Origin of the sequence: Paenarthrobacter sp. NPDC090517, assembly GCF_044769165.1 — a bacterium.
Classification (GTDB): Bacteria; Actinomycetota; Actinomycetes; order Actinomycetales; family Micrococcaceae; genus Arthrobacter.
Genome location: NZ_JBIVXN010000002.1, coordinates 1 through 115,343, shown reverse-complemented (window position 1 = coordinate 115,343; position 115,343 = coordinate 1). Strand labels below are relative to the sequence as shown.

91 protein-coding genes, 5 tRNA genes and 1 riboswitch (1 of these 97 running past the window's edge) are annotated in these 115,343 nt (G+C 62.3%); of the genes, 53 read left to right on the top strand and 43 right to left on the bottom strand.

What is annotated here, in order from left to right; genetic code table 11:
• Positions 1-86, bottom strand: the 5' portion of a protein-coding gene (locus ACIQTW_RS09390; RefSeq protein WP_402936438.1) for a hypothetical protein. The gene continues 2,776 nt to the left of window position 1, outside the view; only the first 86 of its 2,862 coding nucleotides appear in the window; its start codon is at positions 84-86; the stop codon falls past the left edge of the window.
• A gap of 237 nt (positions 87-323) precedes the next feature.
• On the opposite strand from ACIQTW_RS09390, the gene ACIQTW_RS09385 reads away from it, so the two are divergent.
• The 6 genes from ACIQTW_RS09385 (at position 324) to ACIQTW_RS09360 (ending at position 10,956) form a co-directional block, all read left to right on the top strand.
• A complete protein-coding gene (locus tag ACIQTW_RS09385) occupies positions 324-605 on the top strand; it encodes a hypothetical protein (protein WP_026547649.1) in 282 nt (93 codons plus the stop codon).
• A 161-nt stretch (positions 606-766) separates the two neighbouring features.
• Complete coding sequence (locus ACIQTW_RS09380) at positions 767-6,346, top strand: DUF6531 domain-containing protein (protein WP_402936436.1); 5,580 nt, start codon at positions 767-769, stop codon at positions 6,344-6,346.
• A 15-nt stretch (positions 6,347-6,361) separates the two neighbouring features.
• On the top strand, positions 6,362-6,778 hold the full coding sequence (locus ACIQTW_RS09375) for a hypothetical protein (RefSeq protein ID WP_402936434.1): 417 nt from the start codon (positions 6,362-6,364) through the stop codon (positions 6,776-6,778).
• 193 nt (positions 6,779-6,971) lie between these two features.
• On the top strand, positions 6,972-7,877 hold the full coding sequence (locus ACIQTW_RS09370) for a TM2 domain-containing protein (protein ID WP_402936432.1): 906 nt from the start codon (positions 6,972-6,974) through the stop codon (positions 7,875-7,877).
• Positions 7,878-8,294: 417 nt separating this feature from the next.
• Positions 8,295-10,367 (top strand): alpha/beta hydrolase, encoded by a 2,073-nt coding sequence (locus ACIQTW_RS09365; protein ID WP_402936430.1) that lies wholly within the window; start codon positions 8,295-8,297, stop codon positions 10,365-10,367.
• A gap of 91 nt (positions 10,368-10,458) precedes the next feature.
• Positions 10,459-10,956, top strand: coding sequence for a hypothetical protein (locus tag ACIQTW_RS09360; RefSeq protein ID WP_402936428.1), 498 nt, complete (start codon positions 10,459-10,461; stop codon positions 10,954-10,956).
• Positions 10,957-11,186: 230 nt separating this feature from the next.
• Here ACIQTW_RS09360 and ACIQTW_RS09355 read toward each other — a convergent pair.
• A tRNA-Ser gene (locus ACIQTW_RS09355) sits at positions 11,187-11,276 on the bottom strand.
• A gap of 138 nt (positions 11,277-11,414) precedes the next feature.
• On the opposite strand from ACIQTW_RS09355, the gene ACIQTW_RS09350 reads away from it, so the two are divergent.
• The 3 genes from ACIQTW_RS09350 to ACIQTW_RS09340 all read left to right on the top strand — a co-directional run bounded on the left by ACIQTW_RS09350 (position 11,415) and on the right by ACIQTW_RS09340 (position 13,820).
• On the top strand, positions 11,415-12,416 hold the full coding sequence (locus tag ACIQTW_RS09350; protein WP_402936426.1) for a zinc-binding alcohol dehydrogenase: 1,002 nt from the start codon (positions 11,415-11,417) through the stop codon (positions 12,414-12,416).
• A 3-nt stretch (positions 12,417-12,419) separates the two neighbouring features.
• Positions 12,420-12,818: a 6-carboxytetrahydropterin synthase gene (locus ACIQTW_RS09345; protein ID WP_309075179.1), complete on the top strand. Its 399-nt coding sequence runs from the start codon at positions 12,420-12,422 to the stop codon at positions 12,816-12,818.
• Between the two features lie 171 nt (positions 12,819-12,989).
• Positions 12,990-13,820 carry a glycosyltransferase family 4 protein gene (locus ACIQTW_RS09340; RefSeq protein ID WP_402936961.1) on the top strand — a complete coding sequence of 277 codons (831 nt, stop codon included), beginning with the start codon at positions 12,990-12,992 and terminating at the stop codon, positions 13,818-13,820.
• 34 nt (positions 13,821-13,854) lie between these two features.
• On the opposite strand, the gene ACIQTW_RS09335 is transcribed toward ACIQTW_RS09340, so the two are convergent.
• The gene (locus ACIQTW_RS09335; RefSeq protein ID WP_402936424.1) at positions 13,855-14,391 is read right to left on the bottom strand and encodes a nucleoside deaminase; all 537 of its coding nucleotides are present in this window, start codon (positions 14,389-14,391) and stop codon (positions 13,855-13,857) included.
• Positions 14,392-14,413: 22 nt separating this feature from the next.
• Between ACIQTW_RS09335 and upp the strand changes: the two genes are divergently transcribed.
• From upp to ACIQTW_RS09315, 4 genes are read left to right on the top strand one after another with little or no spacing between them, the layout of a single operon-like run.
• Positions 14,414-15,049, top strand: coding sequence for a uracil phosphoribosyltransferase (upp, locus tag ACIQTW_RS09330; protein ID WP_017198151.1), 636 nt, complete (start codon positions 14,414-14,416; stop codon positions 15,047-15,049).
• 47 nt (positions 15,050-15,096) lie between these two features.
• Entirely contained in the window at positions 15,097-15,474 is a 378-nt protein-coding gene (locus tag ACIQTW_RS09325; protein ID WP_402936422.1) for a glyoxalase superfamily protein, read from the top strand.
• A gap of 45 nt (positions 15,475-15,519) precedes the next feature.
• On the top strand, positions 15,520-16,203 hold the full coding sequence (locus ACIQTW_RS09320; RefSeq protein ID WP_402936420.1) for an HAD-IA family hydrolase: 684 nt from the start codon (positions 15,520-15,522) through the stop codon (positions 16,201-16,203).
• A 53-nt stretch (positions 16,204-16,256) separates the two neighbouring features.
• Entirely contained in the window at positions 16,257-17,648 is a 1,392-nt protein-coding gene (locus ACIQTW_RS09315; protein WP_402936418.1) for a pyridoxal phosphate-dependent decarboxylase family protein, read from the top strand.
• 15 nt (positions 17,649-17,663) lie between these two features.
• Here the strand turns inward: ACIQTW_RS09315 and ACIQTW_RS09310 are convergent, their stop codons facing one another.
• The 4 genes from ACIQTW_RS09310 to ACIQTW_RS09295 all read right to left on the bottom strand — a co-directional run bounded on the left by ACIQTW_RS09310 (position 17,664) and on the right by ACIQTW_RS09295 (position 22,082).
• Positions 17,664-18,500 (bottom strand): glycosyltransferase, encoded by an 837-nt coding sequence (locus ACIQTW_RS09310; RefSeq protein WP_402936416.1) that lies wholly within the window; start codon positions 18,498-18,500, stop codon positions 17,664-17,666.
• A 170-nt stretch (positions 18,501-18,670) separates the two neighbouring features.
• Positions 18,671-19,525: a hypothetical protein gene (locus ACIQTW_RS09305; protein WP_402936414.1), complete on the bottom strand. Its 855-nt coding sequence runs from the start codon at positions 19,523-19,525 to the stop codon at positions 18,671-18,673.
• 1 nt (position 19,526) lies between these two features.
• Positions 19,527-19,714: riboswitch (cyclic di-AMP (ydaO/yuaA leader) on the bottom strand.
• 109 nt (positions 19,715-19,823) lie between these two features.
• Positions 19,824-21,320, bottom strand: coding sequence for an ATP-binding protein (locus tag ACIQTW_RS09300; protein ID WP_402936960.1), 1,497 nt, complete (start codon positions 21,318-21,320; stop codon positions 19,824-19,826).
• Positions 21,321-21,341: 21 nt separating this feature from the next.
• Positions 21,342-22,082 carry a response regulator transcription factor gene (locus tag ACIQTW_RS09295; protein ID WP_402936412.1) on the bottom strand — a complete coding sequence of 247 codons (741 nt, stop codon included), beginning with the start codon at positions 22,080-22,082 and terminating at the stop codon, positions 21,342-21,344.
• A 675-nt stretch (positions 22,083-22,757) separates the two neighbouring features.
• Here ACIQTW_RS09295 and ACIQTW_RS09290 point away from each other — a divergent pair.
• Both ACIQTW_RS09290 and ACIQTW_RS09285 read left to right on the top strand, forming a co-directional pair.
• Entirely contained in the window at positions 22,758-23,624 is an 867-nt protein-coding gene (locus ACIQTW_RS09290) for a winged helix-turn-helix domain-containing protein (RefSeq protein WP_402936410.1), read from the top strand.
• Positions 23,625-24,027: 403 nt separating this feature from the next.
• Entirely contained in the window at positions 24,028-24,552 is a 525-nt protein-coding gene (locus tag ACIQTW_RS09285; RefSeq protein WP_402936408.1) for a SixA phosphatase family protein, read from the top strand.
• On the opposite strand, the gene ACIQTW_RS09280 is transcribed toward ACIQTW_RS09285, so the two are convergent.
• Both ACIQTW_RS09280 and ACIQTW_RS09275 read right to left on the bottom strand, forming a co-directional pair.
• A complete protein-coding gene (locus tag ACIQTW_RS09280; protein WP_402936406.1) occupies positions 24,553-24,879 on the bottom strand; it encodes a hypothetical protein in 327 nt (108 codons plus the stop codon).
• Between the two features lie 124 nt (positions 24,880-25,003).
• Positions 25,004-25,921: a LysR family transcriptional regulator gene (locus tag ACIQTW_RS09275; protein ID WP_402936404.1), complete on the bottom strand. Its 918-nt coding sequence runs from the start codon at positions 25,919-25,921 to the stop codon at positions 25,004-25,006.
• A gap of 72 nt (positions 25,922-25,993) precedes the next feature.
• On the opposite strand from ACIQTW_RS09275, the gene ACIQTW_RS09270 reads away from it, so the two are divergent.
• Positions 25,994-26,908, top strand: a complete 915-nt coding sequence (locus ACIQTW_RS09270) for an EamA family transporter (protein ID WP_402936403.1) — start codon at positions 25,994-25,996, stop codon at positions 26,906-26,908.
• 65 nt (positions 26,909-26,973) lie between these two features.
• On the opposite strand, the gene ACIQTW_RS09265 is transcribed toward ACIQTW_RS09270, so the two are convergent.
• Positions 26,974-28,452 (bottom strand): gamma-aminobutyraldehyde dehydrogenase, encoded by a 1,479-nt coding sequence (locus ACIQTW_RS09265; protein WP_402936401.1) that lies wholly within the window; start codon positions 28,450-28,452, stop codon positions 26,974-26,976.
• Positions 28,453-28,579: 127 nt separating this feature from the next.
• Positions 28,580-29,266: a TetR/AcrR family transcriptional regulator gene (locus tag ACIQTW_RS09260; RefSeq protein WP_402936399.1), complete on the bottom strand. Its 687-nt coding sequence runs from the start codon at positions 29,264-29,266 to the stop codon at positions 28,580-28,582.
• Between the two features lie 178 nt (positions 29,267-29,444).
• On the opposite strand from ACIQTW_RS09260, the gene ACIQTW_RS09255 reads away from it, so the two are divergent.
• From ACIQTW_RS09255 to ACIQTW_RS09230, 6 genes are read left to right on the top strand one after another with little or no spacing between them, the layout of a single operon-like run.
• Positions 29,445-31,142, top strand: a complete 1,698-nt coding sequence (locus ACIQTW_RS09255) for an amidohydrolase (RefSeq protein ID WP_402936397.1) — start codon at positions 29,445-29,447, stop codon at positions 31,140-31,142.
• Positions 31,139-32,836 (top strand): ABC transporter substrate-binding protein, encoded by a 1,698-nt coding sequence (locus ACIQTW_RS09250; RefSeq protein WP_402936395.1) that lies wholly within the window; start codon positions 31,139-31,141, stop codon positions 32,834-32,836. The genes ACIQTW_RS09255 and ACIQTW_RS09250 overlap by 4 nt, the downstream gene beginning before the upstream one ends.
• A 1-nt stretch (position 32,837) precedes the next feature.
• Positions 32,838-33,863, top strand: a complete 1,026-nt coding sequence (locus tag ACIQTW_RS09245) for an ABC transporter permease (protein WP_402936393.1) — start codon at positions 32,838-32,840, stop codon at positions 33,861-33,863.
• On the top strand, positions 33,860-34,717 hold the full coding sequence (locus ACIQTW_RS09240; RefSeq protein ID WP_402936391.1) for an ABC transporter permease: 858 nt from the start codon (positions 33,860-33,862) through the stop codon (positions 34,715-34,717). Before ACIQTW_RS09245 ends, ACIQTW_RS09240 begins: the two co-directional genes overlap by 4 nt.
• Positions 34,714-36,324, top strand: a complete 1,611-nt coding sequence (locus ACIQTW_RS09235) for a dipeptide ABC transporter ATP-binding protein (RefSeq protein WP_402936389.1) — start codon at positions 34,714-34,716, stop codon at positions 36,322-36,324. The genes ACIQTW_RS09240 and ACIQTW_RS09235 overlap by 4 nt, the downstream gene beginning before the upstream one ends.
• Positions 36,325-36,355: 31 nt before the next feature.
• Positions 36,356-37,774, top strand: a complete 1,419-nt coding sequence (locus tag ACIQTW_RS09230) for an NAD(P)/FAD-dependent oxidoreductase (RefSeq protein ID WP_402936387.1) — start codon at positions 36,356-36,358, stop codon at positions 37,772-37,774.
• A gap of 162 nt (positions 37,775-37,936) precedes the next feature.
• Here ACIQTW_RS09230 and ACIQTW_RS09225 read toward each other — a convergent pair whose 3' ends face one another.
• From ACIQTW_RS09225 to ACIQTW_RS09170, 12 genes are all read right to left on the bottom strand, one after another.
• On the bottom strand, positions 37,937-38,572 hold the full coding sequence (locus ACIQTW_RS09225; protein WP_402936386.1) for a hypothetical protein: 636 nt from the start codon (positions 38,570-38,572) through the stop codon (positions 37,937-37,939).
• A gap of 140 nt (positions 38,573-38,712) precedes the next feature.
• A complete protein-coding gene (locus ACIQTW_RS09220; RefSeq protein WP_402936385.1) occupies positions 38,713-39,366 on the bottom strand; it encodes a TetR/AcrR family transcriptional regulator in 654 nt (217 codons plus the stop codon).
• A complete protein-coding gene (locus ACIQTW_RS09215) occupies positions 39,363-41,399 on the bottom strand; it encodes a YhgE/Pip family protein (RefSeq protein WP_402936383.1) in 2,037 nt (678 codons plus the stop codon). Before ACIQTW_RS09215 ends, ACIQTW_RS09220 begins: the two co-directional genes overlap by 4 nt.
• Positions 41,396-42,247, bottom strand: coding sequence for an ABC transporter ATP-binding protein (locus tag ACIQTW_RS09210; RefSeq protein ID WP_402936382.1), 852 nt, complete (start codon positions 42,245-42,247; stop codon positions 41,396-41,398). Before ACIQTW_RS09210 ends, ACIQTW_RS09215 begins: the two co-directional genes overlap by 4 nt.
• Positions 42,248-42,319: 72 nt before the next feature.
• Complete coding sequence (locus ACIQTW_RS09205; protein WP_402936380.1) at positions 42,320-43,777, bottom strand: dihydrolipoyl dehydrogenase family protein; 1,458 nt, start codon at positions 43,775-43,777, stop codon at positions 42,320-42,322.
• A 169-nt stretch (positions 43,778-43,946) separates the two neighbouring features.
• Positions 43,947-44,633, bottom strand: a complete 687-nt coding sequence (locus ACIQTW_RS09200; protein WP_402936378.1) for an N-acetylmannosamine-6-phosphate 2-epimerase — start codon at positions 44,631-44,633, stop codon at positions 43,947-43,949.
• Between the two features lie 10 nt (positions 44,634-44,643).
• Complete coding sequence (locus tag ACIQTW_RS09195) at positions 44,644-45,648, bottom strand: ROK family protein (protein WP_402936959.1); 1,005 nt, start codon at positions 45,646-45,648, stop codon at positions 44,644-44,646.
• 19 nt (positions 45,649-45,667) lie between these two features.
• Positions 45,668-46,585, bottom strand: coding sequence for a dihydrodipicolinate synthase family protein (locus ACIQTW_RS09190; protein ID WP_402936376.1), 918 nt, complete (start codon positions 46,583-46,585; stop codon positions 45,668-45,670).
• Positions 46,586-46,622: 37 nt separating this feature from the next.
• Positions 46,623-47,429: an ABC transporter ATP-binding protein gene (locus ACIQTW_RS09185; protein WP_402936374.1), complete on the bottom strand. Its 807-nt coding sequence runs from the start codon at positions 47,427-47,429 to the stop codon at positions 46,623-46,625.
• Complete coding sequence (locus ACIQTW_RS09180; protein WP_402936372.1) at positions 47,426-49,546, bottom strand: dipeptide/oligopeptide/nickel ABC transporter permease/ATP-binding protein; 2,121 nt, start codon at positions 49,544-49,546, stop codon at positions 47,426-47,428. The genes ACIQTW_RS09185 and ACIQTW_RS09180 overlap by 4 nt, the downstream gene beginning before the upstream one ends.
• Before the next feature lie 3 nt (positions 49,547-49,549).
• A complete protein-coding gene (locus tag ACIQTW_RS09175; RefSeq protein WP_011773574.1) occupies positions 49,550-50,506 on the bottom strand; it encodes an ABC transporter permease in 957 nt (318 codons plus the stop codon).
• Positions 50,507-50,607: 101 nt separating this feature from the next.
• Positions 50,608-52,245, bottom strand: coding sequence for an ABC transporter substrate-binding protein (locus tag ACIQTW_RS09170; RefSeq protein ID WP_402936371.1), 1,638 nt, complete (start codon positions 52,243-52,245; stop codon positions 50,608-50,610).
• A gap of 323 nt (positions 52,246-52,568) precedes the next feature.
• Between ACIQTW_RS09170 and ACIQTW_RS09165 the strand changes: the two genes are divergently transcribed.
• Positions 52,569-53,297, top strand: coding sequence for a FadR/GntR family transcriptional regulator (locus ACIQTW_RS09165; protein WP_402936369.1), 729 nt, complete (start codon positions 52,569-52,571; stop codon positions 53,295-53,297).
• Between the two features lie 219 nt (positions 53,298-53,516).
• Here the strand turns inward: ACIQTW_RS09165 and ACIQTW_RS09160 are convergent.
• A tRNA-Arg gene (locus tag ACIQTW_RS09160) sits at positions 53,517-53,590 on the bottom strand.
• Positions 53,591-53,874: 284 nt separating this feature from the next.
• Between ACIQTW_RS09160 and ACIQTW_RS09155 the strand changes: the two genes are divergently transcribed.
• Positions 53,875-55,701 (top strand): phosphoenolpyruvate carboxykinase (GTP), encoded by a 1,827-nt coding sequence (locus ACIQTW_RS09155; protein WP_402936368.1) that lies wholly within the window; start codon positions 53,875-53,877, stop codon positions 55,699-55,701.
• Positions 55,702-55,816: 115 nt separating this feature from the next.
• On the opposite strand, the gene ACIQTW_RS09150 is transcribed toward ACIQTW_RS09155, so the two are convergent.
• The 5 genes from ACIQTW_RS09150 to ACIQTW_RS09130 all read right to left on the bottom strand — a co-directional run bounded on the left by ACIQTW_RS09150 (position 55,817) and on the right by ACIQTW_RS09130 (position 59,677).
• Positions 55,817-56,974, bottom strand: a complete 1,158-nt coding sequence (locus ACIQTW_RS09150) for a globin domain-containing protein (RefSeq protein WP_402936366.1) — start codon at positions 56,972-56,974, stop codon at positions 55,817-55,819.
• Positions 56,975-57,124: 150 nt separating this feature from the next.
• Positions 57,125-57,595, bottom strand: coding sequence for an Rrf2 family transcriptional regulator (locus tag ACIQTW_RS09145; protein ID WP_091465433.1), 471 nt, complete (start codon positions 57,593-57,595; stop codon positions 57,125-57,127).
• A 22-nt stretch (positions 57,596-57,617) separates the two neighbouring features.
• Positions 57,618-58,073: a hypothetical protein gene (locus tag ACIQTW_RS09140; protein WP_402936363.1), complete on the bottom strand. Its 456-nt coding sequence runs from the start codon at positions 58,071-58,073 to the stop codon at positions 57,618-57,620.
• A complete protein-coding gene (locus ACIQTW_RS09135) occupies positions 58,070-58,246 on the bottom strand; it encodes a hypothetical protein (RefSeq protein WP_402936361.1) in 177 nt (58 codons plus the stop codon). The genes ACIQTW_RS09140 and ACIQTW_RS09135 overlap by 4 nt, the downstream gene beginning before the upstream one ends.
• Positions 58,247-58,258: 12 nt before the next feature.
• Positions 58,259-59,677, bottom strand: coding sequence for a phosphomannomutase/phosphoglucomutase (locus ACIQTW_RS09130; RefSeq protein WP_402936359.1), 1,419 nt, complete (start codon positions 59,675-59,677; stop codon positions 58,259-58,261).
• 125 nt (positions 59,678-59,802) lie between these two features.
• Between ACIQTW_RS09130 and ACIQTW_RS09125 the strand changes: the two genes are divergently transcribed.
• Positions 59,803-61,968, top strand: coding sequence for a RecQ family ATP-dependent DNA helicase (locus ACIQTW_RS09125; protein WP_402936357.1), 2,166 nt, complete (start codon positions 59,803-59,805; stop codon positions 61,966-61,968).
• Between the two features lie 142 nt (positions 61,969-62,110).
• Complete coding sequence (locus tag ACIQTW_RS09120) at positions 62,111-63,541, top strand: MFS transporter (RefSeq protein ID WP_402936355.1); 1,431 nt, start codon at positions 62,111-62,113, stop codon at positions 63,539-63,541.
• A gap of 37 nt (positions 63,542-63,578) precedes the next feature.
• Here the strand turns inward: ACIQTW_RS09120 and ACIQTW_RS09115 are convergent.
• Positions 63,579-63,666 (bottom strand) — tRNA-Ser (locus ACIQTW_RS09115).
• A gap of 65 nt (positions 63,667-63,731) precedes the next feature.
• Positions 63,732-65,942 carry a prolyl oligopeptidase family protein gene (locus tag ACIQTW_RS09110; RefSeq protein ID WP_402936353.1) on the bottom strand — a complete coding sequence of 737 codons (2,211 nt, stop codon included), beginning with the start codon at positions 65,940-65,942 and terminating at the stop codon, positions 63,732-63,734.
• Between the two features lie 59 nt (positions 65,943-66,001).
• Between ACIQTW_RS09110 and ACIQTW_RS09105 the strand changes: the two genes are divergently transcribed.
• Complete coding sequence (locus ACIQTW_RS09105) at positions 66,002-67,951, top strand: FAD/NAD(P)-binding protein (protein ID WP_402936351.1); 1,950 nt, start codon at positions 66,002-66,004, stop codon at positions 67,949-67,951.
• Positions 67,952-68,063: 112 nt separating this feature from the next.
• Here ACIQTW_RS09105 and ACIQTW_RS09100 read toward each other — a convergent pair whose 3' ends face one another.
• The 3 genes from ACIQTW_RS09100 to ACIQTW_RS09090 all read right to left on the bottom strand — a co-directional run bounded on the left by ACIQTW_RS09100 (position 68,064) and on the right by ACIQTW_RS09090 (position 73,900).
• A complete protein-coding gene (locus tag ACIQTW_RS09100) occupies positions 68,064-72,596 on the bottom strand; it encodes an ExeM/NucH family extracellular endonuclease (protein ID WP_402936349.1) in 4,533 nt (1,510 codons plus the stop codon).
• 216 nt (positions 72,597-72,812) lie between these two features.
• Complete coding sequence (locus ACIQTW_RS09095) at positions 72,813-73,598, bottom strand: VOC family protein (protein ID WP_402936347.1); 786 nt, start codon at positions 73,596-73,598, stop codon at positions 72,813-72,815.
• 214 nt (positions 73,599-73,812) lie between these two features.
• Positions 73,813-73,900 (bottom strand) — tRNA-Ser (locus ACIQTW_RS09090).
• Positions 73,901-74,001: 101 nt separating this feature from the next.
• Here ACIQTW_RS09090 and ACIQTW_RS09085 point away from each other — a divergent pair.
• From ACIQTW_RS09085 to ACIQTW_RS09050, 8 genes are all read left to right on the top strand, one after another.
• The gene (locus ACIQTW_RS09085; RefSeq protein ID WP_402936345.1) at positions 74,002-74,985 is read left to right on the top strand and encodes an NAD(P)H-quinone oxidoreductase; all 984 of its coding nucleotides are present in this window, start codon (positions 74,002-74,004) and stop codon (positions 74,983-74,985) included.
• A gap of 48 nt (positions 74,986-75,033) precedes the next feature.
• Positions 75,034-75,582 carry a PadR family transcriptional regulator gene (locus tag ACIQTW_RS09080; protein WP_402936342.1) on the top strand — a complete coding sequence of 183 codons (549 nt, stop codon included), beginning with the start codon at positions 75,034-75,036 and terminating at the stop codon, positions 75,580-75,582.
• 145 nt (positions 75,583-75,727) lie between these two features.
• A complete protein-coding gene (locus tag ACIQTW_RS09075; RefSeq protein ID WP_402936340.1) occupies positions 75,728-77,998 on the top strand; it encodes a carbon starvation CstA family protein in 2,271 nt (756 codons plus the stop codon).
• Positions 77,999-78,013: 15 nt separating this feature from the next.
• Positions 78,014-78,205: a YbdD/YjiX family protein gene (locus tag ACIQTW_RS09070; protein WP_402936339.1), complete on the top strand. Its 192-nt coding sequence runs from the start codon at positions 78,014-78,016 to the stop codon at positions 78,203-78,205.
• A gap of 91 nt (positions 78,206-78,296) precedes the next feature.
• A complete protein-coding gene (locus ACIQTW_RS09065; protein ID WP_402936337.1) occupies positions 78,297-78,950 on the top strand; it encodes a bacterial proteasome activator family protein in 654 nt (217 codons plus the stop codon).
• 8 nt (positions 78,951-78,958) lie between these two features.
• Positions 78,959-79,399: a hypothetical protein gene (locus tag ACIQTW_RS09060; protein ID WP_402936335.1), complete on the top strand. Its 441-nt coding sequence runs from the start codon at positions 78,959-78,961 to the stop codon at positions 79,397-79,399.
• A 138-nt stretch (positions 79,400-79,537) separates the two neighbouring features.
• Positions 79,538-80,377, top strand: coding sequence for an aldo/keto reductase (locus tag ACIQTW_RS09055; protein WP_402936333.1), 840 nt, complete (start codon positions 79,538-79,540; stop codon positions 80,375-80,377).
• 171 nt (positions 80,378-80,548) lie between these two features.
• Positions 80,549-81,718, top strand: coding sequence for a DUF6226 family protein (locus ACIQTW_RS09050; protein ID WP_402936331.1), 1,170 nt, complete (start codon positions 80,549-80,551; stop codon positions 81,716-81,718).
• Positions 81,719-81,845: 127 nt separating this feature from the next.
• Here ACIQTW_RS09050 and ACIQTW_RS09045 read toward each other — a convergent pair.
• A tRNA-Thr gene (locus tag ACIQTW_RS09045) sits at positions 81,846-81,918 on the bottom strand.
• A 249-nt stretch (positions 81,919-82,167) separates the two neighbouring features.
• Between ACIQTW_RS09045 and ACIQTW_RS09040 the strand changes: the two genes are divergently transcribed.
• On the top strand, positions 82,168-82,899 hold the full coding sequence (locus tag ACIQTW_RS09040) for an HAD family hydrolase (RefSeq protein WP_402936958.1): 732 nt from the start codon (positions 82,168-82,170) through the stop codon (positions 82,897-82,899).
• Here the strand turns inward: ACIQTW_RS09040 and ACIQTW_RS09035 are convergent.
• The 3 genes from ACIQTW_RS09035 to tmk are packed head-to-tail and all read right to left on the bottom strand — an operon-like array spanning position 82,896 to position 86,418.
• On the bottom strand, positions 82,896-84,563 hold the full coding sequence (locus ACIQTW_RS09035) for an alpha/beta hydrolase (RefSeq protein WP_402936329.1): 1,668 nt from the start codon (positions 84,561-84,563) through the stop codon (positions 82,896-82,898). The two genes, ACIQTW_RS09040 and ACIQTW_RS09035, sit on opposite strands and share 4 nt — an antisense overlap.
• Positions 84,564-84,571: 8 nt before the next feature.
• On the bottom strand, positions 84,572-85,723 hold the full coding sequence (locus ACIQTW_RS09030) for a DNA polymerase III subunit delta' (protein ID WP_402936327.1): 1,152 nt from the start codon (positions 85,721-85,723) through the stop codon (positions 84,572-84,574).
• Positions 85,720-86,418 carry a dTMP kinase gene (tmk, locus tag ACIQTW_RS09025; protein ID WP_402936325.1) on the bottom strand — a complete coding sequence of 233 codons (699 nt, stop codon included), beginning with the start codon at positions 86,416-86,418 and terminating at the stop codon, positions 85,720-85,722. The genes ACIQTW_RS09030 and tmk overlap by 4 nt, the downstream gene beginning before the upstream one ends.
• 73 nt (positions 86,419-86,491) lie before the next feature.
• Between tmk and ACIQTW_RS09020 the strand changes: the two genes are divergently transcribed.
• Together ACIQTW_RS09020 and ACIQTW_RS09015 are read left to right on the top strand one after the other, a co-directional pair.
• Complete coding sequence (locus tag ACIQTW_RS09020; RefSeq protein WP_402936323.1) at positions 86,492-87,676, top strand: trans-sulfuration enzyme family protein; 1,185 nt, start codon at positions 86,492-86,494, stop codon at positions 87,674-87,676.
• Positions 87,677-87,686: 10 nt separating this feature from the next.
• A complete protein-coding gene (locus ACIQTW_RS09015; protein WP_402936321.1) occupies positions 87,687-88,028 on the top strand; it encodes a DUF2516 family protein in 342 nt (113 codons plus the stop codon).
• Between the two features lie 22 nt (positions 88,029-88,050).
• On the opposite strand, the gene ACIQTW_RS09010 is transcribed toward ACIQTW_RS09015, so the two are convergent.
• A complete protein-coding gene (locus tag ACIQTW_RS09010; protein ID WP_402936319.1) occupies positions 88,051-88,872 on the bottom strand; it encodes a class I SAM-dependent methyltransferase in 822 nt (273 codons plus the stop codon).
• 110 nt (positions 88,873-88,982) lie between these two features.
• Here ACIQTW_RS09010 and ACIQTW_RS09005 point away from each other — a divergent pair, with 110 nt between their 5' ends.
• Positions 88,983-89,729 carry a phosphoglyceromutase gene (locus ACIQTW_RS09005; protein WP_043469799.1) on the top strand — a complete coding sequence of 249 codons (747 nt, stop codon included), beginning with the start codon at positions 88,983-88,985 and terminating at the stop codon, positions 89,727-89,729.
• Between the two features lie 136 nt (positions 89,730-89,865).
• Here ACIQTW_RS09005 and phoU read toward each other — a convergent pair whose 3' ends face one another.
• A complete protein-coding gene (gene phoU / locus ACIQTW_RS09000; protein WP_402936317.1) occupies positions 89,866-90,519 on the bottom strand; it encodes a phosphate signaling complex protein PhoU in 654 nt (217 codons plus the stop codon).
• Positions 90,520-90,718: 199 nt separating this feature from the next.
• Between phoU and ACIQTW_RS08995 the strand changes: the two genes are divergently transcribed.
• Entirely contained in the window at positions 90,719-91,996 is a 1,278-nt protein-coding gene (locus tag ACIQTW_RS08995; protein ID WP_402936957.1) for a sensor histidine kinase, read from the top strand.
• Positions 91,993-92,673: a response regulator transcription factor gene (locus tag ACIQTW_RS08990; RefSeq protein WP_020608526.1), complete on the top strand. Its 681-nt coding sequence runs from the start codon at positions 91,993-91,995 to the stop codon at positions 92,671-92,673. Before ACIQTW_RS08995 ends, ACIQTW_RS08990 begins: the two co-directional genes overlap by 4 nt.
• Positions 92,674-92,758: 85 nt before the next feature.
• Here the strand turns inward: ACIQTW_RS08990 and ACIQTW_RS08985 are convergent, their stop codons facing one another.
• The gene (locus tag ACIQTW_RS08985; RefSeq protein WP_402936956.1) at positions 92,759-93,307 is read right to left on the bottom strand and encodes a hypothetical protein; all 549 of its coding nucleotides are present in this window, start codon (positions 93,305-93,307) and stop codon (positions 92,759-92,761) included.
• A 293-nt stretch (positions 93,308-93,600) separates the two neighbouring features.
• On the opposite strand from ACIQTW_RS08985, the gene ACIQTW_RS08980 reads away from it, so the two are divergent.
• The 6 genes from ACIQTW_RS08980 (at position 93,601) to rlmB (ending at position 98,443) form a co-directional block, all read left to right on the top strand.
• Positions 93,601-94,083, top strand: coding sequence for a CarD family transcriptional regulator (locus ACIQTW_RS08980; protein WP_011690592.1), 483 nt, complete (start codon positions 93,601-93,603; stop codon positions 94,081-94,083).
• Positions 94,084-94,194: 111 nt separating this feature from the next.
• On the top strand, positions 94,195-94,977 hold the full coding sequence (gene ispD / locus ACIQTW_RS08975; protein WP_402936314.1) for a 2-C-methyl-D-erythritol 4-phosphate cytidylyltransferase: 783 nt from the start codon (positions 94,195-94,197) through the stop codon (positions 94,975-94,977).
• Entirely contained in the window at positions 94,977-95,534 is a 558-nt protein-coding gene (gene ispF, locus ACIQTW_RS08970; protein WP_091465487.1) for a 2-C-methyl-D-erythritol 2,4-cyclodiphosphate synthase, read from the top strand. The genes ispD and ispF overlap by 1 nt, the downstream gene beginning before the upstream one ends.
• On the top strand, positions 95,527-95,880 hold the full coding sequence (locus ACIQTW_RS08965) for a hypothetical protein (RefSeq protein WP_402936311.1): 354 nt from the start codon (positions 95,527-95,529) through the stop codon (positions 95,878-95,880). The genes ispF and ACIQTW_RS08965 overlap by 8 nt, the downstream gene beginning before the upstream one ends.
• Before the next feature lie 35 nt (positions 95,881-95,915).
• Positions 95,916-97,370 (top strand): cysteine--tRNA ligase, encoded by a 1,455-nt coding sequence (gene cysS / locus ACIQTW_RS08960; RefSeq protein ID WP_402936309.1) that lies wholly within the window; start codon positions 95,916-95,918, stop codon positions 97,368-97,370.
• Between the two features lie 80 nt (positions 97,371-97,450).
• The gene (gene rlmB, locus ACIQTW_RS08955) at positions 97,451-98,443 is read left to right on the top strand and encodes a 23S rRNA (guanosine(2251)-2'-O)-methyltransferase RlmB (protein WP_309076133.1); all 993 of its coding nucleotides are present in this window, start codon (positions 97,451-97,453) and stop codon (positions 98,441-98,443) included.
• Positions 98,444-99,048: 605 nt separating this feature from the next.
• Here rlmB and ACIQTW_RS08950 read toward each other — a convergent pair.
• Positions 99,049-99,858 (bottom strand): carbon-nitrogen hydrolase family protein, encoded by an 810-nt coding sequence (locus ACIQTW_RS08950; RefSeq protein WP_402936306.1) that lies wholly within the window; start codon positions 99,856-99,858, stop codon positions 99,049-99,051.
• A 239-nt stretch (positions 99,859-100,097) separates the two neighbouring features.
• On the opposite strand from ACIQTW_RS08950, the gene glgX reads away from it, so the two are divergent.
• Genes glgX through ACIQTW_RS08935 form a run of 3 tightly spaced genes read left to right on the top strand, consistent with a single transcriptional unit; the run spans position 100,098 to position 103,083 of the window.
• A complete protein-coding gene (glgX, locus tag ACIQTW_RS08945) occupies positions 100,098-102,212 on the top strand; it encodes a glycogen debranching protein GlgX (RefSeq protein WP_402936304.1) in 2,115 nt (704 codons plus the stop codon).
• Between the two features lie 29 nt (positions 102,213-102,241).
• Positions 102,242-102,715: a ribonuclease domain-containing protein gene (locus tag ACIQTW_RS08940; RefSeq protein ID WP_402936302.1), complete on the top strand. Its 474-nt coding sequence runs from the start codon at positions 102,242-102,244 to the stop codon at positions 102,713-102,715.
• Positions 102,716-102,723: 8 nt separating this feature from the next.
• A complete protein-coding gene (locus ACIQTW_RS08935) occupies positions 102,724-103,083 on the top strand; it encodes a barstar family protein (protein WP_402936300.1) in 360 nt (119 codons plus the stop codon).
• Positions 103,084-104,486: 1,403 nt separating this feature from the next.
• On the opposite strand, the gene glgP is transcribed toward ACIQTW_RS08935, so the two are convergent.
• The gene (glgP, locus tag ACIQTW_RS08930; RefSeq protein WP_402936298.1) at positions 104,487-107,111 is read right to left on the bottom strand and encodes an alpha-glucan family phosphorylase; all 2,625 of its coding nucleotides are present in this window, start codon (positions 107,109-107,111) and stop codon (positions 104,487-104,489) included.
• 125 nt (positions 107,112-107,236) lie between these two features.
• On the opposite strand from glgP, the gene ACIQTW_RS08925 reads away from it, so the two are divergent.
• From ACIQTW_RS08925 to ACIQTW_RS08915, 3 genes are read left to right on the top strand one after another with little or no spacing between them, the layout of a single operon-like run.
• Positions 107,237-109,321 (top strand): alpha-1,4-glucan--maltose-1-phosphate maltosyltransferase, encoded by a 2,085-nt coding sequence (locus ACIQTW_RS08925; RefSeq protein ID WP_402936955.1) that lies wholly within the window; start codon positions 107,237-107,239, stop codon positions 109,319-109,321.
• A complete protein-coding gene (treS, locus tag ACIQTW_RS08920) occupies positions 109,321-111,117 on the top strand; it encodes a maltose alpha-D-glucosyltransferase (protein WP_402936296.1) in 1,797 nt (598 codons plus the stop codon). Before ACIQTW_RS08925 ends, treS begins: the two co-directional genes overlap by 1 nt.
• A gap of 1 nt (position 111,118) precedes the next feature.
• The gene (locus ACIQTW_RS08915) at positions 111,119-114,781 is read left to right on the top strand and encodes a 1,4-alpha-glucan branching enzyme (RefSeq protein WP_402936294.1); all 3,663 of its coding nucleotides are present in this window, start codon (positions 111,119-111,121) and stop codon (positions 114,779-114,781) included.
• Positions 114,782-115,343 lie beyond the last annotated feature (562 nt).

Below are 115,343 nucleotides of genomic sequence, written 5' to 3'. Positions count from 1 at the left end.
AGGGCAACCAGGACGATGCCGAGTGCGCGGGCCGGGGGGATGCGTCGCCCCGGGCTGTAATGGTTAAAACTAGCCTGCTTAGGCATGGATCGTCCCCCTCTTTCCGTTCACGGTGCCTTCAGTATCATAAGGTTGCGCACACGAATGGACTAATCCCCCCGAGTCGGGTAGCACCGCATGACGCAACGACTGATCCCGCCTTAGGGCAGGTATTTGTCTGTTTGTTGGATTTATTCGGGTGGGGTTGGTATTTTGGGTGTGTTTGGTTGCCTGGGTTTGTTTGGCTTGGGTATTGCGATTGTTCTTATTGGGAGGAAAGTTCTATGTCGCGTGTGTTGTCTACTGAGCAAGCTAAGGCTGCTATTGGTCAGGTGCAGTCGATTATTACCGGTGGGTTTACGGATCAGATTTCGGCGTTGGATGCGCAGGGTCGTGTGTTGTCGGATCCGAATGTTTGGGATGGTCCGTTGGCTGCTGAGTTCCGTGGTTCGACGTGGCCGGAGACGAAGGCTGCTTTGGATAAGGCCAAGGAGGAGTTGGAGCAGTTGCGCGGTCAGTTGCAGAAGATTTCGCAGGATATTTTCTCGGCTGGTGGCGGGGCCTGATTCTTTTGGTTTGAGTGTGGGGGCCGGGTGATCGTGCCGCGCTAGTGCGGTGGGTTGCCCGGCCGTTGCGCTGTGTGGTTGTTGTGCCGTGCTTGTGTGGTGCGGGGTTTTGTGGGTTGTTGGGTTTTGTTCGCGTTCTTGTTCTGTGGGGGGCTTTGGTTGTGACCGAGTTCGTTGAAATGCCGTTGTTGCCGGATTCCGATCTTGCTCATGGTGGGCGGTTTGTGTACGGGGTTGCCGAGGCGGTGAAGGGTGCTTTTGAGTCCGCAGCGTCGCGGGTTGAGGAGCATTCGGGTTCGCGTGCGCCGTTGGTCTCGGGGGCTGGACAGGACTTCCGGGGGCATTTTTCGGAAGTGTTCGCGGCGAACGCGGCAACGGCGTCAGGGGACGCGGAGTCCTTGGCGACGGCGTTGCGGACGGTGGCCGGGTATGTGGGGACCATGATTTCCGAGGCGCGGGAAGAGGATGACCGGCGGCGGCGGAACAACGAGTGGGTGAGGCGGCATAACAACCGGAACTGGCTCGAGGAGGGCTGGGACAACCTTTGGGGTGAGGAGGCCCGGCCGAATATGGAGCCGGGTAGTGCGCCGTCGTTCCCGGCCCAGGCCCCGGGGTCGGGGTCGCGGGAGACTCCTGCGCCGGGTGGCGGGTATGGGGGCGGGGTTTCTTCGGCCCGTCCGGAGTCGTTGCGGAGTTTTGCTGCGGGTTCGCGTGGCTTGGATGACGGGTTGGCCTCGGTGCCGGGGTCGTTGGAGGGGGAACTGTCGTCGTTCGCGGACCGGTGCGGGTGGGGCCGGATCGACGCTGCGGGTGTGGTTACGGCGTTCCGGCAGTATTTGCGGGCTAATGAGGCGGACGCGGCGTGGGCGGTGGTGGTCGCGGACGCGTTCGCTGCTGCCGGTGGTGAGGGTGCGGTCTCGACCCTGTCGGATGCTGCGGTGAATGAGGCGTTGGCGGCAGCGGGGGTCTCGGGGACCCGCACGGGCCTGGTCATTGACCCGCCGACGGCGGCCGGGGCGATGCCCTCGTCCGGGTACGCCAATGATCCGGTGAACACGGCGACGGGTAATTTCATTGAGCCCGAAACCGATCTTGGGTTCGCCGGGGCCTGCGCTGACCTGGCGATCACCCGGATGTATAACTCCCTGGGTTCCGGCTTGGACACCCCTGGGGTGTTTGGTCCGGGGTGGGCATCGGTGTTGGATCAGCACCTGGTGTTCACGGAGGAGGGCTGCCGGTGGGTGATGGCTGACGGCCGGGCGGTGGACTTCCCCCGCGAGGGTACCGGTTGGGCTCGCGCGGTCGGAGAGAATTACTGGCTTACCCGGCACCCGGCCACGGAACTGTGGTTGGCGGAGCTGTCCTCGGTGCCAGAAGGCGTCACTGAGGTGTTGGTGGTGCGGGATAACCAGGGCGGCTGGTGGGCTTACACCACCGCCGGGGTGTGGCTCGGGACCGGGGCGGGGCCCGGACGGACCGTTTCCGTCCACCGCGGTGAGAGTATCGACGGCGGCGGGCTGGGTGTGGTGCACCGGTTGGTGCACGTGCGGGGCCGGTTCGTGGAGGTCGACTACGTTGACGGCGTGGTCGGGGTGGTCCGTGCGTCGGATGGGCGCCGGGTTCAGTACGGTTACGACGATACGGGCCGATTGGTCACAGTCCGGTTGGTCACAGTCGGCACGGAGACCGGTGACCGGGTGTATCGGTGGAACGAGCAGGGTCTGATCGCCTCCGTGGTTTCTGCCGCTGGTGTGGTCGAGGCCGAGAACAGCTACGACGAGCACGGCCGGGTGGTTCTGCAGGTCACCCAGCATGGGCGGCGGACGAGGTTCGCGTATCTACCGGGTCGGGTCACGGTGGTTTCGGATGAGGACGGGTCCCGTTCGAACTCGTGGGTTGCCGATTCGAAGGGCCGGCTGGTGGGGGTGCTGGACGGGGAGGACCGGCGCCAATCCATGTCTTATGACGTGCATGGGAACCTGGTGTCTTTGACCGAGCGTGACGGCGCGGTCACGGTCCATGGCTACGACGCCCGGGGCCGGAAAATCCGCACGGTGACCCCGGAGGGCGCGGACCTGACGTATGGGTGGGATGAGCAGGACCGTCTGACGACCCTGGTCACCGCATCCGGGGCCGTGGTGACGTACGAGTACGCCGATGAGCTGTCCCGGGACCCGTCGGTGGTGGTGGATCCGTTGGGTGGCCGGACCATGCTGGTATGGCGGGACGGGCTCCTGACCCAGGTCACGGATCCTGCCGGGGTGGTTATTGGTTTTGAGTACGACGGGTTCGGGGACCTCATCGCTACCCGGAACGCGGTCGGGGACACCGCGAGGATTGTCCGTGATCAGGCCGGCAGGCCGGTGGCCGCGTACACCCCTTCGGGGGCTGAGACCCGGTTCAGTTATGACGGCGCGGGTGCGCTGGTGCGTCGGGTGGATCCGGATGGGGCGGTGTGGGCGTTCGAGCATGACGCCGCGGGCCGGACCACGGCAATGATCGCCCCTGATGGGGGCCGGACCGTGTTCGAGTACGCCGCCAACGGGGAACTGGTCCGCACCACGGACCCGCTCGGCCGGGTCGTGGAGCGGGTGTTTGACGAGCTCGGCAATGTCACTGCGGCGGTGTTGCCGGACGGGGGCAGGTGGGGATTCACCCATGACAACCTCTCCCGGCTGATCGGGATTACTGATCCTGGCGGGCATGACTGGGTGCGGGAGTACGACACGGTCGGTGCCCTCACGGCCGTGATTGATCCCACCGGGGTCCGGACCGTGGCCGTCACGGACCGGGGGAACGGGACCGCGACCCTGACCAACGCGTTCACCACCAACACCTACAGTTTTGATGCGTTCGGCCGGCCCACGAAAGTCGAAACTGTCGACGGGTCCGCGGAACTGGTCACCTATGACGCGGCCGGGAACCCGGTCGAGCTGGTCGATGGTGAGGGCGGGTTGACCGTCCTGGGCCGCGACATCGCCGGGAAGATCACCTCGATCACCTCACCCACGGGGGCGGTGACCCGGTTCGAGTACGACCACTGCGGGCGACCGTTCCGCAGTGTTGATCCTGTCGGGGCGGTCACGGAACTGTCCTACGACGTCGACCAGCGCCTCACCGCGAGGATCCTGCCCACCGGGGAAATCGAAACCTTCCAGTACGACGCGTGCGGGCGGTTGATCGCCAGGCACACCCCGGGGGAGGGGACGGCCCGATATGGGTATGACCGGTGCGGGCGGCTGAGCTTTTCCCAGGATTCCTGGTACGGGACCCGCCGGTTCACCTACAACGTGGCGGGGGAATTGACCGGGACGATCAACGGGGTCGGGGGCAGGACCGGGTTCGAGTACGACGCCCGCGGCCGGCTCACTAAGATCACGGACCCGGCCGGTGGGGTCACTACAAGGACGTATACGGCCACGGACCAGGTCGAGTCGGTCACTGACCAGCTGGGGAGGGTCACCACGGCCACGTATGACCCGGCAGGGCGGCAGCTCTCGCAGACGGATCCGGACGGGCACACCACCACCTGGACCTACGACGCTCCGGGCCGGGAAGCGACCACGTCGGTGGACGGGACACTCCTGGCCGCCATCGAACGCGAGTCAACCCGCCGGAGGGTCGTCATCACCGACCACACGGGTGGGGCCGGGTACGCGGTGGAGCACGAACTGTGCTTTGACCGGCGCGGGCTCCTCATCCGAAAGTCCAACGGGACCCAGACGCTGGGGTGGGAGTACGACGCCGACGGGAACCGCACCGGCTTCACCGACCCCACCGGCACCACCACCCGCTACACCCGCGACGCCGCCGGGAGGGTCACGGCTGTGTCGAATCCGTTGCTCGGGGATGCGGCCTTCACCCACGACGCCTCCGGGCGGATCACCACCGCGACAGCGGGGAACTACGCCCAGGAATGGGTTTACCGGGACGGGAGCCTTGTAGAGCACAGCCGCACCCACACCAACAACCCCGGCACAGCTGATGTGACCCTGATCGGCCGTGAGGACGGCGGGCGGATCACCGCCCTGACCCGGAACGGGGCCACCACCTGGTACGGGTACGACACCGCCGGGCAACTGATCTCCTCCACCACCGGCACGACCAGCGGTAGCAATGATGCCGGAGCTTCCGCGTCGGTGTCAGCGTGGGAGTACGACGCCGGTGGGCGGCTTCTCCGCGAAACCACCCCCGCCGGGTCACGCACCTACAGCTACGACGCCGCCGGGCAGCTTCTCACCGTCACCGAACCCGACGGGGCAGTCACTGAGTATGTCTATGACGGGCTGGGCCGGCGGGTCCGGGTGATCGGGGCGGACGGGTCATGGACCGAATACGCCTGGGGACCCACCGGGTACCTGTCCGGCACCATCGAAAAGGACCGGGACGGGGTTGAACGCCACCGGCACGGGCTCCACGTCGACGCGCTCGGTGAACTCGCCACCGTGGACGGGGCACGGCTGTGGTGGGACACCGCCGCGCCCGTCCCGACCCTGGCCGGGATCAACACCACCCAGTTACTGTCCCTGCCCGGCGGGGTCGCCGGCATCGGCGAAGCCTGGACCGCGCCGGGCTGGCGGGCCGCCCGCCCCACCGACCAACACGACCCCTGGGCCGTCCTCGGCACCCCCACCACCCCCACACCAACCAGTCCAGGTGTGGTCTCAGGGTTGGGTGCCAGCGGTGTGTTGCCGCCCGGGATTGCCCTGACAGCTGGCGGCGGGATCGACATCGCCGGACTCGAATGGCTCGGCAAACGCGCCTACGACCCCGCCACCCGGGCCTTCCTCTCCACCGACCCCCTCGCCCCCGTCCTCGGCGCGGGCTGGGACGGCAACCCGTACTCCTACGCCGGAAACAACCCCCTCAACACTTCTGACCCCACCGGACTCCAACCCCTCACCGACGCCGACCTGAAAGCCTTCGATGGCTCCTCCCGCGGCGCGTTCGCCGCAGCAGGCGACTGGTGGAAGGACAACTGGGAGTACGTCGCTGCCGGGGCCGCGATCGCCGTGGGTGTGGGTCTGATGTTCACCGGAGTTGGGGGACCAGTTGGAATGGCACTCATCGGAGTGGCTGCGGGTGCGCTGACATCGGGTGGGGCTTCAGTGATCGTGCAGAAGGCCTCTTCCGGAAAAGTCGACATGGACAAAGTATGGAGGGACGTCGCAATTGGCGCCGTCGCAGGCGGGCTTGGTGGGGCCGCCGGCGGTCTTCTGGCGCGTGCTGCGAACGCAACCCGTGTGGCGACGTCAATGGGCTCAACGTCGTCCCTCGTGACCAGGGCAAACACCGTGCTGGGAAGCACGACCGTTCGCAGCACATTGTCAGCTGGTGTGGGCGGCTCGGGTAGCAATGTCGTTTCTTATGCACTTGACGAGAAGGAAGACCACACGATCGGAGGGTACTTCGCTACGGCCGGAACCGGATTCTTGACGGGCGCAGGAGGATCCTGGGTTGTCGGAAAGGCGGGAGCTGCATGGGCCGATGACGTGGCCGCGCGCTTGCCCAATTGGACAGGCCCAATCTCCAGAGGCTCTCACAGCGGGGCACCCTACAATTGGGGTTCGGTCATGACTGAGCAGGTGGTCAATCGGATCGGTGGTGGAATCGTGGGTGCAGTCAATACAGAGCTGCAGCCGGGTACTGCGACTACGAATGACCTTATGAACGGCGCCGTTCAAGGATTTGCCAACGGCGCAACAGGCCCACTGAGCGGACGTCGTGCAAGTGGTTGGTGACGAACAGGAAAATGGATGTCGAAGAACAGTAACGACGCTTCAGAACAGCAAACCCGCAACCGCAGATCCAAGCGGTTCTGGAAACTTACGGGCGTTTTTATTCTGATAGCTGGTTTATTCGTTCTGCTCATCCCCACTTGGGACTCGATCGCCGTCGAGAGCCTCCGTTGCGAGGTAGTTTCTGCATCGCCGAATACGAATTCAGGGGGTTCCAGGGGATCTGCCTCGAGCGCTGGCGTTTTGGTCGAGACGTCGAACTGCGGAACGATCTCCGTGTCCAACGGTGTATCTTTTGAAAATCAGCAGGAAATTGCGTCTTCTTTCGAAGTTGGCAAAGATTACGAGTTTGATATTGGCTGGTTCTCTCGTGTTGTGATGAAGGACCTTAGGAACGGCATTCCGGCGGCTCGCGACTACCGGTTGGTGCGCTGACGCCTCGCCGAGCGCAGCATTACCGCCATTGCGTTCTGCTGGGCATCCGAAATGTCCGCCGACTACTTGGATTATGACCAGTGATCCAATCGCGGACGTTCCCTGACTACTAGCGGCCGGAATGAATGGGTTAGTCTGTTCGATGGATAAAAGGTGCCAGTCCCGGCATTACCCTCCAACAGGAAGTTTGTTCATGAGCCACCCGAGTTACCCCCATTCCGCGCAGTCCGGCGACTCTACGTCCACACCGGATACGCCAACCGGCTTCGATGGGGAAAGCCCGGGGGAATACCCGTCCACTCAAAATCAGCACACTTCCCAGGTGGGAGGCCCGGAAAAATCATTTCTGACGACATGGCTCCTGGCCCTCCTGCTTGGCAACTTGGGTGTGGACCGCTTTTATCTGGGCAAGATCGGTACTGGTATCGCCAAACTGCTGACTGCCGGGGGACTGGGTATTTGGTCACTCGTTGACCTGATCATCACATTGACCGGAAACGCAAAGAGCAAAGATGGGCGTTCGCCGGAAGGGTACCCGCAGCATAAGAAGAAGGCCTGGATCATCACGGCGATTGTGTGGGTAACCAGCATTGTCACGAGCATTCTCGTGGCAACAGCATTTACAGCCGGCGTGGCGAGCAGGATAGAAAACGCCGCTGCCGCTCAGTCCGCTGAGGAGAACCGATCCATCACGCCGGGAGCAGCGGGTGATGCTGGTTCCGTGACCGTTCGCATGGATGATGGCCAAACGGCCCGGGTTACTGTCCTGAAGTCCGAGTACGTCACCGAGTATCCGGGCAAAGAATGGTACACGCCCATGAATGGTGGTTTCCTCATGGTTGAGTTCTCATGGGAGACCCTTACCGGTACTACGTCATCCAACCCCGCGTACTTCGAGGCCACGGACCCTAACGGGCAGAAGCTGACCGGCACAACCCCGGACGAGAATCGGTTCCCACTGGACAGTGAGGTGCCCGCCGGAGAAACCAGCCGTGGGTACATTGTGTGGGACACCAAGAATGTTCCAGTGACTATCGTGATCACCAATGTGATCGGGAACAAGGCTGCTACCTTCACCCTCGCTCCTCCGGCCAGCTAGTCGCCAAGGGCAAAGCAAGAGGCCCTGCTTCCCTTGTGGGCGTTACGAGTCAGCGTGCTTAGTGAGGCGGGGACGCGGAGTGAAAACAGAAAGGGTCCGTAGCCACTGATTGGTTGGGTACTCCCTCCGCGTTGAGGTCCAAAAGGCCAAATGAGTCCACCGTTACCGCTTACCTCGGGGCCGTATCGATGATTGAGATTCCCTGGAGGCAGGCAATTTCCCCATTTGTTGGATTTATTGGTTCGGTGTTGATAGTGTCGGGCTTGTCCGGCCCCGGTGGTGATGCCGCCGGCGGTTTATGTTGCAGAAGATTTCGCAGGATATTTTCTCAGCCGGCGGCGGCGCGTAATTGTCTTTGATGGAAGGCCAAGAAGCCCTTCCTGAGCAGTTCGTAGGGTTTTCTTTGGGGGAGAAGCATTGGCCGTTTCGTTTGATGATGATGCTGCCGCGTCGTTGGTCAGGGTTGCCCGCGAAGTGGATGGGCGGCTTCGTGATGAAGGCGTGTTGCGGCGTGGCGCGGTCGAGACTGCGCTGGAGGACTTCGCTGGTGGGTATGCGGACTTGTTCAAAGAGGCTGCCTCCATTGAGGCTGAGGATCGCGGGAAGCTAGCCTCAGTGCTTGACGATCTTGCCGGGCAGGTCGAAGAAGCACAACAAAAAGCGCGCGAGGAACGTGACCGCCAATCCCGGCTGGCCGTTTGGCGGGAACGGGAGGCCGAGCGTGAAAGCAGGCGCGATAACTTCATCGGAGATGTCGGCACCGCGATAGAGGGCCTCTTTGATCCAAAACCCTCTGAGACGCCGGTCGCGCCTCCAACCATTTCGGCTGCTTTCTCCCCCAGGCAACGCAACCGCACCTCAGGCGGTGGGTCTTCTAACGGGAAAAGTTCTGCTGTTCCGGACCATCTCCGGACGTTCGTGTCCCAGTCCAGGGCAGGTAATACAAGCATGCAGCAAGACCTTCTGCAGCTGGGCAACGCGTGGGCGTCGTTCACCTCATCGTGTTCCTGGGTTCTGCTCGGGTCGAATTCGTTCCCTGGCGGTTTTGAGCGGTTCTTGGGCGAGAACGAGGCAGATGCTTATTGGATTGAACACATCGCCGATGCGTTCGCCGCCGCGGGCGGGGGATCCCTCTCGCACGGTGCGCTCGACCTGGCTCACACAGTTCTCTCGCCGTTGAGGGACCAGGAACTGCTGCATGCGCTCTCGTCCCTGCCCGCGAAGGACCTCGCCGCCATGTTGACGGCCTCTCCAGCGCTGAAGTCACAGCTTCAGTTGATAAACCCTACCGAGATCCACTCGTGGTGGACGGCCCTGAACCCGCCACCGGATGCCACAACCCGGTTCTCGGTCCGGCAGGACCTCTTGCTGACACAGTTCCCTACGGTCTTTGGCAACCTGGAAGGAATGCCCTACAAGGCTCGGGACCACGCCAACCAAACCGCGCTCAAGGCAGCGGTAACCGATGTGAAGGCCCAAATCGCCCAAATACAGGCCATGGTGGACGAGACGACCGTGGGCTATGGCGAGGTGCCTTCGGTGGCGGCCGTATTGAAGAACACGCTCACCAACCTGGAGAAACGACTCGGCGTTCTGGACAACATTCAAGACGCCCTGAAAGGTCCCAGCGGCGGCGATGGCAAACGGCATCTGATCTCGCTCACTCAGGACGACCCTCCCTTGGCGTCGGTGTCGATCGGTGATCTCGACACCGCGAGCAGTGTCACTTACGCGGTTCCGGGCATGGGCACCACCACGGGCGGCATGACAGGGTGGACGAAAGTTGCCCAGAACCTGCATGACCTGCTTCCGCAGGGAAGCGCTGTGGTGTCTTGGATTGGGTATGAAACCCCGCCCGTGCCGGCACTGGATAACAACATCAACGTCGGCGTTCTTGATGTGAATCGAGCAGTAGCGGGTGGGCAGAAACTCGCCGGGGCGCTCGATGGCTTGGCCGCAGTGCGTGGTGAGAGCGCGCCGCAACTCAATATTGTGGCTCACTCCTACGGGACGACCACCGCAGCGGTGGCCCTGACGCAGCCGGGTATCAAGGTGGATAACTTCATCACGCTCGGCTCAGCAGGATTGCCCGACAACGTCCATAGCGCAGCTGACCTCAACGCAGGACACGTATACTCCGGTCATGCGCGTGACAAGATCCCTGGTGAAACCGAAAGCGGGGACCAGTGGGCCTGGACTGGCCGGGAAGGCAGCCGCGACCACCACGTGAATCCGATTGAACCTGGGTTCGGTTCCCACGCTTTCGGCACCGATACCGGAGGCGACGCTGGACGGCCCGTCGCCGACCACAACGCGCTCATGTCCGAGGACGGAGGACAGGTAGGGTACTTTGACCGAGACACCGAATCGCTCCAAAACGTCGTGCGGGCAATATCCGGCAAAACGGACGACATCACCCCGTATGTGCCCTTAGGCCCGACGGATCTGCAAAAGGCCCTACTGGAAGGAATGTCAAATGCCAGCGGCTAAGACGCATATAAGGATTCTCACTGCCGCGACGGCTGTGATCCTGATGGGAATGACAATAACCGCATGCGCTGAGAAGGAGCCAATCACGACAATGTCAGACAAGGCCACGTCGGAAACGACAATCAGTGCCAGAGAAGGGCGGGACCGAGCGGTCGAACTCGTCATCAACACCACCAAACAGCTGGATGTCACCGGTTGGTGGCCCCGCAACGGCGTCGCGTGGGCGCAGGAGTGCTCCCTCGGAAAGGGCGAGAAGGGAGCCAGCTACGGCTACGACCACTGGGCACCCCAGGGAACTGACCATATTGAGGACGCCAAACGCGTAGCCGGGTATTGGGAATCTCTAGGTATGACCGTACGCACCATAAATCCGACAACACACCCGACCGTTTTCGCAGAGGGCGGGCCCGTCCTTCGTGCCAGCTTCGACACAAATGCAGCGGATAACTCCTACAGAGTGGGTGCTACTGCCCCCTGCTCCCTGGGCGACGCGGTTGCCCTCAATGACGAGGACGAAGCAGAACGAAAACAAGGCAAAGTACTCCCCGGGGACGAGGGCGTTGTCGTTCGGGAAGACCCGCCACAATAACCCCGCCCGAACCCGGCCACGATGATTGCTGCCTGACGGCGCCCGGGCGGGTTCTTCGCGAAGGTGAGATCACGCGGAGCTGTTTGACGGCGACTTGGACTCGGTTTCGGACGCTCCAGATCACGCCGCATCTCTAGCGAAGGTGCCCAAAATGTGCCCACCAGCCGGATTTTGGCAAAGTAAAAGGCCCCGCCTCCCTTGTAATCAAAGGGAAGCAGGGCCTTTCTCAATGGCGGTGACGGTGGGATTTGAACCCACGTTGGCTTTTACACCAAACAACATTTCGAGTGTTGCACCTTCGGCCGCTCGGACACGTCACCAACTGAAATAGGCTACCCGAGATGGGCCCGGTTCCCCAAAACGAGCACCCCTGGACCCGCCCTGAAATGCAGGTGGCGCGCCGTTCGATCCACGCCAACTTCCGTCAGCAGCCCCCCACCGATAGATTCGTAAGCACCATGACTATCTCGCGCGAACAAGAACACGAAGCCCAGGCCTATTGGGTCACGGAGACGGGCGATGGCGAGCTGCGCCCGGAGACCCTCCCAGCAAGGCAAGAAGGAGAAGCGCTGGTCAGGACCCTCTACTCAGGTGTTAGCCGCGGCACCGAGCGTGTTGTCCACGAGGGCCGCGTTCCGGAGCGAGTGGCTGACCTGATGCAGGCGCCGCACCAGGAGGGCGACTTCCCGGGCCCCGTCAAATACGGCTACCTGAACGTCGGCATTGTGGAAGAAGGCCCGGAGGAATGGGTCGGCAAGACCGTCTTCAGCCTCCACCCGCACCAAGACTTCTATGTGATTCCCACCAGCCAGCTCACTGCAATCCCGGAGGACGTACCAGCGCGCCGGGCGGTACTCACGGGCATCGTTGAGGTGGCCATCAATGCCCTTTGGGAAGCCGGACCGAGGCTGGGCGACCGTGTCGCCGTCGTCGGTGGTGGCTTGGTGGGTGGCGTCCTGGCGACGCTCCTGCGGAACTATCCGCTGGGCCGCCTGCAACTGGTGGACGCTGACCCTGGCAAGCAAAAGCTGGCGGAAACCATCAACGTGGACTTCGTCCTCCCTGAGGAAGCCAAGGATGACAACGACATCGTCTTCCACTGCTCCGCCTCCAACGACGGCCTCAAGTTGAGCCTCCAACTGGCCGGCGACGACTCCGATGTCATTGAACTTTCCTGGTTTGCCGACAAGGAGGTCACCCTGCCACTCGGCGAGGACTTCCACGCCCGCAGGCTGAACATTCGTTCCAGCCAAGTGGGTGCTGTCGCCCTGCCCAGACGGCACCGACGAACCAACGCCCAGCGCTTGGAACAGGCCGCACTCGAACTGCGGGATCCGCTGTTCGACACTTTCCTGACCAGCGAATGCCTGTTCCGGAACCTGCCCACCACACTCACACAATTGTTCGAACGGCCCGGCGGTTTCTGCCATGTGGTCGCCTACCCAAACCCGGAGGATTAATTCATGTTCAGCCTGACCGTCCGACGCCACTTCATGGTCGCCCACAGCCTTCCCCGGGAAGCGTTCGGCCCGGCCCAGGGCCTCCACGGTGCCACGTTCGTTGCTGAAGTCACCTTCCGCCGCCCCAACCTCAACGACGACGCGATCGTCCTGGACATCGGTGCCGCCGGCGGCATCCTTGAGGAAGTGCTCGCCGACCTGAACTACAAGAACCTCGACGAACACCCCGCCTTCAAGGGCAAGCTCTCCACAACGGAGGCACTCGCGAAGCACATCGCAGATGCCATGGCTGCCCAAATCCAGGACACGGCGGACGGTCCGGCACTCACTGGCATCGACGTCGTCCTCCGCGAGAACCCTGATGCCTGGGCGGGCTACTCGCTGGAGCTCCCGGTCAAGTAAGTGCACATCCGCTTCATGGTTCCTGGGAACGTCCGGCACGGCTCCGGGGGCAACAAGTACAACGCCAAGCTCGCGGAGCACCTGACTGCCCTCGGCGCGAACGTTGAGACAGTAACGGTCGACGGCGACTGGCCCGTTGGGGGCCCGGCGGACCGGCAGCGGTTCGCGCACATGCTCGACGTCGGAACAACAGTGATTGCGGACGGCCTGATAGCCAGTGGTGCGCCGGAAGAGATCGCCGGCGCGGTGAATGCCGGAACCAAGGTCTGGATCCTCTCCCACATGGCTCTGGCGGACCACCACGATCTTGAGGCCAAGGCGCTGAATTCCGCAACCGGGATCATCTGCCCGAGTGCCCACGCAGCGGCGGAGCTGGAGGCAAAGCACGGGACGCAGAATAGCGTCGTCGCTACGCCCGGTGCTGAGAAGGCAAACCCCGCAGAAGGATCCGAACCACGGCACATTGCGGTTGTTGCAGCGTTGCTGCCAAACAAATGCCAAACACTCCTGGTAGAGGCGCTCAGCCGGCTACAAGATCTCGCGTGGACCGCAGCTCTCATAGGCTCCCAAGACGCTGACCCGGGCTACGCAGCGGAGGTGAGGGCCGCCGTCGAGCATTACGGTCTCGAAAACCAAATCAGCATCACAGGAGAGCTGGCCGGCGATGCCCTCGAAGAGCAGTGGCACAGGGCCGACTTGAGTGTTCTGATTTCACGTTCCGAAAGCTTCGGGATGTCCGTTACGGAGTCGTTGGCCCACGGCATCCCCGTGCTCGTTCGGCAGGGAACGGGAGCAGTGGAAGCACTGGGTGACACAGGGGCGGGCGCGGCCCTGGATCTCAGTGACCCTGGCACCCTCGCCAGCACCCTCCGGAGTTGGCTCACGGACCACGCCCAGCAACAAACCTGGCGGAACGCAGCAATGACAGCCAGGGAGCATCTCCAAGGCTGGGACACCACTGCCGCCACCGTCCTAAAGGCCGTCCAAAGCTCACCGAGGTGACAGTAAAAGCCCATCCCAAGACCCGGGATCGTCGTCAAATGCCATTTCGCGGGAGAGGAAGAGGCACGCGGTGCGAGGTGAAGAAGTCCCTGAGCAAGGCAGCGCACTCGTCCTCGCGGACGCCCGCGTAGACCTCCACCCAGTGATTGAGGCGGCGCTCGCGGAGGATATCGAACACTGAACCCACCGCTCCGGCCTTCTCGTCCCAGGCACCAAACACGACGCGGGGAATACGGGCCAACACAATCGCCCCGGCACACATGGCACACGGCTCAAGGGTGACCACCAAAGTGCAGTCTTCCAAACGCCAGCCATCACCGACGGCGCCCACATCGTGAGCCCGCTGACGAAGCGAAGCAGCGGCCTGACGAATGGCCACCATCTCCGCGTGGGCGGTCGGGTCTCCGTAGGCTTCGCGTTCATTGCGTCCGGAACCCAGCACTCCGCCGTCGGGTCCCAACACGACGGCGCCGATCGGTACGTCGTCAGTTTTCAACGCCAACCGGGCTTCGTCCAGGGCAAGGCCCATCCAGGCCATGTGTTCTGCGTGATACGGCTCGGTGGCGCTCATGTCTCAATGATAGTTTTGGGGGATGCGCACACTCGTCGTGGACCACCCGCTGGTCGCTCACAAGCTCACCGTTCTGCGGGATAAGAACACCCCTTCACCGGTCTTCCGGCAGCTCACTGAAGAACTCGTCACTCTCCTGGCTTATGAAGCCACGCGTGAGGTCAAGACGCAGCCAGTCGAGATCGAAACCCCCGTCACCACTACCATTGGCACGGCTTTCACCAAGCCCACGCCGCTGGTGGTCCCGATTTTGCGCGCCGGTCTTGGCATGCTCGAGGGAATGACCAAGCTGGTCCCCACCGCTGAGGTGGGCTTCCTGGGCATGGCCCGGGACGAAGAAACCTTGGACATCATCACCTACGCCGAGCGCCTTCCCGAGGACCTCACTGGCCGCCAGATCTTTGTCCTGGATCCCATGCTTGCTACCGGCGGCACCCTCCGTGAGGCCATTAAGTTCCTCTTCAAGCGCGGTGCCTCGGATGTGACGTGCATCTGCCTGCTGGCCGCTCCGGAGGGATTGTCCAAGCTGGAAGAGGAACTCTCCGACGCCAACGTGAAAATCGTCCTGGCCTCGATTGACGAGAAGCTCAACGAAAAGTCGTACATCGTGCCTGGCCTGGGTGACGCCGGCGACCGCCTCTACGGCGTGGCCGGCTAAAGGGAGACCCCTACCGGTTTCCGGCGCGCCCCGTTAGCCTGTGGCGCATGGACTGGAAACTTGAACTGGTATTTGTCCCTGTCTCCGACGTCGATCGCGCGAAGGACTTCTACGTCAACAAGGTTGGTTTCAACGCCGATTTCGATGAGCGTCCCACGGACGGCATCCGTTTCGTGCAGCTGACGCCGCCGGGTTCGGCGTGTTCCATCGCCATAGGGGAGGGGCTTTCCGACGCCCCTCCGGGTTCGGCACCCAACCTGCAAGTGGTGGTGGCGGACATCAACAAGGCCCATGAGCACCTCAAGGCCAACGGCGTGGACGTCAGCGACGTCGACGTCCAGGATTGGGGTCACTTTGTGTACTTCGCTGACCCGGATGGCAACCAGTGGGCAGTGCAATACCTCCCGCAGCGGCCCAACGGCTAAGTCACACTTCAGCACCACCCAACGAGTGTGCGGCAGGATGGAACCATGAGCCATCCTGCCGCACCTGTCTTGACCGTCCGTGCCGTCCTCTTCGACATGGACGGCACCCTCGTTGACTCGACAGCCATCGTTGAGCAGGTGTGGCTCGAGTTCGCCGAGCGCTACGGCTTGGACTTCAACGAGATCCTGCGCACCTCGCACGGCGTCCAAGCCGGCGATACTGTTCGCCGGTATGCGCCCGCCGGCGCTGACTTTGAAGCCCTGACCGCCGAGTTGGGCGAGATGGAACGCACCCGGACCGATGGCGTCATTGCGCTTCCCGGGGCAGAAGCCCTGCTGGCGGGACTCCCGGATGACGCCATCGCGTTGGTGACCTCCGCGGACCGCATCCTGGCGGATATCCGTATGCAGGCGGCCGGGCTGACCATGCCATCAACAACAGTCACTGCTGAGTCCGTTACCCGCGGTAAGCCGCATCCTGAGGGGTACCTGAAGGCGGCGGCGCTGCTGGGAGCCGACCCGGCCGACGTCGTGGTTTTCGAGGATGCGCCTGCCGGAATCGCTGCTGCTCGCGCGGCGGGGATGCGGACCGTTGTGGTGGGCGACGCCGCTGCCAGGCACAATGCGGAGCTGGAGCCGGGCATGTGGCGGATCCCGGACTACTCGGCGGTCACCGTCACCGCAGTGAAGGACGACGACGGCGGTCATCTCCTGACGATCACCCTTTAGTACCGCAGGGGTCAAGGCTGTTCCAAGCGGTGAACCGGGCGTAGGCTGTGCGCATGTCTGCGATGCCGGAGGCGTACGGTGCTGCATTGGAGCGGGCCATGGTCCACGCCGGTGAGTGGCTTGCGTCGGTTCCCACCCGTTCTGTCCGCCCTTCTTCTGATGCCGACCAAGTGGCCAAGAGCATCCTGCCGCGTCTCCCCGACGGCGCAACCGATGCTGCGGACGTCGTGGACGAGCTCGCCGCGCTGGCTGAGCCCGGCTTGATGGCGATCCAGTCCGGACGGTTTTTCGGGTGGGTCATGGGCGGAACCTTGCCAGCCGCCATGGCCGCCGATTGGTTGGTCTCTGCCTGGGATCAAAACACCGGGCTCCGGTTCGCCACCCCCGCTGCAGCTGCCATCGAGGAATCTGCCGCCACCTGGCTTTTGGACCTCCTGCACCTGCCGGCCACTGCCGACGTCGGATTCACCACGGGTGCCACCACTGCCAACTTCGTAGGGTTGGCAGCGGGCCGCCAATACCTGATGGACGAGGCCGGATGGGACCTCGAGGCCCTCGGCCTCAGCGGTGCACCGCGCATCACAACCTTTGCCGGCCGGGAACGGCATGCCGCAGTGGACCTGGCGTTGCGATACCTCGGTTTGGGGGCCTGTGTTCCGGTAGACGCCGACGACGAAGGCCGGATATTTCCCGACGCCCTGGCTGATGCCATGGATCAGCAACCCGGCCCATCGTTGGTCTGCCTGCAAGCGGGCAACCTCCACTCCGGGGCATTTGATCCCATGGCGGAAGCCATAGCCGTGGCACACGATCGCGGCGCGTGGGTGCACGTGGACGGTGCCTTTGGTTTGTGGGCCGCCGTTAGCCCGAAGCTGCGAGGCCGGCTGGCGGGTGTGGAGGACGCAGATTCGTGGGCAACAGACGCGCATAAAACCCTGAACGTCCCCTACGACTGTGGCCTGGCAATCGTTGCCCGCCCGGAAGCCCTAAGGCGTGCCTTCAGCGTTCACACTAGTTACCTCATTGCCACGGACGCCGGACCCGGGGATCCTTTCGAAAAGGTTCCCGAGATGTCCCGCCGGGCCCGAGGCATTCCCGTGTGGGCCGCACTCAGGCAACTGGGCCGGGACGGCGTGATTTCCATGGTGGAGCGCCTGGCAGCGAATGCCCGGGCTTTGGCTGAAGGCCTGTCCTCGATTCCTGGCGTGGAGGTGCTCAATGACGTCGTGTTCACGCAGGTCTCGGTGAGTTTCGGAAGCGATGACCGTACGCACCGGATCACCCAGCGGCTTATGGCCGAAGGCGCGGTCTGGATGTCCGGTTCGTCGTGGCGTGGACGCGAGATCCTACGGATCTCGGTCAGCAACTGGACTACGGACGCCGGAGATGTCGCGGCCTCCCTTGCCGCCGTGCGGGGTGCGGTGGAGGCTGAGCCGGAGATGTAGAGCTCCTGCGCGGGCTCAGTGCCGGTGAGGTCCTCGGCCCAGTTCGGCGCGCAACTCACTGACGGGAATTGTCCCGTGATGCAGCTCGCGGGCCAGGCGCGCCACTGCGCGGAGGTCCGCCCAGGCTGTGCGTACGACGTCGACGCTCGGGTCGGGATCGTCGGTCCAGTCGAGCGGGACTTCATGAATGCGCAAAGCAGAACGTTCGGCAATCATCAGCAGTTCGGTGTCGAAGAACCATGCTTCATCGCGGGTGTGGGGGAGCAACTGTTGGGCGATGTCGGCACGTATGGCTTTGAAGCCGCACTCGGCATCGGAGTAGCGCGCCCCCGTCATGACGCGCAGCAGGAAGTTGTAGGTCCGTGCAATGACCTCACGGTGGCGGCTGAATGTCCCGTGTGAGGCCTTGGCCAGTCGCGTGCCGACCGCGAGGTCGGAGTGCCCGGAGATCAGCGGGGCAAGTAGGGGCGCCACCGCCGAAAGGTCGATGGTCAGACGGGGGTCCATGTACGCAAGCAGAGGTGAGGGCGAGGAAAGCCAGACCCGGCGGAGCGAGTTTCCGCGACCCCTCTGCTCAAGGTGGACCACCAATAGCTCGGGGAGTTCCCTGGCCAGGCGTTCGGCGATCCGCAAGGTGTTGTCCGTGCTGGCATTGTCCGCGACGGTGATCCGGAATGTGTGGGGGAAGGAACCGGCGAGGTGGCTGTGTAGGCTGCGAAGCTTGTATTCCAGCTGGGTCTCGTCGTTGAGCACAGGGATGATGAAGTCCAGGGTAGGAACTAAGGCGCGTGTGTCCGCGGGGGAGCGCTGCAGCTGATGATTCATCACCGGCTTGGGATCTGTGAGCGTCATACATTCAGCATCAGCTCACTCCATATGAGCCGAATAGGCGGCAACTGTGACCCCACTGTGAACTAAGCGCCGCACCTGTGAAACGGCAAAACCGCACCCGTTCCCGCTATCCGCTCCAGTGGGCACTGGTGCGAACGGCGGCAACGGGCGCGGCAATCAAGCAGTCTGGTTTAGTACCAGTTGTTGGCCAAGTGGAAGCCCAGAGCGGCGGACGGGGATCCGTAACGCTCCTTGATGTAGTTCAGGCCCCACTTGATCTGGGTCTGGTAGTTGGTTTCCCAGTCAGGACCCACGGTGGCCATCTTGGAAGCAGGCAGGGACTGGACGATGCCGTAGGCGCCGCTGGAAGCGTTCATCGCCGTGGTCCTCCAGTTCGATTCCTTCTCCCACAGCGTGTTGAGGGCAGTCATTTCGCCCGGGCCCCAACCGTAGTTGCCAAGGATGCTGAGTGCGTACGCCTTGGCAGCCGCAGGGTCATCCACAGCCTTGGGAGCGGCAGCAGCTGCTGCGGCTTCCGCAGCGGCAGCGGCAGCAGCGGCGTCGGCGGCCTGCTTGGCAGCAGCGTCAGCAGCAGCCTTCTCAGCTGCGGCCTGGGCAGCAGCCTGATCAGCGGCAGCCTTTTCGGCTGCAGCCTGCGCAGCTGCGGCCTGGTCAGCGGCAACCTTCTCGGCGGCGGCCTTGTCTGCGGCGGCCTTATCCGCGGCGGCCCTGTCGGCTGCGCCCTTTTCGGCGGCAGCATTCAGGGAAGCAGAGATCTCAGCCGACTTGTTGGTGTTGACCTGCGCACTGGACTGGGTTCCGGCTACGCGGCTGGCCTCGGGGAGGGTCAGTGCGGCGTTTGCGGCGGTTCCGAGCGATGCAACGCCCAATGCAGCTGCCACAACACCGGCAACTACGGACATGCGGTGGCCGGACTTACCCTGGCGGGCTGCGTTCTTGAGGACGGACTGCGACTTGGTGAGCGGTGCGTTGTGTTCGTCGCTGTGACGCGCGGAAGGGCGCGTCTGATCGTTAAATTCAGACATGTGATTACCTCTCAGCGCCTGCGGAGTTAGCTGTCGGGTTCGGATGAGGTCATCCGGCCGCGCATCATGCTGCGGCTTCACCCCAAGGGCCGGCCAAAAGTGGCCTGGCCCGGAGACTCTGGGTCCCCCGTCTCTGCCTCGGAGAAAGAACGGACTCCGGGAAGTGGCAGAGCTCGGCGCATCCCGGATGTGGGCCTGCTAGGGACGACCCACCCTTTCGACGGTACAGGAGGATTCCGTAGAAGTCACATTTAGGTAACAGAGATCACGATGCCGGTGAGTCGCCTTGCCCGATTCGTTATATGCCTTCGGTGGTGACGGTAGGGAATCGAAGGGCGAATTCGGTGCGCCCCGGCCGCGAGGTCATTTCCACGCTACCGCCATGCGCCGAAACGATGGATTCCACAATGGACAAGCCGAGTCCGGAGGTGCCCTCAGTTCCTGATCTTGCGACATCAGCGCGGGCGAACCGGGAGAAGATCCGGCCCTGGAAATCTTCAGGAATTCCGGGGCCGTTGTCCGTCACCGTGACCACGGCGCTGCCATCGGCGGAGAGCATGACACCTGTAGCCACAGTGGTGCCGGGATCGGTGTGTTTGCGGGCATTGGACAGCAAATTGGCCAGCACCTGGTGAAGTTGGGTGGCATCGCCGCGCACAGTGATGGGCTCGTCAGGGAGCTGGAGCTGCCAGATGTGGTCCGGCGCCATGACTTTCTCGTCACTCACCGTTTCGATGACCAGCTGTGTCAGGTCTACGTTTTCGACTTTCACGGGCTTGCCCTCGTCCAGCCGCGCCAGCAGTAGAAGGTCCTCCACCAAGGTGGTCATGCGTTCGGACTGGCTTTGGACCCGCGCCAGCGACTTCCGGCCATCCTCGGTGAACGTTTCCGTCATCCTCAGCAGCTCTGTGTAGCCCCGGATGGCGGTCAGGGGCGTTCGTAGTTCGTGCGAGGCATCGGCCACAAACTGGCGCACTTTGGTTTCGCTTTCCTGCCGGGCTTCCAGCGCGCTCGAAACGTTGTTCAGCATCTGGTTCAAGGCATGGCCGACGCTGCCAACTTCCGTTCCAGGGTGGGATGCCGACGGCGGTACGCGCACCGCCAGTGCCACCTCACCGGCGTCGAGAGGCAGGCGCGCAACCTTTGTGGCCACCTCGGAGAGCTGCTCGAGCGGACGCATGGTCCGGCGGATGATGACCGTCCCCACGAGGCCGATCACCACCAGGCCACCCAGCGAGACCAGCACCATGGTCCACACCAGCGAGGCTTCGGCGCTCTGTTTGTCCGCGAGCGGCAGGCCCGTCACGATCACATCGCCATAGGTGGTCTTGACTGCCACCAGCCGGTAATCGCCGTTGGACAGTGATCGGTCCACGGGGTGGTTGTTCGTGGGGAGCGACACCAGGACCTGCTCGTCGTCTGCTGAGAGCGAGACGCGGTTACCTTGGGCGTCGATCAAACCCGAGCTACGCACAGCGGAGCCGTCGATCCTCGCGTTGAGCGTGCCCGCCGCCTGCCCGCGCGCTTCCAAAGGGTCCGGCCTGCCGGGGGATGACGGAAAGTTCGACGGCGGCCTGCCGAAGTCATTCGCGCGGCTGGACGCCTGCTCCAACTGCCTGTCGAGCTGCCTGTTGAAAACCATGTCCATGGAGGCGTAGCTGACAACTCCCACCGCAGCGCAAATGGCGATCAGCAGGGCCATGGCCACCAGGACCAAGCGTGTACGCAAGTGCCAAGTGGAGGGGTTGAGCCAACTGCGCGGAGTTTGTCCGGCCGCTCTTGACTTCCTGGCCACTCCTGAGAGGGTGCTCAATGCCTAATCCGCAGGCTTGATGACGTATCCGGCACCCCGGACGGTATGGATCATCGGGGGGTGCTTGGCTTCGATCTTCTTGCGCAGATAGGAGATGTAGAGTTCCACGATGTTGGCCTGGCCACCGAAGTCGTAGTCCCACACGCGGTCCAGGATCTGGGCTTTGCTGACAACTCGTTTGGGGTTCTCCATGAGATAGCGCAGCAGCTCGAATTGGGTGGCGGTCAGCGGGATGTCCTGGCCGGCGCGGGTTACTTCCCGGGTATCTACGTTGAGCGTGAGGTCGCCTACCACAAGCTCCGCGGTGTCCATGGCGGCTACGCCGGAGCGCTGGACCAGGCGGTGAAGTCGCAGGAGGACTTCTTCCATGCTGAAGGGTTTAGTGACGTAGTCGTCCCCACCTGCTGCGAGTCCGACAATACGGTCCTCCACGGCGTCCTTGGCCGTGAGGAACAAGGCGGGAACCTCCGGGGCGAAGGTGCGGATGCGGTTCAGGACTTCGACGCCGTCGAATCCGGGAAGCATGACATCCAGAACCAGCACGTCAGGGCGGAAGTCCTTGGCTAGCTTCACTGCCTCCGGACCGTCGCCTGCCACCGCAACGGACCATCCTGCCATGCGCAGGCCCATGCTCATCAGCTCGGCAAGGCTGGGTTCGTCATCTACCACCAGGGCACGGATGGGGGAGCCGTCCGGGTGGGAGAGCTGGGGAAGGTTGTTGGTCATGGAGTGCGAGGAGGCCATGGGATAACTCTCCATTCTGCTGGTTTGCCAACGCTTTGCCCATCCTGTGAGGACGCTGTGAGATCAGACTATCGAGGAGGGGGCTCCCGACACGCTCACGCGTTCCAAGGTTTCCCGAGACCCAGCTTCAGCCAGGTCTCTGAGGCTTGCAGCCGATTCTGTCCCGAAAATTGGTCCGAAAGACTAGTCGCGATTGGACAACAAGTGTTTCAGATCGTGAGATTCCGTCAGGGGAGGGTTGGTGGGAACGGGAATGCACATCATCCCCGTTATGCCGAATAATATTCACGAGTTGCCGGATTTTGCCTGACCGTACCGAATGAAATGGCATTCATTTACTGCCCTTATTGAATTGTGATTTGCGACACAATAGACCTCTGCGTCTCAAAATGTGGACGGTTCGACGCTTTGTTACTTGCGTGTTGCCATTGTTACGTTGCACACTTCCAATGTGAACAAGAACTCAACAGCACCTGCAGCCGCAGCAACCTGGCCCAGCGCACCCGCTGGCCATGATGACCGCTGTTGTCGAATGCAAGCCTAACTTTCCACCCCAAGAAGTTTCAGGCATTCGCCCCCTAGCCCAGCGTTGGGCGCCCCTCCCCAAACTCATTGCGGGGACAACCAGCATTCGAAGCCGCGATGACGGCTATTCACTTTTGAGGTAAGCACTCCATGTCAGTTGCATCTGGATACGTCCACATCTCCGTCCGTAACGCCAACAAGGCTGCGTCAAACGCAGGGCTTCGCCCCGGCTTCGGCAACCGTCCCGGCTACTCTCCCGCCCCGCAAGGCGCCGGTCAGCAGGCCCCCGGATACGTGCCTCAGGGCTATAACCCCAACTCCTACGGCCAGTTGCGCGCAGTCCCCGCCGTGGAGCCGGCGCCCATGACTGCGCCCACCCCTGTGATTGCCCAGTCGGACAAGCTCCGCCCTGTTGCCAACGACAACGTGGCCCGCGGCTTCGTCCTCTACATGGGCATCGACGAAGAAACCGCAGCTGCCGCCGGAACCTCCATTGCGAAGCTCGCCCAGGAAATCCGGGCTTACGCTCAGTCCCTCGTGACCGGCGCCGAGAGCTATGCCGCCGTCGCAGTTGCCCCCGCCGGGGCACCCGGGTCCGCACTCGACGTCGTGCGTTCCACCTTCGGTGACCCTACCGTCGCCGCACGCCAGCGCACCGAAGCAGCCCGCCCGGCGCCCCAGCAGGAAGCCCGTCCGTCCGGCGTCCTGATCGATCTCGCCCGCCGCGAAGTGCACCTCGACGGCGAATCCCTGAACCTCACGTTCAAGGAATTCGAGCTCCTCAACTACCTCGTCGAGAACGGCACGCGCACTGTGGGCCGCGACGAACTCCTTGAAGGCCTGTGGCGCAACGCCGAGGAAGTGCCGAACGAGCGCACTATCGACGTCCACATCCGCCGCCTCCGTTCCAAGCTGGGCCGCCTCGCGAACACGGTCCGCACTGTCCGAGGCCAGGGCTATCGTTTCTACGAGCACCCAGAAGTTATCGTCTGGGCCGCTCCGGAATACTCGATCTAAGTCGCACTACGCCGAAAGCGCTCGTCCTGTAAGGGCGGGCGCTTTCGTGTTCGCGGGGTGATCCAGCGGCGGACGCTTCCGCTGTAGCGGGACGATCCCTTTGCGCCGGCGCTCATTCTTCGCGCGACAACGGCGCTATCGAGATGCCCCGCTACGCTGCAGCTCCCTCCATAACGCCCCTTGCACTCCAGCGCACGCACTATGGCGGCTTCCCTGGACACGTCGAGGAGTCTGACCTCCGCGGCGGAGGGATCTTAGGGGCTGTGTGCCGCCACCACCCACATTGGCCGTCAAATACCCTGGACACGCCTGTTCCACTGCGTGGCGGAGGTGCCGCGAATTCAAAGTTAGTGACGGCGGCCCGCAGGAAGCAGCTGGGGTCTGCGGCGGATAGGGTTGGGTTATGAGTGACCATCACATTAAGCGCCTGGTGATCATGCGGCACGCCAAGGCAGATTGGCCTATGGGGGTGCCTGATCATGAGCGTCCCCTGGAGGAGCGTGGGCATCGGGAGGCTCCGTTGGCTGGGAAGTGGTTGCTCAAACACGGCGTGGTGCCCGACTTCATCCTGTGTTCGTCAGCGTTGAGGACCCGACAGACCTGCACCTGGGTCTGCGATGAGTTGGGGGACAAGGCGCCGACGCCCAAACTCGAGGACGGCTTGTACTCCGCCTCAGCCAACCGCATGTTGACGGTGATCAACCACGTCCCCGACACCGTGACCACGTTGATGGTTATCTCGCATATGCCCGGAGTTCAGGATCTTGCCATGCATCTGGCTTCCCGCGATTCGGACCACGACGCTTACATGGATGCTGCAACCCGTTACCCAACGAGTGCGTTGACGGTAATGGAAACTGAAAAATCGTGGGCTGAGCTCGACGGCCAGGATGCCAGGCTGACGCACTTTACAGTGCCCCGCAAATAGTCATAGCGGGTTGTTTGAGTCCCCAAAAGCCAGCTGCGGCATGCACATGCAGCGGATCTCGAACACCGGTAGGCCCGCAGCTTCTTCGCCATGCCCTGTTGCGATGAGGTATTCGCCGTCGAACATGTACACCGGCAACTGCGGAGCCATGAATTCGTTGTAGCGGCTGGGGTAGACCCATTGACCGCGGATGTCGAACGCAGGAAGCGCGTACGGATCCCGCCGGTTGTGGGCGCTCGGATAGAGGCCGTCGTCGATCATGATGTAGCTAACCAAGCCATACGTGTGATGGTGGTTCATGTCCGTGGGAAAGAGGATTGCTTCCACAGGTGGGCCCCTTCAAGTGTTTCGACGATCGCGTGCTCCGGGCGGCGCGACTAGGTAAGGTTAGCCTAAGCTAACAAGCGTCGCGGCGTCGAATGTTCCCCAGTGTGACGTTGATCGCTCTTAGTTAGCCTTGGGGCAGCGGTAGCTCAGCCGCTATCTCGCGCAGCATGTTCACGGCAAGTCGGATGTTGGGACTGGCCGTCATCGTTTTGCGATAGACAACACCAACGGATCGTTGCTGGACCGGACGGATCACCGGGATGGCCACCACTCCGTCGGGAAGGGGAGGCCTTCCGAGCCTCGGTACGAGTGCCACAGCAACCCCCTGTTCCACCATGGCGATGTGAGTGGAGAAGTCGGGATCGTAGATACGGATGTTGGGGACCTTGCCCAGTCCAGCGAAGATCTGCAGCAGCGCCTCGTTGCAGATGGCTCCTGCAGGGGTGCTGATCCACGTCTCGTCCAGAAGGTCTTCAGGCTCGACGGCGGTGCGCGCCGCCAGCGCGTGCGTGCTGTTGACGAGGACGTCGGCTTGGTCGATGCAGAGGTCTTCATGCACCAGGTTCTCCGGAATCACCAAGGGCACCGAATTCCAGTTATGTACCACCGCAAGTTCGGCCTCGCCTGACGCGACTCGTTGCACCGCCTCCCGCGGATCTTCGGCCAGCACGGTGATGCCCAGAGCCGAGTGGGCAGCGGCGATGCGCCCGAGCAGGGGTCCCACCAGGCCGCGGCAAGCCGTTGAAAACGCGACAAGCCTGAGGAGTCCCGAAGGCTTCGAGGGATCGGCGAGAAGGGTGGCTTGCAGTTCCTCAAGCTCACCCATGATCCGCCGGCCATAACCTGCAAGTGCCAAGCCGCGCTCTGTGAGGAGCACCCCGCGACCGCTGCGTTCCAGCACAGTGACGCCGGTTTGCTTCTCAAGTTTCTTGATTTGCTGCGAAATTGCCGAAGGGCTGAAGCCCATAACGTCCGATGCCGCCACCACTGAGCCGTGCTGCTCCACGGCGACCAAGGCCCTAAGTGCTGAGATGTCGATCATGAAGCAAATCTACGCTGTTCCATATCAAATTCAACGCTGGTGCTTCAACCTAAAGAGGGCCAGAGTGTACTTGTGAACCTTCGCCACTCTGCCCTCGCCCTTATGGTTGCTGTTCTTTGGGGCATCAACTTCGTTGCAATCGACCTCGGTCTCCACACCAACGGCAGGGAAGTCCCGCCCCTGCTCTTCGTCGCCATGCGCTTCTTGTTGGTGGTCTTTCCCTGCATCCTCTTCATCCGCAAACCGGACGTGGGCTGGAAGGCGATTGTCGGCGTCGGGCTCTTCATGAGTGCCGGCCAATTCGGCCTTCTATATCTGGGCATGGCACTTGGGATGCCGGCGGGCCTGGCGTCGCTGGTGCTGCAGGCACAGGTGTTGTTCACCATCTTGCTTGCGGCGAGATTCCTGGGCGAGAGGCCGAGCCGACGACAACTGGCGGGCGTGGCTTTGGGCATCGCAGGCTTAGTGGTAGTGGCCTTGGGGCGAAGTGCCGTGGCTCCGGTTCTGCCGCTCATGATCGTTCTGGCGGCGGCGTTGTCGTGGGCGGTAGGGAATGTGGTGGCCCGGCACACGAAGGCCGCTTCCGGCTTGGGGTTGGTGGTGTGGTCCGGTGCCGTGGTGCCGCTTCCGTTGGCTGGCTTATCGCTGGTAGTGGATGGGCCTGACATAGTGTTGGCAACGCTCACGGACCTGCAGCCGGCCACCGTCTTGAGCGCGATCTATACGGCCGTGTTCGCGTCGTTGATTGGGTACGGCATCTGGAACCGCTTGTTGTCGCTCTACCCGAGTTCCGACGTCGTGCCCTTCACGCTCCTGGTCCCCGTGGTGGGGATGACGGCCGCGTGGCTGGTCCTGAACGAGATTCCTACCTTGACCGAAATACTGGGCGGACTGATCCTGCTCCTCGGAGTTGCCATCGCAGTGCTCGGTGCCGGACGCAAAATCCATCCGGAAACGCCGGTTGTGAGGCCCGCTCTGCGTCTCTAGATCGGGCGGAAGCTCGCAAAGCAGGCCCCACAACGCCTACAACGCAGGCCCCACGCCGAGAATACTCAGCGCAGCTTGAAGATGGTCCGGTGCCAGTCTTTCTCGGCAATTCCGTCCAACTCGAACATCACGTGCTTCACCTGGGTGTATTCATCAAAGGAATAGGCGGACATGTCCTTGCCGAACCCTGATTGCTTGAAGCCGCCGTGGGGCATCTCGGAAATGATCGGAACATGGTCGTTGACCCACACACAACCGGCCTTGATCTCGCGGGTTGCCCGCAAGGCCCGCTGGAGATTGTTCGTCCAGGCGGACGCAGCCAGTCCGTAGACGGTGTCGTTGGCCAGATGGATCGCTTCGTCGTCCGTTTCGAACGGGAGGACCACCAGAACCGGGCCGAACACCTCGTCCTTGACGATTTCCGAGTCCGGCGCCGCGTCAACAACCAGCGTAGGCCGGTAAAAGGCGCCGTTTTCCAGGCCCGCATCCGTAGGAGCGTAGCCGCCTGCCATCACCTTGCTGTAAGACCGGGCGCGGTCCACCATTCCGGCTACGTGGTCGCGCTGCTTGAAGGATATGAGGGGGCCGAGATCTGCATCAGTGCCCCCGGGCGCACCGAGGACGATCCCGTCAAAGCGGGCTGCCACCGCAGCCACGAACTCTTCATAAATGCTCCGATGCACGATAGCCCTGGTGGCCGCAGTGCAGTCCTGGCCGGTGTTGATCAGCGAACCGGCCACAGCGCCATGAACGGCAGCGTCCAGATTGGCGTCGTCGAACACAACAAAGGGTGCCTTACCGCCCAATTCGAGGTGCACGCGCTTCGAGTTGACGGCCGCGGCCTCCAAAACTGTGCGGCCAACCGCGGTGGACCCCGTGAAAGAGACCATGTCCACGTCGGGGTGCCGCATGAGCGCAGCCCCAACCGTGGCGCCGTCGCCCACCACCACGTTCACCACGCCGTCGGGCAGTCCGGCGTCACTGAGCGCTTGTGCGAACATCAGCGACGTCAACGGAGTGATCTCGGCAGGCTTGAGAACGATTGTGTTGCCTGCGGCAATGGCGGGAAGGATCTTCCATGCGGCCATTTGCAGGGGGTAGTTCCAGGGCGCGATGGATCCCACCACACCGATCGCCTCCCGTCGGATGGAGGAAGTGTGTTGGGGCGAATACTCGGCGGTGGCCTTGCCCTCCAGGTGTCGTGCGGCGCCTGCGAAGAAGTCGATGTTGTCGACGGTGCCGGGGACGTCGAATTCGCGGGTTAACCGCAGCGGTTTGCCTGTCTGCGAACTCTCAACGCGGGCGAATTCCTCCGCGCGGTCTTCGACGATGCGGGCGAACTTCTGCAGGATCCCGGCGCGTTCACCCGGCGCGGTGCGGGACCATGACGGGAAGGCACTGCGGGCCGCTGCCACTGCCGACTCCAGATCCGCAAGTGAAGCGAGACCCACCGTTTCCACCACCTCAGAGGTAGCCGGATTGATGACATTGAGGCTGCTTCCAGAGGTTCCGGACAGCAGCTTTCCGTTGATGAACTGGTGCATGAGGGTACCGTGCTTTCCCTGCCGGGCGTCGCTGTCCGGGCAGTGCTGAATGGACGACGCCGGATGGTGGCGTCGTGCGGGGAAGGGTGCGTTGCGTTGTTGGCTAAGAAGACTGTGAGGCAGGTGGTCAGGCCTGCGGTCGACGGTTGCTTTCGCGTTCGGCGCTGTCCAGGATGGCCGAGAGGCCGGCTTGGAACGCCTTGAGGGAATCAAGGTTTTGCAGTGCAGTGTGGTGTTTCTCAAGGAGCGGGCGGCCGGTGATACGCGTGAAAACCCGGGGGTTGAGCCAAGGGTCGTGGCCCTCGGAGTCCGGGAGCCGCTGGATTTCAACCGCAATGCCGGCGCCGAGCGCGAGGGTGTAGCTTTCCAAGGCCGCGTAATAGTGCACCACGCGGTCATCTTCCAGCCCGGCGTCGGTGAGGCATTGCAGGACGAACTCGATCGCTTTCAGCTCGCCGGGGCCGTAGGTGTCCGTGGCAAACGACTCGCTGCCTAAGGAGGGATGCTGCATGAAGGCTTTAAGGACTTCGTCAAGGTAGGCCTCCAGCCGGGCACGCCAATCGCGGTCTCGTGCCGTGGCCAGTGTGCGCTCAACGGACATCATGAACAACTGGTCCAGTGCTGCCCTGATGATTGCGTCCCGGTTCCGGAAATGCCGGTAGACGGCAGTGGCGTCCACCTCGAGTTCCTGTCCCAGCCGTCGCACGGTCAGCCGTTCCCCGAGTTCCTGGCTGGAAATCCGCAGGACGGCGTCGATGATGGTGGCCGGGTCAAGGCGCGTGCGGCGGTCCGTCGACTGTGCTGGCTGCACCATCAGTTGTCCGCCTTCCATGCGTTCCGGGTTGATTATCAACCTACATGATTCATGGCGTCCTCCTTTCAAGGTCCAGTCAAAGTGTTTGTCAGCATTGATGTCAACACTGTTGACTTAAGTGTGATCCGGCTCATAGTGTGTGTCGCAGAGTTGAATTTCCCCACGAAAGGACTCGAAAGTGCACGCCGAGATTTTGTTTGAGAACGGATGGGTGTACACCGGCAATGACGCCGGCCCCCTCCGCGCAAACCTTGCCATAGCCGAAGGCCGCATCATCGCCGTCGGAACACCCGACGAGCTTCACGGTTCGATCACGCCGGAAACCCGGAGAATGGACCTGCAAGGGCAACTGGTGGTGCCTGGCTTCCAGGATGCCCACATCCATCCCATCTTCGCCGGTATCGAACTTCTTCAGTGCGACCTGACAGAGGCCACCAGCGCAGCAGAGGCAGTGGCAGTGGTTGCCCGCTATGCAGCTGATAACCCCGATGAACCTTGGATCCTGGGGGCCGGGTGGTCCATGGATTTCTTCCCGGGCGGTACTCCCACCCGCGAACTGCTGGACGCTGTGGTGCCGGACAAGCCCGTCTACCTCGTCAACAGGGACCACCACGGCGCGTGGGCCAACACAGCAGCGTTTGAGGCGGCGGGAATCGGCGCGGAAACACCTGATCCTGAGGGCGGCCGGCTGGAACGCGAAGAAGACGGGACGCCCGCCGGCACAGTTCATGAGGGGGCCATGGATCTGTTCAATGCGGTCAAGCCAACGGTGCCGTATGAGTTGGCGTACCAAGGCCTGCTCGCATCCCAGCAACTGCTCCTATCGCGAGGCATCACGGCCTGGCAGGACGCCTGGGTTCCCATTCCCGAGGGCGAACATGCCGATCACCTGGACGTCTACATGGACGCGGCGAAGGCGGGCGACCTGAAAGCCCGGGTCACCGCATGCCAATGGTGGGACAGGACAGCCGGAATGGCCCAGCTGGAAGCAATCACGCAACGCCGGGACAGGGTGGCCGATTCCTTCGACCACCATCAGCTCAACGCCAACACCGTGAAGGTGATGGTGGACGGTGTGGCCGAGAACTACACAGCCGCAATGCATCACGTCTACCTCGATGACCATGGCCACCACACGGACAACCGTGGCATCGAGTTCTTCGAGCCCGAGGTGCTGAAGGAATTCGTCACCGCCATAGATGCCGCCGGAATGCAGGTTCACTTCCATGCTCTCGGCGACCGCGCCGTGACGGACGCTTTGGATGCACTTGAAGCGGCGCGGGACAGCAACGGGACCAACGACAACCGTCACCACCTGGCGCACCTTCAGATGGTCCGTAGCGAGGATGTTCCCCGGTTTACCGGACTGAAGGCGGCGGCCAACGTCCAGGCTCTCTGGGCCTGCCATGAAGAACAGATGGACACGCTGACCCTCCCGTTCCTGGAGCCCGGCGCAGAGGACAGGCATTACCCCTTTGGCGAGCTTGCTTCGGCAGGAGCCCGTTTGGTGGCCGGAAGCGACTGGCCTGTCTCCACCGCGGACCCTCTCGCGGCCATCCACGTAGCAGTAAACCGCATAGCGCCGGGGGAGGACCTGCCCGCACTCGGCCCGGAATCGCAAAAGCTCAGCCTCAAGCAGATCCTGGATGCCTACACGCAGGGCTCAGCGTGGATCAACCACATGGAAACGGAAACGGGAACGTTGGAAGCGGGAAAACTCGCCGACCTCGCCGTACTAGACGTCAACGTCTTCGACCTCCCTGCGCAGGAGTTGCACCGGTCGGTGGTGACGCAGACGTGGATTGGGGGCGAATGCGTCTATGACCGCGCGCTCACCCGAAACAGTCAAGCTCAACCGGCCTCGGTGATGCCATGAGGCTGGACCCAGCGCCGCAGCCCGCCCAAGGGGCGGTGCGTTTGAAACCGCGGACGACGCCGTCGCGCATCACCGCGGTTGGTGTCGCCGCCGTCGTGGCCGGGTTGGTCCTGGGCGGCTGCGGCGTCCGGCCCGCCAGCGTGACGGACGCCGCTGACGGAGCCAAGTTCACCATGTCCGACTCCACGCCGGCTCCCGCTCAGGAAATCGACAACTTCAACTGGGCAATGTACGCGGAGCCCTTCTCCCTGGATTATGCGTACGCGTTCGACTACCCGGACAACACTGTGCTGTCCAATGTGTGTGAGTCGCTGTTCCGCTGGAACGCTGACCTGTCCACGGCGCCGGGCTTGGCCACGGGAGTCGAGAACCCTGATCCACTGACATGGATTTACACCATTCGGCAGGGCGTGAAGTTCCACGACGGCAGTGAGATGACAGCTGACGATGTTGTAGCTTCCCTGAGCCGCCACGTGGACCCCGAAGTGGGTTCCTTCTGGGCATCCGCCTACCAGAACGTGGAGTCTATCGAGAAGACCGGCGACTTCGAGGTCACGGTGACCACTACCCGGCCGGACTACGTGTTCAACAGCTCCTTGGTGGGAGCCACGGGCGTGGTGGAGTCCGCCGAAACTCTTGAAGCTGCCGGTAAGGACTACGGGAACTCAAGCACAGGCGTGAACTGCACCGGACCCTTCCAATTCGAGCAATGGGAAGCCGGTGAAAGCATCACCCTCAAACGCTTCGATGATTACTGGGACCCGGAACTCAAAGCCAAGTCCCAACAGGTCACCTTCAAAATGCTGCCCGATGCCACGTCGCGCATCAACGCCTTCCAGACCGGCGAAATCGATGGCGGCTTCGCAATCCCTTCCAATGCCATGGACATCCTGAAAGCCAATAAAGATGCCGGCTCGCTGTACTTTGGCGAGGACACGTCGGTGCAAAGCCTGGTCTTCACCAACCTCGGCGGCACCTTCCAGGACGTCCGGGTCCGCAAGGCGCTGATGATGGCCATAAACCGCGAAGCCTTAATCAAGGCGGCCGAACAGGGGTACGCGAAAAAGACGGACGCCTTGACCACCAAGAGTGTGTGGAAGGACGTGGCATCGCAAACTACGGATGAGGCTTTTGACGGCCTGCTGTCCACACCCTATGACCTGGAAGAAGCCAAGAATCTCATCAAGGAAGCAGGAGCCGAGGGCAGTAAGTTCGTCTTCGCCACTGCCTCCCTGAACGCAGCCTTCGACATCACGGCACGGGCCATCGCGTCGGCAGCCAAAGAAATTGGGCTGGAGCCCGAAATCCAGACCATGTCCAACGACAAATACACCACGCTGTTCTCAGACCCCGAGTCGCGCAAGAACGTAGACCTCCTGGTGACCTCTTGGTACCTCTCCAGCACCGAGCCCTTGGAAATGTACAGCGTGCTCCGCACCGGAGATTTCAGCAACTATGGCGGCTGGAGCAACCCGGAATTCGATGACCTGGTGAACTCCGCGTACGGCGTGCAGGACCCCGATGCCAGGGGCAAACTCACGGGCCAAGCCGCCAAGCTGGCCAGCGAAGAAGTGGTGTGGGGGCCGCTTTACGAGACCGTCACCTCCATGTGGCTGGGCAAACGCATTACCGGGGCGGATCCCTCCATCAACTACATGTACTTCCCGTGGGCAGCCCAGATAGGAGGTCGCTGATATGACCACAACCGATTACACGCAGGCACCGGCGCCGGCCGCTCCCGCCCGCAAGCGGGAAAACCGGGGGGCAGTCCGCCCGGCGGTGTACATCGTAAAGAAGCTGGTGGCCCTGCTGCTGACGCTGTTTGTTGCCTCCCTGGCCGTTTTCTTCTCACGTTTCCTGGTCCCCGGCGACCCGGCACGCTTTCTGCTGAGGGGACGTAGCCCCAAGCCCGAGGCACTGGAAGAGATCACCCGGCAGTTCGGTCTGGATAAACCGGCTTGGGAACAGTACCTGAACTGGCTCGGTGGCATTCTCCAAGGTGATTGGGGACGTTCGCTGACTTACCGCCAGGATGTATCCGACGTCCTGCTCGGACGGCTGCCCACTACCCTGCAACTCGTGGCGCTCGCCGCGGTGTTCATCACGGTCCTGGGGTTGTTCGCCGGCATTGTTGCCAGCCTGAACAAGGGCTTCGGTGACCGCTTCATTCTCATCACCCTCACCGCCGCGGGGGCAGTGCCTCCGTTCGTGGCAGCCATCGCGTTGGTAGCGCTGTTCTCCGTGGGCCTGGGCTGGTTCCCCTCCTTTGGAAGCGGCGACGGCGGATGGGACCGGATCTGGCATCTCACCCTCCCGGCGCTCGCCTTGGGCATCACTTACATCGCCATGGTGGCCAGGGTGACCCGTTCCTCCATGAACGAGCAACTGCTCCGCGAACACGTGGAGGTCGCCACCAGCCGCGGCCTCACCCGCGGATCCGTGGTGGCACGCCATGTGCTGCGCAACGCCATGGGTCCCATCCTGACCGTGAGCGGCGTACTGGTGGCCGGACTGCTGGTCTCCAGCGCCATCATCGAACGGACGTTCGGCCTCTCCGGCATCGGGCAGCTACTGGTGCAGTCCATCGACAGGCTCGACTTCGGCGTCGTCCAAGCGATCGTCATGGTGGTGGTGGCGGCCTTCGTCCTGGTCAATACCGTGGTGGACCTCATCCAACCCCTTATTGATCCGCGGATCGCGGCCGGAACGGAGTCCCGATGACGTTAGCCATCCAGCTGCCCCAGGCAGGGCTTCGCCGTTACGGCAGCCTCCTGTCACCCATGGCGTGGGGCGCGCTCGCCGTCGCCGCCGCCGTCGTACTTCTCTCACTCTTCGCCCCGGTCCTGGCGCCCTACGACCCCGACTATGTGGACCTGAACAACGTCCTTGCCGGTCCCAGCGGACAACACCTGCTGGGGACCGACGCGCTGGGCCGTGACCTGCTCAGCCGGCTCATGCACGGCGGGCGGACCTCGCTGCTGGGGCCCACCATCGTGGTGATCGGCTCCACTGTCCTGGGTTTGCTGCTTGGCCTTGTCGCCGGCTGGTCTGAAGGCTGGCCGGGCAAGGTTTTGGGCCGCCTTTTCGATCTCCTCTTTGCTTTTCCCGCATTGCTCATGGCCATGCTCGCGATCGCGTTGTTCGGTAAAGGGCTCTTCGCACCCATCCTGGCCATGACCATCGCTTACGTTCCGTATGTTGCCAGGCTCACGCAGTCCCTGGTGGTGGCTGAGCGGGGCAGGCCGTATGTCCAGGCTTACCGCGTGCTCGGGTTCCGGACGCCCTGGGTGGTGCTGGGACGGGTTCTCCCCAACCTGGTTCCGACTGTTGGCGCCCAATCAACATTGAACTTCGGCTACGTGCTGGCCGACCTCGCAGCGCTCTCCTTCATCGGACTCGGGGTCCAACCGCCAACCAGCGACTGGGGCGCCATGATCGAGGAATCCCGGGGCGCGCTGCTGGGTGGCTACATCCTGCCCGCCTTCTGGCCCGCCTTGGTAGTGGTCCTGGTAGTGGTGGCCGTCAACGTCATCGGCGAGGAACTCTCAGACCGCATCGGAGGAAAACTTTCATGAGCCAGCTCTTGCAAATCGAAAACTTCACGCTGGGTTTTCCGGGCAGGCCGCCGCTGCTGGACAGCGTCTCCCTGCACGTGAACGACGGCGAAGCGGTCGCCTTGGTGGGGGAGTCCGGCTCAGGCAAGTCGCTGACTACGCGGGCCGCACTGGGGTTGTTTCCTGGGGGTTCGCAGTCCTCCGGCACCGTTTCGGTTCAGGGCCTCGATACCCTGACGGCCGGCAAACAGCGCCTCATGGAGCTGCGGCGGAAGCATGCTTCCATGATTTTCCAGGACCCGAGGGCGGGCATCAACCCCGTCCGGACCGTGGGGGACTTCCTCACTGAAACCTTGGTGAGGCTTGATGGTTTGTCCCGGGCCGAAGCCACGGAACGGGCCGTGACGCAATTGGAGCAGGTTGGCTTGCGGCGTTCCAAGGAGCTCATGGACCAGCACCCGCATCAGCTCTCGGGCGGCATGCTCCAACGTGTCATGATCGCAGCTGCACTCCTGAACTCACCGGATCTGTTGCTGTGCGACGAACCCACCACCGCCTTGGATGTCACTACCCAGGCGGGGATCGTGAGGCTCCTTCGCGAAGAGCAACAGTCACGGGGAATGGGCATGCTCTTCATTACGCACGACCTCAATCTTGCCGCCAGCTTGTGTGAACGCGTCTACGTGCTTCGTCGGGGCGAAGTTGTGGAGCAGGGGCAAACCCAAACCGTCTTCCTAACGCCCCAGCAGGACTACACCAGGCAGCTGGTGGAGGCTACCCCGGTCATTGAAGTGGGCGCCTTGGCTGCGTCGGTGGTCGCCGGGGCACCCCTGCTGACGGCTTCAGGGCTATCCAAAACGTACCAACTGCCCCGCGGCGAAGTCATCACCGCGTTGGATGACGCCGGCTTCACCCTGCCTGAGGGTGGGTCTTTGGGCATCGTGGGGGAGTCGGGTTCTGGAAAGTCCACCCTGGCCCGGCTGGTGGTGGCGCTGGAAACTGCAACATCGGGTGAACTCACGCTGCGGGACGTCCGCAGGCCGCACCGTCCCCTGAAAGCTTCTGAACGAAAAGTCCTGGCCAAGGATGTCCAGATTGTGTTCCAGGATCCCTACCTCTCTTTGGACCCGCGCATCCCTGTAGGAAACGCAGTGGCAGATGTCTTCAGCCTGCATCAGAAGCAAGGACGCAAGGAAGCCAAAGACAGCGCCCGGATCCTGCTGGGGCGCGTGGGAATCGGACCGGAACGTTTCGATGCACGGCCTCGCGCACTCTCGGGTGGGCAGAGGCAGCGGGTTGCGTTGGCCAAAGCGCTCGCCGCCCGCCCCCGGCTCCTGGTGCTGGACGAGGCCACCAGCGCCTTGGATGTATCTGTCCAAGCCCAAGTTCTGGAGCTGGTGGAGGAACTGCGGGATCAGCTCGGACTGACCATCTTATTCGTCACCCACGATCTGGCTGTGGTTTCACGGCTTTGTTCCGAGCTTCTGGTGATGCATCAGGGACGGATCGTGGAACAGGGGCCAACGGCTCGAATCCTTGAGGACCCCGGGGACGACTACACGCGGAACCTCATCGCCTCCCGTCCCCGGCCATTGTGGGACGCCGAGCCGGTCACTGCTGACCGGTAAGAGACTAACCCTTGAAGTAGGAGAATTTCCCGTGAATACCACCGTTTTCGAACGGAATGTCCCGCAGGCCGCCGTCGTATCCCGTGCCCTGGAAGGCGCGGCCCACCGGTCGTTCTGGATCGACCACCTCAAGGACTCGGCCACGCGCTATCCACAACTCGACGGCGATGCTGCCGCGGACCTCGTGATCGTTGGTGGCGGCTATACCGGGTTGTGGACGGCGCTGCGTGCCAAGGAACGCGATCCCGGCCGGACGGTGATCGTGCTGGAAGGGGAGCGGGTGGCATGGGCAGCTTCGGGCCGCAACGGCGGCTTCTGCGAGGCGAGTCTCACCCACGGCCATGAGAATGGCAAGAACCGCTGGCCTGATGAATTGGCGACCCTCGACCGCTTAGGCATGGAGAACCTTGACCGCATGCAGGAAGCCATTGAAAAGTACGGCATGGACTGCGAATGGGAGCGCACCGGTGAGCTCAACGTTGCCGTTGAACCGCACCAGGTGGCTTGGCTCCAAGAGGACGACAGCCCCGGCAGCGTCTTCTTGAACCAGGAAGCCGTGCGGGCAGAAGTCAACTCACCCACCTACCTGGCGGGCCGCTGGCATAAAGACTCCGTGGCGATGGTCCACCCATACAAACTCGGACTTGAGCTGGCTCGAGTGGCAACGGAGCTCGGCGTGGTGATCTACGAGGACACTCGCGTGCGCGAGCTGAAGGACCACGAACAGGGCGTCACCGTTGTTACGGAGCGAGGCAACGTCGAAGCGGACAACGTGGTCCTGGGTACCAACGTGTTTCCGTCACTGCTCAAACGGAACCAGCTGATGACGGTGCCCGTGTATGACTACGCGCTTATGACCGAGCCGCTTAGCGCGGAACAGTTGGAGTCCATCGGCTGGTCCCGGCGTCAGGGGATTGGGGATGTTGCGAATCAATTCCATTACTACCGCATTACCAAGGACCACAGGATCCTGTTCGGTGGCTACGACGCCCTCTACTTCTGGGGGCGGCGCGTGGACCAGCGGCACGAGCACCAGCCCGCGACGTGGGAGAAGATCGCCTCGCACTTCTTCACGACGTTCCCGCAGTTGGAGGGGCTGAAGTTCACCCACAAGTGGGCCGGACCTATTGACTCCAGCACGCAGTTTTGCGCGTTCTTCGGCACGGCGCGGAAGGGACGGGTGGCGTACGCGGCTGGCTTCACGGGCCTGGGCGTGGGTGCCACGGCTTTTGCCGCCGACGTCCTCCTGGATCTCCTGGCCGGGCTGGATACCGAACGCACCCGCGTGGAAATGGTCCGAAAGCGCCCGCTGCCCTTCCCTCCTGAGCCGCTCGCTTCCCTGGGCATCAACCTGACACGCTGGTCCATGGACCGCGCCGATCACAATCAGGGAAAACGGAACCTGATCCTCAAAGCGCTCGACGCCGTCGGGTTGGGATTCGACTCCTGACCCCCTTCGTTGTGGGGCCTGCTTTGCACGTTTAGGTCCCGCGTTAGCGTGTAGAGCGGGCCTCGCAACGCAGGGCGGGTTCGTTGTGGGGCCTGCTTTGCAGGGTTAGATCCCGCGTTAGCGTGTAGAGCGGGCCTGGCAACGAGAGGGTTGGTTGGTGAGTTAGCGCTTAGGGGTTGGCTTGCGTGGGGTGGAAGCGCTCGACGTCGGACGCTTGGCTGCCGCTGTTGGCGTACGGGGAGCGGGACGCTTCACGGCGGGGGGCTTCGCTGCGCCGGATGCCTTCGCTGCGCCGGACGACCGCGGGACCGTAGCAGCAGGGCGCTTGGTGTGGGTTCCTGCACGCGGAGCGGGTTTGCGGGGTGCAGGGGTGCGCTGAACAGCCGGAGGCCGTCGAACGGGAGCTGCAGTTCGCGAACCGAATGATGGCACCACAGCACCTAGGAAAAGCACGCCCAGCGTCCCCAGCCCTGCCACGGCAGCCAGGTAGAAGTAGATATCTGAATCCTGGGTGCTAACGGCACTCCCCAGAGCATTGGCGTCCTGGTTGAACGCGATGCCCCACATTCGCAGGAAGGCGATGCTGCAACCGATGAAAAGGCTGGTGCCCACTGCGCCAACGAGGACCACAAAGTAGCGTCGCCGGTTGAAGACCTGCACGATGGACGCCAAATAGCAGATCAGTACCGAACCCAGAAACAGGTACAACACCAGTTCCTCCAGCACGACAGCGGCCAGCACCAACAGCCCGAGCGAGACGAACGCGGACACCACCGCAAGCTTCCCACTGTTCCCCATGTGACGCATGAGGTTAATCATCGCCGACCAAGTGGCCACGCCACGCCGTCGTACATTGCAGTTGGATACCGTTGCGCGGCCCGCTCTGCGCCCTAACAGCCAATAATAAGGCGCAGAGCGGGCCTCACAACGGGCCAGGCCTACTTGATGACGTACCCGTGCATGATGGTCATGACGGCAGCGACGCTCTGCTCGCGGGTGCGCTCAGGGTTGTACGTCTGCCGGTCGAGGCCAACCACGAAAATCGCTCCGAAAATCGCTGCCTCGAGGGACCCCCGGGCAATGCTCTCGTCAACCTTGTAACCGGCCGCAACGCTCTCCACGGCCGAACCAATCACAGCCAAGAGCTCAGCGCGAAGCTCTGCAAACACGGCGCTCCACTCCCCGGGAGTGCGCCAGTTTTCGCTGACCCATAGGCGGGCGAAGGAGGGGTAATCGTCCATGAACTCCATGGCCTGCCCCACCATGTTGGTCATGGATTCCAGGGGGTCGTTGGCCTGTCCGCGGACATCCTGGAGCCGGACCAGCATGATATCCACACCATGCCGCAGGAGCTGGGCGATGAGGTCGGACTTGCTGCCGAAGTTGTAATACACGGTCCCCTTGGACACTCCGGCGGCGGCCGCAATTTCATCCACGGTCACCCCCGCAGCGCCGCGCTCGCCGATCAGCTCCATGGAGGCTTCGAACAGGCGTTGCTTAGTGGCGTTAGTGCGCCCGGGCCGAAGTTTCTTCTCCGCGGGACCGGGTTCCCGCGAATCTGCCTGGAAAGGAACCGGCTCGGTGGTGCTCATACTGCGATCTCCGGCTTCAGCGTCTTAAGGGTCCACATCTTGTGTTTGCGGACGGCGAGCGTTGATAGTGCCGCTCCCAGCAAAGTGTATCCAAGCAGGCCAAGTACGGTGGGCCAGATCATGCTGAGCTCACCGCCGTAGATCAGGTGCCTCATGCCGGTCACCACGTATCCCATGGGCAGGACCTCGTGGACAACATGGAGCGGCATCGGGGTGGTCTGCCACGGGAACGTACCGCCCGAAGACACGAGCTGCAGGACCAGCAGGATCAGCACCACGAACTTTCCGGGCGTACCCATGAGCGCCACGATCCCTTGGATGATCGCGCTGAACGCCATCACGGCTGCAAGCATGAACAGCCACATCCCGATGGGGTGCGCAGGGTTCAGGCCCAGGCCTAGATTCACCACGAGAGTGAGGATGGTGGCCTGCAGCACGGAGACCACGAAGAACGGTAACCAGCCTCCGACGGCGATTTTCCAAGCGGGGGCGTTAGAGGCGAGGGCCCGTTGGGTGATGGGACGCATGGCCTGGACCAGCATGAACACGCCGATCCACAGTGCGAGGGTCAGGAAGAACGGTGCCAGCCCGGCGCCATAGGAACCTGCCTTCGCCTGGGAAACGTTGTCCACTGCCACTGGATCCGCGATCACCTTGGACACGCTGCTCTTCTGCTCGTCGTTTGGGTTAGGGATGTCTCCCGCGCCCTTGGCGAGCTCGGTGGCCAGGGTGTGGGCGCCGTCGGAGGCTGTGACTCCGCCGCTGGCGAGCTGACTGGCGCCGCTGTCCAGTTGGCGTGCGCCGTCGTCGAGCTTGGCGGCCCCGTCCAGGGCGGTTTGCTGCCCGGCGGCCAACGTTGATGCGCCCGTGCTCAGCTGTCCGGCGCCGTCAGCAGCCTTCGAGATCGCATCGGTCAGAGCCGGTGTCGCGGCGGCGAGCTTGGATGCTCCGGCACTGACAGCAGCTGAACCGTCTGATAGCTGCTGGATCTTGGCAGCATTGCCAGTGATCTTGGTCTTCGCGTCCGTCACCGGGCTCGATGCTGCGGCGGCGTCAAAGTCCGCCAGAACCTTGTCGGCCTGCTCCTGTGTCAGGACACCGGCTGTCACCAGTCGTGCGTTCGATTCCACAACCCGATTGCGCAGGCCTTTGTCTGCCGCCTCGAGCTGCCCGACGACGTCCTGGACTTTCGCGTTCAGCTCGGCGTTTCCGGCGGCTACTTGTGCTGCGCCGTCGGCGAGTTTCTGCGAATCAGTTGGAAGGGTGGCGGTCTTGTTCTTGAGCTCGGTCAGGCCCGAACTTAGCTGGCCGGCACCGGTGTTCAGTTGTACCGCACCGTCCCGCAACTGGGTCTGTCCGACTACGAGTTGGTCGGCACCGGTGACCAATTGGGTGGTGCCGTCGTGCAGGGTTGCGGCACCGTCACTGAGTTTGCCAACGCCAGTGGCCAGTTCCGAGGCGCCATCAGCAGCCTTCACTATGGACGCATGGATGGTGCCGAAACCGGTGAGGAGCTGGTTGGCTGTTTCCTCGCCCACCTCCTTTGCCACCGTTGAATGCACGGCTGTTGTGAGCTTGTCCACGATGGTGCTCAGGAGGTAGTTGTTGGCGTCGTTGGTGGTGACGTGCAGCATGGCCTGGTTGGCGGCGTCGAAGCTGCCGGGCGAGACCAGGTTGGCGGAGAAATCCTTGGGAATGCGCAACGCGAAGGCGTATTCACCTGTACGGACACCCGCGTCTGCGTCCTCCGCGCTGGACACCTGCTTCCAGTTGAAGACGTGGCCCTCAACCAAGCTGTCCGCCACCTTCCTGCCGGCCTGCAGTTCAGTACCGTCCGACGACGTTGCTCCCGTGTCCTCCACCACCAAGGCGGCGTCGATCTGGTTCAGGTTGCCGTACGGGTCCCAGTTCGCGTAAAGGTACACGGCGCCGTAGAGCAGCGGGACCATGGTCAGGGCGAGGATGGTCAGCTTGGGCAGCAGCCCGCCGGTCATGCGCTTGAGTTCGGAGCGGGCGAGCCGCAGAACAGTCACTTTGCAGTCCTTTGAAGGTTTTCGTATTCGGTTTCGGCAGCGGCTGTGGTGGCTGCGGATGTTTCAGCTGCCCCACATGTTTCCGGTGTTGGCTTGGCCGCGTGCTTGGCTTTGGGCTCGACAGCGACTGCCGGCCTGGGCTGGGCAGGCGCGGTTGGGGTTGGCCTGGCCTGGCCTCGCTTGATGTGGGCGGGGGCCGGTTCCGTTTCCGGTTCAGGCGGGTGCGAGACGGAGTTGCCAATCACAGCCGCGGGGCCGGTCCAGTTCTCAGGGAGGGCACCCACGACGGCGACGACGGCAAGCGGCCGCCCGGCGTCGGACGCCAATGCCTGAAGCCGGGGTAACCAAGACGAGGCATCAGCGCTGTGGCGATCCGGGGAGTCGACAACAAGGAGGTCGGTAGCCGGATCTGCCAAGGCGAGCGCGGTGAGGAGTTCGAGCCGGCGAGCCGCGGGAATTTGTTCTATCCAGAGGCCTGCAAGGTCTTCGAAGCTGTTGACCTTCAGCCACGGCTTGCTCAGCAGTGCGCCGCGGTAACGGCGGGGGATGAGGGAGAGGTCTTCTGTGACCAGATCGCGGACGCTGAGGTGTTGCTCGGGTTCGTTGACGCCGGGGGAGTCCACCAAGGCGCTTGCGAGGCGGATTTTCTTGGTCTTGGTGGTGTTATCCCAACTCAGCACACCGTTGCTTGGCTTCATCCGGCCGCTCAAGGCCAACGCCAAAGCGGTCCGCTGGTCCTGACCCTCTCCAGCGACGAGCAGGAGTTCGCCGCGGCGGACTTGGAGGGACGTTGCCGGTAGGAGATCGTCCCGGCGGCCGTTGATCTGGAGTTGCTGTACGGACAGCACAATGAAGCCTTTCGCAGAAATGGTGTCTGCTGAAAGTCTAACTAAACTGACCAGTCAGTTCAAATAGAATACTTAGAGGCCGTACTTCTCCAGAAGCCTGAGCCATACTTCACTGATCGTGGGGTACGACGGAACTGCGTGCCAGAGGCGGTCCAGCGGGACTTCGCCCACGATCGCGATGGTTGCAGAGTGCAGGAGCTCGGCGACGCCGGGGCCCACAAAGGTAGCGCCGAGGATCACCTTCCGGTCTTCATCCACCACTATCTGCGCCCAGCCTTTGTAATCGGGGGAGTGCAACTGGGAGCCGGACACATCGATGGGCAGTTCAACGCCGGTGACGTTCTTGCCACGCAGCAGCGCCTGCTCCAGGCTCGGGCCAACTGAGGCAACTTCGGGATCGGTGAAGACCACGCTGGGGACTGCATGCTGGTTGGCAGTTTGGGCCCAAGGGCTCCAAGGCTGCGGCGTTCCTTTGAGCTTGCCGTTGGCGCGGGCGACGATCGCGTCACCGGTGGCACGGGCCTCGTATTTACCCTGGTGGGTCAGGAGGACCTTGCCGGCCGCGTCACCGGCAGCGTAAAGCCATAGTCCGCTGGTGCCGTCACTGGCAGGGCCTTCCACCAAGCCGCTGGCTTCGGTGGTGAGCCGAAGGGGTTTGCCGTCCTGTGCTTCGACTCCTACATTTTCCAGGCCCAGATTGGCCAATGCGGGGTGCCGTCCGGAGGCGACCAGCAGTTTGTCGGCAGTGGTCTTTTTGTCGTCGAACGTGACCGTCACCGAGCCGTCGTCGTTCTTCTCCGTTTTCTCCACATCAGTGTGCAGATGAACAGCGACGCCGTCGGCCCGAAGCCCGGCCAGGACCAGATTTGCGGCTTCCTCCGGGTAGCTGCTCAGCAAGCGGCCGCGGGCGATCAGCGTGACATCCGAACCGAGCCGGGCAAATGCCTGCGCCATTTCCACGCCCGCCACGCCGCCGCCGAGAACCACAAAACGCTTGGGAATTTCCTTGGCCGCCGTCGCGGCGCGGGTTGTCCAGAAAGGTACGTCTTTCAAGCCGTCAATGTCCGGAATGGTGGGGGTTGAACCTGTCGCGATCACCACGGCATGATGGGCCTTCAGCGCGTAGCTGTTGCCATCGAGCCCATCCACCTGGACCTCGCGCGGGCCTGTGATACGGCCGCGTCCACGAATTAACTCAATGCCGGCGCTGTCCAGCCATTCAACCTGACTGCCGTCCTGCCAATTATTGGTGAACCAATCCCGATGTTTCAGAGCGGCCTCGGGATCAATGGTTCCCGTGATCGCCTCTTTCGCGCCCGGCACCACTTGGGCGGCGTGGAGCACACTCCCCGGACGGAGGAGCGCCTTGGACGGGATACACGCCCAGTAGGAGCACTCACCGCCCACCAATTCGCTCTCGACAATCACCGCCGTCAGTCCGCCGCGAACCACCCGGTCCGCCACGTTTTCTCCTACGGCGCCCGCGCCGATCACGATTACATCGAATTCCCGGGAGCTCTCGGCAGTCATGGGGAAAGCCTACGCCGCCTCCTGTGCGTTGTGAGGCCCGCTCTGCGCGCTTTGGGCGGGTCTTAGGGTGCAGAGCAGGCCTCGCAACGTGCCCCCCGTTCGTTGTGAGGCCCGCTTTGCGCGCTTTGGGCGGGTTTTAGTGTGCAGAGCAGGCCTCGCAACGCAGGAACTACGGTTGCATCGCGCCCTTGAACCAGCCCGTGATGCTGGCCGGGTGCGTGATCGCGGTGCCAACAACGACGGCGAAGGCGCCGGCGTCGAGGGCTTGGCGGGCGTGGGCCGGGGTGTGGATACGGCCTTCGGCGATGAGTGGTTTGCCAAGGTCCGCCGACGCGATGAGTGAAAGCAGCGCCAGGTCCGGGCCCTCCGTCTTCGGGCGCTCGCCGGTGTATCCGGAAAGGGTGGTGCCTATTAGGTCTGCCCCAGCCTCGACGGCGGCAACCGCGTCGTCGAACGAGCCACAATCTGCCATGACCAAAGCGTGTGATTCGGCGTGAATACCGGCCACAGTTTCAGACAGCGACAGGCCGTCCCGCCGCCCCCGCCGGGTTCCATCAATCGCCACAACATGCGCTCCGGCATTCGCAACGGCCAGGGCATGGCGAAGGGTTGGTGTGATGAAGACGCCGTCGTGACCGTCTTTCCAGAGGCCAATGACAGGGACCTCGACGGCGGTGCGCGTGAACTGCACGTCGGCCAACCCTTGGACGCGGATCGCCGCCGCGCCGCCGATAACCGCGGATGCGGCCACCTGTGCTGTGGTCCGGGGATCACGCATGGGCTCTCCAGGGTATGCCTGGCACGAGACGATCAACTGGGAGCGGAGTGCTTCCAGGCCATCGGGCGTGAGAATCATGATGTTTCCCTTACTTAAGGACGAGTTTTGCGGCGCCAACAATGGCAGCGGTGTTGCCGAGCGTTGCCTGGAGAACAGGGACGGAGACCAGAGGCGAGAGCAGTTCCTGGCGCAAGGCCGCTTCCATCGGCTTCCACCAGAGTTCGCCGGCGTCGGCCAAGCCACCGGAGATCACCACGGTTTCGGGGTCCAGGATGTTGATGAGTCCGCCCACGGCTTGGCCCGCGGCTGCTGCTCCAACCTCGATGGCACGCAGTGCGGCGGAGCGGCTGCCAGCCAAGGAAGCGCCAGCACCGCCGTCGAATCCAGCACCGCCGTCGAGCCCATAAGCAACGGAAGACGCCAGCCCAAACACCTCGCGCGTATCCACCGCATCCATAGTGGAACCGCCAAACCGCAGGTACGACTCATAAACCGCGGGCCCCGAAGCGATAGCCTCCACGTGCCCGGAACCACCGCACACGCACGGCAGCGGAACACCGTCAGAGTAGGCCAAAGGAGAAGCAAAGTGCCCCACATGCCCCCCGACGAAACGGTGACCCAAAACCGGGGAACCATCCAGCACGAAACTGCCGCCGACGCCGGTACCAAAGGCCACCATGAGCGAACTCGAGGATCCCGCAGCCGCGCCCAGCCAGGCTTCGCCGAGGGCGTGGGCGTGGACGTCGTTGACGGCACGGACCATCGACGGAGCGGGCGAGAGACGGGCAGCAAGCCCGGAAACAAGGGAAGTTCCGGCCCAACCATGAATCGCATCGGTCGCGGACACAACGGTCCCGGCAACAGCATCAATAACCCCGGCGGAGCCGATTCCGACGCCGGAAACCACGATTCCGGCGTCGGCAGCGCGCTCTATCAAGCCCGAGATCAGCGCAGCGGTGGCGTCGAGGATTGCTTCACCACCGGCCCGGTTCAACGTCGGAATGGTTTCCGACATCAGCACCTCGCCGGACGGGGAAACAACCCCGGCGGCTGTTTTGGTGCCACCGAGGTCAACGCCGATCACGTGGTTCATGGAAGCAGTCATGGACAACCTAGGCGAGACCGTTCCGCTCCAGGATTTCGCGAATCGAGGCCGTCTCGGATTCATTCAAAGACAGCATTGGCGAGCTCATGGTATTGGACTCGATGACGCCCATCACCTGCAGCGCGGTCTTGAACGCACCGAGACCTGCAGCGCCACCAGAAACGCGGCCATTGGGGGCGTAGACGATCTCGAAGACGTCGGCCAGGCGGTCCTGCTCCCTCGCGGCGAGTGCCCAGTCTCCGGCTTGAGCGGCATCGAACAGTCGGCGGTAACCGGCCGGATCGACGTTGCCAAGGCCCGGAACAACACCCTGCGCGCCGCCCAGGAGGGCGCCGTCCACCACAACTTCGTGACCGGTGAAGATATCAAAGTTGGGAATCTCCTTAGCCGTGAGCAACAGTTGGCGGAAGGAAACGTCGTCGCCGGAGGAGTCCTTGACGCCGGCAATCACGCCGTCGCGGCCGAGCCGGACCAGGAGGTCGGTGGGCAGCTTGAAGTGCGTGCGGACCGGTACGTCGTAGGCGAAGATCGGCTTCTCGATAGCGGCGTGGATGCTGCGGAAGTGCGTTTCGGTCTCCGCGGCATTGCCGATCGCGTAGTACATGGACGTGACTACGATCGCGTCAGCACCGAGGTCAACCACCTTGCGGGCTTCTTCGATCACGCGATTGGTAGTTTGCTCGTTGGCGCCCACGATCAACGGGACGGCACCGGCGTTGGCGTCGGCGATGGTGGAGACCACCAGCTCACGCTCGTCGTTGGTCAGGTAGGGGACTTCGCCGGAGGAGCCGAGGACGAAAAGTCCGGACACACCGCCGTCGATCAGGTGTTTGGTGACGTTCTTCAACGACGCGGTGTCGATGCTGCCGTCTGCGTGGCGGGGGGTGATGACCGGGGGGATGACGCCCTGGAACTGAGTGGACACAGAATTCTCCGTTGTTTGTAGCTTGTGAAGGGAAAAACTAGATGTGAAGCAGGCTTGGCGCGGCGCCCAGCAGCTTCTTGGTGTAGTCATTACTCGGGTTGTCGAAGACCTGCGCAGCTGACCCTTGTTCGACGATCTTGCCGAAGTACATGACGCAGATGCGGTCAGAGACGTAGCGGACGGTCTGGATGTCGTGCGAGATGAACACCATGCCGAGGTTCAGCTGGGTCTTCAGGTCGGACAGCAGGTTCAGGACCTGCGCGCGGACGGAAACGTCCAGGGCCGATGTCGGCTCGTCAGCCACGATGATGTCCGGGTCCAACGCCAAGGCGCGGGCGATAGCCACACGCTGGCGCTGACCACCGGAAACTTGCGACGGCGTCACCTCGGCTGCCGATTGCGGCAAACCCACAAGCGCCAACAGTTCCTTGACCTTGGCAGCACGGGAAGAAGCGTTGCCGATGCCGTGGATCTGTAGCGGATCCGTGAGGATGTCCTGGATGGTCATGCGAGGGTTCAGCGCCGTTGCCGGGTCCTGGAAGACCACGGAGACTGAGCGGCCGAACTGCTTGCGCATGGCTGCGTTCCGCTTGATGGCGGGCTTCCCATGGAACAAGACCTGGCCCGACGTCGGCGGCTGAAGTCCCACAAGCACTGACGCGAGTGTGGACTTGCCGCAGCCGGACTCACCGACGATACCCACGGTTTCGCCGCGGCTGATGGTGAAGTCCACGCCGTCCACGGCTTTGACGATGTTCGGCCGGAAGAGGCCACCGGTCCGTGCGTGGTGGTAGACCTTGACGTCCTTGAGCTCGATGACCGGCCTTCCGGTTGATTCACTCATTTCGCATCCTCCTTCAAGTGGCTGGCCCAGTAGTGGTCGGCATCGTCGCGGTTGACGGAGTCAACCGAAGAAACGGTGGTGAGGACCAGCTTCTGCTTGGGGTCGGCGTCGGCGCGCAGAGAACGTGCGGCGAAGCGATCTCCCGTGGCGAAGTCCCGTGGGGAGGGGACGGTGCCGGGGATCTGGTGCAGGCGGACGGCGTCGGCCTCGATGGAGAGGACGGCACCGAGCAGGCCGCGGGTGTACTCGTGCTTGGGGTTTTGCAGGAGCTCGGATGCCTGAGCGGATTCCACTACCTGGCCGGCGTACATCACCGTGATGCGGTGGGCCAGCGAGGCCACCAGTGCGAGGTCGTGGCTGACGAAGACCATGGCGAAACCAAGCTGCTCACGCAGTTCGTTGAGCAGATCCACTACCTGCTTCTGGACTGTCACGTCCAGGGCAGTGGTGGGCTCGTCGGCAACAACGATCTTTGGTGAGCGGGACAAGGCCATGGCAATCAACACACGTTGGCGCTGGCCACCGGAGAGCTCGTGCGGGTAGCTGGCGAGCGTCCGGATCGGATCCAGCTTGACCATTTCCAGCAGCTCCGCAGGAGTCTTGCGGCCACCGCGCTTGGTGAGCTGCTCCATCTGGTCCTTGATCTTCATGGACGGATTCAGCGAGCTCAGCGCGTCCTGGTAGACCATGGCGATCTGCTCGCCGCGCAGGCCTTCGTAAGCTTTTGGGTTGCTGTGTTGGGTCTTGGCGTCCAGCAGTTCCTTGCCATCGAACTTGATGGATCCGGTGACCTGCGCCGTTTTGGGCAGCAGTCCCATCACCGCCAACGAGGTGATGGATTTACCGCAACCGGATTCGCCCACCAGACCCATGGTTTCGCCTTCGCGGACTGTGAAGGAGACATCATCCACGATTGCGATGTCGCCGAAGCGGCCGGGGAAACGGATGGACAGGTTCTTCACTTCAAGGACATTGCGGGCCTCGGGAGAGACCTGCGGGAGCCGGTCGGTGCGCTTCGCTTCGATGGCTGCCAGCAGTTCCAGTTCGCGGTCCAACAGGAGGTGCGGGTTGGCGGCGGCCAGCTTCACATCGGTGAGGACGGCTGAAGTGCCGACATCAGAAGTGACGGTGTCGCCGGAAGTTGCGCGGACGCCGTCGAGCTCGTGTTCCTCAACCACCGAAGGCTGGGCCACGGAGGTTGCAACCTCGGTGTCCACGGCCAGAACTGCTATGGAGCCGTCGTCGTCCTTCACCACCGGTGCGCGGCGCAGCTTGGGGTTCACCATGGCGTCCGTGAGGCCCTCGGCCAGGATGTTCAGGGACAGTACGGTCAGCAGGATGGTCACACCGGCGAACGTTGTGGCCCACCAGCCGCCGGACAGGACCAGGTTGCGGCCGTAGGAAATGACGTTGCCCCAAGAGGGAGCGGGGTCCTGAACACCGGCACCCAGGAAGGAAAGCGAGGCTTCGAGGATGATGGCGTCGGCAACCATGACCGTGGCGAACACCAGCACAGGAGCTGCGGTGTTGCGGACAATGTGCTTGACCAGGATGTAGAAGCGGCCGGCACCGATTACGCGTTCAGCACGGACGTAGTCTTCGCCGTACTGTGCCAGCACGTTGGCGCGGACCACGCGGGCCAGTTGGGGAGTGTAGATGATGGCGATCGCGATGATGATTGTCGGGACCGAGTTGCCGAAAGCGGCCAGCAACACAGCAGCCAGCGCGATGCCGGGGAATGCCATGAGGATGTCCATGAGCCGCATGATGATCTCGTTCACGGACTTGCTGGACGTCGCGGCGAAGGACCCGAGGAGCGCTCCGGCAAGGATGGCCAGCGCAACCGCGCCGAGGCCGATCAAGAGCGATGACTGTGCACCGAAGAGGAGTCGCGAAAAGATGTCGCGGCCCAGTCGGTCGGTGCCGAAGAAGTGCTCAGCGCCAGGCGGTGTGGCCGGTATAAAGGTCTCCAGCGGATCATGCGGGGCGATGACCGGCGCGAAGAATGCCGCCAGGACAATCATGATGAGGAAGAGCAGGGCGATGCGGGAGCCCCAGGGCAGGGCCTTGAAACGAATGCCCGGGGCACTTAGCCGTTCTGCGAGCTTGCTGCGCATGAGCTATACCGTCCTGATTCGAGGGTTGATGAGCAGGTAGAGAAGGTCCACCACGATGTTCACCAGAACGAAGGTGACCGAGATGGTGAGCACCACACCCTGGACCAGATTGACGTCCAGGTTGGTGATGCCGTTGAGGATCAACTGGCCCATGCCGGGCAAGGCGAAGATCATTTCAATCACGACGGCGCCACCCAGCAAGTAGCCCACGCGGAGTCCCAGCACGGTCACCGGGGTGACGAGCGCGTTGCGGAGGACGTTCTTTGAAACCACTTCGCGGTAGGGGACGCCGTTGCCGATGGCGGTACGGACGTAGTCGCGGTCGAGTTCTTCCACCATTGAGGTGCGGACCACGCGTATCAGCGACGCTGATACAGGAATGCCGAGCGCCAAAGCCGGGAGGGCCATCGAGTTGAGCCAACCGCCAAAGCCGGATTCCGGCGTCGCAATTCCTCCTGAGGGGAACATCGGGTTGGCACCGAGCGCGAACCACTGGATGAGGAGGATGCCGAGCCAGAACGACGGTGTAGCGATCGCCGCGATGGAGAAGACGCGGACCAACTGGTCCTGCCACTTATCGCGATAGAGGGCGCCGAGAATGCCGAACGCGAGCGAGAGCACTATCGCGATGAGGACACCCAGGAAGGTGAGCTGCAACGTCAGGGGGAACGCCGAGCCGATCATGGAAGCCACCGACTTGGCCGGCGGGGTGGTGACGCCCAGGTCGAACTGCAGGAGCTTGCCGAGGAAGCGGAAGTACTGCAGGACCAGGGAATCGTTGAGGCCATTTTCCTGGCGGTACTGCTGCTTCGCTTCTTCACTGGCACCGTCGCCGAGCGCCGAGCTTGCCTGGTCGCCGGGAGCGGCCTGCAGGACGAGGAAGACGAGCAACGTGATGCCCAGGATCATCAATGGCAATGCTGCAAGCCTGCGGCCGAGCAGACGCAATATCGTGACCAATTTGTTCTCCGGTTGGTTGGGTGCTGCTGGTTGTGGGGCCTGCTCTGCGGGCTATTTGAGGTATTTAGGCCGCAGAGCAGGCCTCGCAACTCGAAGGGTGCTTAGGCAGTTCGTCCGACGTCGATGAACGACAGGCCGGTGGTGGGCAGGGGCTGGAAACCGTTGAGTTTCTTCTCGTCCCAGGCGCTGGGTAGCTGTCGGTGGAACACCGGATACAGCGGAACTTCGTCCGAGACCATGTCCACGATTTCGCCGACGATCTTCTTGGCCTCGTCACCGGAGGCCTGCGAGCCCTTGTTCATGAGTTCCTGCAGCTTGGTGCGCTCCGGGGTGGTCCAGAATGCGCGCTTGTCCATCCAGGTTGCACCTGAGTAGAACCAGCTCAGAAGAAGGTCTGCATCGTTGCCAAACACCGAAGGATCGCCCGGAGCCGCCACCACGGAGAAGTCGCCCTTGCCAACGCGGTCGCTGTACAAAGCGCCGGACTGGATGCTCTTGACCGTGACCTTGACGCCTGGGATCTTGTTCCAGGATTCGAGGATCAACGGTGCAACGTCCTTGACCCACGCGGTGTCCGTGGTGAGGAGCTCGAACTCAAGGTTGGTGACACCCGCCTGCTTCAGCAGTTCCTCAGCCTTGGAAGTGTCGAAACCGTAGACGTTCTTGGCCTTGACGTAGTCCGGATGGCCTTCCTGGAAGTAGGAAGTCGCGGCCTTCGCATTGCCGAACAGGGCCTTCTTGATGATGGATTCTTTGTCCATGCCGTAGTGAAGTGCCTGCCGGACAAGCTTGTTGTCGAACGGGGCCTTGGCGCAGTTGAACATGAGGAACAACAGGCCGAAGGACTGGACTGATTCAACCTTGACCTTGGACTTCAGACCGTCGACGTCCAGGTAGGGAACGTCTTCGATGGCTTGGACGCGGCCGGATTGAACTGCGGTAACGCGGGCTGCGGCGTCCGAGAGCAGCAGCCAGGTCATGCCCTTGGCCAGTGCAGGTTTGGGACCGTTGTAGTCGGCAAATGCTTCGAAGACGATCTTGTCGTCCTTGACAGCTGAAACGAGCTTGTAGGGGCCGGAGCCGACGGGTGCGGCGTCGAAGGCCTTTAGATCGGTGGCGAGTGCTTTGGGGACGATCTTCACTACAGAGATGCGCGGTCCGAAGCCGGGGAAAGCGTACTTGAGCGTGAACTCCACTGTTTTTGCATCTAGTGGCTTGACGTCCTGGATAAAGGGAATGAACTGGGAGAACAGTGACTTGTTCGCCGGGTCCATGACGCGCGTAAAGGAGAAAGCGACGTCTTCGGTGGTAACGGGGGAGCCGTCGTGGAACTTGGCACCGTCGCGGATGGTCACACGGTAGGTGGTGTCGTTGACCTTCGTGGGATCCGTAGCTGCCAGGGCGTTGTAGGGCTGACGCGTGGCCGGGTGGAGTTCAATGAGCCCTTCGAAGATGTGCAGGTTCGCTGCCATCGGTGTGGCTCCGGACGAGCTCAGGGGATCGAAACCGGTGGACAGTGCGTATGAGATGCCCGCCTCAATGATGAGGTCCTTGTTGACGGCCGCGGTGTTGGCGGTTGACCCGGTGGTGGTGCTGGCAGCGCCGCCGCACGCGGAGAGGGTTGCCGTGAAGGCGGCTGCTGCACCAACTGCGCCGCTTAGCTTCAGGAAATTCCGGCGGCTGGCGTCGTTGACCAGCGGCAGGCTTTGGATCGTCTTGCTCATAAGGTGCCTCACCATTCGCATTTCGTGGGTTATCGGATGTAGGACGTCCGATGCTCGTAGTGAAACTGTAAGGGCGGTCACAACGGAACGTCAAGTGAGAAATGGTGCTGGCCTTGGGGGCTGTGTGTCCGGGGATTTGCCGGCTGCGGCCGGTCCGTGGGGAAATCTCAGGGAATTCCCGGCTGTTAGCTATCGGGGAGGTGGGACATCCGATATTGTATGTTGCGAGTCGCTCATTCTTGGGCGGGCACTAGGCTCGCCTCAATATTAACACCGCACATGCTTCCGAGCTGGCTATCACCGGACCCCGGGGCAGGTGCATCGGCAAGGAGAAAGCCATGACAACTTCCGGTGTGGTTCCGCAGGCGCGGTTCAGCGCACAGGCCCGCCTGCGTGCCTTGCAGTCGGACATTATGGAATTGATCCTTGAGCGTGAGCTTGAGGCAGGCGACCCGTTGCCGACTGAAAGTGAGCTCTCCGCCGCCCTTGGCGTGGGGCGAAACACGCTCCGCGAATCCCTCAAAGTGCTCCAGGCTCTAGGTGTCATTGAAATCCGGCATGGCTTTGGCATGTTCGTGGCACCGAGCAACTTTGACGCCCTCGCGGACGGTCTGACGTTCCGCGGTCGGCTTTCGCTTCGCCATCAGGGACTCGAAGCCTTGCAGCTGGTAGATGTACGCCAGGCTCTCGAATCCGGGCTGATTGGTTCCTCCATGGATGTCATGACCAAGGAGCAGCTCACCTCCATCGAAGAAGCCGTGAAGCAGATGGAAGAGCTGGCTGCCGCCGGCGAGAACTTCGTCGCCGCTGATGCCGAATTCCACCGCCGGCTCTTCGAGCCCCTCAACAATGAACTCCTGATCAACCTCATGGGGGTCTTTTGGAAGGTCTACCGGAAGATCCACGTAGAGATTGGCCCGGGCAACGAGGACTTGGCGAAAACCGCTGCGATGCACCGCAGTATCTATGCGGCAGTTGCTGCAGGCGACAAGGCTTCGGCTTCTGAACTGCTCAACCGCCATTTCGATGGCATCCGCCGCCGCATCAGCGAGGCCGTGGGGGAGTAAGCGCTCCTTATTAACGCGAGGGCCGCCGTCGTACTTCTTTGAAAAGTACGACGGCGGTCCTTGCGTTTCTGCGTGCACGTCACCTTCCGCCGCGCTCGCCCAAGTAGGTAGCAGCAGATGCCGTTTAGAAGGCTCAAAACGACATCAGCTGCTACTCAGTTGGGCTTGGCCGGGCATAAAAAAGACCCGCACCGGCGAACCGGTGCGGGTCTTGATCTGTGCGCCCAAAGGGATTCGAACCCCTGACCTTCTGTTCCGTAGACAGACGCTCTATCCAGCTGAGCTATGGGCGCATTTCGTGTGATTCTCGGCGGTCTGTTTCTCTGACCCCCTCGAACCTCAATAAACTTTACAGAAGTTCATGTGAAGTTCCAAATCGAAAAGCTGTAATCTGCGCAACTAGACCGGTCTACGTGACCTTCGTCACTTAAATTCCGCTTCTATGATCGTGAAACCTTGATTTCTAGCGGTTTTCACTTCCTTTGCCTCTGGATGTCCGATGTCTGACAGCGGATTGGTCTGGTCCGCGGCCCCTATCGTTTAGGACACACCACTGAACCCGAGGAAGGGAACCGCAATGGGCGATCTGGCGCGACTGCCGCTGCTTGAGAAGGCACCTACTACGCATGCACGCCTGCTGGCCTGGGTTGAGGAAGTTGCCGAGCTGACTCAGCCGGACCGCATCCACTGGGTCGATGGCAGCGAAGCAGAAAACAAGAAGCTCACCGACGAACTCGTCGAGGCCGGCACGCTGAAGCGGCTGAACCCGGAAACGTTCCCGAATTCCTTCGCGGCTTTCTCTGACCCCGCTGACGTTGCCCGTGTGGAAGAGCAGACCTTTATTTGCTCCGAGAACGAGCGCGACGCAGGCTTCACCAACAACTGGATGGCCCCGGCCGAGATGAAGCAGAAGCTGCGCGGACTCTTCGCCGGCTCCATGCGCGGCCGCACAATGTACGTCATTCCGTTCGTCATGGGCCACCTGGATGCCGAGGACCCGAAGTTTGGCGTCGAGATTACCGACTCCGCCTACGTTGTTGCCTCCATGCGCATCATGGCCCGCATCGGTACCGACGTCCTGGACCGCATCACGCAGACCGACGCTTTCTTTGTTCCGGCCCTCCACTCACTCGGTGCACCGCTGGAAGCCGGCCAGGCCGACGTCGCATGGCCGTGCAACACCGACAAGTGGATTGTGCACTTCCCCGAAGAGCGCTCCATCTGGTCCTTCGGGTCCGGCTACGGTGGCAACGCCCTCCTGGGTAAGAAGTGCTACGCGCTGCGCATCGCTTCGGTGATGGCCCGTGACGAAGGCTGGCTTGCCGAGCACATGCTCATCCTCAAGCTGACCTCCCCCGAGCAGAAGACCTACTACGTCTCCGCCGCATTCCCGTCCGCCTGCGGCAAGACCAACCTCGCGTTGCTCGACCCCACCATCAAGGGCTGGAAGGTTGAGACGCTTGGCGATGACATCACCTGGATGCGCTTCGGCAAGGAAGGCGAGCTCCGCGCCGTCAACCCCGAAGCCGGCCTGTTTGGCGTTGCTCCGGGCACTGGCTGGGGCACCAACCCCAACGCCATGCGCGCCATCGCCAAGGGCAACAGCATCTTCACCAACGTCGCACTGACCGACGACGGTGGCGTCTGGTGGGAAGGCATGACGGAGGAAACTCCGGCACACCTGACCGACTGGCGCGGCGAGTCCTGGACTCCGGACTCCGACGCCCCCGCTGCGCACCCGAACTCGCGCTTCTGCACGCCGATCGACCAGATCGACATGCTGGCCGAAGAGTACTTCAGCCCGGAAGGCGTGGAACTGTCCGCGATTCTGTTCGGCGGCCGCCGCAAGACCACCATCCCGCTGGTCACCGAGGCACGGGACTGGTCAAACGGCATCTTCATGGGTTCCACGCTGTCCTCCGAAACCACGGCTGCTGCCGCCGGTGCCGTCGGCGTGGTCCGCCGCGACCCGATGGCCATGCTGCCGTTCATCGGCTACGACGCAGGCGACTACCTGAACCACTGGGTGAACCTGTCCGCCAAGGCCAACCCGGAGCGTCTGCCTAAGATCTTCCTGGTCAACTGGTTCCGCCGCACGGCTGAAGGCGGCTTCGCCTGGCCTGGCTTCGGAGACAACGCCCGTGTGCTCAAGTGGGCCATCGAACGCCTCGAGGGTAAGGCTGACGCCGTGGAAACCGCGATCGGTTTCGTGCCGACCGGGGAATCCATCGACCTCGAGGGCCTGGACATGACCCCGGCGGAGGTTGAGTCGGCCGTTCGTGTCGACCCCGAGGAATGGGCAACCGAGCTGGCGTCCATCGAGGAATGGTTCGCCAACTTCGGCGAGTCGCTTCCGGCGGCACTTCAGTCCGAGCTGGACGGTCTCAAGACCCGCCTGGGCTAGACCTCTTAGGAACAACGGCGTTCTTAAGCGAACGACGACGGCCCGTCACCTTTCGAATGAAAGGTGGCGGGCCGCCGTCGTGCTTGGGGCTATTGTCCCCGTTGAAGTACGTGCCCTAGTTGGCGAGCCAGACGTCCGGGCCGAACACTTCGTAGTGAATACGGGTGGCCGGAATTCCGGCATCGATGGCTTCGTCGCGGATCTTCTTCATAAAGGGGAGGGGGCCGCAAAGGTAAAGCGAAGCATCCGCGGGCATGTCCAGTTCACGCAGCGACATGAAGCCGTGGTTGGTTCCGGGATGGGGAGACTCGAGCCAAAGCTGCAGGTCAGCGTCGATGCGCGCTGCGTCCGCGGTCATCTGGCCGCTGAGTGCCCAGTTCTCCAGGGTCTTCTCAGCGTGAAGGACCAAGACCTGCCGATCCGTGCCAGCCTCCGCTAGCGACCGCAGAATGGAGGCCGTTGGGGTGCAGCCAATACCGGCAGAGGCCAGGATGACAGGGCCGTCACCGTTTCTGAGCGTAATTTCCCCGTACGGGTTTGAAATTTCGAGAATGTCGCCGGGTTCGACGCTGGTGTGAAGGGCGGTGGACACCTCACCGCCGTCGTTCAACTTGGTTGTGAAGGTCCGGCTGGTGCCCGCGTCGCTGGATAGCGAATACTGGCGCACCTGGCGAAGGCCATCCGGAAGTTGGACCCTGACGCTGACGTACTGACCGGGTTCTGCTGGCGTAACCGGGGTGTCGTCGGCCGGTTCCAAGGTGAACGTCACCGCATCATTGCCTGCTGGTTCCTTGCTGGTCACACGCCACGGCATCCACATTTTGTGGTTCGCCTGCGAGGCGTACAAGTCCTTCTCCAGTTTGATCAGGGCGTCTGCCATGAGCCAGTACACCTCTGTCCATGCTTCGGCGATCTCCGGAGTGATGACGTCGGCCAAGTCAGCGGCGATGGCTGCAAAGAGGTGCTGGTAGACCACTCCGTACTGATCCTCAGTGATTCCCAGGGAGGCGTGCTTGTGCGCAATCCGGGAAAGCACCTTTTCCGGAAGGGTGTCCGGGTTGTTGATGAGATGGGTTGCGAACGCGGCAATACTCCCGGCAAGCGCCCGCTGCTGATCTCCGGAACGTTGGTTGGAGCGGCTGAAGAGTCCATCAAGGAGCTCAGGATGCGCCGCGAAGAGCCGATTGTAGAAGTCGACGGTTATCGCGCCGATCCGGGAACCTACCAACGGCAACGTGGCTTCAATGATGGGGCGGGACTTTTCCGAGAGCATGGTTCTCCTGGCTGTAGGGGTCGGTTTGGCGACCAAATATATAAGCATTTGGAATGCATATATCTATATCCCAATTTCTACACTGTGTAGAAGAGTTGTGCAAACCGGACAGAACCGGCCTTTGGGGGGTGTTGTTGTGCCTTGTTACGACTAGGACTGAGTCGCGGGGGTCCTGAACTCCGGCCTGAGTCCTATGGATTGGAACACCGGGTTCATCTGCCGGGCATGGGGAAGGGAAGCGATAACCACGGCATCGAGCTCTGTGTAGAACGCTTCCCTGGCCCGGTTCATTGCGTGGCGCAGCCCGCACTCATTGATGAGAGGGCAGTTCTTAGTGGGGGATTGGCACTCAGCCGGATCCTGTCGACTGTCCAGATGCCGAAGGACTTCGCCGACGGTGGCCCTCCGACCGGTTTCATTGAGCCGGGAACCGCCCAGCCGTCCCCGTTCAACGTCGATGTAACCCAGTGCACGTAAGCGGACCATTGCCTTGCTGACATGGTTGTACGGTGTCCCCACCGCATCCGCCACCGCTTGGGTAGTCAGCAGCATGCCCTCTGGAGCCGCGGCCAACACCATGATCGCGCGGAGGCTGACATCTGCGAAGGCGTTGATTTTCATGGGATCAGCTCACGGATAAGGTCTAGTCCACCCAGATGGATGGTTCGTGGGTATCGGGCTCCATGGCACTGAACGCGAAACCGTCCGGTGTGGGAGTATACGGAATGATTGCCGCACGGACTTGGCCGTCCCGGTGTTCGGCGGCACCATGGATGCCGTCAGAACCATGATCCGGCAAGCTGACGTCACTCACAACTGCTACAGCCTTGAAATCATCGCGGCCTTGCCGTAGCAGTTCATGGATGTCGGTCAACATCTGTCCGGCATCCACATCGCCGTTTTCGTCAGGCTCACCCGGGGCAATCATAACTAAGCGCAGTTCATCATCATTTGAGAGCGTGACACCAAACGGGAAGAACCCGCCATTCTGTTGGATGTGCTCCTGGGCGGTCCCAAGTGCTGTGCCCAGCGTCTCGCGGAGTTCACGGTCCTGGACTGATTCGCCCTCAACCGGCGTGCTGGTGGGCTGTTCGCTCATGCGGCCCACACCCGTGCAGGAGCTGGCATCACTGCTGTCTGGCCGAACGCGACGGTCCGGGACTGTTCATCGATTTCATAGGGCTTGAGAAGGAGCATCGAAAGACCTCCTGTGTGTTCGATGTGGGGCCTGAGGGCGTCAAGGGCAACGCCTTCGTCGTTACTGGGCGTCATGGCGGCCCGGTCCTAGGCCCGGACCAGCGAAAGGACGCGGTCACGGATTTTCTCCATGGTTGCCTGGTCCTTGGCTTCGGCGTTCAGGCGCAGGAATGGTTCGGTGTTGGACGGGCGAAGGTTGAACCACCAGCTGCCGTCCTTGGCCGTGAACGTGCTGCCGTCCATGCGGTCGATGTCGATGTCTTCGGTTTCGAAGTCGGCTCGAACCCGCTCCACGGCACCGGCTTTGTCTTCGATCTCGGAGTTGATCTCGCCAGAGGAAACATAGGGTTCGTATTGACGGCCGAGTTCGGAGAGCGGGCCGTCTTGCTCACCCAAAGCAGCGAGGACGTGCATGGCGGCAAGCATGCCGGTATCAGCGTTCCAGAAATCCCGGAAGTAGAAGTGTGCAGAGTGCTCACCGCCGAACACGGCACCTTCCTCGGCCATGACGGCCTTGATGAAGGAGTGTCCCACCCGGGTCCGTACAGCACGGCCGCCATCCTTGGCTACGAGCTCGGGCACGGCTTTGGAGGTGAGGAGGTTGTGGATGATCACCGGGGTCTCTTCGCCTGCAGCCTGGGCTCGGGCGATCTCACGGCGGGCCACCATGCCGGTGATTGCGGACGGGGAAACGGGTTCGCCCTTTTCATCAATGACGAAGCAGCGGTCCGCGTCGCCGTCGAACGCGAGGCCGATGTCGGCGCCGTGCTTGACGACGGCAGCCTGGAGGTCGCGGAGGTTTTCCGGCTCCAAGGGGTTGGCCGGGTGGTTGGGGAACGAGCCGTCGAGTTCGAAATAGAGGGGAACGATTTCGAAGGGCAGCGCCGGGAGGAGTTTGTCGCCGAGTACGGCAGGGGTGGTGAGGCCGGCCATGCCGTTACCTGCATCGACCACGATCTTCAGGGGGCGGGAGCCGGAAAGGTCAACGAGGTTCCGCAGGTACTCGGAGTAGTCCTTCAGAACGTCATGGACGCCGATCTCGCCCCGGGTGGCTGCCGCCGGGATAACGCCGGTGTTCAGGTACTGCTCAGCCAAGGCCTGGATTTCCTTGAGCCCGCTCTCCGAAGAGATGGGCTGAGCGCCGGCCTTGGCCATCTTGATCCCGTTATAGGCGGCCGGGTTGTGACTGGCCGTAAACGTTGCGCCCGCAGCGTTCAAGGCCCCGCATGCGTAGTAGAGCTCGTCGGTTGAGATGAGATCCAGCAACTGGACATTCGCGCCACGCGTGGCTGCCCCGTTGGCGAAGGCTTGACTGAACTCCGGAGAGGAAGGACGCATGTCCCCGCCAACCAGTACCGTTTCGCCCTCCAAGCCCAGGACGTCGATGAAGGCAGCACCAACGGCCTCAACGATCTCAGCCGTGATGGTTTCACCCACGATGCCCCGGACGTCGTACGCCTTGAAGGAAGCCGAGAGGTCGAATGTCTTGTTCTGCTCGCTAGTCACGGGCTCAATCCTACTGTGGCAAGCCAGTTGGGGTTGAAATTGAATGGGTGACCTGTGGATAGCCGTTATCCACATAGCAGGACACCCAGGTTCTGGCTGTCAGGGTCGGCTGGAATACTGGGATGATGGCCAACAACTCCCCAAACACTGCCGTTTCCGTGAAATCACCTACCCATCAGCAAGCGCTGGAGTGCCTTCGTGAGTTGGTGGGCCACCCCGAAGCGCGGTTCCACGATGGACAGTATGAAGCCATTGAGGCGCTGGTGGATGCGGGCCGCCGGGCGCTGGTTGTCCAGCGCACAGGTTGGGGGAAATCAGCGGTTTACTTCGTGGCGTCATTGTTGTTGCGCCGGCGGGGCGCCGGTCCAACGTTGATTGTGTCGCCGTTGCTTGCGCTCATGCGTGACCAAGTGGCTGCAGCTGCCCGGGCAGGAGTGCGGGCCGTCGCCATAAACTCCGCCAATGCCCTGGAATGGGACACGGTCCTGGCCCAGCTTGCCGCGGATGAGGTCGATGTCCTTTTGGTCTCCCCGGAGCGCCTCACCAACCCCTCTTTCAGGGAGAACCAGCTCCCGGAGCTCATTCGTCGCACCGGACTCCTAGTGATTGACGAGGCACACTGTATCTCGGACTGGGGACACGATTTCCGCCCCGATTACCGCCGCATCGCGGACCTCATTGCACAGTTGCCAAAGTCAGTTCCCGTTCTGGCCACTACCGCTACCGCCAATTCCAGGGTGGTCCATGACATTGAGGAACAACTTGGTGCCGGAGTCCTGACCATACGTGGCGCACTCGGGCGCGAATCGCTGCGGCTAGGTGTCCTTACCCTGCCCGATTCCAGGGATCGGCTGGGCTGGCTGCTGACACACCTCACCGACATGCCCGGCAGTGGCATCATCTACACCCTGACCGTCTCGGCGGCCGAAGACACTGCACGGCTTCTTGCGGAGGCCGGGCACAACGTCCTGTCCTACACGGGGAGGACGGACCCCGCGGACCGGGAACGTGCTGAACAACTGTTGAAGGACAACCAAGTCAAGGCTCTCGTGGCTACGTCCGCCTTGGGCATGGGGTTTGATAAGCCGGACCTGGGCTTCGTCATCCACCTTGGGGCTCCGTCGTCACCGGTTGCCTACTACCAGCAGGTTGGCCGTGCAGGCCGTGGAGCAGCCAACGCCGATGTCTTGCTGCTGCCGGGCTCCGAAGACCGTGAAATCTGGCAGTACTTCGCCACAGCGTCCATGCCCTCGGCAGAGAAGGCCGAGTCTGTGCTGAGGGTGCTTGGGGAAGCAGGCTCAGCCCTGTCCACCGTTGCGCTGGAAGCCAGAGTGGACCTTCGGCGCACGCCATTGGAACTCCTCCTCAAAGTCCTGGCAGTTGATGGTGCCGTAGAGCGCGTTGGAGGCGGTTGGCGATCCACCGGGAAGCCGTGGAACTATGACGCCGAACGCTATGCCCGCATCGCCGAGGCCCGTGTGGATGAGCAGGATTCCATGGTGATCTACCAGGACACGGCCGGCTGCCGCATGGAATACATCACCTCGGTTTTGGACGATGAAACGGCAGCAGCTTGTGGACGCTGCGACAACTGCGCGGGCCGCTGGTTCCCGGTGGACGTTGCGGCGTCGGCAGCCGACGCCGCAGGTCAAACCCTCCGGCGTGCGGGCATAGCCGTGGAGCCGCGCCTTCAGTGGCCCAGTGGCATGGATCGGCTCGGTGTGACCGTCAAGGGAAAGATCAAGCCCGACGAGAGCGTGTCCGAAGGACGGATCCTGGCCAGGCTTACCGACTTGGGCTGGGGCGGCGCCCTACGGGAGCTGTTCGCGGCCGGGGCGCCGGATCGGGCAGTGGATCCTGCCATGCTGCAGGCCTGCGTCCAAGTACTGCGCGAGTGGTCGGGAGCCGATGGCGGAACTCCGTGGAGCGGCGTCGGACGGCCCGCGGCGGTGGTCAGTATCCCGTCCCGGAGCAAGCCGCAGCTGGTGGAGTCCTTGGCGCAGGGAATTGCCGGGATAGGACGGATGCCGTATCTCGGCCAGCTGCAGCCCCAGCACGGAGGACCGACGGGAGCACGCGGAGGCAACAGCGCTTACAGGCTGGCCGGGGTCTGGGACAGGCTTGTTGTTGGTCCGGAACTTGCCCAGGCCTTGGCAGGTACGGGTGGGCAGCCTGTGTTGCTGGTGGACGATCTCATAGACAGCCGCTGGACCATGACCGTATCTGCACGTGCCTTGCGCCAGGCGGGCGTGGGCGCGGTTCTGCCTCTCGCCTTGGCCCAAGCCGGTTAGGCCACAACGTGGGCCAGTGCGAGCAGGCCCAAGGCGTTAGAACTACGTCATGTTGTGATCGCTCCCACCCTGCGTCTATAGGATCGAGCAAACACGCCTGCTCGCCTATCGCGGGCCACCAGCCAGAACTTGGACCGGAGCCATGAGCACAAAACCCAACACGGATGTCGATTCGGCCAACGAGACCAGTTGGCGACCTCGGCTGGCCTTGTTGGTGGCGGCAACGTTCTTCATGGAGTTCCTCGACGGAACCATCCTCACCACTGCCATTCCCAGCATCGCCTCCGATTTCCGGGTAGCGCCGGCAGACATCAACATCACCATGACCGCATATTTGGTGACGGTGGCGATGGGGATCCCTTTGAGCAGCTGGCTTGCCGAACGGTTCGGTGCCAGGCGGATCTTCTGTCTGGCGATATCGGTGTTCACCATTGCCTCCTTGCTCTGCGCCATAAGCACGGACCTGACCATGCTGACGCTGAGCCGCGTGGCCCAAGGCATGGGCGGAGCCATGATGGTTCCGGTTGGCACTCTGGTGGTGCTGAGGGGCACTCCCAAGTCGGAGCTTCTCCGCGCCACCGCGTATCTTGTGTGGCCGGGCTTGCTGGCACCGGTCCTGGCCCCGATGGTGGGTGGTGCTCTCACCACCTTCCTGTCATGGCACTGGATCTTCCTCATCAACGTCCCTCTCGGCCTGGCCGCCTTCATTGCCGCCCTCAGGCTGGTGCCGCGAACACAACTTGATGCCAAACGACGGTTGGACTGGTTCGGGCTGCTGCTGACCACCCTGGGCGTGGGTGCCTTGGTAGTGGGGCTGGAGACCTTGGGCGGCCATGCGTCCAATGTTCTTGCCGCGACGGTGGTTGCTGCCGGGGTGCTGTCGCTGACTGGTGCTGTGTGGTGGATGAGAAGAGCCCGCGTCCCCCTGTTCGTTCTCAGCGTCTTTGGCACCAGGACATTCAGGGCGACTTCCACCGGTGGTTTCATTTATCGGCTGACCATTAGTTCTGTCCCTTTCTTGCTGCCGCTGATGTTCCAGGACGGCTTTGGCTGGGATCCACTCAAAGCCGGAGTCATGGTCGCCGCAGTGTTCGTGGGCAACATCGGAATCAAACCGGCCACCACGCCACTCATAAGGCGATTTGGATTCAAGCCGGTGCTTGTCTTTGCCTCGTTTGCTTCAGCCGTGACGTTTGCGCTGTGCGCCTTCCTGGACGCCCAAACACCGGAGCCGCTGATCTTTGCGCTGCTGCTGTTCAGCGGCGCATTCCGTTCCATCGGGTTTTCCGCGTACGCCTCGGTCCAGTACGCAGACATCGTCCCGGGCCAGCTGCCCTCAGCCAACGCCATCTCCGCGACGCTGGTTCAATTGGCGACGGCGGCAGGCATAGCGGTGGGTGCCCTGTTCCTGCGCCTGTTCGAAACAACCCAAGTGTTCGGGGCAGACCAAGTGGCAGCTTACAAGGGCGCGTTCATTGCCATGGCCCTCCTGATGCTGATCAGCACGGGCGATAGCCTTGCCCTCCATCGTCATGCCGGTGCGGAAGTAAGCGGCGGAGCGAAGCGGGCTTAACGCAAAAGGTCCCGGTTCGAAAACCGGGACCTATTCGCGGAGACGGGGGGATTTGAACCCCCGGTGGAGTTGTGCCCCACACTTCATTAGCAGTGAAGCCCATTCGGCCGCTCTGGCACGTCTCCCTTTGCTATTGCTAGCCCACCAAGGATACGCAGAACGTGCCGTCCAGCGCAAAACAGACGGAGTGTCAGTTACTTCCAGCCAGGGAACGCCACAGGAAGTGATTGCTCCGCGCCTGTAACGCCGCCGCCTGTCGGTTGTCCGAGGCGCCCGCGTGGCCGCCTTCAAGAGCCTCATGGAACCAGACGTTCGGGATGCCCATGGCCTGCATGCGCGCCGCCATCTTGCGGGCTTGGACAGGTCCCACACGGTCATCGGAAGTGGCTGTCCAAATGAAGGTTTCAGGGTATTCCACACCGTCGTGTAGCAAGTGGTACGGCGAGAAAGTGCGGATGAACTCCCACTGGACCGGAACATCAGGGTCACCGTATTCGGCGATCCAGGAGTATCCGGCAGAGAGCTTGGTGTAGCGGCGCATGTCCAGGAGTGGCACCCCGCAGGAAACAGCCCCGAACAGTTCCGGGTACTGGGTAAGCATGTTGCCCACAAGGAGGCCGCCGTTGGAACCGCCTACGCAGCCGAGCCGCCGGCGGCTGGTGACGCCTCGCGAGATGAGGTCTTTCGCCACGGCTGCGAAGTCCTCGTAGGCTCGGTGCCGGTTCTCCTGGAGTGCTGCACGGTGCCAGGAGGGACCGTATTCGCCGCCGCCGCGGATGTTGGCAACCACGTAGACGCCACCGCGTGAGTGCGCGGCAGCTCCGCCGTCGGACGATACGCCCAAGGTGCGGCGCTCCAGCCAGGCACGCCCAATTGTTCCGCTGTAGGCCGGAGTCCTGGAAACTTCGAAACCACCATAGCCGGAAAGCTGGGTGGGGTTTTGGCCGTCCAAGACCAAGTCCTTGGACGCGACCTGGAAATAGGGAACCTTGGTTTCATCGTCAGAAACAGCGAAGTGCTGCTGGACTTCGTAGTCGGACTCGTTGAAGAACGACGGCGACCGCTTCACCTCGGCGTGCCGGCTCGCCGCGCCGGCAACAAGTGTTCCCCTGGTCAGGGTGGTGGGCGTGGTGAAGCCGGTGGCCACCAGCCAGAAATCGTTGCCCTCTGCGCCCGGGTCTTCGTCATCCACGGCATAGGCATTGACGTCATGCAGGGGAGGGCAGGCGTCCAGCACGGTGGAGGCCCAGCTGCCTTCAGAATCGGGACGGGCTGGATCCAACACCCGGATTTCAGAGGACACATCGCGCAGGAGGTTCAGCAGGAGATAGTCCTTGGTCCAGCTCCAGGACTGTAGCGACGTGTGCGCATCCGGCGTGAACAGGACCAGCAATGACCGGGAACCTGCCAGGTAAGACTCGAAGTCCGCGGCCAGCAAGGACCCGGCAGGGTAGAGAACACCGGCAACATCCCAGTCCTTCTGCGGACGGAACAACAGCCAATCCCGGTGGGCGCTGATGTTTACATCCGTGGGAACGTCGATGACCACCCAGGAGTCGCCACGCAGCAGCGACGTACTCCGGTTGTAGAAGTCGATGTAGTCCACGGCGAATGTCCGCTCATAGCCTGGGGTGGAATCATGGGCCACCATGGCCAACATGTGGTCCTCCGGGATTTCGAAGAGGCGCTCCGCCTCGGACAGAGATTGGCCGCGGCGCAGCTTCACCCCGGTGCGGGCATAGGAGGACGTCGTTGCGGGGAGCCCATCCGCCGTGCTGGACACAAGCAAAGTGTCGGCATCCAGCCAGCTGACGTTGCCCTTGGCTGTCGGCACGTCAAAGCCACCCTCCACGAAGGTGCGGGACTCGACGTCGAACTCGCGATGGCGGTCAGCGTCGCCGCCGTCGGGGGAAAGCGAAACCATGGCCAGCCGGTACTCGGAGCCATCGGCAGGACGGAGGAAGCCGACACCATGGAAGACCCACTCAACGCCTTCGGCGGCGGCAAGGGCGTCTATATCCAGCAGGACATCCCACTCCGGCTCCTCGGTGAGATAGCTTTCCCACGTCGTTCGACGCCAGAGGCCCTTGGGGTGTTCCTGGTCTTTCCAGAAGTTGTAGTAGAAATCGCCGCGTTTGGAGACCATTGCGATGCGATCGGTGGAGTCGAGGACCTCCAGGATGCCAGCCTCAACGGCCGCATACTCTGAGTCCTCCAGTAACTCCTCGGTGCGGGCGTTCTGCTCGCGGACCCACGCCAACTGCTCTTCGCCGTGGATGTCCTCAAGCCAAACGTTTTCATCCGTGGGCTCAGGCGCGACGTCCGCTGCATGCCGCGGGCCGGGGGCCGGCGCGGTCTCATTCTCGGGAAGTGGCGACTGATCAGCTTCGGTGGTGGTCATCGCCCCATCCAAGCAACACTCTTCAACAGTAAGCAAGTCACAGGAAGTTAGGCTTGAGCGTGGCTAAATCGCAAACCAACCGTGTTGCCCTGATCGGGGCCGGCCCTCGGGGCACCAGTGTCCTCGAGCGGTTGCTCGCGAATTGGGCTGCGGAAAGCGCACCAGGAACCACCCTTCTCATCGATGTTGTTGACCCTTATCCGGCCGGTTCGGGGCACGTGTGGCAACCGGAGCAGTCACGCCTCTACTTGATGAACACCCAATCGTTCTATCCCACCCTCATCCCCGAAGACCCCCACCTCGCACCGCCGCTCGCGGGTGGTTCGTTCGATCAGTGGCGGGAGGCACGTCGTCGTGACGGCCAGGGACTGAACGATGCCGAGAAGGCGGAACTGGCCACCCTTGAATCGCACGACTTCCCCAGCCGCGCGCTGTACGGGCGGTACCTGCGCCAAACTTTGGCAGGGCTGCTGGAACGGCTTCCCGACGGCGTCGAGGTCACCTTTCACGAGGCGCTCGCCGTCGCTGCGCAGCCACTGAAGGGCGAAAAGGAGGACGGGTTCGACGTCGAACTCGACAACGGAGAGACGCTCACCGTCAGTTCCGTGGTCCTCGCGCTGGGCCACATCGAGTCCCGGCTGAACCCCGAGCAGCGGGCCTTCAAGAGCGCCGCGGAGGAACAGGGCCTGGTGTACTTCCCGCCCGCCCCGCCTGCCGATGTTGATTGGCAGGCCGTGCCGGACAACGAACCCGTGCTGGTCCGCGGCATGGGTCTGAACTTCTTCGATGTCATGGGCCAGTTGACGGAGGGGCGCGGGGGCAAGTTCGTCGAGGCTGGGACGCCCGGCGCGGGTATCCTCGAGTACCGGGCTTCGGGCCGGGAGCCCAGGATCATTGCAGCGTCCCGCAGGGGCACCCCCTACCGCGCGAAGGCCGGGCTGGCGGGCTACTACCCCAGCAGCATCACCATGCGCTACCTCACAGAAGACGCCGTGGACCGTTTCCGTGCAGCCGGTATCCAACCGGGGTTCGATCATGACCTCTGGCCGCTGCTTCACCGGGATGCACTTTGGGCCTACTACACAACGCTTGCACGCTCCCAGCCCGCCGCGATCAAGGACCCCGCACAGTTCCTCGCCGACCTTGAGGATGCGCTCCAACCGCATGCGCACACTACCGCGAACTGGGAAGTCGAGGTGGGAAACGTCGTGGAAAAACATGTGGTCGCCTCCCGCCGGCTGAACCTGAGGGGGCTCGCGGCGCCGCTCGCTGGGCGGACCTTCGCTTCCCGGCGCGAGCTGGACGCCGCCATCACGGCCTATCTTGATGATGATGCCCGACGATCAGCACTGGGCGAGGCGGACCCTGTCAAAATGGCGATCGGTGCCCTCCACACCGGGAGGGCGATCCTCAAATCCGTAGTCGCTGACGGGGGAATCACCGATGAATCGTGGCTGGGTGGTTTGCGCGGCTGGTTCGAATCTTTTGTTGAAGGACTGGCAAGCGGAGCGCCTGCACTGCGATCGGAGCAGCTAGCCGCTTTGGCGCGCGCCGGCGTCGTGAGTTTCGTGGGACCGGACCCGAAGTTCAGCGTGGACCGTGGAGCCAAGGTGTTCCGGGCGGTTTCGCCATGGGTGCACGACGCTCCGGTTGAAGCCAGGACTCTTGTGGAGGCGATGTCGCCGGCCAACAGGGTGGGCATCAACCTGTCGCCCCTTCTCGAACAGCTCATGGCCGACGGGCTGGTGCGCACAAAGATCATGATGAGTGTTGAGGGCACGCCCATGCAGACCACAGGCCTCGACGTTGAACCGCATCCTTACAGGCCTCTTGCGGCGAACGGTTCCGTCACCAGGAACTTGTATGTCCTGGGCCTCCAACTGTCTGCGTCGCAGTGGGGGACAGCTATTGCGGCTGAGGCCCGTCCGCGCACCGGACCTGCGTACGCGAGCGGCCAGCGGACCCTCCGCGATGCAGATGAGATAGCGCGTAGCATTCTCGGACGATGACGCACATCAGCTGGGCCGTAACCGCCATTAAGCTCAGAAAACGCTGGGCCCCTCACGAAGAAGATCGTGAGGGGCCCTGCTGTTGCTTCTGGAAGGTCGGATGGCCTAGGGGTTAGCCCTTGAGGCACCTCTGATACTCCAACCACGCAAAGGCGTATCGGAGCCACCCTGCGATGTCATACCACTTGGACGGCTTGGTAGGGGCGGTGCACTGCGGCGGGTTCGGACCGCTCTCAGCCACTGTCACCAAGGCCTTCACCACGGTTCCACTTTCGACGGCGGTGAGGACCGCTGTGCCGGTGCCTGCGGCCGCCGCGGCGGGAACCTTAAGATCCACTGTGGCCGCCCCTGAGATCACGGGGACTGAACCGAGCGCCACGGCGGCGCCCTTGGCGTCCACGTAGACGGCGTTCAGCGTTGCGTTGGCCGGGCTTCCGATCGAGGTGAGGTTCAGTTTGGTGACGGCCAAGGTAATGGAGTCGCCGGCCTTGACCTCAGCCGCTGTGGTGTTGGCCACGGCAACGGAACGGCGTGCGAAGTCCGGTGAAACAGGATTGTGCTCGCGCAGGTACTTGATCCACGCATCGCGGTCCACCAGGCCTGTGTCCTTTGTGTCCGTGCCCTCCTTGAAGATCCGGAAATTGTCACCGCCGGTAGCCAGGAAGCTGAACGTCCCGATCCTGTACTGCTTGGCAGGATCGATCACAGCGCCGTTGACCCAAATGCCGGTGATGCGGTCACCAGCCGGGCGGGCGGCGTCATAGGTGTAGTTGACGTTCTTGGACACTCCAAGCTGCTGGTACGGGCGGCTGGGGATGGTCCCGTCAGCATTTGTCTGCCACTGCTGTTCGAGGAGTGTCTTGAACTGCGCACCCGTGAGGGAGGTGGTCCAGAGGTTGTTCACGAAAGGCAGGACCGCATTAGCCTCGGCGTAAGTGATGGTGCCGTCCGGCGCGTAGTACAGCTCGTTACGCAGCCCGCCGGGATTAACGACGCCGATCTCCGCGGCACCCAGTTCGGGCGCCTTGAGCGTATCCACCAAGGAGTCCGCCACCAAGTTGCCGAGCGTGGATTCGTTCGCACGATCGTCCCGCTTGGGGGCGCCGCCAGCCGGATCCGGGGTGAAGGCTGTGGTGATATCAGCGGTCACTGCGCCCACCGGCTGGTTGCCGATCACGGCAGCCTCGGCGAGTGCCTTGTCCACGATGGTCTTCACAGTCGCCACACGTGGGTAGGCAGCGACGAGGCTTTCAGCGGTATCGGTTGTCCGGTCCACGATGGCGGCCTTGTAAGCAGTGACTGATTTGCTTGCGGTATCCACTGTGAGGGTCACGCTGCCCACGTTCTCGCCGTAGTTGCCGGTCTGAACGATGGGTCGGGTCTTGCCGGTCGGCTGGCCGTTGGCATCCCGTACCGGGGCGTCCCAGACGTACTCCTTGTGCGTGTGACCCGTGAAGATCGCGGCCACGTCCGGAGTGGTTTCGTTGACGAGCTTGGCGAATGGCCCGCCGGCTGCAACTTCCTGCTCCAACGTGGCGCCCTCAGGCGTTCCTGATGCAGCGCCGTCGTGGTTTTCCACGACGATGAGGTCGGCCAGGTTTTCGGCTTTGATCTTCGCGGCCACGCGGTTGATTGCTTCCACAGGGTCGCCGAACTCAAGATCGGCGATTCCAGCCGGGGTCACCAGGGAAGGAACTTCCTGCGTGACAGTACCGATCACTGCCACCCGCATGCCGTTCATGTCCAGGACCTTGTACTCCGGCAGGACAGGAGTGGTGGTGCCCTTCTGGTAGACGTTCGCGCCGAGGTAGGCGAACTTCGCGTTGGTACCTCCAGCTGCGACGCGGTCGCGCAGGTCCGCCCAACCGCCGTCGAACTCGTGGTTGCCCACAGCCGAAGCCTGCAGCTCGAGCGCGTTCAGGACGTCGATGGTTGGCTGGTCCTTCGCTACCGAAGAAGCGAAAAGGGAAGCGCCGATGTTGTCTCCGGCAGAAATGAAGGCCGTAGCGCCGGGGGCAGCAGCCGCGCGGAGTTTCTCAACCGTTCCGGCGAAGAGGACTGTGTTGGAGTCGATCCGGCCGTGGAAGTCGTTGATACCCAGGAACTGCAGGTCGACGGTTGCTGGCTCGTCAGCAGTAAGATTCAGGCCCACCACCACAGGATCGTGATCGCTGGCCCGGAACTCGTCCCCGGCAAAATAGTTGGTCACATTGTTGTTATACCTGCTGTACTCCAGTGCGACGGACTCTACGGAGTTGATGTTCCAGATGTCGGTTCCAGTGACCACCTTGTGGGCGGACGGGGATGCCAGGATGTGATCCAAGGAGCCCACCATGCCCCCGAAGAGGTAGGAGTGCTTGCCGGTGCCCGCCTCGAGGTCGGTGTAGCCGGCTGCGGTGAGGACGTTAATGGGGTCTTCCTTGGCGTAAGCGTTGAAGTCACCTATGAGGAAGACCTTGTCCGTTCCCTTGGAAGCCTGGAGATCCTTGGAGAAAGCGAGGAGTGATTCAGCCTGCTTTGTGCGGGCAATGTTCGAGGCGCCCTGGCCCTTGTCCGTGTCATCCGGGGTGGCCGCGGAGCCCTTGGATTTGAAGTGGTTCACGATCGCGATGAACTTCTTGTCGTCATCTCCGTCAACCGGCTTGAAAACCTGGGCCAGTGGCTTGCGCGCACTGGCAAAGGCCACGGTGTCGTTGTGGATGATGGACTCGCCTACGGGCTCGGCCACTGCCTTCTTGTAGATGAATGCAGTGCGAATCATGTCTTCGTCGCTGAGCGGGGGAGCGTTGGCGGGAGTGCGCACGTAGTCCCAGACCCCGGGGGTCTTGACATTAAGGGCGTCTACCAGTTTGGAGAGGGCATCGTCGCGGTTCTTGCCGAACTGTGCTGAGTTTTCGATCTCTTCAAGGGACACGACGTCGGCGCCGGATTTGGTGATGGCGGCGACGATCTTGGTCTGCTGGCGCTCGAAGTTCTCGGCGTTGGCAGCACCTCGGGCGTTGCAGCCTTCCTTGACCGTGATCGGGTTGCCGTCGCGGTCGGTGTAGAAAACACAACCGGCGAGCTGGTCACCGGTGGTGGGGAAGTAGTTCAGCACATTGAAGGAAGCCAGTTTGAGGTTGCCTCCTACCTCCGCGGGACCTTCGGGCCGGGTTGCGGTGAAGCTCGCCGGCTGGACCGACTCGGCGTTGGCCGCAGTGAGCGCGGTGAGGGGCTGGAACTTCCAGGAGTTGTTGCCATAGCCCAGGATGACGTCGGTCCGGAACGTCGCTGGGGAGCCAACGCGTACGGGATCCGATGTGGTCAGGTACGGCAGCTGCTGGGCTTTGGTGGTGGCGTCCTTGAGGAAGTTGGTGGACGCGCCGTCGTCGACTTTGATGCCGCGCAGCGCGTTGTCGGCAACCACCGCGGCGTATTCGGGCGAACCGTAGGGGGCCACCGCCGTCGGCTGTACCAAGGGCGACGTACCGGCCGCAAGGCCGATCTCGCCGTACTGATTCAGGGAGTAGTTGTCCGTGACAGTAAAGGCACCTTGGGGAGCCAGGAGCATGCCCTCCAAACTTTCCCGGGCGGCCTCATTGGCGGGCAGCGCAAACGGCGTGGACTTTACCTCCGGTGCCGCCTCGGTGAGCTTCTGCAACCCTGCCGCCTCAACGGTGAGCTGGGTCTGGTTGGCGAATTCGCTGACGACACCGGTGAGTTGCACGTTGTCGCCGGGCTGGACCGCTGACGTCGTCGAGGGTGAATAGACGAACAAAGCGTCCGACGCCGTCCTTGCCGCCCCCGGGCTTTCACCGCCGGTTCCGGCAGTTTGGACGTAGTAGCCGTTGAAGCCGCCCGTTGCGTAGACAGCGGTGACCTTGCCGCTGGTGGTTACGGTGCTGCCCACGAAGGGACTGGCCGGACCGGTTCCTTGGATTTCTGCAATGGCTTTAACGCCGGGCTCCGGCTGGGGGTCAACCGGCGGGGTTCCGCCACCGTTGGAGGAAGTGGGGGTGATGGTTGCGCTGAGGCTGAAGTCAGCGGCGTTGGAGTCGGTGTCCACGCCGTTGGCGCGGTTCAGGCTCTTGACGTCCGCGTTGCTGGCAGGTGCTGTGGCTGGGGCGGTCTCAAAGGTGTTGGAGGTGCCGTAGCCCAAGAGGTCAGCGATGGCGGCATTGCCCGTCACCGACCCCGGCGGAAGCGGAGAGACAGCGGTTGGCTGCTTGGCCAGGACCAGGGTTCCGGCAGTCCCGGCGGGGTTCAGCGTACCCGTTGCCTGGACATCCGCGGCGGGCAGTTCCGGTGCCGTGGAAGTACCGCTGTTGGTGGCGCCCTTGACGAGGAAGTATCCCTTGGCGGGAATGCTGCCGGTCAATGGGGTGATCCCCGTGGGTGCCGCCGTGGCCGTCGCGGACCGGTACTGCAGCGACCAGCCAGCCAGGCTGACCGGTGCGTCCGAGGAATTGTAGAGTTCAACGAACTTATTCTTGAAGGCGGCACCGCTGCTGCCACCGCTGAGATAGGCCTCGTTGATCACCACCGGTGAGGTGCCGGCCACGGAGGGATCGTCCGCGGCCAGGGCAGGGACAGCCGTCAGTGGTGCTGCGAGCAACCCGACTGACAGGACTGTTCCTGCAACTAATTTCCAATGCTGTTGATGCATCCGCTCTAACTTTCATTAGGGAGCCCTGTAGGGCCCTGTGGACAACGCACGCTGTCTTGTGAAGCGGGCGTTCCGGAAGTTACTCCGGGGTAAACCTTTAGCTCGGGCATAGCGAAACACGACGGAATGAATGGGAGATGGACCGGTGGTGGCCGGCGGGTTCTCTGGCTGTCCACGCTGCTACCTGGCAGCGCCCTTTGATGGGCCCGATAATGGTTAGGCGGTTTGGCCCAAATCCTGAATGACCTTGAAGACAGCTCCCGTGGGGTCCGACAATGTGGCCAAACGCCCGAATGGTGTGTCCTCAGCGGGCTGCATGACCGTGGCGCCGAGGGCTGCGGCCTGCTCGACGGCAGCATCCGTATCCTCCACGGCGAAATACACGCTCCACATGGACGGAACCTGTTCAGGCAGGAACCCGGAAGCGTCCATGATGCCTGCCTTGGCGTCGTCACCGGCGCCGAGGGTTGTGTAACGGAACTCCGGAGTATCGCTCATGACCTCTGTGTCCCAGCCGAAGACACTCTGGTAGAACGTGACCGCGGACTCGTAGTCCTTGGCCAGAAGTTCATGCCAAGCGGGAGCTCCGGCCTCCGCCGCAACTTCGTAGCCCTTCATTTCTCCGAACTGCCAAGCGCCGATAGCGGCGCCTGAGGCATCCCCGTACATGGCCATGCTGCCTTGCTCAGGTACCTCCATGGGTTCCAGGAGCACCTGGCCGCCATTGGCGGCAGCGGCCTCGGTGGTCGCTTTGATGTCATCCGTACGGAGGTAGGTAGACCAAACGTCCGGCATGGCGCCCATGTCCGCCTGCTTCTCCATGATGCCCGCCACCATCCGGCCATCCTTGGAAGCCGTGATGTAGCCGCCGTACTTCTCCTGGTCTCCGGTTTCATATGTCCAGCCGAAAAGAGCCGTGTAAAAGGCCTTGGCCTTCTCCGTATCGGACGTCATGAGGTCGATCCAGCAAGGGGAACCGGGAGTGATGTCAGGCGTGGGCATAAGTGAGACTCCTGTTGTTATGCCGCGGTCAAAGCTGCGGCTGATGTCTGCGGTGTGGAGACAGGAAGAACACTATGCGGGGCCTCTGACAGTTTCAACGATTTTCCGGTTGTCAGTTCTCAGTTCCCGGCATCTTCGCGGCAGATACATGCCCACGGGACCGGCCCTGGACGCAAAAATGCCCCGGGTCCTGGAACCCGGGGCATCTCATTCGCGGAAGGTAAGGGATTTGAACCCTTGGTACGGGGTTACCGCACACTGGTTTTCAAGACCAGCTCCTTAGGCCGCTCGGACAACCTTCCTCGCCTAGTAGTGTTTCATAGGGAGTTGGCTGTTCCAAAACATCACGTATTCCAGCCCCTGCCCCGGGGTTGGAAAACAAGCAAGAAACCGGGAGTTCTTCATGAAAGCCGTCTATATCTCAGAGCCAGGCGGACCCGAAGTCCTCGAAGTCCGCGAGGTCCCGTCGCCGGTGCCGGGCGAGGGCGAGGTCCTGATTGACGTAGTGGCAGCGGGTTTGAACCGCGCCGACGTCCAGCAGCGGCGCGGCTTCTACCCTCCGCCCCCAGGAGCGTCGGAAGTTCCCGGACTGGAAGTCTCCGGCCGCATATCGGCTTTCGGCCCCGGCGTCACCAAAGCGTTCTCCGTTGGAGACAAAGTAGTGGCACTTTTGTCCGGTGGTGGCTACGCCCAGCAGGTCGCCGTTCCGGCGGAGCAGGTACTCCGCATCCCTGAAGGCGTGGACCTGGTTACAGCCGCTGCCCTGCCCGAAGTTGCCGCCACCGTGTACTCGAACCTGATTATGACCGCACAGCTGCAACCCGGCGAGACTGTACTCATCCATGGTGCCACCGGTGGCATCGGCACCATGGCTATCCAGCTGGCCAAAGCCTATGGCGCAAAGGTGGCCACCACGGCCGGCACTGACGAGAAGGTCGGCACCGCCAAGGCCTTCCTCGGCGCCGATATAGCCATCAACTACACCGAAGAAGACTTCGCTGAAAGCCTCAAAGCGCACAACGGAGGCAAAGGCGCCGACGTGATCCTCGACGTCGTGGGTGCCAAATACCTGCAACAGAACGTGGAGGCGCTCGCCGATTACGGACGGCTCATCGTCATCGGCCTCCAAGGCGGAACAAAAGCGGAGCTCAACTTGGGTCAGCTCCTCAGCAAACGTGCAGCCGTTATCGGAACAGCCCTCAGGCCTCGACCGGTCGCCGAAAAAGGAATCATTATGTCCGCGGTGCGCGAGTTCGTGTGGCCCATGCTCACCGATGGCAGGATCAGGCCGCTCGTCGCAAAGTCCTTCCCCTTGGCGAATGTTCGGGAAGCGCACGAGTATTTCGACTCCGGGGAGCATGTGGGCAAGGTGCTCCTTCTCCTCTGAATCGTCCGCACAACTGTTTTCATCCGCCCGACTGCAGCGAGGAGCCATATGTCCATCCGGCACAGCCTGCTGGCCCTGCTCCAGGACCAGCCGCGGTACGGCTATGAGCTGCGTGTCGAATTCGAGGACCGTACCGGCGCCGCCTGGCCGTTGAACATCGGGCAGGTTTACACAACCCTGGACAGGCTTGAGCGCGATGGCTTAGTCAGCAAGGACGGCGACGACGGCGGTGGACACGTCGTCTACAGCATCACTGACGCGGGGGCTGAGGAAGTTGAGGCCTGGTTCGCTGGTGCCGTGGACCGGGGCAATCCTCCAAGGAACGAAATTGCCATCAAGCTGGCGCTCGCAGTGACGCTTCCCGACGTGGATACCTCTGCGGTGATCCAATCCCAACGCGAGGTCTCGGTCAAGGCCCTGCAAGAGCATACCCAGGCGAGGAAGGCGATCTCCGCCAACCAAAGATCGTCGGATACTGCCTGGCTGCTGGTGCTCGATTCATTGATTTTCCAGGCAGAGGCGGAAGTCCGCTGGTTGGATCTTTGCGAGGCCCGCATGGTGCAAGGGCGCGGCAACGGCGGGGGCGGCACTGCTTAGCAACCGTTGATCGCACAATAGCTACCGTTCACCGCGGGGAGTTCGTCCTGTGGTGAGTTTCGTCATGCAACAGGGAACCTCTTTGCTAGCTTGCCCGTGACGCGCGTTCGTGCCACGGCAGCGCAGCAGCTCTCAAGGAGGAGATATGGGAAAGATTCCTGACCAGGCCGGACTCGCGGAAGGACTGGATCATACGCTGCCCGCCCCGGCTGTGGACGATGCGATGCGTGAAGCGGAGGAACGCAGGTGGACCCCCGCCAAGATCGGTCTTTGGGTTGCTATTTCCCTGCTGGGAGCGGTGGCGTGGTTCATGCTCGCCCTGGTGCGCGGTGAAACCGTCAACGCCATCTGGTTCGTTTTCGCTGCTGTCTGTACGTACCTGATCGGCTACCGCTTCTACTCCAAAGTCATTGAGCGCTACCTGCTCAAACCGGACGATCGCCGCGCTACCCCTGCCGAGTACAAAGCCGATGGCAAGGACTACGTCCGTACTGACAGGAACGTGTTGTTCGGCCACCACTTCGCTGCCATTGCCGGCGCGGGACCGTTGGTGGGACCCGTTATCGCGGCCCAGATGGGCTACCTTCCCGGCACTATCTGGATCATCATCGGCGTCGTTCTTGCAGGCGCCGTACAGGACTATTTGGTCATGTTCTTCTCCATGCGCCGTGGTGGCCGTTCACTCGGCCAGATGGCGCGCGAGGAACTCGGCGTCATTGGTGGCACGGCAGCCCTGGTGGCCACGCTGCTCATCATGATCATCATCGTGGCCATCCTCGCCTTGGTGGTGGTCAACGCCCTCGGTGAGAGCCCGTGGGGCGTGTTCTCAGTGGGTATGACCATTCCCATTGCGTTGTTCATGGGTGTTTACCTGCGCTTCATCCGTCCGGGCAAGGTGATGGAGGTGTCCATCATCGGCTTCGTGCTCCTGATGGCATCCATCATTGGTGGCGGCGCAGTCGCCGGTACCGAGTGGGGTGCGGCCTTCTTCCACCTGGATAAAGTCACCATTGCCTGGGGCATCATCGTCTACGGGTTCATCGCCGCAATCCTGCCCGTATGGCTCCTCCTGGCTCCGCGTGATTACCTCTCCACGTTCATGAAGATCGGCGTGATCGTGATGCTCGCGGTAGCCATCATCGTGGTGCGCCCGGAGATCACTGTCCCTGCGTTCAGCGAGTTCGCCAGCCGGGAGAACGGCCCCGTGTTCTCCGGCGCCCTGTTCCCGTTCCTGTTCGTCACCATCGCCTGTGGCGCCCTGTCCGGGTTCCACGCACTCATCTCCTCGGGAACAACCCCCAAGCTGATTGAGAAGGAACGGCAGACCCGCTTCATCGGTTACGGCGGAATGCTGATGGAATCATTCGTGGCCATCATGGCGCTGGTTGCTGCGATCTCCATCGACCGTGGCATCTACTTCGCCATGAACGCGCCTCTGGCCCTTACCGGCGGCACCGTGGAATCCGCAGCGCAGTGGGTGAACAGTCTTGGTCTGGCCAATGTGAACATCACACCCGACGTGCTGGCCCAAACGGCAAAGGACGTCGGTGAGGAAAGCATTATTTCCCGCTCCGGCGGCGCTCCCACTCTGGCAGTCGGTTTGGCGCACATCATGCAGCAGTTCATCGGCGGACCGGGAATGATGGCGTTCTGGTACCACTTCGCCATCATGTTCGAGGCCCTCTTCATCCTTACCGCAGTGGACGCAGGCACCCGTGTTGCCCGCTTCATGCTGCAGGACTCCATCGGCAACTTTGTTCCCAAGTTCAAGGAAGCCTCATGGCGGCCCGGAGCCTGGCTCTGCACCGCCATCATGGTGGGTGCCTGGGGTGCGGTCCTGTTGATGGGCGTCACCGATCCGCTGGGTGGCATCAACACGCTCTTCCCGCTTTTCGGCATAGCAAATCAGCTGCTGGCGGCCATTGCGCTGGCCGTGTGCCTTGCCATCACGGCCAAGCGTGGAGTGTTCAAGTGGCTGTGGATCGTGGCAGTTCCGCTGACGTTCGCGGCTGTAGTCACCATTACTGCCAGCTTCCACAAGATCTTTTCGCCAGTCCCGGCAGTGGGCTACTTCGCCAACAATCAGGCGTTCTCCAAGGCACTCGCTGACGGCAAGACGGAGTTCGGTACAGCCAAGACCGTTGCAGCAATGGAAGCCGTGGTCCGCAACACCATGATCCAGGGCGTGCTTTCCGTCATCTTCGTGACCCTGAGCATTATCGTGATCGTCGCCGCCGTCTTGGCAACCATCAAGGCAATCCGTGCCGGAGGCGGTCAGGACCATGAAGACCCGCCTGTTCCTTCCAAGGTGTACGCACCGGCTGGGCTCTTCCCGACGGCTGCCGAGAAGAGGTTGCTCGCAGAATGGAACTCCCTGCCTGCGGAGAAACGTTCACAGAAGGCCGGCCACCACTAATGAAGGCCAGCACTGATGAACCCGGTCGTTAAAGGCCTTCGGGGTTTCGCCACCTACATGGGCTCGCTCATGGGGGCGGACGCGTACCAGAAGTACTTGGAGCATTTTGAAACTACGGCCCATTCCGGTCCTGCCATGACTGAACGTGAGTTTTGGCGGGACCGGATGGACCGGCAGGACAGCAACCCGCAAGGCAGATGCTGCTGAGTCGGCGTTCGGGACGAAGTTTCGCTACGAACGAAGTCCAAAACCAAGGCTTGGACAGGGGTTCCCTTGAAGCACGTGAGAGTATGAACGAATGAGCGATCTGAACAACATTCAGCCCACGGATGAGGCTTCGGACGACACCCCCGTGGAGGGAACCACGCTGGACGAGGGCCTTGAGAAGCCCGGGGCACAGCAACCTTTGGCGGAAGAGGTGGCGAAGGATGCCAAACCCAAGGGAGGTAACCTTCACGAACTCGTTGATGAGCCGGCCAAGGTCATGAGGATCGGCACCATGGTCCGGCAGCTCCTTGAAGAGGTGAAGGCCGCACCTTTGGACGACGCTGCACGCGGCCGCCTTGCGGAGATTCATGAGCGCTCCATTAAGGAACTCGAAGACGGGTTGGCTCCGGAACTTATTGAGGAGCTGGAACGAATCAGCTTGCCTTTCCCCGACGAGAAGGCGCCTTCCGATGCGGAGCTTCGCATTGCGCAGGCACAACTCGTTGGCTGGTTGGAGGGTTTGTTCCATGGCATCCAGGCCGCGATCGCCGCTCAACAGGCTGCCAAAGAGCACGCGGCCGCACAGATGCAGCTCCGTCAGCTCCCGCCGGGAACGGTGATTGCACCGGGCATCATCATTGGTGAAAACGGACAGCCCCAACGGGCGGCTGCCCCCGGTGCGCCCGGCGCTGCCGCGCAAGGCCGCAGGGAAGACCCCGACCACGGTCCGGGTCAGTACCTCTGAGTTCCCGGGTGGGTTTCTTTGGGGCCGTCAGGCAAGGGCGGAAGGACGATCTGGAGCTTGGCAAGGGGCTGTGGCGCCGTGCCCATGACCGTTTTCACCGGGGACTGGATCGATACCACCAGGTCCTTGAGGGCGTAGATGATGAGCAGCTCTACAACGAGCTCGTGCAAATAGCCAACGAGCTCGCCGAATTGTCGCCCCGGGTCAGGACCATCTGCGTTGAAGCACAGAAAAGGTCTCCCAGCGACGGCTTGGACGTCCCGGGAGGACTTGCCGGTGTGCACCGGGCTTTGTCCAAAGCAGGAAATTCCCTCGCTACCACGGCAGAGGCTGCGGCCATGTTGAGGTTGGCTGTCGGACCCGTCCCAGTGGGTGCTTTGTCGGTTCGGCGGCGGGCTGAGTCGGTCTTTGAACAGGTTGCTGACGCGGAGCGCCAACTCGCCGCCTGAACCCCGGTTGAACTAAATGCGGCGCGTTGGCAACTACCCGCGTACGCCTTTATTCCTTGCATGCAAGAAGTTAAGCGCATAGCTGATCTGCGTAACATTCGGCGCTTTTGGGGACCGTGTGCTGGCAGGATGGCAAACATGACTTCGTCACCAACACTTACTTTCAACGACGGCAACACCATCCCCCAGCTCGGCTACGGGGTGTGGCAAGTTGAAGACGATGTAGCCGAAAAGGTAGTCCGCCAGGCTTTCGAAGCCGGGTTCCGCCACATCGATACCGCCAAGATCTACGGCAACGAGGCAGGCGTCGGCCGTGCCATTGCTTCCTCCGGTCTCTCCGCCGAGGAAATCTTCATCACCACCAAACTGTGGAACGCCGACCAGGGCTACGAATCCACACTCACTGCCTTCGAGGAGTCCATGGACCGTCTAGGCCTCGAAACGCTGGACCTGTATTTGATCCACTGGCAGCAGCCCAAGCAGGAAAAGTACGTGGACACCTGGAAGGCCCTCATCGAGCTCAAGAAGCGCGGCCGGGTCAAGTCCATCGGCGTCTCCAACTTCACCAAGGAAGGCCTGCAGCACATCATCGATGAAACCGGCGTTGTTCCGGCCATCAACCAGGTTGAGCTGCACCCGTTCTTCAACCAGGCTGACCTTCGTGAGTTCAATGCTTCCAAGGGCATCCTGACGCAGGCATGGTCCCCGCTGGGCCAGGGTGGCGAACTCCTCGAAAGCGCTACCGTGGCTGAGATCGCCGCCAAGCATGATGCCACTCCGGCCCAGGTCATCATCGCCTGGCACCTGGCTATCGGCAACGTGGTAATCCCTAAGTCCGTCACTGAGTCCCGCATCCAAGAGAACTTCGCAGCTCTCAACGTCACGCTGGACGCCACCGACGTCGAGGCCATCAATGGCCTGGATCGCGGTGCTGAAGGCCGCATTGGACCGGACCCGGCAGTCTCCGACTTCGCCTAACCCCCCGAGCTTTATCGCGGTGCCCCGTCCCCCTGGGGGCGGGGCACCTGCCGTTAACGCTCGACGACGCCACTCGCCTCGGCGGCCAGGCTCCGGCCTGATGGCGCAGGAGCCGGAGAACTTGATCCCGCATTCCGGTTCCAAAAAATGGGGTCGCCCTAGGATGGGCCCATGGGGGAAATTGTAGGTCTTTTTGACGGGTCTGCATCCGGGCTTCCTGCACAACTGACAAGCAAGGCTGCGCTTTACGAGCCAGCCACGGAGAAAGAGGCGCCGGTCAAGCACCTTGCGGGATACTCGCCGTTTGTGGTGTTCTGCGAAAACAGCGGCGTTCCCGCAGGGGAGCTTGCTACCGACGTAGTCAAGCTGCTCGCCTTCCTGAGAGCCAACATCGATGACATCTTGGGCGACCCCAAGCTACGCGATGCGGCCACCATATTCGTGGGGAACGTCATTGTGTCAATGCGCCCGGAATCGCACTGGAGGGTCATGGCGGACGGATCCCGCGAAGTAGGGACCCGGGATATGCAGATCACAGTGGATCGCCTGTTTGACGGGTTGGCGGAAGTTGACGACGCCGTGGTGGCCGGACTGGTCACCCGTCTTGGGGAGTGGTCAACTGACGAGCCGGACGAATCTGCGCTTCCGGAATTGCGGCCCTTTCCTGTGGTCCAGGCCCATGAACCTTATGAGCGGCCGGAACTGCCATTGCCCGAGTATCACGAGGTTGACGGCCACGTGGTCCATTACGGGAATCGGTGGGGTGCGGATAGCCCTCCGGAGGACTCCTACAGCGTGGAGACTCATGTGGAACGCTTTGAAGGTCTCCACAAGGTAGCCCGGGCGCTGATCGACTATCTGACGAGAATTTACGACGTCGACGTCAGCTTGGATCCCGCCCACGCGATGGATGTCTCCACGAACACTGGCGAGGTGATCGACGTCGCGCGCGTGACACCGCGCGACCCGCTCGCGGCGCCATTGACCTTCGTCTGGACCAGTTTCCCGGGCGTAGTGGTCCGTGCGGGTGTGCTGCACGACTTTCCGTTTCCCATCTGCGGCTGTGACGCTTGCGATGAAACGGCTGAGAGTGAAGCGTCCCGCCTGGAGGAGCTGACCCTTGGCGTTGCAGCAGGCGGGTTTGGCGAACGCTACCCGGTAGGACGTGAACGGTGGGCTGAATACGCGCTCTTTGCTGCTGACGGATCCGGGCGCCGCAGCGGAAAGGGCCCCCGGGGATCCATACCGGAAAAACTCGCGGCCGCGGAGGAACAACTGAAAGCTGTCCAGGATGGCTGGCGGCCATGGCCGCCAAGGAAGACCCGGGGTGCCCGCGACTGACCTGATCCGCAACCGCCGTTGTGGTCTTCGCCGCGGGCTCACTGTGGTTCATCGGGATTCTCCCCGTGGGCTGAAAGGCAGCAAAAAAGCCCCGCTGGTTCGGCGAACCAGCGGGGCTTTCTCTCTGAGCTTCCTATCAGAATCGAACTGATGACCTTTTCATTACGAGTGAAACGCTCTACCGACTGAGCTAAGGAAGCACCGCGTTCATCACCGGTTTCCCGGGCGATCACGCAAGACATAACTGTAATAGAGGCACCGTACCCGGGTCAAAACGAGGGGCGGTGGCGGTCGTTGCGGGGATGTTCACCCACTCGTCGGACCGGGTTCAGGCGGTGGTTTCCCGGCAGCCGGAAGCTGGGGAATCAACTGTGGTGGGATCTATCCGCCATGCACACAAGCGAAGTCGAATAACAAGCCGAAGGAGCCGCTCCATGACAGGTGATGCAATGACCGGGGACGAATTGACCGGGGGCGCCAGCCATACACCGAACCGGCTGAAGCTCGCCGTTGTGGACATGGTGGGCACCACCATCACCGATGATGGCCGCACAGAACGGGCCATGTCCAAGGCACTTGTGGAGCACGGTATCGAACCAGGTACCAGCCGGTTCGAGAGCATGCTCGGCTATGCCCGGAACACCATGGGCTTCTCGAAAATGACAGTCTTCAGCCACCTCTTCGAGGATCCAGCTGTGGCCGAAAGCGCCAACAAAGTTTTCGAAAACACCTATGACGAGCTCATTGAAGACGGCGGTGTACGCGCCATTGCCGGGGCGGAAGACGCCATTCTGTGGATGCGTGAGTCCGGCATGCAGATTTGCCTGGCCACGGGATTCGGCCGCCACACACAAAACATGGTGCTGGAATCGCTCGGGTGGATGGGCCTGGCGGACCTTAGCCTCTGCCCTGCCGATGCCGGGCGTGGACGTCCCTACCCGGACATGATCCTGACTGCCGTGCTCGCCCTGGACCTCGATGACGTGAGGGAGGTGGCAGTGGTGGGCGATACCAGTTCGGACATGCTTTCGGGCGTGCGTTCCGGAGCATCCCTCGTGGCGGGCGTCCTCACCGGCTCCCACTCGGAGGCGACGCTACGCGCGGCCGGAGCTACCGTCGTCGTGGATTCCATCAAGCAGCTCCCGCTCCTGGTGGAGAAGCGGGAAGCCCGGCATCTCTAGCATTTGAGGCCGTCCTGCGGCAGCTTTCCATCTACGAAATAGTCGTCGACGGCGGTGCTGACGCACGAGTTCGCGCGGCCGTAGGCTGTGTGCCCCTCACCTTCCCACGTGACGAGCGAAGCGTTCTCAAGTTGCTTGCGCAGCGACTGGGACCACTCGAGCGGGGTGGCGGGATCGCCGGTGGTACCCACCACCACAATGGGCGCAGAACCGTTGTATTCCACGGGTGCCGGTGTGCGGGTGCTGGGGTAGGGCCAGTCCTTGCAGGTGACGCCTCCGTAGGCGAAGAACGCACCGAACGTGGGGGAGTCCTGCAAGAGACGGACTTCCTCGGCCCGCATACCGGCAGTGTCGGTAACCATCGGGTAGTCCAGACAGTTGATGGCCTGGAACGCGAAAGCGGAGTTGGAGCTGTATGTGCCGTTGGGTTCGCGGTCTGCACCGAGGTCCGCAAGCCGCATCATCTGCGAGACGTCACCGGAGAAGGCGCTCTCAAGGGCCTGGGTAAGGGCCGGCCAGCTTTGGTCGTTGTAGAGGGGCAGGATGAGGCCGTTGACGAAGTCGTTGGACGTCACCAGTCGGCCGTCCTTGGCGGTCTGGGGATTCTGGTCAACGGCGTTGATGAGGTCACGGATTTCCTGCACACCGTTGTCCACGGATCCGCTCAGGGGACACTGTTGTTGTCCCTGGCAGCTGGCCACATAAGTGCGGAGGGCCTTTTCGAAGGCGCGTGCCTGGCCGGCTGTTAGTTCCTCGTTGCTGATTGCTGGGTCCACGGCGCCGTCAAGGACCACGCGGCCAACGTTGTCCGGGAAGAGCGAAGCATAGGTGGATCCAAGGAACGTGCCGTAGGAGAAGCCCAAGTAGTTGAGCTTGGCATCGTTCGCGACGGCGCGCAGGATGTCCAGGTCCTTGGCGGCGCTCACGGTATCGATGTGGCCCAGGACGTCTCCGGTCTGCTGGGCGCACTGCTCAGCGAACGCTTTGTTGAAGGCGAGTGCGGCAGCCAGTCCTTCATCGGTGTTCTTGCGGAATACCTTTTCGCGGGCGGCATCACGTTCGGCGTCCGTCATGCAAGTAACAGGAGCGGAGCGGCCCACGCCCCGGGGATCAAAACCGACCACATCGTAGTTGGCCCGCAGCTTCTCGGTGAAGTGGGTGTTGCCGGCGTCCTTGATGAAATCGACGCCGGAGCCACCGGGTCCGCCGGGGTTCACCAGGATTGACCCCTGTTTGTTGCCGGTGCTGGGCAACTTGATGACGGAAAGCGTGATGTCCCCGGACCCCGGATTAGCGTAGTCCTTAGGCACCTGAACCTTGCCGCAGTGGTAGCCGTCCTCGCATGAACTCCACTCCACCGACTGCGAGTAAAACTTTTCCAAGCCTTCAGGAGCCGAGGCAGCGATTGAAGGATCCACTGTACTGGTGGATGGCTTGGCCGTTGGGGTTGGCAGGAACGGAATGGTGCAGGCGCTCAGTACCAGCATGGAAGCAAGGGCAACGCATAGTGCCGCAAACCCGCGGCGGGATCCTCGCCCTGAGAAACCCCGCCCTGCAGCGCCGCGCCCTGCGACACCCCGGCTTGCCGCATCACCACCCGCATCAAGCTGGGCAGACCGGTCCCTTGAAGGGGTACCGGCGGACCGGCGGGGTGCGGACTTCATGCATTCTCCTATTGCTGGATGAGGCTGGTGGCCATGGACTCGACCGCCAACAGCGGCGCCACGTTGGTGGTGGTGATTCGGACACGGGCTTTGTTGATGGCGTCCATCCGGGCCAGGGTGGTTTCCGGCGTTGAATGGCCCGCGTATTCTTCCAGTTCGCTCTTGAGTTCAACGTTGACCAGTTCCACTGCGTTCCCCAATTGGATGATGAGGACATCCCTGTAGAAGGACAGCAGATCCGTCAGCGTGCGGTCCAACGAGTCAGTAATGGAGCGCTTGGCGCGCCGCTTCTGGTCGTCCTCAAGTTGCTTGACCTGGCTACGCATGGAGGGCGGGAGCGTGCCGGATTCGGGAGCGCCCAGGCTCGCCAGGAGCGCGATCTTCTCCGCGGCGTCGCGTTCGTCGTTGGAGCTGTTGGCTTCTTCGGTGGCAATCTTGACCAACTTTTCGGCCATCATTACGGCAGCGGTGACGCCTCGCAGGCCAAGCGGGATACGAACGGTATCCAGCCGACGTTGCCGCGCATCGGGGTCCCGGGCCAAGCGCCGGGCAATTCCTATATGGCTTTGCGCTGCACGCGCCGCACGGTCCGCGAGTTGGCGTTCGACGCCGTCGCGCCTCACCAAAAGGTCAGCGACGTCGGAAGCTGGCGGCAGTCGCAGGCTCACGGGACGGCATCGCGAACGGATGGTGACCAGGACGTCGGCGGGGGAGGGCGCGCACAGCATCCAGATAGTCCTGGGGGTGGGTTCCTCGATGGCTTTCAGCAGAACGTTGGTGGTGCGCTCGGCCATGCGGTCAGCGTCCTCCACAACGATGATCCGCCACCGTCCGGTGGCTGGCCGGTCGCCTGCTTTGGACACGAGTTCGCGGGCTTCGTCGATGGTGATGGTGACCTTTTCGGTGCGCACGAACGTCACATCTGAGTGCGTCTCACCGAGGATCGTGTGGCATGCCGCGCAGTCGCCGCAGCCACGCATGGTGACGTCGTCCTGCTCGCAGTTCAACGCGGCGGCGAAGGCCTTGGCAGCGTTCGAACGGCCGGATCCCGGCGGGCCGGTGAACAGCCATGCATGGGTAAGTCCGGTCTCACCTTGCGCAGCCTGCTTGAGTTGGGCAACCACGGGTGCTTGCCCTTGGAGGTCGTCCCAGACGCTCACGGGCGGTCGCCCGAAATGGTTTCGCTTTCCAGCGACGCGGAATTAGCAGGCACGCCGTTGTCAACGAGCAGCGACTCCACCCGCTCCAAAATCCGGGCGGCCAACGTTTCAATGTCGGCATTGGCGGGCAGCACCAGATAACTGGACGGTGCAGCTGCTGCAAGGTCCAGGAACGCGTGCCGTATGGCGGAATGGAAGTCGTCAGGCTCAGACTCCAGCCTGTCCTCGGTGGCGTCCCCTGCGGTGCGGCGTTGGCGACCATCGGAGGGGTCGACGTCGAGCAGTACCGTCAGGTCCGGATGCAGGCCTTCGGTGGCCCATTCGTTGAGTGACAAAACGCCCTCGGCACCGAGGCCGCGGCCGGCACCCTGATAGGCGACGGACGAATCGATGTAGCGGTCCGTAATGACAACGGTTCCGTCGGCTAAGGCGGGACGAATCACCTGGCTGGCATGGGCCGCGCGGGCGGCTGCGAACATGAGGGCTTCGGTGCGGGGATCGATGGTGCCGTGCCCGTGGTCCAGGACCAGGGAACGCAGTTTCTCGCCGATGGGGGTGCCGCCTGGCTCGCGGGTGCGCAGCACGGAAAGGCCCCGTGACTCGAGGGCGTCCGAGAGCCGGGCTGCCTGCGTGGACTTGCCCGCTCCGTCTCCGCCTTCGAAGGCGATGAAAAGGCCTGGGCTCTTAATACTCACTGGACTAGCCTACCGATCACCGGCATACGAGACGCCTTTTATCCACAGCATTGCCCACGACTACGCTGAAACCATGAGCCTTTCCGATCAGCACGCCGCCGATTTGTCACCGGAAACCGTTGTCGTTGCGGCCGGTCGCCCCGACCGCGCTCACGACGAGCCGGTGAATCCTCCAATCGTCCTGTCCTCCACATACTTCGGAACGGGTTCATTGGGCGACGGCGACCGCGGCTACGGACGCTACGCGAACCCTACTTGGGACCCTTTCGAGGACGCGCTGGCCAAACTTGAAGGCGCCACCCTGCCGGGCCTGCTCTATGCCTCCGGCCTGGCAGCTGTCAGCTCCGCGTTGTCGCTGGTTCCCGCTGGCGGTGTGGTGGTGATGCCGTCGCACAGTTACGCAGGTTCCCTGGTGATGGCCACTGAATTGGCGGAGAAGGGTTTCCTTGAACTTCGCACCGTGGACATCACGGATACGGACGCGGTGAAGGCGCTCATCAGCCCTGAAAACGGCAAGAACGCGGACCTGCTCTGGCTGGAAAGTCCCACCAACCCGATGCTCGGCATCGCCGACGTCCGCGCGCTCACTGAGGCCGCACACGCAGTGGGCGCAATCGTGGTCACGGACAATACCTTCTCCACGCCCTTGGTGCAGCAGCCCCTCAGCCTGGGTTCCGACGTCGTGCTTCACTCAGTGACCAAGTACCTGGCCGGGCATTCGGACGTTGTCCTTGGCGCGTTGGTGACATCCAACCCGGAACTGCGCGCCACCCTGCTTCACCACCGGATCATCCACGGCGGTATCGCCGGCCCCTTTGAAGCCTGGCTGGCACTGCGCGGCCTCCGTACCTTGGCGCTGCGGATCGAACGTTCCCAAGCCTCTGCATCAACCCTCGCTGAACGCCTCAACAGCCACCCTCGCGTGGAAGCCATCCGGTTCCCCGGCCTCCCCACGGATCCGGGCCATCAACGCGCAAAGGAGCAGATGAAGGGTTTCGGTTCCATCCTCTGCATCCAAATCGCCGGCGACGAACAACGCAGCGGTGCCGATGCCGCAGACGAATTGGTCCGCGCATTACAGCTTTGGCTTCCGGCGACGTCCCTCGGTGGGGTCGAGTCGCTGATTGAACGCCGACGCCGGCACACGGCTGAGCCGCTCAGCGTTCCGGAGAATCTGGTCCGGTTGAGTGTCGGGATCGAGAACGTGGAAGACCTCTGGTCCGACCTTGAGCAAGCGCTGAAGTCGCTGGACGGTTAGGCTGGAGAGCGTGGACGGAAAATTCTTGATCGCGATTGTCACCAACGCGGTGTACTTCATCCTTGGCCTGGTTGCCCTTGCCTTGGAACTGTGGGCCTTCGCGGACTGCCTGCGCCATAAGCCGACGCTCTTCGTGGCGGCCTCCAAGCGCACCAAGACTTTTTGGCTTGCGCTCACTGGCGTGGCGCTGGCGATCGGCGTCCTGACCGTCCTCACCGGCGGCAGCGGCCTGGGGTTGTTCGGCATTGCTGCCGTCACCGCTGCTTGCGTCTACCTTGCCGATGTCCGTCCTGCCGTGCGTGAGGCCGGCAGTGGCGGCAACCGAAATGTCGGTCCATACGGTCCCTGGTAAAGGCGCTATTGGTAAATTGGCCTTAGCGGGGCGCTACGGCGTCCCACGCTACCGTCACTTCACCCAAGCGCCACCGGGCCGGACCATCTTGGAGCGGCCATCCGGCGTCGCGCAGTGAACGGCACATACCCGTCCAGCGCTGCCGGTTTCCGAACGACGCCAAGGGTGCCGCTTCCAGCCACGCCTTATCCATGGCCTGTAGGAACGCGTGGATCGGTTCGGCCGGCACATTCCTGTGGATCAGGGCTTTGGGCAGCCGCTCCGCCACCTCGGAAGGCAGCTCGAAACTGCCGAACCGCACGGAGAAACTCAGGCTCAAAGGACGTTCTTTATCCAACGCCACCCACGTGACGCGCCGGCCGATTTCATCACAAGTGCCATCAATGAACAGGCCGCCCGGTGCCAGCCGTGACTGCACCAACCGCCAAATCCCGGCGACGTCCGCTTCCTCATATTGCCGCAGCACGTTGAAGGCCCGCACCAACACCGGGTCACCGGGTACGGGGACTTCGAAGCCGCCTATATGGAAGCTCAGCCCGGGCCGCTCCAGAGACTTGGCAGTCCGTACGCGGTCCGGTTCAATCTCGACTCCGCAGACCCGGACATCCGGCCGCACGGCCTGCAGCCGTTCGAACAGCTCGACGGCGGTGGTCGGCGAGGCGCCATAGCCAAGGTCCACAACAAGGGGGTCGACGGCGGCGCGCAGCCGCCACGCTTGGGGTCCCGCCAACCAGCGGTCCAAGCGGCGCATGCGATTGGGATTCGTGGTGCCGCGAGTGATGTTGCCAACCGGCTTGCCGCCCCGACTTCGGGGAGAGCCCACCCGTTCCGCTTTTTGCACCACGGCCCCCACTTTATCCCTGCCTGCTTTGTCCCTGGCTGTATCTATCCACGGATTCGTTGCCGGACGTAACGCCGGGCAGGGCACGTAACTGCTCGGCTAGGATGAAAACCATGACTTACAAGCTGATTCTGCTGCGCCATGGCCACAGCGAATGGAACGCCAAGAACCTGTTCACCGGTTGGGTGGACGTTGACCTGAACGATCAAGGCCGCGAAGAAGCAGTGCGCGGTGGAGAGCTCCTGGTTGAGAACGAGATCCTCCCGGACGTCCTCTACACCTCGCTCCTGAAGCGTGCCATCAACACCGCCAACATGGCCTTGGACAAGGCCGACCGCGGCTGGATCCCCGTCAAGCGCGACTGGCGCCTGAACGAGCGCCATTACGGCGCCCTGCAGGGCAAGGACAAGGCCCAGACCCTTGCCGAATTCGGCGAAGAGCAGTTCATGGAGTGGCGCCGCAGCTACGACACCCCGCCGCCGCCCCTGTCCGACGACAGCGAATTCTCGCAGGCACATGACGTTCGCTACAAGGACCTCGGCGACGCACTGCCGCGCACCGAATGCCTCAAGGACGTCCTGGTCCGCCTGCTCCCTTACTGGGAATCGGACATCAAGGAAGACCTCAAGGCCGGCAAGACCGTCCTGGTCACCGCCCACGGCAACTCCCTGCGTGCCCTCGTGAAGCACTTGGACGGCATCAGCGACGACGCCATCGCCGGGTTGAACATCCCCACGGGCATCCCGCTGGTTTATGAACTGGATGAGGACTTCCAGCCCATCAACCCGGGTGGAACGTACCTGGACCCTGACGCAGCAGCACAGGCCATCCTCGCAGTGGCCAATCAGGGCAAAAAATAGGGCTTCGCGATTCTTCGCCGGATGCTCGGTCGTTCCTCCCTTAGACGCATTCCGGCCGAAGAACGCGCTGCGCCGCAGTTAAACGAAGGCGGCCGGTCACCTTAGGTGACCGGCCGCCGTCGTAGTTAATTCAGGGCTAGAAGCCTTCAGGCTGCCATTCGCCCGTCACCAGGTAGGTGACTTTACGGGCGACAGAGACGCCGTGGTCGGCGAAGCGCTCGAAGTAGCGGCTGGCCAACGCGACGTCCACAGTGGTGGAAGGAGTTTCATTCCACTCGGGGGAAGCGATGGCCTTGAAGACGCTGAGGTGGAGGTCGTCCACGGCGATGTTGATCTTGAGGATGTCGCGGGCTACCTCAAGATCGCGGGTCTCCAGCAGTTGGATGACCTTGGCGGTGATCTCGATGTCGTGCTGGGCCATGGCCTTGAAGGTCTGGGTCAGCGAAGCGGGGATCACGGTGGCCGGGTAGCGCAGGCGCGCCAGCTGGGCAACGTGGCGGGCCAGGTCTCCCATGCGCTCCAGCGACGCACTCATACGCAGCGATCCCACAATCATGCGGAGGTCGCTGGCGACAGGACCCTGCAGGGCAAGGATGTCGATGGCGCGCTCGTCGAGGCTGTTCTGCAGGAAGTCGATCCGGGCATCTGCCGCGATGACGTCCTGGGCAAGATCCACGTCGGCGCCTTCGAAGGACGTAGTAGCCTTCGTGATCGCTTCGTGAACCAGCTTGGAGATCTCGATGAGGTCGTCACCTACCTGGGTGAGCTCCTCCTGAAAAACCTTGCGCACTAAGGCGTCCTTTCCTTGGAAATCCTGTTCCCATGATGGGGGTCGGATTTCAAAACCATTGACAGTCCAACCAGTAACTGTGTCAGGGGCCAGTGAACTGTTCGGCTCCTTTAGATGAACGTTAGTTGAACCGTCGGCGTTTGGCGCCGGATCACTGCTTGCCCGTGTTTTCACAGCATAAGCTGGACACGTGGATCCATTGCTCATAGGTGTCGTCGCAGGTCTCGTAGGCCTGTCGTTGGGCGTCTTTGGCATGCTCGCGTTCAGGATCAGCGAGCGGCAACGCAGCATCGTGGACCTGGACGTAACTGAGCCCCTGCTTCCTGAGGGCGCGGCGGAAGTACTTGCCGTCGTCGGGCGCGCCTTTGTCGTGGTGGACGCCATCGACGGCGTAGTCCGTGCGAGTCCGGCAGCGTATGCGTATGGCCTGGTGCGTGGCCACACGGTAGTCCACAAGCAACTCCTGGACATGACCGCCAAGGTTCGCCGGGACGGTGTGATCCTGGAGGAACAGTACGAACTCCCGCGTGGTCCGCTGGGCAAAGGCACCATTGTGGTTCAGGTCCGGGCGGCCATGCTCGGTTGGGAATACATCGTGCTCCTGGCCGACGACCGCACTGAGATCACCCGCACCGAGGAGATCCGCAACGACTTCGTGGCCAACGTGTCCCACGAACTCAAGACACCCGTCGGCGCCATCTCGCTCCTGGCCGAGGCCTTGGAAGCGTCGCCTGATGACGAGGAAGCCGTGCGCAGGTTCGCCAAGCGTATGCACAAGGAGTCCGGCCGGCTGGCGGCCTTGGTCCAGGACATCATCGAACTTTCCCGCTTGCAGGGCGCCAACGTTGCCCAGCAAGGTCACGCGGTGGATATCAATACGGTGATCACCGAGGCCGTGGACCGCTCGCAGCTGCCGGCTGAGAGCAAGAATATCCAGATCGTGGTGGGCGGGCACTCTGAGTCGCTGGTTTTCGGCGACCGCGACCTCCTGGTGACGGCCCTCCGCAACCTGATCGACAACGCAATTCGCTATTCACCGGAAAACACGCGTGTAGGTGTCGGCATCCGAACCCGGGAGGGCGTCGTCGCCATCTCCGTCACGGACCAAGGTGAGGGACTGACCCCCGAGGACCAAGAGCGTGTGTTCGAGCGGTTCTATCGCGTCGACGCGGCACGATCCCGGCACACCGGTGGCACTGGCCTGGGGCTCAGCATCGTCAAGCACGTCGTGTCCAACCATGGTGGCGAGGTGACCGTGTGGTCCCAGCCGGGCCAAGGGTCCACCTTCACCATCCGCCTGCCTGAAATGGAAGGCCAGGACGACGACGCCGGCCTTCCGGCTTCCGCTGCGGCCGCCTCTTCCGAACATCCGGCGGCTACTGCCGCCGTCGAGCCTCATCACGCGATTCAACAACCCCATCACGTGAATCATCAAGGGGGCGCCAGTGGCGCCCAAGAGCAAGGAGCCAGCGCTTGAGCCGGATTTTGATAGTGGAGGACGAAGAGTCCTTCAGCGACCCCCTGTCCTATCTCCTGGGCAAAGAGGGTTTTGACGTCGAGGTAGTAGACAACGGCAGCGACGCCTTGGTGGAATTCGACCGGAACGGTGCCGACCTCGTCCTTTTGGACCTGCAATTGCCGGGAACACCGGGCACCGAAGTATGCCGACAACTTCGCCAGCGCTCCAGTGTTCCCGTCATCATGCTGACGGCCAAGGACTCGGAAATCGACAAGGTTGTTGGCTTGGAGTTGGGCGCGGATGACTATGTCACCAAGCCCTATTCTTCCCGGGAGCTCGTGGCCCGCGTCCGTGCGGTGCTGCGCCGGCAGGGTGAGCCGGAGGAACTTATTACGTCCACTGTGCAGGCCGGTCCTGTCCGCATGGACATCGAACGCCACGTGGTGAGCGTCAACGGTGAGCAGGTTTCGCTGCCGCTCAAGGAGTTCGAGCTGCTGGAGATGCTGCTCCGCAACTCAGGCCGGGTGTTGACGCGTGGTCAATTGATTGACCGTGTCTGGGGTTCGGACTATGTGGGGGACACCAAGACCCTCGATGTCCACGTGAAGCGGCTTCGCAGCAAGATCGAGCCCGATCCGTCAGCACCGCGTTACCTGGTGACAGTGCGCGGACTGGGTTACAAGTTCGAGCCGTAAAGGTCGGCAGACTCACGTAAGACAACAAGGAAGGGTCCCGCCGAGGCGGGACCCTTCCTTTTGCTGCAAGGTTGTTTGAGCGTGCCTAGTGGCCGGCGGCCGGAGCCTCCGACGACGTAGCCGTAGACGTCGACGTCGACGTCGGCGTTGCTGTCGGGGTCGGCGTGGTGGGCAGGTACTTGGCGTACTCGGGCAGTGTGCCGTCAAGCACCGGAACGTTGACGGTAGCTGAGTCGGAACCGCTGCGGACGGTGATCGGCACCAGACCACCGGGGATGACGCCCGCGGTGCTGAGGATCGCCGCATCGGCGGTGTCATTCAGGAACGTCTCCCCATTGGCCTTGACCGGGATTTCGGTCTGGGCGCCGTTGGCGCCACTCACGGTGAGGGTGGCGTCGGTGGCTGAGGTGTTGAAAACGGCGCCGATAACGCGGCCGGGCTCGTTCTCGCCCGAGGCAACAATCAGGATGTTGCGCAACTGCAGGGGACCGAGATCAGCTTTGATCCCGTCCGATGCCGAGTACTGGTGGGTAGTCTGCTGGGCGTTGACGAATCCGCAGCCGGTGACGGACAGAAGACCGACGCCGATTGCAGCCGCCGCAATTGCCAGCTTGCCGCGCTGGACAGGGTTCATCGCAGTATTGCGCACGACACCTACTCCTCAAGAGTCATTGGAACACTTTTCAGCCATAGCCTATCGGCAAACCCCCGGAAATATGGATTCGGGAAGGCTATGTGGCGCCGTTAACGTAGGAGAACTTGCTCGCACGTTCCTTGCTCGAAGCATCTTTACCGGAATACGTCAAGACCTTGGAGGAAGTCGTTTAAGGCCTCATTCCCTTTATTGGCGCGGCAGAAGGCCCTGTCCGATGCCAGTCGTATGCCTTAATCGTGATAGACTAATCTGCGGGAAAGGGGAAAGTCCACATGGTTTTTGAGGTCGGCGAGACAGTAGTTTACCCTCACCACGGTGCAGCAAAAATTGAGGAAATCAAGATGCGCACCATCAAGGGCGAAGAGAAGATGTATCTCAAGCTCAAGGTGGCTCAGGGTGATCTGACCATTGAAGTTCCAGCAGAGAATGTTGACCTTGTTGGGGTCCGGGACGTAGTGGGCAAAGAAGGTTTGGAGCACGTGTTTGACGTTCTCCGCGCCGAGTTCACTGAAGAGCCTACCAACTGGTCACGTCGTTACAAGGCGAACCTGGAGAAGCTTGCTTCAGGCGATGTCATCAAGGTGGCAGAGGTCGTTCGCGATCTTTGGCGTCGTGATCACGATCGCGGCCTTTCCGCAGGTGAGAAGCGGATGCTGGCCAAGGCGCGGCAGATTCTGATTTCAGAACTGGCCCTGGCTGAGAAGACAGACGAAGAGAAGGCTGCAAGCGTTCTCGACGAGGTCTTGGCTTCCTAAGAATTGAGCCCGGTGGTGCGAAAGCGCCGCCGGGTTTCTTTTTGCCTAAATACAGCCGGACGTGCTTGGTCATCAAGTATCTTCAAGTACTTTCCAAGTAACCTTGGGCGCATGAGTATTCCTTCCAAGCGCGCCGTCACGGCCGTGATCGTGGTTGCTGCCGGCTCCGGTGAACGACTCGGCTACGGCATGCCCAAAGCCCAGGTTCCGCTGGGTGGTGAAACCATTCTGATGCATGCCCTCCGTGGGGTGGTTGCCTCTGATGTTGCGCGCCAGATTTGCGTCGCCGTACCCAAGGGGGACACGGCCCTGCGTGAGTCGATTTCCGAGTTCACCATTGACCTGGTGGACGGCGGCCCCGAAATTTCAGTTGTCGACGGCGGTTCCTCCCGCGCGGATTCCGTCCGAGCCGCCATGGCTGCTTTGGAGGACGGAACCGAACTGGTCCTGGTCCACGACGCCGCACGTGCCCTTACCCCCGAGCGGGTTTTCCAGCGCGTCGCCGATGCCCTGGCTTCAGGCGCGAAGGCCGTCATTCCCACCATGCCTGTGGTGGACACCATCAAGACCGTCGCCGAAACGAACGGCTCGGACTCCTCCATCGCCCCGGAAGTTGTCACGGGAACAGCCCCTCGGGAGCAGCTGCGCGCCGTGCAGACTCCGCAAGGTTTCGAACTGGCCGTGCTGCGAAAAGCACACAAAGCCGCTGAACTTTTCGACGACAAGCAGTCCGCAGCTGTCACCGACGACGCCATGCTGGTTGAGCTCCTCGGCGTTCCGGTCCACGCTGTTCGCGGGGCCAGCCAGTCGCTGAAGATCACCACGCCCTTGGATCTCATCATTGCCGAGGGATTGCTGGAAGGGCCGCTGGGAATTCGTTGGGTGGAAGGCTGATGACTCCTAACCAGAACATGGTGCTTCCCCGCACGGGCGTTGGTATCGATGTCCACGCATTTGCGGCAGAAGATGACCCGCAACCGCTGTGGTTGGGCGGGCTTTTCTGGGAAGGCGAACAGGGGCTTTCAGGGCATTCCGACGGCGATTGCGTTGCTCACGCCGCTGCCGACGCACTCTTTTCCGCGTGCGGCATTGGTGACCTGGGCACCCACTTCGGCACTGACCGCCCCGAGTTCGCAGGTGCCTCAGGGGTCAAGCTCCTTGGCGAAGCGGCACGCATTGTGCGCGCGGCCGGATTCGAGATCGGCAACGTGGCAGTGCAGTTCGTGGCCAACCGTCCCAAATTCGGTCCGCGCCGGGAAGAGTCCCAGAGGGTCCTGAGCGAAGCTGCCGGCGCGCCGATCAGTGTCACGGCAACCACAAGCGACGGCCTCGGCTTCACCGGTCGCGGCGAAGGTATCTCCGCTGTTGCCACGGCCCTGGTGTACCCGGTCTCCGGACACGAGACGACGGCAACGGAGCCCGGTCCCGCAAAAGGTGCGCCACATGGTTAAGCCACGTGCCGGCGTCGTGCGTTCCGCTATGGTGTCCGCAGGCTTGGCTGCATCGCTCCTGCTGAGCGGCTGCAGCGGGACCCAAACGATGGACGTGACAGCCAGCTGCGAGTTCCTGAACAACGACACGTTCAAGCCCGACGGCAATCAGCAGCAGCAGTCCAAGCAAATCGCAGAGCACTATCACCAGATCGCAGGCAAACTCGCTCCGGAGATCGGCAACCCCATCAAAGAGATGGCTGCGATCATGGACGACGCGGCGTCGTCGTCCCTCGGCGCGGCCACCCAGGACCAGCAGGAGAAGCTCAAGGTGCAGTTCAACAAGATCGGCGAATACTGCAAGTAGGCAGGTCATGCCGCGTCATCGGCTAATCTGGAGCGGTGACCCTGCGCTTCTATGACACCGCCTCCGCCGAAGTCCGCGACTTCGTTCCCCTCGAAGACGGCAAGGCCAGCGTGTACTACTGCGGGGCCACCGTCCAAGGAATGCCTCACGTGGGCCACGTCAGGTCGGCCATCGCCTTCGACCAACTGACTCGCTGGCTGGAATTCCGCGGCCTCCGGGTTACGGTGGTGCGCAACGTCACGGACATCGACGACAAGATCCTGGCCAAGTCCGCGCAGTCGTTCGGTCCGGACTGGGACGCTGAACCGTCGGCGCGCCAAGCCGAAGAGTGGTGGGCCTTGGCCTACCGCTACGAGCAGGAGTTCGAGAACGCCTACGAATCCCTCGGCGTCCAACGGCCCACTTATGAACCTCGTGCCACCGGCCACATCCCGGAAATGCACGCGCTCATCCAGCGCCTCATCGATCGAGGCCATGCCTACCCCGCACTGGACGATTCCGGCGACGTCTACTTCGACGTCCGTTCCTGGAGCAAGTACGGCTCGCTGACGCGGCAGAACATCGATGACATGCAGGGAGCGCCCGACGCCGACCCCCGAGGCAAGCGCGATCCCCGCGACTTCGCGCTGTGGAAGGGTTTCAAAGACGGCGAACCAGTCACCGCCAAGTGGGAGTCCCCTTGGGGTGCCGGCCGTCCCGGATGGCACCTCGAGTGCTCAGCCATGGTCACCAAGTATTTGGGCCCGCGGTTTGATATCCACGGTGGCGGACTGGATCTTCGCTTCCCGCACCACGAGAACGAGATGGCGCAGTCCCAGGCTGCCGGCGACGAGTTCGCCAACTTCTGGATGCACAACGGCATGGTCACGTACGAGGGCGAAAAGATGTCCAAGTCCATCGGGAACACCGTGAGCCCGGCCGAAATGCTGGAGCTCGCCTCACCGCGCGTGGTTCGGTATTACCTCGGCCAGGCACACTACCGCTCCATCCTGGACTACCGGCCTACCTCGCTGCAGGAGGCTGCAGCCGCCGTCGAGCGCATTGACGGTTTCATTCACAAGGCATCCGCCAAGGTGGGTACGGACGCCTCGGACGTTTCCCCGCAAGCCAACATGCCCGCTGCTTTCATCGCGGCCATGGATGACGACCTCAACGTGCCCCAGGCCCTCGGCGTGCTGCACGAAACCGTGCGGGCAGGAAATACTGCTTTGGCTTCCGGCGACTTGGAGAGTGCGAAGACTGCGCTCTACAGCGTGCTCTCCATGACCGAAGTTCTTGGCCTGGATTCGGTGAAACGTCCGGAAGCTGTACAAGGACGCGAGCATGCCGCTCTGGAAGTGCTGATCGAAGCTCAACTCGAAGCCCGTGCCGCGGCCAGGGCCAACAAGGACTGGGCAGCATCCGATGCTATCCGCGACACACTCGCCGCGGCCGGCGTCGTCGTCGAAGATGGTGCGGATGGCGCCAGCTGGAGCCTCAAACGCGACTGACAAACCGGCGCGGCGGCCGAATTGCATCGGGTCAGTAGACTTGATTCCAGACTTACTCACAAAATCAAGGATGGAATCTCATGGCCAACAATGGTCGCCGGTCGGTCAAACAGAAGAAGGGCCCCACCACCGGAACCGGTGGCCACGGCCGCAAGGCCCTGGAGGGCAAGGGTCCCACGCCCAAGGCGGAGGAACGCACCTACCACAAGGCATACAAGAACAAGCAGCTGGCTGAGCGCTCGGCTGCCAAGCGCGGAACGGGCACCCGTCCCGGTGGCGCAGGCGCCCGCTCCGGTCCCAAGGGCCGTGCCACTGAAGAACTGGTGACGGGCCGTAACTCGGTGGTGGAAGCGCTCCGCGCCGGCATTCCGGCCAAGGCCCTGCACGTCGCCATCCGCATTGAGATGGACGACCGCGTCAAGGAATCCCTCAAACTCGCGGCCGAGCGTGGCATCCCGCTGCTCGAAACCGGCAAGGCTGAGCTGGACCGCATGACAGAGGACGCCGTCCACCAGGGCCTCGTTCTGCAGATCCCGCCCTACGAATACGAGGACGCTTACGACCTCGCCGAGGAAACCCTCGCCAAGTGGAAGAAGGGGCACATCTCCAACGCCCCCATCTTCGTTGCCCTGGACGGCATCACTGACCCCCGCAACCTCGGCGCGATCATCCGCTCCGTATCCGCCTTCAGCGGCCACGGCGTCATCGTCCCCGAGCGTCGCTCCGTCGGCGTCACAGCATCCGCATGGAAGACCAGTGCCGGCGCCGCCGTGCGCGTCCCCGTTGCCCGTGCTGCGAACCTCAACAACGCGCTCAAGCAGTTCAAGAACATGGGCATTTATGTCCTTGGCCTGGACGGCGACGGCGACGTCTCGCTGCCCGACCTCACCGTTGCCACCGAACCCGTCTGCATCGTGGTCGGTTCCGAAGGCAAGGGCCTCAGCAGGCTGGTCCGCGAGAACTGCGACCAGATCGTCTCGATTCCGATCGACTCCGCCATGGAGTCGCTCAACGCATCCATGGCCGTCGGAATCTCGCTGTACGAAGTGTCGAGGCAGCGCGCCGCCAAGTAGTTCTCGCTAAGGCGCCGCAAGCGCCATCCTCCTCGGATGGTGCTTGCGGCGCCTTTTGCGTGCCTGAGTTGCACGCTCTCTCACATCCCGCGTGCTTGCGCCTAACGCTCTCTCACGTCCCGCGGGTTTGAGCTGAACGCTCGCTCACGTCCCGCGGGTTTGGACCGGACGGTCTCTCACGTCCCGCGGGCTTGCGCCTAACGCTCGCTCACGTCCCGCGGATTTGGACCGGACGTTCTCTCACATCCCGCGGGCTTGCGCTGAACGCTCGCTCACATCCCGCGGGCTTGAGCTGAACGCTCGCTCACATCCCGCGGGCTTGCGGCCGATGCTCTGCCGGAGACCTTCAACGCCGGCACGGCGGCCCCCGGACTGGTTGGCCTTCTCCGCTTAGTTGAACTCATAGAAGCCCTCTACTTTTGCTTGACGGCAAAGAAGGCGCCGACCTTTTCTCACGAAACGCGGCACCGTATTTTCTTCTGGGCGTGTTCGTCCGAAGCGCAATTTCCCCTCAAGCTATCCCGGAAAACCATACGACCGCACCTTGGGAAGGGCTAGGGATGTGAGCGAGCGTTGGTGGGAAGGGCTAGGGGTGTGAGAGAGGGTTAGAAGTCGCGGCGGTTGGCCAGCACTGGGAGCTTGGCGCGGGCTTCTTCCACAGCTGCGGGGTCGAGATTGTAGAAAATGACACCCGGTTCGCCTTCGAGGGCTTCCAACACCTGACCGAACGGGGATACGACGGCGGAGTACCCGACTCCGGTGGGCGCTGTGCCTTTGACCTCAACGCCCTGAGTGGCGGGATCGCCCTGGCCGCAGGCAAGCACGAACGTGGTGGTGTCCACTGCGCGGGCTCGGGCCAGGAGTTGCCACTGCTCGGCTTTGCCCGGACCGGATCCCCACGAGGCAGAAACGATATTCACAATGGCTCCACGCTGTGCGTTGGCCGTGAACAGGGCAGGGAAACGGATGTCGTAGCAGGTGGCCAAACCAAAGGTGAGGCCACCGACGTCGAACGTCACCGGATCTGTACCCGCCTCAACGGTGTCCGATTCCGCGAAGCCGAACGCGTCGAAAAGGTGTATTTTGTCGTAGCTTGTGTCCACGCCGGGTCCGGTGGCGAGAAGCGTGTTGCGCACGCGCGGGGATCCCGAATCAGAGAGAGTGCCCGGCGTGAACATACCAGCCACGATCACCAGCTGAAGTTCGTCAGCGAGGGAGCGCACCCGGCTCGCCCACGGCCCATCCAGTGGTTCGGCGATGTCCAGTAGCGAGTTTCCAAACGCGCGCATCATCGCCTCGGGGAAGACCACCAGCTCGGCTCCGCCGTCCTTGGCCCGGCGGGCGTACTCCTCCAGGAGCCGCAGGTTCTCGGCCAGATCCCGGCCGGTGATGACTTGGGCAAGTGCCACGCGCACGATAAAACCTCCAGTTGTCTCCGTCCCAGTATGCCAAGCGGACTGGGACGGGGCAGTAGAACGCGACACAATCGATGCCAACCAGCTCAAAGGCGGACAGCGCGGATGCAGTATTGCAGCACGTGAGCGGCGGATGAAATCCCGCCATCTTCGGGCAAGTAATGAAATCGCGACGCTGAACGTCGTCACATGGCAGGCCCGCACGGTACATACTTGGCGTGGAACTAAACTTGCAAGCAATGGTTATGCCTATTTTTGACACAGAAGCTGCCCTGGATGCGTCCCAGCCCAGGCCCCTCGGACTGAGCACGCCCCAGCCCGGAGTTTTCGACGCCGAAACCACACAGAACCATTCGGTGAACGTAGCCGTTTTCGCTCCTGACCTGAAACGGGTGGAGGTGGTGTTCCAAGCCCCAGGCGAACCTTGGCGCGCGCGTATTCTGTCCAATGTGCAGGACGGCGTTCACTTTGGCCTTGTGGACGGCATGCCGCCGGGCACCCGCTATGGTTTCCGAGCTGCCCCCAGCGAAGGCGGCCTCCCTCTGTCCATCCCCGCTTTGGACCTGGACGACGACGGCGACCAGCCGCTGCTGCTCGATCCCTACGGCCGCGCCGTGGACCAGCGGGGCGAGTTCCTCACAAGCGTCCTCGTGGAGACAGGGTTTGATTGGGGCGATGATCATGCGCCGCGAACGCCTATGCGCACTTCGGTGATTTATGAGGCACACGTCCGTGGCCAGACGATGCTCCACCCGGACATCCCGGAGCACCTTCGTGGAACGTACGCGGGGATGGCGCACCCTGTGATGATCCAGCACCTGACTGAACTCGGCATCACTGCTGTCCAGTTGCTCCCCATCCATTTCCACTTGGATGAGTCGCACCTCCAGGACCTGGGCATGACCAACTACTGGGGCTACAACACAGCAGCCTTCTTCGCCCCACATTCGGCCTACGCAACGGAAGCGGCGCAGAATGCTGGCCCCCACGCGGTGCAGGATGAGCTCAAGGGGATGATCAAACTGCTCCATGCGGCGGGGATCGAGGTCATCCTGGACGTGGTGTACAACCACACCGCCGAGGCGGGGCCTGACGGACCCCCGCTGAGTTTCCGCGGACTGGCAGAGAAGCGTTACTACCGGCACGATGCTCACGGGCGCTACCTGGATACCACCGGATGCGGCAACACCTTGGATTTCAGTGATCCCGTAGTGGTGGACCTGGCGCTGGATTCCCTGCGGTACTGGGTAAACGACTTCCATGTGGACGGTTTCCGCTTCGACCTCGCCGTGACACTGTGCCGGGATGCCGGCAACACTTTCGATCCCCAGCACCCCTTCTTGCAGGCCATCGCCGAGGACCCGGTGCTCTCTGAGGTCAAGCTGATCGCCGAACCTTGGGATGTTGGCTACGGTGGCTGGCAGACCGGCCGTTTCCCGCAGGGATGGTCCGACTGGAATGACCACTTCCGCGATGGTGTCCGAAGCTTCTGGCTGTCCGACAGGGCTGCCATTGAGGCTGGTGGCCAAGGTGGCTCGGTGGCATCCTTGGCTGAGCTCATGGCGGGCTCTGCCAATCTCTTCGCATCATCCGGCCGCACCCGCCTGGCCAGCGTCAACTTCATCACCGCCCACGATGGTTTCACCCTCAAGGACTTGGTCAGCTACGACCGCAAGCACAACGAGGCCAACGGCGAGCAAAACCGTGACGGACACGGCGACAACCGAAGCTACAACCATGGTTTCGAGGGTCGGAGCGAGAACGAGGCCATCGTGGCTGCCCGTGCGCTGTCCATCCGCAACCTCATGGCGACGCTGCTGCTGTCCATTGGCGTTCCCATGATCACGGCCGGTGACGAAATCGGGCGTACGCAGCAAGGCAACAACAACGCCTACTGCCAGGACAACCCCACGGCATGGCTGGACTGGAGCCGGACGCAGGAAGCGAACGCCATGTTCAGGACTACCCGTGAACTGGTCCGACTCCGACGCTGGTTCCTGCGTCATCAACCTGAAAGCTTCCCCGGGCAGGCCAACGACTCGAGCCTTCAGTGGTTTGACGATAAGGGTAAGAAGATGACTCCGGCGCGCTGGAATGATCCCAACGTCCGCTCGGTCCAGCTGCTCATGGGTCACGAGGACAGTGAGATCCGTGGCTTGATCTCGGTGAACGGCAGCAATCAGGACGTCAAAATGGTCTTGCCGGAGATCCTGAGCGAGTCGGGCATCGGAAAGCGAATGTTTGAACTCCGCTTCACAACTTCGGTGTTGCACGACCGTCGGAAAGGCGCGTTGGTGGCCTCGGGCGAGCGGGATATCCTGCAAGCCAACACCATCAACATCTACCGCACGTAGCCAACCAACCATTGAGGGGAGCCCACCGGATGAACCGCAACCGCAACAAACTGGTGGCCTTCGCGGGACTGGTGATCGCCGTCGTCGTCCTGGTGGTCGCCATGGTCGGCGGCGGCTCACTGACGACGCAAAGCACGACGCCGGCACCTGGCTCTACGCCAGCGTCACCAGCCGTAGTCAGTCCGACATCTACGAACCCGGCCAGCACAAACCCATCCACGCTGCCCACCATCAATGCTTCGCAGTTGCCCCAGGAAGCGCGCCAAACCCTTGCCCTGATTGCGAAGGGCGGCCCGTACCCTTACGACCGCGACGGCGTGAACTTCGGCAACTTCGAAGGTTGGCTGCCTAAGAAGTCCGGCGGTTTCTACAAGGAATACACCGTGCCCACGCCGGGAGAGTCTGACCGGGGTGCCCGCCGGATCATTGTGGGCAAGGACTCCGCCAAGTACTACACCCCTGACCATTACGAGTCGTTCATGTTTATCGTCGAAGGCAAATAGAGGAGCCCATGAAAATCTACTCCGCGGACACCTGGACCCTCGAAGAACTGCAAGAGCAGATCTCCGACGCCGGACGAAGGACCCTCCTGGTCCCGCCGGCAAGCACAAAGCAGGCAGTCCTCGAGGTCTTCGGCCAGGTCCTCGATTTCCCCGAGTACTACGGCGTGAACCTCGACGCCCTGAACGATTCCCTGCACGACTACGCTGATGCCCTCTCAGAGGATGATGGCAGCCCCGTCACGATGATCTGGCAGGTCCCGGCGGCCTACCGTACGGACCGGTCCTTCGGTGTTGTCTGCGAAATCCTTCAAGACGCCGAGCGCTACGCCGGCCGGGACCTGGCAGTCATCGCGGTCTTCGAGAATTAGTCGGTCCAGCGGGGCCTAACTGCACCGGCGTCCTACCCGTGTGGGCAGGCGCCCTAAGAGGCAACTTCCTTGGCTGGTATTACGGGCAGCTGAGATGTAATCAGCGTTGGTTCCCACATGAGCTATGACTACCGCCGAAATCCGCTTAAGTGGTGCTTGCGACCTGATCGTGATGCGAAATATTGAATATTTCTTTAATTATCCCGATCATTTCAAAAGTTTGAAATTCAAAGTTTCCAGTGCAAGGCTGACCCAGTGAACTAATGCATATTATCAACGAAGTGCTACGTTTCATGCGGGCTTGCATTCGAGTACTTCAGTTGTCTTTTTTATCAATTTTGACTTGTATTATTCGATACAAATTGACGATGTGGCTACAAACCCTGACACCGGATTCCCAAGGGCAACTACTGTGAGGAGAATCAAGAAATGATGTTCTCTTCCAGCCGTCCTTTTCGAGTTCAAGGCTTCCTTCGGACACCAGTTGCCACGTTGAGTGTGCTGATCATTGCCGCGGCATTGTCAGGATGCAACTCCTCCTCCCAAGGGCAGCCCCCGTGTCTCCCCCCTGATTTTTCCGTTACTCCCTCGCCCACAAGAATCGGCGAAGAGGTCACCGTGAGGGCACAAGATGCGAGATGCGATCCCCGCTACGGAAAGAACGCCCGAATCCTGATAACAATCAAAGATGCATCCGGACGCAAAGTCCTTGACACTTTGGCGCCAATGAATGACGCTGGTGGGTTTACTTACACTTTTAGGGTTCCACCCGAGACTGCGCCAGGGGAAGCCGCCGTCGTGGCTTTCCCATTCGATATCGACTGGTGCGACGACACAGGCAAGAACAGGCGGGCAGGACAGGCAGTCTCCGCTAGTCAGCATGCAAGTTGTACGCCTCCGACGCAGACGATCACGATCGCTATATAAGTTCCTTAGGTTCCCTCTGGGGTCTTGTCCTTGCTTGTGGCCGGACCTCTGAACGCGAAAAACCTCCGCAGCGCGCCACGGACGAGGCCCTCTTCGTTGGACCACAACCTTCACCGGCCCGATTCTGTGGGATGGCCGTGTCCGGCTGTCTTCAACGGGCACAATCATCGAAACAGAGTTGATTCCTGCTGGCTCGCTTTCACGCTGACCCGGCAGACGGCTAGAGGAGTGGGACCCCTTCAAAGTGCAATACACCGAAAAGTGGTCCCAGAACAGATTGTCAGGCACCGCTTTACTCTGCTGCACGTCACGCCAGTAGTTAGCATCCCGGCCGGGATCAAGGCGGCGAATCGCCACGATTGAAGCCGACGGCAATCAGGAAGTACGTTGAGCCAGCCTTCGACGTTCCTGGCCCGCTTATCCGTTGTTGGGCAACAACGGATAAGCGGGCCAGGAACGTCCGGGCGGACAACGGGCTAGGCGTTCGCGATCAACCCCAGCTCAGCCTTGGAAGCCAGCGCAGAGTGCTTCGGGAACACGCGGACGGTGTAGCCGAAGGACCCTGAGCGGTTGATCACCAGGGAGCCGCTGAACAGGTGGCGTCCGCCGCCGAGGTCTTCCAAGGAGTCCAGTTCGGCCACCACGATGTCCTCGAGCTCGTCGGTGTCTTCCGCGCGGCCGAAAGCCACTTCCACGGAGACGTCGTCCGGGGTGAGGTTGTTGAGGGCCACGTAGGCGTTGACTTGGAGTGAGTCGCCCACCTGGGGTTCCTCAGAGACGCCTACGGAGTCAACGTGCTCCACCACTACCTCGGGCCAGGCGTTCCGGACCTTGGTGGTCCAGGCCGCCAGTTCCTTGGCTTCCTTGAAGGACTCGGCAACAGCGCGCCGCCCGGACACAGCGGCGGGGCAGTAGAGGTTGTTGACGTAGTCGTGCAGCATGCGTTCCGCCGAGACTGCGGGGCCCAGGTTAGCCAGGGTGTGCTTGATCATGGACACCCAGTGGGTAGGCACGGTTTCACGGCTGGATTCGGAGGGTCCTGCTGCTCCGGCGCCTTGGGCAACGGTGGTTCCGTAGAAGCGCGGTGCTACCTGGGTTTCCAGCAGCTCGTAGAGTGCTGATGCCTCGATGTCGTCGCGTTCCTCGGATGATGCATTGTTGTTGGCGGTGGGGATCGCCCAGCCGTTTTCGCCGTCGTACATTTCGTCCCACCAGCCGTCCAGGACGGAGAGGTTGAGCGAACCGTTGATGGCGGCCTTCATGCCGGAGGTGCCGCAGGCTTCCAGCGGTCGGAGGGGGTTGTTGAGCCAGACGTCGCAGCCGGGGAACAGTGTCCTCGCCATGGCGATGTCGTAGTTGGGCAGGAACACGATCCTGTGCCGGACCTGGGGGTCGTCCGTGAACTTGACAAGGTCCTGGATCATCTTCTTGCCGGCGTCGTCTGCGGGGTGGGACTTGCCAGCGATGACCAGCTGGATGGGGTGTTTGGGGTCCAGCAGCAGGGCCTTCAAACGGGCAGGGTCGCGCAGCATGAGAGTGAGCCGCTTGTAGGTTGGCACACGCCGGGCGAATCCGATGGTGAGGACGTCGGGGTCCAGTACGGAGTCGGTCCAGCCGAGTTCGGCATCAGCAGCGCCGCGCTTCTTCCAGGAGGCCCGGAGCCGGCGTCGAACGTCTTCTATGAGTTGTGCGCGGAGCTCCCGGCGGAGGGCCCAGACGTCTTCGTCGCTGACGTTGTACGCCAGGTCCCAGCGTCCCAGGGCTTCGGCTTCCGCGCCGAACTGGTTCCGTGCCAGGGAGGAGATTCGGGGGTCCACCCACGTGGGCACGTGGACGCCGTTGGTAACGGAGGTGATGGGGATTTCGGAGTGGTCGAATCCCGGCCAGAGACCGGCGAACATTTCGCGGGAGACCACACCGTGCAGCTTGGCCACACCGTTGGCACGCTGCGCCAGCCGAAGGCCCATGACTGCCATGTTGAACACGGACGGGTTGCCGCCGTCGAAGTTTTCACGGCCGAGGTCCAGGATGCGGTCCGTGGGCACAGCGGGCGCGAGGCCGGCTTCAAAGAAGTGCTTGATCTGCACGGTCTCGAAGCGGTCGATGCCGGCGGGTACGGGCGTGTGCGTCGTGAAGACAGTGGACGCGCGGCCGGCGGCGAGGGCCTCGTCCCAGCTGAGGGGCGAGTTGGCGTCGGACATGGCTTCCTGGATGCGTTCGATCCCCAGGAACCCTGCGTGGCCTTCGTTGGTGTGGAACACTTCCGGAGCGGGCGTGCCGGTGAGCTCCTGGTACACGCGCAGGGCCTTGACGCCGCCCATGCCCAGGAGGAGTTCCTGCTGGAGACGGTGGTCGCCGCCGCCGCCGTACAGGCGGTCGGTGATGCCGCGCGCGGCTTCATCGTTGGAGGGGACGTTGGAGTCCAGCAGCAGCAGCGGAACGCGTCCGACGTCGGCACGCCACACGTGTGCGTGGAGCTCGCGGCCGTTGGGCAGCGGCAGGGAGATGTGGACCGGCTTGCCTTGGGCGCCGTCCTTGGCCGGGTGGCGCAGCAGCGTCAGCGGCAGGCCGTCAGGGTCCAGTACAGGGTAGGTTTCCTGCTGCCAGGCGTCGCGGGAGAGCGACTGCTTGAAGTATCCGGCCTGGTACAGAAGCCCGACGCCGATCAGGGGCACCCCGAGGTCAGAGGCGGCCTTGAGGTGGTCGCCGGCGAGGATGCCGAGGCCTCCGGAGTATTGCGGGAGTACTTCGGTGATGCCGAATTCGGGGGAGAAGTACGCGATGCAGGCCGGGGCGTCTTCGCCGAGGCCTTGGTACCAGCGCGGTTCGCTGAGGTATCGGTCCAGGTCGGCTGCGGCGTCCTGGACACGGTTCACCAGCTCGCCGTCATTGGCCAGGTCCTGTAACTGCTCGCGGCTGATCGACCCCAGCAGGGCTATGGGGTCGTGCTGCGATTCCTCCCAGAGAGCCGGGTTAAGGCTCGCAAAAAGTTCCCGTGTGGGCCGGTGCCAGGACCAGCGCAAATTTGTTGCCAGACGGGCCAGGGGCCTGATGGGCTCGGGGAGGACGGTACGGACTGTAAACCTTCGAATAGCCTTCACGAGCGCCACACTAACGGACTCACATGGCAGCCGGAACTGGATTGGGTTTCTTTTAGGTAAAAGTCATCTTGCGTCGAGGAGATAGGTCGTGTGCTTAGCATTCTGTGATTTTTGTCGCTAACGTCGTGGTTGTGACGAAAACCGCGCGAACCATCACCGCTCTGAAATCCAAGACGACTACGGACATCACCGAGGGACTTCGCTTCGGCCGGTTCCCCATCACGGCCGTGCAGCCGGTGGTTGAGGGTGGCCGATTCCCGGCGAAGGCATTGCCAGGCGAGGACCTGGTTGTCGGCGCCACGGTCTTCCGTGAAGGCCATGACCAGCTGGGCGTCTCCGCTGTGCTGCTCGATCCCAAGGGCAAGGAGCGTCAGCGAGTCCGCCTGACCCCGGCCCAAGGCGAGCAATGGAAGGGCCTGGACCGATGGGAAGGCCTGATCACCCCCACAGGCACCGGCGCCTGGTCCTTCGTCATTGAGGCCTGGCATGACCGGTACGGCACCTGGCATCACAACGCCGAGGTCAAGGTAGGGGCCGGCATTGACGTCGAGTTGATGCTCGCCGAAGGCGCTGCCCTCCTCGCGGAGGCCGCCGACGACGCCGGGCGCAGCGCCGTGGAGAAGCGCACCTTGCGTGCCGCTTCCGTCGTGCTGGCCGACACCACCAAGACTGCCGAGGAGCGCCTTGGCGCCGGTTTCAGCCCTGAGGTGCTGGCCGCCGTCGGACGCGTTCCGATCCGCGAACTGGTGACCGTTTCCGAACGTTTCCCGCTGCAAGTGGAACGCGACCTCGCGGGCCGCGGTTCCTGGTACGAGTTCTTCCCCCGCTCAGAGGGCGCCGTCCTGGACCACTCCACTGGCGTGTGGACCTCCGGCAACTTCCGCACGGCAGCCAACAGGCTCGACGCCGTCGCGGAGATGGGCTTCGACATCATCTACCTGCCGCCCATCCACCCGATTGGATACCAGCACCGCAAGGGGCGCAACAACACGCTGACTCCGGGGCCGCAGGATCCGGGTTCGCCGTGGGCCATCGGTTCCAAGGACGGCGGACACGACGCCATCCATCCGGAACTGGGTACGTTTGAGGACTTTGATGCGTTCGTGGCGCGCGCCAACGAGCTGGGCTTGGAAGTTGCCCTGGACTTGGCGCTGCAGGCAGCTCCGGACCACCCCTGGGTGACGTCCAACCCTGAATGGTTCACCACGCGCGTTGACGGTTCCATCGCCTACGCAGAGAACCCGCCGAAGAAGTACCAAGACATTTATCCCCTGAACTTCGACAATGACCCGGCCGGTCTTTCCAAGGAAATCCTGCGGATCGTACAACTGTGGATCAGCCACGGTGTCAAGGTTTTCCGCGTGGACAATCCCCACACCAAGCCTGTGTGGTTCTGGGAATGGCTGATCGGCAAGATCAATAAGAAGAACCCCGAGGTTGTCTTCCTGGCGGAGGCCTTCACACGCCCGCCGATGATGCACGCTTTGGGCCGCGCAGGATTCCAGCAGTCGTACACCTACTTCACTTGGCGGAACACCAAGACCGAGCTGGAGCAGTACTTCCACGAGGTCAGCCACGAGACAGCTGCATTCTTCCGTCCGAACTTCTTCGTGAACACCCCGGACATCCTCACCGAGTACCTGCAGTACGGCGGCCCGGCCGCGTTCCGCATCCGGGCTGTGTTGGCCGCTACCGCGAGCCCGCTGTGGGGCGTCTATGCCGGTTATGAGCTGTACGAGCACGTGGCCCGCCCGGGCGCCGAGGAGTACATCGACAACGAAAAGTACGAGTACAAGGCGAGGGACTGGGAAGGCGCTGCCGAATCAGGGCGCACCCTGGCGCCGTACATCACCAGGCTCAACACCATCCGCAAGGACCACCTGGCCTTGGGCGATCTGCAGAACCTGACGCTGCACAGCAGCACAGACGACGCAACGATTGTGTACTCCAAGCACAAGACGCTCCCGGACGGCACCAAGGACACTTTGATCATTGTGGTCAACGTGGATCCTCACAGCACCCGGGAAAGCACGGTGTCCCTGGACTTGGCCGCCCTGCAGCTGGACCCCTCGGACTTCAACGAGGACGGCCGCTTCCGGGTGGATGATTTGATCAGCGGCCAGAGCTGGGAGTGGGGCGAGCACAACTACGTCCGGTTGGACGCCCACGTTGAACCGGCACACATACTGAGCATCCGGAGGCAGCCTTAGTGAGTTTTTCTCCGCAGAACCCCAGCCAGTACTTCACCCCGAAGAACACCTTCGAGTTGAACGCCCCAGGTCTCCAGCATGATCCGCACTGGTACCGCAAGGCAGTCTTCTATGAGGTACTGGTGCGGGCCTTTGCGGATGCCAACGGGGATGGTTCCGGCGACTTCCACGGCCTGATCGAGAAACTGGATTACCTCCAGTGGCTTGGTGTCGATTGCTTGTGGTTGCCCCCGTTCTTCCATTCCCCGTTGCGCGATGGCGGCTACGACATCGCGGACTATACGTCCGTGCTGGACGAGTTCGGCACCATCAGCGACTTCAAGCGACTGGTTGCCGAGGCCCACGCCCGTGGCGTCCGGGTGATCATCGACCTGCCTTTGAACCACACCTCGGACCAACATCCTTGGTTCCAGGAGTCGCGCAAGGATCCAACGGGTCCCTACGGCGATTTCTATGTGTGGAGCGATACGGACGAGAAATACCAGGACGCCCGCATCATCTTCGTGGACACCGAAGAATCCAATTGGACGTTCGATCCCATCCGCCGCCAGTTCTTCTGGCACCGCTTTTTCAGCCACCAACCGGACCTCAACTTTGAGAACCCCAAGGTGATCGAGGCGCTCTATGACGTGATCCGATTTTGGCTGGATCAGGGGATTGATGGCTTCCGGGCCGACGCCATTCCCTACCTGTTCGAAGAAGACGGCACCAACTGCGAGAACCTGCCGGCAACTCACACGTTCCTGCAGGACCTTCGCCGCATGGTGGACTCCAATTACCCCGGCAGGGTAATCATTGCCGAAGCAAACCAACCTCCGCATGAAGTGGTGGAGTACTTCGGCACCGAGGAAGCCCCGGAATGCCACATGGCCTTCCATTTCCCCATCATGCCGCGGCTCTACTACGCCCTCCGGGACCAGAAGGCCGCCCCCATCATTGAGACCCTGCGGAACACGCCGGAAATTCCGAAGGGTGCGCAGTGGGGGACATTCCTGAGGAACCACGACGAACTGACGTTGGAAATGGTGCCTGCGGAAGAACGCGCCGCCATGCTTGGCTGGTATGCCCCGGATCCCCGGATGCGGGCCAACATCGGTATCCGCCGACGTTTGGCTCCGCTGCTGGATAACTCCCGCTCCGAGATCGAGCTCATCAACGCGTTGCTGCTCTCCCTGCCGGGAAGCCCCTTCCTGTATTACGGGGACGAGATCGGTATGGGAGACAACATCTGGCTCGACGACCGCGATGCTGTCCGTACCCCGATGCAATGGAACCCCGACCGCAACGCCGGGTTCTCGGGGGCCGATCCGGGCAAGCTTTACCTTCCGGTCATACAGTCGCTGGTTTACAACTACAGCATGGCCAACGTTGAAGCCGAAGCCGCGCACTCCGGTTCGCTGCTGCGCTGGACCCGCCAGATCCTCAGCGTCCGGAAGAACCACCCGGTCTTTGGCTTGGGCGGCTTCCGGAATATCGAGGCGGACCATGAAGTGGTGTTGGCCTACGTCAGGGAACTGCCGGCCGGCAACCCTGAAGGAGAGGACGGGGAGACCATTCTGTGCGTTTTCAATCTCTCACAGCACCCCGTTGCGGCAACGTTGGACGTGCCTGAGTTTGCAGGCCGCGGCCTGCGCGATATTTTCGGCGGCCAGCCTTTTCCGGCCGTCGGCGACAACGGTCAATTGACCGTGATGCTGGGGAGCCACAGCTTCTATTGGCTGCGGGTGCGCTCGGCATTTTCGAATCCCTCGTCGCCTTTTACCCAGGCGATTCCCGTGGTGACCTCCAAAGGATGAGATGAGCAAGGAAAACTTGAACCCCTCCATTGAAGGACTTCTTCGGAACTGGCTGCCAGGCAAGCGCTGGTTCCCGGTTAAGAGCCCCGACTTTGCGCTGGAGCAGGTGGGCGGTTTCAGTCTGCCGGATACCGGCGGAGAGGCCAGGCTGGAAGTTGTGCTGCTGGCGGTGACCCACAGGACAGCCGACGGCGGTTCGCGGACCGACGTCGTCCAAGTTCCGTTGAGTTACCGAAGCAAGCCTCTGGCTGATGCTCCTACGGCTTTACTGGGCGAGTTTACGGATCCTGACCTAGGGCTACAGCTCGCGTACGACGCCGTCTACGATACGGATTTTGTCACCGCCTGGCTGGAACTTATGCGCAGTGAAGGGATAGCGGGCGGCGTCCAAGGGCACCTCACGCGCGGCCGCGTTGCGTTGCCGAAGAATCCTACCTCTGTGAAAGTCCTGTCCGGCGAGCAGTCCAACACGTCCGTCATCGTTGACGACGGCGACTCGGCCGCGATCCTTAAAATCTTCCGGGTGCTATCCGCCGGCAGGAATCCCGAAGTGGAACTAGGTGCCGCCTTGACGGCAGCGGGAACCAGTGAGGTTCCCGCTACGCTCGGTTGGGTCACAGGCTCGTGGCACGAGCCGGCGTCGAGCGGTTCCAGAGCGGCCACAGGTGAGCTGACCGTCGCCCACGAATTTCTTTCCGGAGGGATGGATGCTTGGCGCCTGGCCGTAGAGGCAGCCGCAGCCGGCAAGGATTTCACGGCAGAAGCCCGCGGTCTCGGCGCTGCTACTGCCACGGTTCACGCCAGGCTCGCAGAAACGTTCGGCACCCAGGATGGACAGGAACAGGGGCCGGATATCATCGCGACTGTAGCGAGGCGTGTCCGCGGCTCCTGGGCGGAAGCCTCGTCCGCCGTCGGACCTTATGACGACAACCTTGATGAGCTTCTGGCCGCACTGAATCCCGGGGACGTCGGCCAGTTGCAACGCGTTCATGGTGACCTCCACTTAGGCCAGATCCTGTGGGTTCCCGGCGCTGAGGGGCAGCCGGGCCGGTGGGCCATCCTCGACTTCGAGGGCGAGCCGCTCCGGACCATAGATCAACGAAACACTCCCGATCTTCCCCTGCGGGACGTCACGGGCATGCTGCGTTCATTCGACTACGCAGCCGGTGCCGCCACGCGCGAAAACGAGAACGCGGCCGTCAAGGTGCCTGAAACCTGGGTGGATGACTGCGCTGCCGCGTTCCTTGAGGGTTACAGCGAAGTCACCCCGGGAACCATAGACCGCCGCTCGCCGCTCTTTGTGGCATTGTGGCTGGACAAGGCCTTATACGAGGTTGTTTACGAGTTGCGGAACCGGCCCGACTGGCTGTCGATCCCGGTGAACGCATCGCGACGAATCCTCGACAACACAAGCCGCGGCAAGCATGCGGCAGCTACAGCGGAAGGTAATGACATGACTGGCTCTGCACGCACCGAACGGCCCCGAGTTCCCCTGCACGTGGACTCCGAGACCTTGGAACGCGTGGCCACCGGCGCTTACCACGCGCCACATTCAGTACTTGGCGCGCACTTGGACGATCATGGCCACGTCACTATCCGTACTGTGAAACACCTGGCAAAGTCCGTGGTTGTAGTGACTGAAGCCGGCCGCACGGAAATGACCCATGAGGCCCACGGCATCTGGGCTGCAGTCCTGGAACCGCTGCAGTCCGGCCACGTGCCGGACTACCGTTTGGAAGTGGTGTACGACGCCGAACCGGTCACCACCGACGACCCGTACCACTACTTGCCTACCGTAGGTGAGGTGGACCTGCACCTGATCGGTGAGGGGCGCCACGAACGCCTTTGGGATGTCCTCGGCGCGCACGTCCAGCACTACCGCTCCGCGTTGAGCGAGGTGGATGGAGTCTCCTTCGCGGTCTGGGCCCCGAACGCCCAAGCTGTCCGGGTGAAGGGTGACTTCAACGGGTGGGATGGCCGCTCCCATGGAATGCGCTCGTTGGGCTCCTCGGGTGTCTGGGAGCTTTTCATCCCAGGCGTTGTAGCAGGGGCGTGCTACAAATACGAGATCCTGACCAAGGCCGGTCACTGGGTAGAAAAAGCCGACCCGCTGGCCTTCGGAACTGAGGTTCCGCCGCTGACTGCTTCACGTGTGGTGGACGCCAGCTACCGGTTCAAGGATGCGGAATGGATGAGTGCCCGTGCCCAGAGGGACCCGCACAACTCGCCCATGAGTGTCTACGAAGTCCACCTGGGCTCCTGGCGGCTTGGCCTTGGCTACAAAGAGCTCGCCAAGGAACTCGTGGACTACGTGAAGTGGCTTGGGTTCTCCCATGTTGAGTTCATGCCGGTCGCGGAGCACCCCTTCGGCGGTTCGTGGGGTTACCAGGTGACGTCCTATTTCGCGCCGACCTCACGATTCGGACACCCGGATGAGTTCCGGTTCCTGGTGGATTCGCTCCACCAAGCCGGCATCGGCGTCCTCCTCGACTGGGTGCCCGCACACTTCCCCAAGGACTCCTGGGCGCTTGCCCAGTTCGACGGCCAGCCGCTGTACGAGCACTCAGACCCCGCCCTGGGCGAACACCCCGACTGGGGAACCCTCATCTTCGACTTCGGACGTAGCGAGGTCCGCAACTTCCTGGTGGCCAACGCCCTGTATTGGCTGGAGGAATTCCACATCGACGGCCTGCGCGTGGATGCGGTGGCCTCAATGATCTACCTGGACTACTCCCGTGAAGAAGGACAGTGGAGGCCCAACAAGTTCGGCGGCCGCGAGAACCTCGAAGCTATTTCCTTTATGCAGGAAGTCAACGCCACCGTCTACAAGTCCCACCCCGGCGCCATCATCATCGCCGAGGAATCCACGGCATTCCCCGGTGTTACGGCGCCCACCAACCACGGCGGGCTGGGCTTTGGGCTCAAATGGAACATGGGCTGGATGCATGACTCGCTCAAGTACATTTCCGAAGACCCCATCAACCGCAAGTGGCACCACGGCACCATCACGTTCTCCATGGTCTATGCCTTCACCGAAAACTTCCTGCTGCCCATCAGCCACGACGAAGTAGTTCATGGCAAGGGCTCCATGCTGCGCAAGATGCCCGGTGACCGCTGGCAGCAGCTGGCAAACCTGCGTGCGTTTTTTGCCTATCAGTGGGCGCACCCGGGCAAGCAGCTGATCTTCATGGGTACGGAGTTCGGCCAGGAAGCCGAGTGGTCCGAACAGTACGGGCTGGATTGGTTCCTTGCTGATATCCCTGCGCACCGCGGACTTCAGCTCCTGGTCAAGGACCTCAACGAGCTCTACACGTCCACGCCGGCCCTTTACCAGCGGGACAACGAAGCCGGTGGCTTCCAGTGGATCAATGGCGCGGATGCCGATCACAACGTTCTGACTTTCATCCGTTGGGATCAGGATGGCAAGCCGTTGGTTTGTGCAGTGAACTTCTCGGGCGGTCCTCACAAGGACTACATCCTCGGTGTACCGGCAGCAGGGGAGTGGACGGAAGTCCTGAACACCGACTCTGAAACGTACGGGGGCTCGGGAGTTATCAACGCTGGAGCATTGAAGGCGTCAACGCCCGGAACTGATGGCCAGCCCGCAGCTTTGACTGTCACGCTTCCCCCGCTTGGGGCTTCCTGGTTCACACCGGCTGTGTAGTTTCTTAGATCAGGGGAGGGCCCGAAGCTTTGGCTTCCGGGCCCTCTTCCCTCTATTTTCCGGGACGTTCAGCCCGTGTTTCCGGGGATTTTGCTTGACGGAGGCAGCGTGTCGCTGCCGGGTTTTGCCATCTCGGGGAAGTAGGGGTATAGTTAGTACCCGCGCTGGTCCCCGAGTGGAGATCGCCACGCAGACAAGATACCGCAAGGAAAAATCAAGTCATGCTGGCCGATTTGACTCCGAGAGATCCAGCCGGTAAGTTAGAAAAGTTGCTCCAGAGCGACCCAGCGAAGGCTGGTGGTACAGCTTTGGAATAGTGACCTGTTGTTTGAGAACTCAATAGTGTGCCAAGTTTGTTGATACCGATTGTTTTATCAATTGGTTGAAATTATGGCCGGATCATTGCGCACCCCCGTGTGTGGTGGTCTGGTTTTCAGCTGGTTTCGAATTTTGTGCAGCCGTGTTCGCCGTTATTTCCGGTGGGTGTGGTTGTGTCTGTTTGGTTTTGTTTTACTTCAACGGAGAGTTTGATCCTGGCTCAGGATGAACGCTGGCGGCGTGC

Excerpts from the sequence above, each read along its gene's own strand:
- ACIQTW_RS09385 (WP_026547649.1), top strand. The coding sequence starts at position 324 with ATGTCGCGTGTGTTGTCTACTGAGCAAGCTAAGGCTGCTATTGGTCAG.
- ACIQTW_RS09375 (WP_402936434.1), top strand. The coding sequence starts at position 6,362 with ATGTCGAAGAACAGTAACGACGCTTCAGAACAGCAAACCCGCAACCGC.
- ACIQTW_RS09370 (WP_402936432.1), top strand. The coding sequence starts at position 6,972 with ATGAGCCACCCGAGTTACCCCCATTCCGCGCAGTCCGGCGACTCTACG.
- ACIQTW_RS09360 (WP_402936428.1), top strand. The coding sequence starts at position 10,459 with ATGTCAGACAAGGCCACGTCGGAAACGACAATCAGTGCCAGAGAAGGG.
- ACIQTW_RS09350 (WP_402936426.1), top strand. The coding sequence starts at position 11,415 with ATGACTATCTCGCGCGAACAAGAACACGAAGCCCAGGCCTATTGGGTC.
- ACIQTW_RS09345 (WP_309075179.1), top strand. The coding sequence starts at position 12,420 with ATGTTCAGCCTGACCGTCCGACGCCACTTCATGGTCGCCCACAGCCTT.
- ACIQTW_RS09340 (WP_402936961.1), top strand. The coding sequence starts at position 12,990 with ATGCTCGACGTCGGAACAACAGTGATTGCGGACGGCCTGATAGCCAGT.
- ACIQTW_RS09335 (WP_402936424.1), bottom strand. The coding sequence starts at position 14,391 with ATGAGCGCCACCGAGCCGTATCACGCAGAACACATGGCCTGGATGGGC.
- upp (WP_017198151.1), top strand. The coding sequence starts at position 14,414 with ATGCGCACACTCGTCGTGGACCACCCGCTGGTCGCTCACAAGCTCACC.
- ACIQTW_RS09325 (WP_402936422.1), top strand. The coding sequence starts at position 15,097 with ATGGACTGGAAACTTGAACTGGTATTTGTCCCTGTCTCCGACGTCGAT.
- ACIQTW_RS09320 (WP_402936420.1), top strand. The coding sequence starts at position 15,520 with ATGAGCCATCCTGCCGCACCTGTCTTGACCGTCCGTGCCGTCCTCTTC.
- ACIQTW_RS09315 (WP_402936418.1), top strand. The coding sequence starts at position 16,257 with ATGTCTGCGATGCCGGAGGCGTACGGTGCTGCATTGGAGCGGGCCATG.
- ACIQTW_RS09310 (WP_402936416.1), bottom strand. The coding sequence starts at position 18,500 with ATGACGCTCACAGATCCCAAGCCGGTGATGAATCATCAGCTGCAGCGC.
- ACIQTW_RS09305 (WP_402936414.1), bottom strand. The coding sequence starts at position 19,525 with ATGTCTGAATTTAACGATCAGACGCGCCCTTCCGCGCGTCACAGCGAC.
- ACIQTW_RS09295 (WP_402936412.1), bottom strand. The coding sequence starts at position 22,082 with ATGGCCTCCTCGCACTCCATGACCAACAACCTTCCCCAGCTCTCCCAC.
- ACIQTW_RS09290 (WP_402936410.1), top strand. The coding sequence starts at position 22,758 with ATGTCAGTTGCATCTGGATACGTCCACATCTCCGTCCGTAACGCCAAC.
- ACIQTW_RS09285 (WP_402936408.1), top strand. The coding sequence starts at position 24,028 with ATGAGTGACCATCACATTAAGCGCCTGGTGATCATGCGGCACGCCAAG.
- ACIQTW_RS09275 (WP_402936404.1), bottom strand. The coding sequence starts at position 25,921 with ATGATCGACATCTCAGCACTTAGGGCCTTGGTCGCCGTGGAGCAGCAC.
- ACIQTW_RS09265 (WP_402936401.1), bottom strand. The coding sequence starts at position 28,452 with ATGCACCAGTTCATCAACGGAAAGCTGCTGTCCGGAACCTCTGGAAGC.
- ACIQTW_RS09260 (WP_402936399.1), bottom strand. The coding sequence starts at position 29,266 with ATGGTGCAGCCAGCACAGTCGACGGACCGCCGCACGCGCCTTGACCCG.
- ACIQTW_RS09250 (WP_402936395.1), top strand. The coding sequence starts at position 31,139 with ATGAGGCTGGACCCAGCGCCGCAGCCCGCCCAAGGGGCGGTGCGTTTG.
- ACIQTW_RS09245 (WP_402936393.1), top strand. The coding sequence starts at position 32,838 with ATGACCACAACCGATTACACGCAGGCACCGGCGCCGGCCGCTCCCGCC.
- ACIQTW_RS09240 (WP_402936391.1), top strand. The coding sequence starts at position 33,860 with ATGACGTTAGCCATCCAGCTGCCCCAGGCAGGGCTTCGCCGTTACGGC.
- ACIQTW_RS09235 (WP_402936389.1), top strand. The coding sequence starts at position 34,714 with ATGAGCCAGCTCTTGCAAATCGAAAACTTCACGCTGGGTTTTCCGGGC.
- ACIQTW_RS09225 (WP_402936386.1), bottom strand. The coding sequence starts at position 38,572 with ATGGGGAACAGTGGGAAGCTTGCGGTGGTGTCCGCGTTCGTCTCGCTC.
- ACIQTW_RS09220 (WP_402936385.1), bottom strand. The coding sequence starts at position 39,366 with ATGAGCACCACCGAGCCGGTTCCTTTCCAGGCAGATTCGCGGGAACCC.
- ACIQTW_RS09205 (WP_402936380.1), bottom strand. The coding sequence starts at position 43,777 with ATGACTGCCGAGAGCTCCCGGGAATTCGATGTAATCGTGATCGGCGCG.
- ACIQTW_RS09200 (WP_402936378.1), bottom strand. The coding sequence starts at position 44,633 with ATGATTCTCACGCCCGATGGCCTGGAAGCACTCCGCTCCCAGTTGATC.
- ACIQTW_RS09195 (WP_402936959.1), bottom strand. The coding sequence starts at position 45,648 with ATGAACCACGTGATCGGCGTTGACCTCGGTGGCACCAAAACAGCCGCC.
- ACIQTW_RS09185 (WP_402936374.1), bottom strand. The coding sequence starts at position 47,429 with ATGAGTGAATCAACCGGAAGGCCGGTCATCGAGCTCAAGGACGTCAAG.
- ACIQTW_RS09180 (WP_402936372.1), bottom strand. The coding sequence starts at position 49,546 with ATGCGCAGCAAGCTCGCAGAACGGCTAAGTGCCCCGGGCATTCGTTTC.
- ACIQTW_RS09170 (WP_402936371.1), bottom strand. The coding sequence starts at position 52,245 with ATGGTGAGGCACCTTATGAGCAAGACGATCCAAAGCCTGCCGCTGGTC.
- ACIQTW_RS09165 (WP_402936369.1), top strand. The coding sequence starts at position 52,569 with ATGACAACTTCCGGTGTGGTTCCGCAGGCGCGGTTCAGCGCACAGGCC.
- ACIQTW_RS09155 (WP_402936368.1), top strand. The coding sequence starts at position 53,875 with ATGGGCGATCTGGCGCGACTGCCGCTGCTTGAGAAGGCACCTACTACG.
- ACIQTW_RS09150 (WP_402936366.1), bottom strand. The coding sequence starts at position 56,974 with ATGCTCTCGGAAAAGTCCCGCCCCATCATTGAAGCCACGTTGCCGTTG.
- ACIQTW_RS09145 (WP_091465433.1), bottom strand. The coding sequence starts at position 57,595 with ATGAAAATCAACGCCTTCGCAGATGTCAGCCTCCGCGCGATCATGGTG.
- ACIQTW_RS09140 (WP_402936363.1), bottom strand. The coding sequence starts at position 58,073 with ATGAGCGAACAGCCCACCAGCACGCCGGTTGAGGGCGAATCAGTCCAG.
- ACIQTW_RS09135 (WP_402936361.1), bottom strand. The coding sequence starts at position 58,246 with ATGACGCCCAGTAACGACGAAGGCGTTGCCCTTGACGCCCTCAGGCCC.
- ACIQTW_RS09125 (WP_402936357.1), top strand. The coding sequence starts at position 59,803 with ATGGCCAACAACTCCCCAAACACTGCCGTTTCCGTGAAATCACCTACC.
- ACIQTW_RS09120 (WP_402936355.1), top strand. The coding sequence starts at position 62,111 with ATGAGCACAAAACCCAACACGGATGTCGATTCGGCCAACGAGACCAGT.
- ACIQTW_RS09110 (WP_402936353.1), bottom strand. The coding sequence starts at position 65,942 with ATGACCACCACCGAAGCTGATCAGTCGCCACTTCCCGAGAATGAGACC.
- ACIQTW_RS09100 (WP_402936349.1), bottom strand. The coding sequence starts at position 72,596 with ATGCATCAACAGCATTGGAAATTAGTTGCAGGAACAGTCCTGTCAGTC.
- ACIQTW_RS09095 (WP_402936347.1), bottom strand. The coding sequence starts at position 73,598 with ATGCCCACGCCTGACATCACTCCCGGTTCCCCTTGCTGGATCGACCTC.
- ACIQTW_RS09085 (WP_402936345.1), top strand. The coding sequence starts at position 74,002 with ATGAAAGCCGTCTATATCTCAGAGCCAGGCGGACCCGAAGTCCTCGAA.
- ACIQTW_RS09080 (WP_402936342.1), top strand. The coding sequence starts at position 75,034 with ATGTCCATCCGGCACAGCCTGCTGGCCCTGCTCCAGGACCAGCCGCGG.
- ACIQTW_RS09075 (WP_402936340.1), top strand. The coding sequence starts at position 75,728 with ATGGGAAAGATTCCTGACCAGGCCGGACTCGCGGAAGGACTGGATCAT.
- ACIQTW_RS09070 (WP_402936339.1), top strand. The coding sequence starts at position 78,014 with ATGAACCCGGTCGTTAAAGGCCTTCGGGGTTTCGCCACCTACATGGGC.
- ACIQTW_RS09065 (WP_402936337.1), top strand. The coding sequence starts at position 78,297 with ATGAGCGATCTGAACAACATTCAGCCCACGGATGAGGCTTCGGACGAC.
- ACIQTW_RS09055 (WP_402936333.1), top strand. The coding sequence starts at position 79,538 with ATGACTTCGTCACCAACACTTACTTTCAACGACGGCAACACCATCCCC.
- ACIQTW_RS09050 (WP_402936331.1), top strand. The coding sequence starts at position 80,549 with ATGGGGGAAATTGTAGGTCTTTTTGACGGGTCTGCATCCGGGCTTCCT.
- ACIQTW_RS09040 (WP_402936958.1), top strand. The coding sequence starts at position 82,168 with ATGACCGGGGACGAATTGACCGGGGGCGCCAGCCATACACCGAACCGG.
- ACIQTW_RS09035 (WP_402936329.1), bottom strand. The coding sequence starts at position 84,563 with ATGAAGTCCGCACCCCGCCGGTCCGCCGGTACCCCTTCAAGGGACCGG.
- ACIQTW_RS09020 (WP_402936323.1), top strand. The coding sequence starts at position 86,492 with ATGAGCCTTTCCGATCAGCACGCCGCCGATTTGTCACCGGAAACCGTT.
- ACIQTW_RS09005 (WP_043469799.1), top strand. The coding sequence starts at position 88,983 with ATGACTTACAAGCTGATTCTGCTGCGCCATGGCCACAGCGAATGGAAC.
- ACIQTW_RS08985 (WP_402936956.1), bottom strand. The coding sequence starts at position 93,307 with ATGAACCCTGTCCAGCGCGGCAAGCTGGCAATTGCGGCGGCTGCAATC.
- ACIQTW_RS08980 (WP_011690592.1), top strand. The coding sequence starts at position 93,601 with ATGGTTTTTGAGGTCGGCGAGACAGTAGTTTACCCTCACCACGGTGCA.
- ispD (WP_402936314.1), top strand. The coding sequence starts at position 94,195 with ATGAGTATTCCTTCCAAGCGCGCCGTCACGGCCGTGATCGTGGTTGCT.
- ispF (WP_091465487.1), top strand. The coding sequence starts at position 94,977 with ATGACTCCTAACCAGAACATGGTGCTTCCCCGCACGGGCGTTGGTATC.
- ACIQTW_RS08965 (WP_402936311.1), top strand. The coding sequence starts at position 95,527 with ATGGTTAAGCCACGTGCCGGCGTCGTGCGTTCCGCTATGGTGTCCGCA.
- rlmB (WP_309076133.1), top strand. The coding sequence starts at position 97,451 with ATGGCCAACAATGGTCGCCGGTCGGTCAAACAGAAGAAGGGCCCCACC.
- glgX (WP_402936304.1), top strand. The coding sequence starts at position 100,098 with ATGGTTATGCCTATTTTTGACACAGAAGCTGCCCTGGATGCGTCCCAG.
- ACIQTW_RS08940 (WP_402936302.1), top strand. The coding sequence starts at position 102,242 with ATGAACCGCAACCGCAACAAACTGGTGGCCTTCGCGGGACTGGTGATC.
- ACIQTW_RS08935 (WP_402936300.1), top strand. The coding sequence starts at position 102,724 with ATGAAAATCTACTCCGCGGACACCTGGACCCTCGAAGAACTGCAAGAG.
- ACIQTW_RS08915 (WP_402936294.1), top strand. The coding sequence starts at position 111,119 with ATGAGCAAGGAAAACTTGAACCCCTCCATTGAAGGACTTCTTCGGAAC.